Origin of the sequence: Streptococcus cristatus (assembly GCF_008369405.1) — a bacterium.
GTDB lineage: Bacteria > Bacillota > Bacilli > Lactobacillales > Streptococcaceae > Streptococcus > Streptococcus cristatus_G.
In genome coordinates this window covers 1-115343 of the sequence record NZ_VSJJ01000003.1, presented here as the reverse complement: position 1 = coordinate 115343, position 115343 = coordinate 1, and the positions used below count along the sequence as shown (strand labels likewise).

At 44.8% G+C, this 115343-nt stretch carries 92 protein-coding genes and 4 pseudogenes (1 of these 96 running past the window's edge); 25 read left to right on the top strand and 71 right to left on the bottom strand.

Annotated elements, in window-relative coordinates; translation table 11 throughout:
• Positions 1-78, top strand: a pseudogene (locus tag FXF62_RS04390) (NUDIX domain-containing protein); it begins 376 nt to the left of the window's first position.
• A gap of 182 nt (positions 79-260) precedes the next feature.
• On the opposite strand, the gene FXF62_RS04380 reads toward FXF62_RS04390, so the two are convergent.
• From FXF62_RS04380 to tsaB, 7 genes are all read right to left on the bottom strand, one after another.
• Complete coding sequence (locus FXF62_RS04380) at positions 261-1001, bottom strand: MerR family transcriptional regulator (protein ID WP_149517803.1); 741 nt, start codon at positions 999-1001, stop codon at positions 261-263.
• 103 nt (positions 1002-1104) lie between these two features.
• Positions 1105-1851: a class I SAM-dependent methyltransferase gene (locus tag FXF62_RS04375; RefSeq protein ID WP_149517802.1), complete on the bottom strand. Its 747-nt coding sequence runs from the start codon at positions 1849-1851 to the stop codon at positions 1105-1107.
• 123 nt (positions 1852-1974) lie between these two features.
• Positions 1975-2313, bottom strand: a complete 339-nt coding sequence (locus tag FXF62_RS04370; RefSeq protein ID WP_149517801.1) for an AzlD domain-containing protein — start codon at positions 2311-2313, stop codon at positions 1975-1977.
• Positions 2303-2998 (bottom strand): AzlC family ABC transporter permease, encoded by a 696-nt coding sequence (locus tag FXF62_RS04365; RefSeq protein WP_149517800.1) that lies wholly within the window; start codon positions 2996-2998, stop codon positions 2303-2305. Before FXF62_RS04365 ends, FXF62_RS04370 begins: the two co-directional genes overlap by 11 nt.
• Before the next feature lie 9 nt (positions 2999-3007).
• Positions 3008-4018, bottom strand: coding sequence for a tRNA (adenosine(37)-N6)-threonylcarbamoyltransferase complex transferase subunit TsaD (gene tsaD / locus FXF62_RS04360; protein ID WP_149517799.1), 1011 nt, complete (start codon positions 4016-4018; stop codon positions 3008-3010).
• A complete protein-coding gene (rimI, locus tag FXF62_RS04355) occupies positions 4008-4460 on the bottom strand; it encodes a ribosomal protein S18-alanine N-acetyltransferase (protein WP_149517798.1) in 453 nt (150 codons plus the stop codon). Before rimI ends, tsaD begins: the two co-directional genes overlap by 11 nt.
• On the bottom strand, positions 4457-5143 hold the full coding sequence (tsaB, locus tag FXF62_RS04350) for a tRNA (adenosine(37)-N6)-threonylcarbamoyltransferase complex dimerization subunit type 1 TsaB (protein WP_149517842.1): 687 nt from the start codon (positions 5141-5143) through the stop codon (positions 4457-4459). Before tsaB ends, rimI begins: the two co-directional genes overlap by 4 nt.
• A 286-nt stretch (positions 5144-5429) precedes the next feature.
• Here tsaB and FXF62_RS04345 point away from each other — a divergent pair, with 286 nt between their 5' ends.
• Together FXF62_RS04345 and rnjA are read left to right on the top strand one after the other, a co-directional pair.
• A complete protein-coding gene (locus FXF62_RS04345; RefSeq protein ID WP_149517797.1) occupies positions 5430-5660 on the top strand; it encodes a DNA-dependent RNA polymerase subunit epsilon in 231 nt (76 codons plus the stop codon).
• 2 nt (positions 5661-5662) lie between these two features.
• The gene (gene rnjA / locus FXF62_RS04340) at positions 5663-7345 is read left to right on the top strand and encodes a ribonuclease J1 (RefSeq protein ID WP_149517796.1); all 1683 of its coding nucleotides are present in this window, start codon (positions 5663-5665) and stop codon (positions 7343-7345) included.
• An 87-nt stretch (positions 7346-7432) separates the two neighbouring features.
• Here rnjA and FXF62_RS04335 read toward each other — a convergent pair whose 3' ends face one another.
• From FXF62_RS04335 to FXF62_RS04275, 13 genes are all read right to left on the bottom strand, one after another.
• On the bottom strand, positions 7433-7837 hold the full coding sequence (locus FXF62_RS04335; RefSeq protein ID WP_149517795.1) for a GNAT family N-acetyltransferase: 405 nt from the start codon (positions 7835-7837) through the stop codon (positions 7433-7435).
• Between the two features lie 140 nt (positions 7838-7977).
• The gene (gene strH / locus FXF62_RS04330; protein WP_149517841.1) at positions 7978-11583 is read right to left on the bottom strand and encodes an LPXTG-anchored beta-N-acetylhexosaminidase StrH; all 3606 of its coding nucleotides are present in this window, start codon (positions 11581-11583) and stop codon (positions 7978-7980) included.
• 412 nt (positions 11584-11995) lie between these two features.
• Entirely contained in the window at positions 11996-16756 is a 4761-nt protein-coding gene (locus tag FXF62_RS04325) for an endo-beta-N-acetylglucosaminidase (protein ID WP_149517794.1), read from the bottom strand.
• 235 nt (positions 16757-16991) lie between these two features.
• Positions 16992-18125, bottom strand: a complete 1134-nt coding sequence (gene dnaJ / locus FXF62_RS04320) for a molecular chaperone DnaJ (RefSeq protein WP_045497925.1) — start codon at positions 18123-18125, stop codon at positions 16992-16994.
• Between the two features lie 18 nt (positions 18126-18143).
• On the bottom strand, positions 18144-19292 hold the full coding sequence (locus FXF62_RS04315) for a hypothetical protein (protein WP_149517793.1): 1149 nt from the start codon (positions 19290-19292) through the stop codon (positions 18144-18146).
• A 230-nt stretch (positions 19293-19522) separates the two neighbouring features.
• Entirely contained in the window at positions 19523-21346 is a 1824-nt protein-coding gene (dnaK, locus tag FXF62_RS04310) for a molecular chaperone DnaK (protein WP_149517792.1), read from the bottom strand.
• Between the two features lie 240 nt (positions 21347-21586).
• Positions 21587-21814, bottom strand: coding sequence for a hypothetical protein (locus tag FXF62_RS04305; protein ID WP_019788051.1), 228 nt, complete (start codon positions 21812-21814; stop codon positions 21587-21589).
• A gap of 10 nt (positions 21815-21824) precedes the next feature.
• A complete protein-coding gene (gene grpE / locus FXF62_RS04300) occupies positions 21825-22391 on the bottom strand; it encodes a nucleotide exchange factor GrpE (protein WP_149517791.1) in 567 nt (188 codons plus the stop codon).
• 38 nt (positions 22392-22429) lie between these two features.
• On the bottom strand, positions 22430-23464 hold the full coding sequence (hrcA, locus tag FXF62_RS04295) for a heat-inducible transcriptional repressor HrcA (protein WP_149517790.1): 1035 nt from the start codon (positions 23462-23464) through the stop codon (positions 22430-22432).
• 195 nt (positions 23465-23659) lie between these two features.
• On the bottom strand, positions 23660-24208 hold the full coding sequence (locus tag FXF62_RS04290) for a ClbS/DfsB family four-helix bundle protein (protein ID WP_149517789.1): 549 nt from the start codon (positions 24206-24208) through the stop codon (positions 23660-23662).
• A gap of 12 nt (positions 24209-24220) precedes the next feature.
• Entirely contained in the window at positions 24221-24835 is a 615-nt protein-coding gene (locus FXF62_RS04285; protein WP_149517788.1) for a GyrI-like domain-containing protein, read from the bottom strand.
• 60 nt (positions 24836-24895) lie between these two features.
• The gene (locus FXF62_RS04280) at positions 24896-25795 is read right to left on the bottom strand and encodes a helix-turn-helix transcriptional regulator (RefSeq protein ID WP_149517787.1); all 900 of its coding nucleotides are present in this window, start codon (positions 25793-25795) and stop codon (positions 24896-24898) included.
• Positions 25796-25971: 176 nt separating this feature from the next.
• On the bottom strand, positions 25972-26844 hold the full coding sequence (locus FXF62_RS04275) for a mechanosensitive ion channel family protein (RefSeq protein WP_149517786.1): 873 nt from the start codon (positions 26842-26844) through the stop codon (positions 25972-25974).
• Positions 26845-27007: 163 nt separating this feature from the next.
• On the opposite strand from FXF62_RS04275, the pseudogene sstT reads away from it, so the two are divergent.
• The 4 genes and pseudogenes from sstT to FXF62_RS04250 all read left to right on the top strand — a co-directional run bounded on the left by sstT (position 27008) and on the right by FXF62_RS04250 (position 30901).
• Positions 27008-28223: pseudogene (sstT, locus tag FXF62_RS04270) on the top strand (serine/threonine transporter SstT).
• Positions 28224-28546: 323 nt separating this feature from the next.
• A complete protein-coding gene (locus FXF62_RS04260) occupies positions 28547-29596 on the top strand; it encodes a bifunctional glycosyltransferase family 2/GtrA family protein (protein WP_149517785.1) in 1050 nt (349 codons plus the stop codon).
• Positions 29593-30501 (top strand): phosphodiester glycosidase family protein, encoded by a 909-nt coding sequence (locus tag FXF62_RS04255; protein ID WP_149517784.1) that lies wholly within the window; start codon positions 29593-29595, stop codon positions 30499-30501. The genes FXF62_RS04260 and FXF62_RS04255 overlap by 4 nt, the downstream gene beginning before the upstream one ends.
• Positions 30482-30901: a hypothetical protein gene (locus FXF62_RS04250; RefSeq protein WP_149517783.1), complete on the top strand. Its 420-nt coding sequence runs from the start codon at positions 30482-30484 to the stop codon at positions 30899-30901. Before FXF62_RS04255 ends, FXF62_RS04250 begins: the two co-directional genes overlap by 20 nt.
• Positions 30902-30983: 82 nt before the next feature.
• On the opposite strand, the gene FXF62_RS04245 is transcribed toward FXF62_RS04250, so the two are convergent.
• The 4 genes and pseudogenes from FXF62_RS04245 to hutI all read right to left on the bottom strand — a co-directional run bounded on the left by FXF62_RS04245 (position 30984) and on the right by hutI (position 41649).
• Entirely contained in the window at positions 30984-35492 is a 4509-nt protein-coding gene (locus FXF62_RS04245) for an SGO_0316/SGO_0317 family LPXTG-anchored serine peptidase (protein ID WP_149517782.1), read from the bottom strand.
• Between the two features lie 86 nt (positions 35493-35578).
• A pseudogene (locus FXF62_RS04240) lies at positions 35579-39646 on the bottom strand (SGO_0316/SGO_0317 family LPXTG-anchored serine peptidase); the annotation flags it as partial.
• A 282-nt stretch (positions 39647-39928) separates the two neighbouring features.
• Positions 39929-39991 (bottom strand): annotated as a pseudogene (locus FXF62_RS10980) (YSIRK-type signal peptide-containing protein); the annotation flags it as partial.
• A 392-nt stretch (positions 39992-40383) separates the two neighbouring features.
• Entirely contained in the window at positions 40384-41649 is a 1266-nt protein-coding gene (hutI, locus tag FXF62_RS04235) for an imidazolonepropionase (RefSeq protein WP_149517781.1), read from the bottom strand.
• A 195-nt stretch (positions 41650-41844) separates the two neighbouring features.
• Here hutI and FXF62_RS04230 point away from each other — a divergent pair, with 195 nt between their 5' ends.
• The 8 genes from FXF62_RS04230 (at position 41845) to FXF62_RS04195 (ending at position 51993) form a co-directional block, all read left to right on the top strand.
• Positions 41845-43875 (top strand): urocanate hydratase, encoded by a 2031-nt coding sequence (locus tag FXF62_RS04230; RefSeq protein ID WP_149517780.1) that lies wholly within the window; start codon positions 41845-41847, stop codon positions 43873-43875.
• A 119-nt stretch (positions 43876-43994) separates the two neighbouring features.
• Positions 43995-44894: a glutamate formimidoyltransferase gene (ftcD, locus tag FXF62_RS04225; protein WP_149517779.1), complete on the top strand. Its 900-nt coding sequence runs from the start codon at positions 43995-43997 to the stop codon at positions 44892-44894.
• Positions 44895-44908: 14 nt separating this feature from the next.
• A complete protein-coding gene (locus FXF62_RS04220) occupies positions 44909-45535 on the top strand; it encodes a cyclodeaminase/cyclohydrolase family protein (RefSeq protein ID WP_149517778.1) in 627 nt (208 codons plus the stop codon).
• A 66-nt stretch (positions 45536-45601) separates the two neighbouring features.
• Positions 45602-47275, top strand: a complete 1674-nt coding sequence (locus FXF62_RS04215; protein WP_149517777.1) for a formate--tetrahydrofolate ligase — start codon at positions 45602-45604, stop codon at positions 47273-47275.
• A gap of 12 nt (positions 47276-47287) precedes the next feature.
• Entirely contained in the window at positions 47288-47887 is a 600-nt protein-coding gene (locus tag FXF62_RS04210; RefSeq protein WP_149517776.1) for a HutD/Ves family protein, read from the top strand.
• A gap of 75 nt (positions 47888-47962) precedes the next feature.
• Positions 47963-49315, top strand: coding sequence for an APC family permease (locus tag FXF62_RS04205; protein WP_149517775.1), 1353 nt, complete (start codon positions 47963-47965; stop codon positions 49313-49315).
• Between the two features lie 5 nt (positions 49316-49320).
• A complete protein-coding gene (gene hutH / locus FXF62_RS04200; RefSeq protein ID WP_187984232.1) occupies positions 49321-50862 on the top strand; it encodes a histidine ammonia-lyase in 1542 nt (513 codons plus the stop codon).
• A gap of 141 nt (positions 50863-51003) precedes the next feature.
• Complete coding sequence (locus tag FXF62_RS04195; RefSeq protein ID WP_149517773.1) at positions 51004-51993, top strand: formimidoylglutamase; 990 nt, start codon at positions 51004-51006, stop codon at positions 51991-51993.
• Positions 51994-52065: 72 nt separating this feature from the next.
• Here the strand turns inward: FXF62_RS04195 and FXF62_RS04190 are convergent, their stop codons facing one another.
• The 6 genes from FXF62_RS04190 to FXF62_RS04165 all read right to left on the bottom strand — a co-directional run bounded on the left by FXF62_RS04190 (position 52066) and on the right by FXF62_RS04165 (position 61350).
• Positions 52066-55098, bottom strand: coding sequence for an AAA family ATPase (locus FXF62_RS04190; protein WP_149517772.1), 3033 nt, complete (start codon positions 55096-55098; stop codon positions 52066-52068).
• 167 nt (positions 55099-55265) lie between these two features.
• Positions 55266-56144: a methylenetetrahydrofolate reductase [NAD(P)H] gene (metF, locus tag FXF62_RS04185; protein WP_149517771.1), complete on the bottom strand. Its 879-nt coding sequence runs from the start codon at positions 56142-56144 to the stop codon at positions 55266-55268.
• A gap of 103 nt (positions 56145-56247) precedes the next feature.
• Positions 56248-58500 (bottom strand): 5-methyltetrahydropteroyltriglutamate--homocysteine S-methyltransferase, encoded by a 2253-nt coding sequence (metE, locus tag FXF62_RS04180; RefSeq protein ID WP_149517770.1) that lies wholly within the window; start codon positions 58498-58500, stop codon positions 56248-56250.
• Positions 58501-58835: 335 nt separating this feature from the next.
• Positions 58836-59456, bottom strand: a complete 621-nt coding sequence (locus FXF62_RS04175) for an Ntn hydrolase family protein (RefSeq protein WP_262881584.1) — start codon at positions 59454-59456, stop codon at positions 58836-58838.
• A gap of 349 nt (positions 59457-59805) precedes the next feature.
• Positions 59806-60900, bottom strand: a complete 1095-nt coding sequence (locus FXF62_RS04170; RefSeq protein ID WP_149517768.1) for an AI-2E family transporter — start codon at positions 60898-60900, stop codon at positions 59806-59808.
• A gap of 108 nt (positions 60901-61008) precedes the next feature.
• Positions 61009-61350 (bottom strand): insulin activator factor, encoded by a 342-nt coding sequence (locus FXF62_RS04165; protein WP_187984231.1) that lies wholly within the window; start codon positions 61348-61350, stop codon positions 61009-61011.
• A 131-nt stretch (positions 61351-61481) separates the two neighbouring features.
• On the opposite strand from FXF62_RS04165, the gene pabB reads away from it, so the two are divergent.
• The 3 genes from pabB (at position 61482) to FXF62_RS04145 (ending at position 65227) form a co-directional block, all read left to right on the top strand.
• Positions 61482-63203 (top strand): aminodeoxychorismate synthase component I, encoded by a 1722-nt coding sequence (pabB, locus tag FXF62_RS04160; RefSeq protein WP_149517766.1) that lies wholly within the window; start codon positions 61482-61484, stop codon positions 63201-63203.
• A 333-nt stretch (positions 63204-63536) separates the two neighbouring features.
• Positions 63537-64466 carry an ATP-binding cassette domain-containing protein gene (locus FXF62_RS04150; protein WP_149517765.1) on the top strand — a complete coding sequence of 310 codons (930 nt, stop codon included), beginning with the start codon at positions 63537-63539 and terminating at the stop codon, positions 64464-64466.
• The gene (locus tag FXF62_RS04145) at positions 64463-65227 is read left to right on the top strand and encodes a lantibiotic ABC transporter permease (protein WP_149517764.1); all 765 of its coding nucleotides are present in this window, start codon (positions 64463-64465) and stop codon (positions 65225-65227) included. Before FXF62_RS04150 ends, FXF62_RS04145 begins: the two co-directional genes overlap by 4 nt.
• 41 nt (positions 65228-65268) lie before the next feature.
• Here FXF62_RS04145 and FXF62_RS04140 read toward each other — a convergent pair whose 3' ends face one another.
• From FXF62_RS04140 to spxB, 6 genes are all read right to left on the bottom strand, one after another.
• Positions 65269-66144 carry a sensor histidine kinase gene (locus tag FXF62_RS04140; protein WP_149517763.1) on the bottom strand — a complete coding sequence of 292 codons (876 nt, stop codon included), beginning with the start codon at positions 66142-66144 and terminating at the stop codon, positions 65269-65271.
• 2 nt (positions 66145-66146) lie between these two features.
• On the bottom strand, positions 66147-66827 hold the full coding sequence (locus FXF62_RS04135) for a response regulator transcription factor (protein WP_149517762.1): 681 nt from the start codon (positions 66825-66827) through the stop codon (positions 66147-66149).
• A gap of 264 nt (positions 66828-67091) precedes the next feature.
• A complete protein-coding gene (locus FXF62_RS04125) occupies positions 67092-68531 on the bottom strand; it encodes a 6-phospho-beta-glucosidase (protein ID WP_149517761.1) in 1440 nt (479 codons plus the stop codon).
• 390 nt (positions 68532-68921) lie between these two features.
• The gene (locus tag FXF62_RS04115; RefSeq protein ID WP_149517760.1) at positions 68922-69500 is read right to left on the bottom strand and encodes a DUF3592 domain-containing protein; all 579 of its coding nucleotides are present in this window, start codon (positions 69498-69500) and stop codon (positions 68922-68924) included.
• An 85-nt stretch (positions 69501-69585) separates the two neighbouring features.
• On the bottom strand, positions 69586-69846 hold the full coding sequence (locus FXF62_RS04110) for a SemiSWEET family transporter (protein ID WP_187984233.1): 261 nt from the start codon (positions 69844-69846) through the stop codon (positions 69586-69588).
• 221 nt (positions 69847-70067) lie between these two features.
• A complete protein-coding gene (spxB, locus tag FXF62_RS04105) occupies positions 70068-71843 on the bottom strand; it encodes a pyruvate oxidase (protein ID WP_149517758.1) in 1776 nt (591 codons plus the stop codon).
• 338 nt (positions 71844-72181) lie between these two features.
• On the opposite strand from spxB, the gene FXF62_RS04100 reads away from it, so the two are divergent.
• Entirely contained in the window at positions 72182-72619 is a 438-nt protein-coding gene (locus FXF62_RS04100; RefSeq protein WP_149517757.1) for a GNAT family N-acetyltransferase, read from the top strand.
• A 258-nt stretch (positions 72620-72877) separates the two neighbouring features.
• Here the strand turns inward: FXF62_RS04100 and FXF62_RS04085 are convergent, their stop codons facing one another.
• From FXF62_RS04085 to FXF62_RS04075, 3 genes are read right to left on the bottom strand one after another with little or no spacing between them, the layout of a single operon-like run.
• A complete protein-coding gene (locus FXF62_RS04085; RefSeq protein WP_149517756.1) occupies positions 72878-73510 on the bottom strand; it encodes an SGNH/GDSL hydrolase family protein in 633 nt (210 codons plus the stop codon).
• Positions 73511-74338, bottom strand: coding sequence for a Cof-type HAD-IIB family hydrolase (locus FXF62_RS04080; RefSeq protein ID WP_125383558.1), 828 nt, complete (start codon positions 74336-74338; stop codon positions 73511-73513).
• A gap of 15 nt (positions 74339-74353) precedes the next feature.
• Complete coding sequence (locus tag FXF62_RS04075) at positions 74354-75436, bottom strand: DUF3114 domain-containing protein (RefSeq protein WP_394366089.1); 1083 nt, start codon at positions 75434-75436, stop codon at positions 74354-74356.
• Between the two features lie 203 nt (positions 75437-75639).
• Here FXF62_RS04075 and FXF62_RS04070 point away from each other — a divergent pair, with 203 nt between their 5' ends.
• The 3 genes from FXF62_RS04070 to FXF62_RS04060 all read left to right on the top strand — a co-directional run bounded on the left by FXF62_RS04070 (position 75640) and on the right by FXF62_RS04060 (position 77257).
• Positions 75640-76287: a metal-dependent transcriptional regulator gene (locus FXF62_RS04070; protein ID WP_187984230.1), complete on the top strand. Its 648-nt coding sequence runs from the start codon at positions 75640-75642 to the stop codon at positions 76285-76287.
• A 105-nt stretch (positions 76288-76392) separates the two neighbouring features.
• Complete coding sequence (locus tag FXF62_RS04065) at positions 76393-76854, top strand: MarR family winged helix-turn-helix transcriptional regulator (RefSeq protein ID WP_149517753.1); 462 nt, start codon at positions 76393-76395, stop codon at positions 76852-76854.
• Complete coding sequence (locus FXF62_RS04060) at positions 76847-77257, top strand: EVE domain-containing protein (RefSeq protein ID WP_149517752.1); 411 nt, start codon at positions 76847-76849, stop codon at positions 77255-77257. The genes FXF62_RS04065 and FXF62_RS04060 overlap by 8 nt, the downstream gene beginning before the upstream one ends.
• Before the next feature lie 118 nt (positions 77258-77375).
• On the opposite strand, the gene FXF62_RS04055 is transcribed toward FXF62_RS04060, so the two are convergent.
• The gene (locus FXF62_RS04055) at positions 77376-77810 is read right to left on the bottom strand and encodes a hypothetical protein (RefSeq protein WP_149517751.1); all 435 of its coding nucleotides are present in this window, start codon (positions 77808-77810) and stop codon (positions 77376-77378) included.
• 138 nt (positions 77811-77948) lie between these two features.
• Between FXF62_RS04055 and FXF62_RS04050 the strand changes: the two genes are divergently transcribed.
• Positions 77949-78740 (top strand): nucleotidyltransferase domain-containing protein, encoded by a 792-nt coding sequence (locus tag FXF62_RS04050; protein ID WP_149517750.1) that lies wholly within the window; start codon positions 77949-77951, stop codon positions 78738-78740.
• Positions 78741-78822: 82 nt separating this feature from the next.
• On the opposite strand, the gene FXF62_RS04045 is transcribed toward FXF62_RS04050, so the two are convergent.
• The 14 genes from FXF62_RS04045 to FXF62_RS03985 all read right to left on the bottom strand — a co-directional run bounded on the left by FXF62_RS04045 (position 78823) and on the right by FXF62_RS03985 (position 93351).
• Positions 78823-79896 (bottom strand): hypothetical protein, encoded by a 1074-nt coding sequence (locus FXF62_RS04045; RefSeq protein WP_149517749.1) that lies wholly within the window; start codon positions 79894-79896, stop codon positions 78823-78825.
• On the bottom strand, positions 79889-82366 hold the full coding sequence (locus FXF62_RS04040; RefSeq protein ID WP_149517748.1) for a phosphoenolpyruvate synthase: 2478 nt from the start codon (positions 82364-82366) through the stop codon (positions 79889-79891). Before FXF62_RS04040 ends, FXF62_RS04045 begins: the two co-directional genes overlap by 8 nt.
• Positions 82366-83265, bottom strand: coding sequence for a UbiA family prenyltransferase (locus tag FXF62_RS04035; RefSeq protein WP_149517747.1), 900 nt, complete (start codon positions 83263-83265; stop codon positions 82366-82368). Before FXF62_RS04035 ends, FXF62_RS04040 begins: the two co-directional genes overlap by 1 nt.
• Positions 83250-84122: a phosphatidylserine decarboxylase gene (locus tag FXF62_RS04030; protein ID WP_149517746.1), complete on the bottom strand. Its 873-nt coding sequence runs from the start codon at positions 84120-84122 to the stop codon at positions 83250-83252. The genes FXF62_RS04035 and FXF62_RS04030 overlap by 16 nt, the downstream gene beginning before the upstream one ends.
• Entirely contained in the window at positions 84115-84747 is a 633-nt protein-coding gene (locus FXF62_RS04025; protein ID WP_149517745.1) for a CDP-alcohol phosphatidyltransferase family protein, read from the bottom strand. Before FXF62_RS04025 ends, FXF62_RS04030 begins: the two co-directional genes overlap by 8 nt.
• On the bottom strand, positions 84734-87229 hold the full coding sequence (locus FXF62_RS04020) for a PEP/pyruvate-binding domain-containing protein (RefSeq protein ID WP_149517744.1): 2496 nt from the start codon (positions 87227-87229) through the stop codon (positions 84734-84736). The genes FXF62_RS04025 and FXF62_RS04020 overlap by 14 nt, the downstream gene beginning before the upstream one ends.
• A 14-nt stretch (positions 87230-87243) precedes the next feature.
• Complete coding sequence (locus tag FXF62_RS04015) at positions 87244-87834, bottom strand: CDP-archaeol synthase (RefSeq protein WP_149517743.1); 591 nt, start codon at positions 87832-87834, stop codon at positions 87244-87246.
• Positions 87835-88196: 362 nt separating this feature from the next.
• Positions 88197-88640: a D-aminoacyl-tRNA deacylase gene (dtd, locus tag FXF62_RS04010; protein ID WP_149517742.1), complete on the bottom strand. Its 444-nt coding sequence runs from the start codon at positions 88638-88640 to the stop codon at positions 88197-88199.
• A gap of 47 nt (positions 88641-88687) precedes the next feature.
• Positions 88688-90907, bottom strand: a complete 2220-nt coding sequence (locus FXF62_RS04005; protein ID WP_149517741.1) for a RelA/SpoT family protein — start codon at positions 90905-90907, stop codon at positions 88688-88690.
• Between the two features lie 275 nt (positions 90908-91182).
• Entirely contained in the window at positions 91183-91323 is a 141-nt protein-coding gene (locus FXF62_RS10735) for a hypothetical protein (RefSeq protein WP_187984229.1), read from the bottom strand.
• Positions 91324-91619: 296 nt separating this feature from the next.
• Positions 91620-92015, bottom strand: a complete 396-nt coding sequence (locus FXF62_RS04000) for a single-stranded DNA-binding protein (RefSeq protein ID WP_015604291.1) — start codon at positions 92013-92015, stop codon at positions 91620-91622.
• 80 nt (positions 92016-92095) lie between these two features.
• Complete coding sequence (ytpR, locus tag FXF62_RS03995) at positions 92096-92722, bottom strand: YtpR family tRNA-binding protein (RefSeq protein WP_149517740.1); 627 nt, start codon at positions 92720-92722, stop codon at positions 92096-92098.
• A 30-nt stretch (positions 92723-92752) separates the two neighbouring features.
• Positions 92753-93067, bottom strand: a complete 315-nt coding sequence (locus FXF62_RS03990) for a thioredoxin family protein (protein WP_149517739.1) — start codon at positions 93065-93067, stop codon at positions 92753-92755.
• Positions 93067-93351, bottom strand: coding sequence for a DUF4651 domain-containing protein (locus tag FXF62_RS03985; protein WP_149517738.1), 285 nt, complete (start codon positions 93349-93351; stop codon positions 93067-93069). The genes FXF62_RS03990 and FXF62_RS03985 overlap by 1 nt, the downstream gene beginning before the upstream one ends.
• 126 nt (positions 93352-93477) lie before the next feature.
• Between FXF62_RS03985 and pepA the strand changes: the two genes are divergently transcribed.
• Together pepA and FXF62_RS03975 are read left to right on the top strand one after the other, a co-directional pair.
• Positions 93478-94542: a glutamyl aminopeptidase gene (gene pepA / locus FXF62_RS03980; protein ID WP_149517737.1), complete on the top strand. Its 1065-nt coding sequence runs from the start codon at positions 93478-93480 to the stop codon at positions 94540-94542.
• Between the two features lie 119 nt (positions 94543-94661).
• A complete protein-coding gene (locus tag FXF62_RS03975) occupies positions 94662-96146 on the top strand; it encodes a DUF1846 domain-containing protein (RefSeq protein ID WP_005591255.1) in 1485 nt (494 codons plus the stop codon).
• A gap of 54 nt (positions 96147-96200) precedes the next feature.
• On the opposite strand, the gene FXF62_RS03970 is transcribed toward FXF62_RS03975, so the two are convergent.
• The 17 genes from FXF62_RS03970 to FXF62_RS03885 all read right to left on the bottom strand — a co-directional run.
• The gene (locus tag FXF62_RS03970; RefSeq protein WP_149517736.1) at positions 96201-96635 is read right to left on the bottom strand and encodes a hypothetical protein; all 435 of its coding nucleotides are present in this window, start codon (positions 96633-96635) and stop codon (positions 96201-96203) included.
• A gap of 9 nt (positions 96636-96644) precedes the next feature.
• A complete protein-coding gene (locus tag FXF62_RS03965) occupies positions 96645-96809 on the bottom strand; it encodes a hypothetical protein (RefSeq protein ID WP_149517735.1) in 165 nt (54 codons plus the stop codon).
• Positions 96806-97009: a helix-turn-helix transcriptional regulator gene (locus tag FXF62_RS03960; RefSeq protein ID WP_002896748.1), complete on the bottom strand. Its 204-nt coding sequence runs from the start codon at positions 97007-97009 to the stop codon at positions 96806-96808. Before FXF62_RS03960 ends, FXF62_RS03965 begins: the two co-directional genes overlap by 4 nt.
• A 296-nt stretch (positions 97010-97305) precedes the next feature.
• Positions 97306-98343, bottom strand: coding sequence for a sensor histidine kinase (locus tag FXF62_RS03950; protein WP_149517734.1), 1038 nt, complete (start codon positions 98341-98343; stop codon positions 97306-97308).
• Positions 98310-99008, bottom strand: a complete 699-nt coding sequence (locus FXF62_RS03945; protein ID WP_149517733.1) for a response regulator transcription factor — start codon at positions 99006-99008, stop codon at positions 98310-98312. The genes FXF62_RS03950 and FXF62_RS03945 overlap by 34 nt, the downstream gene beginning before the upstream one ends.
• Before the next feature lie 12 nt (positions 99009-99020).
• On the bottom strand, positions 99021-99743 hold the full coding sequence (locus FXF62_RS03940; RefSeq protein ID WP_149517732.1) for a lantibiotic ABC transporter permease: 723 nt from the start codon (positions 99741-99743) through the stop codon (positions 99021-99023).
• Positions 99743-100531 carry a lantibiotic ABC transporter permease gene (locus tag FXF62_RS03935; RefSeq protein ID WP_149517731.1) on the bottom strand — a complete coding sequence of 263 codons (789 nt, stop codon included), beginning with the start codon at positions 100529-100531 and terminating at the stop codon, positions 99743-99745. The genes FXF62_RS03940 and FXF62_RS03935 overlap by 1 nt, the downstream gene beginning before the upstream one ends.
• Before the next feature lies 1 nt (position 100532).
• On the bottom strand, positions 100533-101240 hold the full coding sequence (locus tag FXF62_RS03930; RefSeq protein WP_149517730.1) for an ABC transporter ATP-binding protein: 708 nt from the start codon (positions 101238-101240) through the stop codon (positions 100533-100535).
• Between the two features lie 94 nt (positions 101241-101334).
• A complete protein-coding gene (folK, locus tag FXF62_RS03925) occupies positions 101335-102147 on the bottom strand; it encodes a 2-amino-4-hydroxy-6-hydroxymethyldihydropteridine diphosphokinase (RefSeq protein ID WP_149517729.1) in 813 nt (270 codons plus the stop codon).
• Positions 102148-102174: 27 nt separating this feature from the next.
• On the bottom strand, positions 102175-102729 hold the full coding sequence (gene folE, locus FXF62_RS03920) for a GTP cyclohydrolase I FolE (RefSeq protein WP_002903492.1): 555 nt from the start codon (positions 102727-102729) through the stop codon (positions 102175-102177).
• A complete protein-coding gene (locus tag FXF62_RS03915; protein ID WP_149517728.1) occupies positions 102710-104053 on the bottom strand; it encodes a bifunctional folylpolyglutamate synthase/dihydrofolate synthase in 1344 nt (447 codons plus the stop codon). The genes folE and FXF62_RS03915 overlap by 20 nt, the downstream gene beginning before the upstream one ends.
• 2 nt (positions 104054-104055) lie before the next feature.
• Positions 104056-105012, bottom strand: coding sequence for a dihydropteroate synthase (gene folP, locus FXF62_RS03910; RefSeq protein WP_187984228.1), 957 nt, complete (start codon positions 105010-105012; stop codon positions 104056-104058).
• Between the two features lie 186 nt (positions 105013-105198).
• Positions 105199-105828: a hypothetical protein gene (locus FXF62_RS03905; protein ID WP_149517726.1), complete on the bottom strand. Its 630-nt coding sequence runs from the start codon at positions 105826-105828 to the stop codon at positions 105199-105201.
• Positions 105829-105976: 148 nt separating this feature from the next.
• On the bottom strand, positions 105977-106648 hold the full coding sequence (locus FXF62_RS03900) for a CPBP family intramembrane glutamic endopeptidase (RefSeq protein ID WP_149517725.1): 672 nt from the start codon (positions 106646-106648) through the stop codon (positions 105977-105979).
• A gap of 403 nt (positions 106649-107051) precedes the next feature.
• Positions 107052-110696 carry a DNA-directed RNA polymerase subunit beta' gene (rpoC, locus tag FXF62_RS03895; RefSeq protein WP_149517724.1) on the bottom strand — a complete coding sequence of 1215 codons (3645 nt, stop codon included), beginning with the start codon at positions 110694-110696 and terminating at the stop codon, positions 107052-107054.
• A gap of 38 nt (positions 110697-110734) precedes the next feature.
• Positions 110735-114307 (bottom strand): DNA-directed RNA polymerase subunit beta, encoded by a 3573-nt coding sequence (gene rpoB, locus FXF62_RS03890; protein WP_149517723.1) that lies wholly within the window; start codon positions 114305-114307, stop codon positions 110735-110737.
• A 577-nt stretch (positions 114308-114884) separates the two neighbouring features.
• The coding region (locus tag FXF62_RS03885) for a hypothetical protein (RefSeq protein WP_149517722.1) at positions 114885-115343 on the bottom strand (459 nt) is incomplete at its 5' end.

The following is a 115343-nucleotide window of genomic DNA, read 5'->3' as shown; positions in this document are numbered from 1 at the left end:
CGTGTTTTTTTAGAGGACGATTTAAGTGAATTCTTTTACTATAAAGACGGCGACGATTGGCTTTATGACTTGAAGTAAAAAATGAGAGTGGGAAAGAAATTGGTAATTCGTTAGAATTCGATTTCGTCGTCCCACCTCCGCACAGTTGAGTAGGGCTGTAAAAGCTGATGAAATCAGCCTAGTAGAGCCCACTCAACCACTGCGTCTTGCTCGACAATCAAAAGACAATTTAGAGGCTAGGACTTTTGTCCCAGCCTCTTTTATTCTGTATTTGTCCGAACATAAGCTGCAATCACATCTGCTGTGTACTGGGCAGTTCCTGCCCCAAATTTGTCAATGTTTTCCTTAAACTCTGGGTTATAGACATAGCCTTTACCGATATAGCCGAATACCTCAATAGAGCAATCAAAGCCGTAAGTACGGATAGCTTGTAAGAGACGCGCTGCCTGCTCTTGATTTTCTGCTGCGTCAACTGGCAAGCCTTGCTGCATATTCTCTGCCAGACTTTGAAAAACTTGATTGAAGGCTTCAACAGATTCTTCTTCCCGTCCATTTTGACGAGCTAGTGCTTCCGCCATGACTTCTTGACCATATTCTTCTACAGCCTTTTGGTGGTATTTTTGATTGTCTTCGTAGGTAAAGCCTGCGAATTTTTCTTTCATTGTCATTTTTCTTTCTCCTTTTTCTTCTTGGATAGTTTTTTGCAAGGTGGAAATCAAGGTATCCAAGTGGTCTCTTTCCTGCTGCAAATACTCTAACTGCCTAACCAGATGCGGCAATAAGGCCTGATCGTCCTGACTCAGCAGCTCTGCTATTTTCTCTAGGGAAAAGCCCAAATACTTATAGTAAAGGATGACCTGCAGCCGCTCTAGATCAGTTTGACTGTATGTCCGATAGCCATTTTCTGATTTTTGAGGAACTAAAAGTCCGATTTTGTCGTAGTGATGCAGGGTTTTGACAGAGACACCCGAAAGCTGCGCAGCTTCTTTGATATGATACATGATAGACCTCCTTACCCTTATAGTATAAACCCTGACCAAAGGTCAGAGTCAAGCTTTTTTAGAAATTTTTTAACCGACTTAGAGTTTCCAAAGCGGCTAACATTTATTTACGAGAAACCATAGCAATAAAGCCCAGTTTTTCTTGATTCTTTTGGAACATCTTAAACATCTTCATAAATTGACTATAGTTTTCTTTCTTGAGGGCATTGAAGCAGATTTTCAGTGTGCCGCCCAGTCCTTCGTCATATATCATCCCTCGAAGACTCATCAAGGTCATTTCGCCGACAAATGTGTCTACACGGTCAAAAGCATGAGAGCGCGCTAGCTGAATCCAAGAGCCCTCTGTCAGAGGACCAACATTGACATTAATCGCACGAGATAGCTCTTCCCGAACATTCTCATCTTTTTGTTTGAGCATAACATCGTGGGTGAGGAGTACTCCGCCTGGCTTCAGCACCCGGTAGTACTCATCCATACATTTGTCCTTCCCCTTATCTGTCTGCATGGTCAGCATGGCTTCATTGATAACGATATCAAAAGAATTGTCATCATAAGGCAGCTTCATGGCATTAGCCTGCTCAAAGGTAACTAGCTTACCAACACCAGCCTTGTCTCCATCAAGCCGAGCCTGATTTAGCGCAGCCTTATCCAAATCAACTGCAGTAATCTGGCAGCCATATCTTTTAGCCAGCTCGATTGTTGTGGTTCCCATATTGCAGGCAACTTCTAGAACCTTCTTTTCGCTGGAAAACTGCCCCTGCTCAATCAGCCAGTCTGTTGCCAGCTTGCCACCAGGACGAAGACGTTTCTTTCCTAATTTTGCTAAGAATTTATGACCTGCTTCTGCCATTTCCGAACCTCCATGATTTTGATTGGTTCCATTATAGCATAAAACATTATATTTTCAGATAATTCTTAGAATTTAGCAAAAAAACAGACCGAATCGACTGATTCAATCTGTCTTGTACTTTCTTTACAAGCCAAGAAATCCAGCTAGAAAGCGCAGCAAGGCCACCAAGACTACACCAAATACAACAGTTGCGATTAAGTTTTTATACTTAAATGCCACATAGATCGTCGGAAAAACAGACAGCAAATCCAGCCATTTGAAGCTAGGGAGATTCCCAGACTGGGCAGTGGTGACGCTGGACAAAATCAGGGCAAAGATAATAGACACTGGCAAATATTTCAGAAAGCGCTCAACAATAGGCGGAAGTCCTTTATATTTTACCAAGATAAAAGGTAGGACCCGTGGAAGCCATGTGACTAGAGCTGAGCAAAGGATAGCCAACAAAATATACTTACTTATCATCTAAGAACACCCCCACCGTACAGCCTAGCAGAGTCGCAAAGAGTACCGCCAGTGAATTTTGAATCAAGATTGTCAAGGCCAAATAGGAAATCCCAACGACCAACAAAACAGACAGCAGCTTCTTCATGTCAATCCGCCGGAGCATAATCAGAAACTGAGAAGAAAAAATTCCAATAAACATTGCAACCAAAGCAAAATCTAGACCAAAGCTTTCAGGATTGGGCAAGAGGCCACCTAAAATCGTTCCCAGCACCGTTCCAAGGAACCAAGCACCATAGCTCAGCAGATTATTTCCATGCATCCACTGTGGCAAAATCCTCTTCGAGTGAATCTGCTCTCCCATCAAAACACCGTAGGACTCATCGGTAAGGAGACTCCCCATCGCAATATTTTGCCCCATGCTGAAGTCTCTAAAAATGCTAGAGGCATGTAGCCCTAGCAAGAAAAAACGCAGATTAATCAAAAAGACAGTCAAGGCAATGGCCAAAATCGGAGCACCTTGCGCAATCAAACCTATCATAGCAAACTGGGCACTGCCTGCATAAACCAAGAGGCTCATCAGGCCCATCTCCAAGGGATTCATATAAGGCGCCGCCATGATGCCGCAGGCTAGGCCAATCCCAATATAGCCCAGAGCCGTTGGCACTGCTGCTTTTGCCCCCTGTTTAAATGTCTGTCCGCGCATTCTGATCCTTTACTCCATCGTTTCAAAAGCCAGACTCGGCTTAGCATTGAGGTCCAAACTGGCAAAATTCTTCTTATTCCACTCACTGACGCTGGCATAGGCAATCATACCAGCATTGTCTCCGCAGAGGCGCAGAGGCGGAATAATCACCTTGACATCCTGAATCTCAGCTGCCAAGCGCTCTCTCAGGCCTTGATTGGCCGCAACGCCTCCCGCCACGACCAGAGTCTTGACCGGATATTTTTCCAGCGCTTTTTTAGTCTTGGCCATGAGAATATCCATGACCGCTGCCTGAAAGCTTGCTGACAGGTCTTGATTAGACAAGATCTCTCCTTTTTGTTGGGCATTGTGGTGCAGGTTGATAAAGGCCGACTTGAGACCGGAAAAAGAAAATTCTAGATTGTCTTCCTTGATCATAGCCCGCGGAAAATCATAGATATCCTGTCCTTGATGAGCCAGCTGATCAATCTCCCGACCTGCTGGATAGGTCAAGCCCATGACTCGACCCACCTTATCATAGGCTTCACCGACTGCATCATCGCGGGTCTCCCCCACAATCTTATAATCACCAGCCTGACTGACATAGACCAGCTCAGTATGGCCGCCACTGACCAAGAGAGCCAGCAAGGGAAATTCCAAGGGCTCCACGCTCTGAGCTGCCATCAGGTGCCCGGCCATATGATTGACTGGAATCAGGGGAATATCATGAGCCCAGGCAAAGGACTTGGCCGCTGCCAAGCCGACCAGAAGCGCCCCGACTAGACCAGGACCATAGGTGACCGCCACCGCTGTGACTTGCTCCTCGCTAATCCCTGCTTCTGCCAAGGCCTCCTCAATGCAAACCGTAATGACCTCCACATGGTGACGGCTGGCCACTTCAGGTACCACTCCACCAAAACGCTTGTGGCTCTCAATCTGGCTGGCAATGACATTGCTCAAAAGCTCCGTCTCATTCTTCAGAACCGCCACACTGGTCTCATCACAGGACGTCTCAAAAGCTAAAATATATCTATCTTTCATGGATCTCTCTTTTCATGACTATCGCGTCTTCCACCGGCGCATGGTAGTAGGCCTTTCGCCGCGCGATTTCTTCAAATTTTTCTTTTTTGTAAAATAGCAGAGCTGGCCTGTTTGACTCCCTAACTTCGAGGAAAATTTCTTTATCTGCTGGCAAAAAGTCAAACAAGGCTGTCGCGATTTTCTGCCCCTGATAGCTAGGCAATACAGCAATTTGCAGAACTTCTGCTTCAAAGTCTGTCTCCTGCCAGATTAAAAAGCCGACAAGCTGAGTCTCATCTGCTGCTATTGCACAACTGTTCACATCCGAACGCAGAACCTCTTCCATTTGTATGGCTGTCCAAGGACTGACCTCATAGACTGCAAGTAAGAGCTCTTCCAGCTCTTCTGCTAGAACTGCCGCGTCCACATTCAAGCTGTCGCTCCATTTTCTCAACTTAATCATAGGCGCTGAATGTAAGAATCGCTGGATTCCTGGTGGGTCTTGAGCCAATTTTCCTCGGCTTCTACCCGCTTGAGATAGTTAGGGACAAAGTCATGAATGGACTGGGCTGGCAGGTCTAAACCGAGACGACCAATAGCTGCTGCGTCTGGTAAGGTCGGCTGAAGGGCAGCCTGAGGAAGAGCAGCTTCAATCTGCTCCGCAAAAGTTGCTGTCTCTCCGACAAAAGTGACGGGCTGATTAGCAGCGCTAACTATGTCTAAAACCTCTGCCAAAGGAAGATGGGCCTCCGGCCGCATAGCCTGACCAGACTGATAAAAGCCAGCATAGACATTATTGCGGCGGGCATCCACGATGGGAATGACCAAACCTTCCACCTGCTCTGGTACTAAAGCCAGCAGACTAGACACACCGACCAGCTCGATCTTGAGGGTATGCGCTAAAGTCTTGGCTGTCGCCACCGCAATTCTCAGGCCTGTGTAGCTACCCGGCCCCTGCGCCACCGCGATCCGATCCAAATCAGCCGACTTCAAATCCAGACTATTCATCAGAAAATCGATAGCCGGCATAAGAGTAATACTATGATTTTTCTTGATATTGAGCGTCACCTGCCCCAAGATCTCCTCATTCTCTAAAATCGCTAGAGACAGAGCCTTATTTGACGTATCCATCGCTAAAATTTTCATCATGTTCTTCCTTACTCGAGTGGTTGCTTCTTATTATACTATAAAAGTGACCACAAGGGTAGAGAAGCAGTCATTTGATTATCCAGATTACCTCTTAAAAGCTTTTCTGAAAATCTCCACAATATTTTCTCGGCTATGTCTTTTACTAAAAGCTGGTTTTATGATATAATTGGTTAGAATTATATCGAATCAAGGTCAATCTACTACTCATAAAACTGAATAAAAGAAAACAGCTGATTAGCTGTCGTTTTCTGTAGCTTGATCATGAAAAATGGAAGGAAATAAAATGATTTACAAAGTTTTTTATCAAGAAACAAAAGAACGCAGCCCACGCCGTGAAAAAACACGTGCCCTTTACTTAGAAGTGGAAGCTGCCAATGAATTAGAAGGCCGCATCAAAGCCCGCAGATTGGTCGAAGAAAAGACTCCATACAATATCGAATTTATCGAGCTCTTGTCTGACAAACACCTTGAATACGAAAAAGAGTCAGGCGCCTTCGAATTGACGGAGTTATAACTATGGCATATAACTTAAAGAAAGAAGAAGTTGGTGTTTTCGCCATCGGCGGTCTGGGCGAAATCGGTAAAAATACCTACGGAATTGAGTATCAAGATGAGATTATCATCGTCGATGCTGGGATTAAATTTCCCGAAGACGACCTCTTGGGTATCGACTATGTTATTCCCGACTACTCTTATATCGTAGAAAATATTGATCGCGTGAAGGCCGTCCTCATCACCCACGGGCACGAGGACCATATCGGCGGCATTCCTTTCCTGCTCAAGCAAGCCAATGTACCTATCTATGCCGGCCCTTTGGCGCTAGCCCTCATTCGGGGCAAGCTAGAAGAGCATGGACTTTTACGGGATGCCAAGCTCTATGAAATCAATCAAAATACAGAGTTGACCTTTAAAAATCTGAAGGCGACTTTCTTCAGGACAACCCACTCTATTCCAGAGCCCTTGGGGATTGTCATTCATACGCCGCAAGGTAAGATTGTCTGTACCGGTGACTTCAAGTTTGACTTTACACCAGTCGGTGAGCCAGCAGACTTACACCGTATGGCCGCTCTGGGCGAGGAAGGCGTACTCTGCCTCCTGTCCGACTCGACCAATGCTGAAGTTCCGACCTTTACCAATTCCGAAAAAGTAGTTGGACAGTCTATTTTGAAGATCATCGAAGGCATTCATGGACGGATTATTTTCGCTTCTTTTGCCTCTAACATCTTCCGCCTCCAGCAGGCTGCTGAGGCTGCTGTCAAGACCGGTCGCAAGATTGCCGTCTTTGGCCGTTCTATGGAAAAAGCTATTGTCAACGGGATTGAGCTGGGCTATATCAAGGTTCCCAAAGATACCTTCATCGAGCCAAACGAGCTCAAGGACTATCCAGCTGGTGAAGTGCTGATTATGTGTACAGGAAGTCAGGGTGAGCCCATGGCAGCCCTGTCTCGGATTGCCAATGGTACCCACCGTCAGGTTCAGCTGCAGCCTGGAGATACAGTCATCTTCTCATCCAGCCCTATCCCTGGTAATACGACCAGCGTTAACAAGCTGATTAACATCATTTCTGAAGCTGGTGTAGAAGTCATTCACGGTAAGATTAACAACATCCATACCTCTGGACACGGTGGCCAGCAGGAGCAAAAGCTCATGCTTCGCTTGATTAAGCCTAAATATTTCATGCCAGTTCATGGTGAATACCGCATGCAGAAAATCCATGCAGGCCTGGCCGTTGATACTGGAGTGCCAAAAGATAATATCTTCATCATGAGCAATGGTGACGTGCTGGCTCTGACAGCTGACTCAGCTCGTATTGCTGGTAGTTTCAACGCTCAGGATATCTATGTCGATGGGAACCGCATTGGTGAAATCGGAGCTGCAGTCCTGCGCGACCGTAAAGACCTGTCAGAAGATGGCGTGGTTCTGGCTGTCGCAACGGTTGACTTTGAGTCCAAGATGATTTTAGCCGGTCCAGATATTCTCAGCCGCGGCTTTATCTACATGCGCGAATCAGGCGACCTCATCCGCCAAAGCCAGCGTATCCTCTTCAATGCCATTCGCATTGCCCTTAAGAATAAAGATGCCAGCGTCCAATCTGTTAGCGGCGCTATCGTCAACGCCTTGCGTCCTTTCCTCTACGAAAGTACCGAGCGCGAACCTATTATTATTCCGATGGTGCTTACACCAGATGAAGACAACTAAAAAACAAGCTTTGCTAGACTAGCAAAGCTTGTTTTTTGTAAACTTTAATGGTGATTGCCAATTGACTTCTATCTATTTGAGAATAGCTCACTTTAACCACTTGATGAAATGGTATTTAGTCACACCTTTTTGTGGAACATCTTCCAGACTGGCGTAGATTTCATAGCCTTGCTTGACGTAAAAATCCTTGGCCTGATAAGACTTGGTGGACAAGGTAATGCTAGTTACTCCAGCTTCTGTAGCTTTTTCTTCTAATTCTGCCAGCAGACTAGCTCCCAAGCCCTTTTTCTGGTGTTCCTTATCTACCACTAAGGCCTTGATATGGATGTTTTCCAACACCTGCTGGGCATGGAGCAAGGCGATTAAGTTTCCTTCCTCTTCCCGTGTCAGATAATAATCCTTGGGCTCAAGTTCTTCAAGCCTAGCTGATCCAAAAGAAGCCTCATATTGCTCCTTGAAAACTTGCTTGATAAAGTCACGAAATTCTGTCATTTCTTGCTACTTTCAGAATCCTTATAGCATTTCCCTACACTGATATAGGGAAATCCTGCTTGCTAAACCAAGTACAATCGGGCTCAGCTATTTAACACGCCAAGCCCGAATGGTAGATCATAGATAATCCGTCAGAAGGATTATTGTTCCTTTTTCTTGCTTCCAGCTAAGCCAAGGAAGGCCAAGACAGTGCCTAGTAAAGTCATCGCCCAAGCTGATGATGTTCCAGTTTGAGGAAGTTTAGCGGTCTTAGAAACAGCTGCTTCTGAAGATTTAGCAACCTTTGTCTCAGCTACTTTCTGCTCTGCTGAAGGCGCTGAATCAGTTGGAGTTGTTGGGGTTACTGGGGTTACTGGGCGCTCAGCTGGCTGATCTTTGGCAAGAGGAGTCACTGATGGAGCAGGCTGAACGATCGGCACTTCGATTTGACCAAGACTAGGTTTCGTTTCTTTAGTGCCCACTTCTACTAGCTCATCCACTGGTGCTTTAGAAACGGAAGACTCAACAACCTTTCGACTGCCATCTAGCGCAGATACTTCCACTAGATTCATTTTTTCGCCCTTGCTTCCTGTTTGAACAACTTTTCGTTGACCTTTTTCAAGCTCTGGATTCAATATTTCTTTTGTCTCAAAATCAAGCTCTTCTGTTTGGATATCCAGATATGGCTTATCCTCAACTAAAGCAGCTTTCTCATCCTGAGCTGTGCTACCATTATGGCTAAGTGGCTTCAGATTTTCACGCGCAGCTTGAAGTTTAGCGACCAGCTTATCTACCTCAGCCTGTTTATTCCGATTCAATTCCCAGTCGATATCATCTTGGGCAGCCTTCAGACTAGCAACAGACTCTGGCGTATAGATGCTCAAATCGCTAGGAACCTTGGCTAATTCATCTCGGACAGACTCATAGTTGGCCTTGAAGTAATCTTTATTGTGATCAGCAAATGCTGTCATCAATTTGAAAATCTCTTCTTCCTTGTACTCAGCTTGTGGTCTATCTGCCCAGATAGCAAGCATGCTGCCGACTGTTGGGAGAGAGACTTCTGGATACTTGGTAGAGGCCAGTTGGTTAAATGGTGTCTTTTCAGTATTTTCAAGTGCTTTCTGTAAGAAACCACCACCATCTTCCGGTTTTTGCCCTAAGATATAGTACCAGTCCCCATTGGTATTGAGGAATTTATAGCCTTTGCTTGCTAGATACTGAGGTGATGCAAGGTTATAACCCCACCATCCCTTAGACCAGTAAGAGATCAAGACATCCTTGTCAAACTCAACATCATCCTTGTCTTCGTAGTAGAAGCCATCGTTGAAGGCCATTGGCTGAAGGCCTCGCTCTTTAGCCATAGCAGCAAGCGTGTTGGCATATTCTGCAAACTTGCCGTAGAGGTTGTAGTATTTCAGATAATACCAACCTTGAGCATTTGTCGCATCGTTGGCATACTCATCTGTACCATAGTTGAAAATCTTTGATTTTCCTGCAAAGTAGTCCATGTACTTGCCAATCAAGGCCTTGGTGAAAGCTTTTGCTTCTTCATTTTCCAAGTCCATAGTGGTCTTAGAAAGATTGTCAAAATAAGCTTGCGGATTCTGAATGCCTAATTTTTCCATAGCCACCAGAAGAGCATCCATGTGACCAGGACTATTGAGCGCTGGAATCACCCCGATACCCTTTTGTTTGGCATAGCTGATCAACTCATCCATTTCTTTCTGGCTCAGAGCATTTCCATTTGGATCATCGTAGTAGGATTTAGTACCTTCAGTGATAGCTTCTTTGACTTGGTCACTCTGGTAAGTCTTCCCGTTGGCCTCAATGGTCATATCGTCCAGCATGAAGCGCATTCCGTCATTTCCGACCAGCAAGTGCAAATCAGAGTAGCCTAACTCACTAGCTTTGTCGACAATTCTCTTGAGCTGATCTAGTGAGAAGTATTTACGGCCTGCATCAATGGAAATAACCTTGTTCTTAGCTACTTTTTCACGTTCTGCTTGCTTGTCCAAAATCTTTTGATAAGCTTCTGTTGGTTTTAGATTTTCACGGGCTGCTTTTAGCTCGGCAACAAGCTGGTTGATGGTACCTTGTTGCGCGCGACTCAGGTTTTCATCCAAGGCTCTGACCGCTTTTTCAGCTTCCTTGAGTCGAGCAATACTTTCCTCTGTATATTTAGCTGCTAAGTCACTTGGAATAGCTTCTAACTCTGCAGCTGCATCTTGGTAATTAGCTGCAAAATATTCTGCATTGCGATCCGCAAAGCGACGCATCAATTTATAGAGTCGAGATGCAGAAAAACGAGCAGAAGGCTCATCAGCCCAAGCAGCTACCATGCCTCCCATAATCGGAATATCTGCCCCTTCTGATTTAGGAACGCTGGTAATTGGAGTAGAGGCAATTCCTTTCAAGCCTTGATCCAAATTGTACCAGCCTTGGCCATCTGCATTGCGTCCCAAGACATAATACCAAGCATCATTGGTATTCAAAATTTGATGTCCTTTTTCAGACAAGAGTTTAGAAGAAGCTACATCATAGCCACCCCAGCCACCAGTCCAGTAAGAAACAATAATATCCTTGTCGAACTCGCCGAAAGTTTGGTCAGAATTATAGTAAATACCGTCATTAAAGGCCATTGGCTTCAAGCCATGACTCTTAACAATTTTAGCTAGGTCATTGGCATAAGCGATGAATTTTTCGTAGCCCTTTTCTGGATAACCTTCTCCTGGATAGTACTTGTCTGCCTGCAGAACCTGCCATCCCTTCGCATTGGTCGCATCATTGGCATACTCATCCAAACCAATATTGAAAATATCCGTCTTTCCTGCAAAATAGCCTGCATATTTATCAATCAAAGCCTTGGTAAAATCAATAGCTGTCTGATTGTTTAGGTCAACTGTCCGTGCAGATTCCTTGCCAAAGTAGTTAAAGTTTGGATTTTTAATGCCCAACTCCTTCATAGCATGCAAGATAGCATCCATGTGGCCAGGGCTATTGATGGTCGGAACGAGACCGATACCTTGCTTTTTAGCATAGTCAATCAAGTCCGTCATTTGAGCCTGCGTCAAGTGATTGCCATTTGGATCATTGTAATAAGCATTGGTTCCTTTTTCAATAGCTTTCTTGACATCCTCGCTGGCATAAGTCTTATCACCAACAGTCAAGGACATATCATCCAATTGGAAGCGTAGACCATCATTCCCCACCAGCAAATGCATGTCCGTGAAGCCAAAGCGTTTCGCCTTGTCTACGATTTCCTTCAGTTGCTCAGGGCTAAAATACTTACGGCCTGCATCAATCGAAACCATTTTCCGCATAGCCAGCTTTTCATCTATCTGACTAGCTTTCTCCGTTTTAGGAGTTTCACTAGGCAGGGTTGCCTTAGACTCATCAGAATTTGTAGAAGAACTTTCTGTTGCAGTCACTGATTTTTCAGCGACTGTATCCAGTTTTGGCTCCTCTGCCACTGTTTTTTCTGCTGGAGCCTCTGCTGCCACAGCTTGAGGCTTAACTTCCTCACTATTTTTAACAACTGCTTCTGGCAAGGCCTCGCTGCTAGCCTGGGCTTCCACAGGAGCAATTTCCTGCACCCCTTCTCCTGCACTGGCTACAGCCGGTCCTGTCGTAGTTACAATACTTGTAGGCGTTGCTTGTACCTCGTCAGCTGAAACGACTTGTCCTGCCAAACAAAAACCGACTAGGACAGATGCTGCCCCGATTGAAAGTTTCCGAATAGAAAAACGTTGCTTTCTATTAAAGATCATCATAAAATCTCCTTTTAACATGTTCCGCTTCTTTATGCAAGCGGTTTCTTTTTCTTCTATTATAGTTTATCCCCTACCTTTCATCAATAATGTCTCCGCAAGATTCTATAGTTAAATGACAAATAGATTAAATCTAGAGCCATATTTTTATAAGGCGAATTGTTACAATGCAGATGTCAAAACAATCGAGCCATTTTGCTCTATTCATCTCGTTTGAAAGCCTGAGGCAAGCCAGTTAAGCTACCAAAATAAAAAAAGAGAAGACTAAATAGTCTCCTCCAAGTTTTTGATTAAATTGTCCTACTGCTGCTGAGAGGAAATTCTAGCTGCCTTTCAGGGCAAGAGCATTTAACTTAATCTAAGATTAACGATTTGTCTAGCTTACTTTTCTAAACTGGACAAAAGCGTTAAATTATTGGTTCTCTTTTTTTCGTGTGAATAGAAGCCAGCTAGCAACGAGTGCTAAAAGTCCTGATGTAGCAGCCAAAAGGCTAGTAGATGTACCTGTCTTCGGCAGTTGAGCTGCCTTAGGAGCCTCTGCCTGCTCTGGTAAAACTGTTGTCAAGACTGATTCCTTAGAATGTGCCAGTGGCTCTTGCGCTTTCTGACCTCTTTCAAATTTTTCAGCTTCATCGCTTGGTTTAGCTTGACCCAGCTCTGGTTTTTCGACTTCAACACTTGGTTTTGTCTGACCTAACTCTGGTTTTTGTCCTTCAGTTGCTGGTTCATTTTCCCCTGCCGGCTGATTAGTTTCTGGTAACTGTGGCTGACTTGGTTTCGGAGTTTCTGCTGGATTATCTTGTCCTGGCAAATCACTCTTTTCAACCTTGTAAATCAAAGCATAGTGAGCAAGGTGAGACGCTGTAAAGACAACTGTATCACCGATACGTTCAAAGTCTAGAGGCTGGCCTGGCTGATTATCTACGAAGGAGAGAACTTGCTCGACTTCCTTGCCGGCTTCTACAGGGATTTTAACCAAACTAGTGTGCTGAGTGGCAACATCGTGCCCATCTTTGTCCACTCCTGCCACATCATAAACCTTACCAAGTCTACCACCCAAGGCTTCTTTTTCAGCAGCATTTGGCTCAACAACTGCTACTTTCAAGCCCTTGATTGGAGTTGACTCCTTGTTTGAGAATTGAACTTCCACACCTGTAGATTCATCTACAAATACAGCTGGCTTATCTTCCTGAAGCTGGACAATGAGGGCTTGCAGAGAGGCTTTGGCAGTTTCAAGCGAGTCTGGTGTCACTTCAGCTGAAGCCAATAAGTCTTTATTCTTGTTTAACAAGCTGAGGAGGGCATCGCCTGAAGGATGGTTTGGTTTTTGTTCGAGCAAGGTCTGCGCTTCTTTGCTCAAAGTATCCAATTCAGCCGTCTTATCCGCAAAATTCTTGCGTCCATCCAGAGCCTTAAATGCCTGAGTCAGTTTTGCTAGACTTTCATCGACTTGGTCTTGTGTGCTTGTATCGTGATCTTTTAGAATCTGCTCAGCAGATGCAATTTCCTTGAGCAAGGCTTCTTTGACTTCTGGAGTCGCAAAGCTGAAGTCGACCTTGTTTTGAACAGCCGCTGTTTCTGCTAGCTTTTGTTTCAGATACTCATCGTTCAAGGCTGGTTTTGGTGATACAAAGACATCGTACGTTGTCGTCACACCACGATAGTTGACCGAAATGGTTTGACGGCCTTCTTTGTAACTATCATAGCCTGAAACTTGCACACCTGCTTCATCAAAAGTATGCTCTTCGGTCGTTTCATCATCAAAGACCAGACGGAAACGTCCTCCTGTAGTCTCAAGGCTTTCTCCCACGATATAGTCTGTCTTAGGTTTTTCGATTACTTCTAGGCCTACAGGAGTCTTTTCGCCTGCTTCGCTATGACTAACGACAAAGACCGTCAGCACTTGATCCAGTTTTTGTCCCAGATAGGACAGTTGCAAATGCTGCTCTCCTAGCTTAGATGGATCGTAGCCCGTCACTTCCACCCCACTGTTTGAAAGCTGAACCAATTGGTCTGGCTGACCATCCTTAAAGCTGACACGAATTGTACCGCCTTTCAGTGACAGAGCATCTCCTTGACGATAGACTTTTCTTTCTGGTGCTGTTTCAAACTCAACCTTCGAAATTTCCTTGTCTTCTTTAGGCACTTCAATAGCTAGTACATTACTAATATCTTTACCAGCTACTTGTGAGCGGTAATACAAGAGGCTAGGGAGTTTAGCAAAAGCAAGTGGTTTGAAGATGAGATTGCCATCTTTATCCGCCGTCATAGTTGCAATCGGTTTTGTCGCATCGCTGCTATCATAGAGGGATACTGTCGTCTTAGCTGGAACATCTTTGAAGCCTACTTGGACATGTCCATTTCCAAGAACACGTGCAGCAGCATCTTTCATCGGCACGTTAACTGTTTCCGTATCCAAGCTTTCATACATCTTCCAGTTGTAGATTCGGATTGCCCGCCACGGAGTTCCATTGTCGGCTGTAATGACATCCAAACGCCAGTCTTGTGCTCGAATTGGCTTATCCAAAACAATATCTGACACATGGTCTTTATTGCCACGAACGGCCTTGGCTAATTTCCACTCGCCTGCCTCATCTTTATAATACAGGTCAAAGTCGCGTGTATTCATCTTGCCATCATCGACAGACTCTCCACCTGCCCCAGCATGCTCCATAACCCAGCGAGTCACTGTCCGAGGCTGAGTCAAACGAATATCTACCGTGCCACTGAGTTGGGCAGAAGACCACTTGTCTGACAGACTTGTAATAGTACCATTCAGCATTCCTTCGACACCTTCGCTACTATCCGCATCAGGGAAGGTTGTACCAATCACTTTTGCCCCCAACACCACATTTTCTGCCAAAGGTTTTGGCAAGCTTGTATCAGAAACCTGCATGCCCCAGTCAAAGTCAACTGTACCAGCATCTGAACGCAAGCCATTCTTTCCGACTGCAACGACTTTCAACTCTTGCTTGCTACCCTTGGCACTAGCTGAACGACTCACCTTGGCCAAATAAGCCGATGTGCTAGAGGTTCCTGTTACTAGGCGCCATTGGTCTCCGTCTTTTTCGTAGATTTCGTAGTAATCCGCATCTGCACTGCCTTTAAATTGCAACAAAGCTTCTGCTTCCTGAGCATTTTGAAGACGTTTAGCTTTCACCACCACATCTGAAGGTGCAGCTGGTTTTTCTTGGTTAGAATAAATGGACAATTGGCCTAGGTTAAACTTATAGTCCTTGACATCCTGGTCATGGTCGAAGTACATTTTCACACCATAAATCGTTTTACCAGCCAATGAAGATAAGTCAAAGGTCTCGGTCTTCCAATCCTTGCTTGGACTGAGCTCTTTCCACTCGTACTCAGAATAGTCTGGCTTAGTCGCAAGTGCTACCCAAGTGCTTGTTCCTTGGCCACCCTTATGGGTCAAGGTCAGCTTGGTCTTGTCGCTAACTGGAATCTTGGTCGAGTAGAGCATGACATTCTGGTTGCTATTTGCAGCCAAGTCGCCCTCAAAAGCCAGTGAATTTCCACCGTTATACGCTTCGTCAAAGTCATAGCGTCCTTTGAGCGGTGCACTGCCTTCCGCATGCCGAATCCACCAGCGCCAAGTCGGCAAGAATCCAGACACAGAACGATAGTTCCATTCGCCATCTTTTGAGACTTTCCCGTCTACAAACCAACGTTTTCCGTGTCCTGTATTAAAGGAAGTATTAAAATCAGGCTTGGTGATAGCTGTCTTATCAACCACCAAGTTGGACATCCCATACCAAGATTGGTCTGCTGGTTTACCCTTGCTAGGATCGCCTTGGAAGCCTGTCCAGAAGTAGTTTTCATGAGTATGATAGCCCTCACCTGTCTTACCTAAACCGGTAATCGTATCAGGCGCATACAGACCCAAAGACAAACGAAGTTTGCCATTTTCGTCCAAAATTGCATCCCAGTCCACATTTGTCTTGTAAGAACCACCTTTTTGCAGCTCTATTCCCGCCAAAACATCGTAAGGATCCCGTTTGATCCATTTTGCCGTACTGATGGAATAGTCTGTCTCTGCCTTGCCCCAGTTAAAATTGGCAAAGAAGGTGTCCACTGGATTTTCTCCATTTTTAGGCTGCATAAACTGATAATTATATTCGCCAAGGGCATTTTCATGGTAGCGACCATATTCGTAGGTCATGGCATCATACCAAGAATATTTAACAGGGTAATTCAAAGAACGTGCATATTCTTTAGTATAGAGCAAGAAGTCACGCATTTTGGGACCGAGTGGCTCTACTTGGCTACCTGTCGTTTCCTGGTTGATAAAGTAGCCATCATAGCCATAATATTTAGCCAACTCGACTAATTTACGGGCAATTGGGAAGGTCTTTGAACCTTCAGAATCTTCTTTCAAGGCTTCTGCAAAACGTTCTTGATCCTTAGCACTTGACGACCAATTGAAGAAGAGGGTTCCGTAGATTGGTACACCATTTCTATGAGCCGCATCAATGACATCTGGTGTCGGAACTAAACCATCCCAGTACACCATGGAATGTAGATATTGCCAGTAATCGAAAGCATAGGCCTTAAACTCCTCGCCACCACTGGAAGCATGGTCCTTGGCTTTAGAGTTCATATTGGACAGAGCCTGTACTTTCGCCTCTGGATTGGCTTGTTGGTTGATTTGGTGTCCCTGATAACGCTCAGCCAAAGGCACGCTAGCTCGGTTGATTTCGTCATCTTCACGAGCTCCCGGCTTCCAGTCAAGCAATTCTTGCCAAGTATCAAACTTGATTTCTTTTGGTTTGAGCTTTTTATCTTCTTGGCTTGGTAAGTCCTCTACGACTTTTGTCTCTTTGCTGGCAGGTGTTTCTGCCTTGACTTCTTTTTCGTTGCTAGCTGCTACTTCCTTGCTCTCAGCTACTGGAGCATCAGAGGCAAGAGCTGGCTTTTCAGCTTCAGTCGCTAGACCTTGGACCGCCTCGACAGGTGCTTCACTGACTTTCGTCTCTTCAGCTGCCTCTTCCGTCCGAGCTTCCTCCTTGGCAAGGACGCTAGTAGTCGCTTGTGATGCTGCTGAGCTAGTTTCTTCTGCTAATGCATGACCAGCCCCAAACAGCGCGATTCCTACCAAAACAGAACAAACACCTAAACTTAATTTACGGATACTAAATTTTTGTTTCTTATCAAATTGCATTTTTACCTTAACTCCTTCTCTTCTTTTCTTTTTTCGTGCACTTGCTGCCTCCTCCCTGGTCGCTCCTTTCAAAAGGTAATCGCTTACATTTTTGCATAAAAAAAGAAAGATTCACTTAAAATCATTCTACCTTGCACGAGCTTGCCTTGTCAATTCATTCTATCTTGTCCTATAAATAGAGATTAAATCTCTAAAAATAGTACAAAAAAAGAGAGATAGTCTCTCTTTTCCTTCTTTATTCTCCTTCAAAGACATCTTTCATCTTATCAAAGAAGCCTTTCTTTTTAGGGCTCACTGTGATGTCTCCAGCCGCTGCAAAATCCTTAAGAGCCGCCTTTTGACGGTCATTGAGGCCTGTTGGCGTTACGACATTGACAGTGACATATTGGTCACCTACACTTCCATCGCGTAGATTTGGTGCTCCCTTACCACGCAGACGGAAACGCTTGCCCGTCTGGGTTCCTTCTGGGATTGTCAATTCAACATTTCCATGGACAGTTGGGATTTCCACACTGTCGCCCAGAGCTGCTTGCACAAAGTTGAGGTTGAGCTTGTAGTAAATGGTAGAACCGTCACGTTCAAATTTATCGCTTGGCTCAACGTTCACCACTACATACAAGTCGCCGTAAGGACCGCCATTAAAGCCTGCCTCACCTTGACCCGCCAAGCGAACTCGTTGACCTGTTTCTACACCAGCTGGAATTTTTACATGAACGCTATGCGCTTGCTTTTCGTGTCCTGTTCCATGGCAGGTTTCACATGGACTTTTGATTTCTTGTCCGCGACCGTGACAGACATCACATGTTACTTGACGACGCATCATACCTAGTGGTGTCTGAGTATCGACGTTAATAACACCAGAGCCGTGACAGCGGCCACAAGTTACTGGGCTAGTTCCTGGCTTAGCACCTGAACCATGACAAGTCCGACAGCTAGCTTCACGATTGTATTTAACTTCTTTTTCTGTACCGAAAATAGCTTCTTCAAAGCGGAGATTTACCCGATACTGGAGATCGTCTCCTTGACGCGGAGCGTTTGGATTACGAGTCGCGCCACCGCCAAAGAAGCTAGAAAAGATATCTTCGAAGCCACCAAAACCAGAGCCATCAAAGCCTCCGAAACCGCCTGCACCGCCGCCAAAGCCACCATTGGCACCCGCTGCGCCGTATTGGTCATAGGCAGCCCGCTTTTGCTCATCGCTCAGCGTTTCATAAGCCTCCTGGACTTCCTTATATTTATCTTCCGCCCCAGGCTCTTTATTGATATCTGGGTGATATTTTTTAGATAATTTCCGATAGGCTCTCTTAATCTCATCCTGAGAAGCATTCTTAGAGACACCTAAACGATCATAAAATTCTGTATTGTTCATGATTTAATACCTTACTTCTTACAATATTTCAATATTATATTTCTGCAAATCAATCTTATGCCTTCCTTCGACAAAATTTCCATTTTCATCTTGTCCAAAGAAAAGATCATAGATGGCTCTGCCTGCACGCTTATGTTTACGAGGTTTACCTTGTTTAATAATAGCTTTCAAATCCTTCCCTAAAATTTGGAACTTTATATCTTTCCCATTAACATTTGTTATAAAAATTTGTCTATCTTCGTCTCTCAAATTATCAATAGTATTTTCCGAAAGAGTGAACCAAGTAGTCCATTTTAGATTATCTCTCTTAGCGTCATTTTCATAATTTTTACTATATCGAATATTCTTTTTATCAACTCTTTGTTCTTTAGCAATTTCTGTTTTGATATCCCCTATTGGACTATCTTCAATAGTTTCTTGAACATCAGTACTTTTTCTACCTTCCTGATAAACGTTCTCACCCAAATTATCTTGATCTGGACTATTTTTATCACTTAGAAAACCATAAGAAACAGCTGAAGAATTATCTTGTGTTTTCGAGACTTTTCTATCATTTTCTTTATCTTCTTGATAAACATTCTCATCCAGATTGTCTTGATCTGGACTAGTTTTATCGCTTAGAAAACCATGAGAAATAGCTGAAGAACTATCTTGTGTATTCAAAACTTTTTTATCATTTTCTCTATCTTCTTGATAAACATCCTCATCCAGATTATCTTGGTCTGGACTAGTTTTATCACTTAGAAAACGATAATAGATATCTAAAAATTTATTTCTTGGCTCTGACATATCTTTATTTTTATATGTTTCCTCCAAACTTTCTAGAAAAATTTGTAATTCAACACCAATCGCTCGTTCCTCACCTTTATTTCTATATACCTCTAAAAGTTCATCTATATTTTGTAATAAGTGTAAATCGCTGTTATATTTTGCATCTGTAATCTCTAAATCCGATATTTTCTTATGATGTATCCAAGAATAGACTGCAGCAACACCAACTATCATTGCTACAAAAAATTCAGCTGAAAATATTATAGACAATATCGTAACATTTTGTATTGGATGCCTATCAATACAAATAGAAAAACCAACGTATAGCACTATGAAAGCTAATTCAAAAAGAAGGATTTTCCAATGATTTCTAAAAAGAAGAAAGATTCTTTTCATAACATTATTCTCTCTATTTTACCGAAAAACAGAGGCTGGGTTGCAACCTCTGGATTTCTTCCTATCATTATTACATTTAGACAAAGTACCTTAGTAATTCGTCATTCTTAACGAGTTAGGCTTAACTGAGTTTCGGCTAAAAACTTCGGAAAAAAGATAAGCCATCTTTTGTGCATCGCACAAGGCGATGGCTTCCTATTTTTCTTTCGTTTTCTTAACGCCTCAACATCTTATTTTTCAGTAAACTCTCCGTCTACGACGTCATCGCCTGCGTTTCCTGTTGCTTGTGCTCTTTCTGCTCCTGCTTGGGCTTGTTGAGCCGCAGCTGCTTGCTCATAGAGTTTAACAGCAAGGCCTTGAGCTTTTTCGTTCAACGCTTCGAGTTTTGCTTTCATGTCGTCCAAGTTATTGTCTTCTTGGGCTTTCTTAAGGTCATCAAGGGCAGCTTGAGCAGCATCACGTTCTGCGTCAAAGCCTTTACCTTCAGTTTCCTTGATAGTCTTTTCAGTCGCAAAGATAGCTTGGTCTACTTCGTTACGAAGGTCTACTTCTTCTTTACGTTTCTTATCTGCTTCAGCGTTTGCTTCTGCATCTTTCATCATGCGGTCGATTTCTTCATCCGTCAAACCTGAGTTAGATTGGATGACGATTGTTTGCTCTTTTTGAGTTCCAAGGTCTTTAGCCTTAACAGATACAATACCGTTCTTGTCAATGTCAAATGTTACTTCGATTTGAGGGATTCCACGAGGTGCAGCTGGGATGTCTGTCAATTGGAAACGTCCAAGAGTCTTGTTGTCTGCTGCCATTGGGCGTTCACCTTGAAGAACATGGATATCAACAGCTGGTTGGTTGTCTGCTGCAGTTGAGAAGACTTGTGATTTAGATGTTGGAATTGTTGTGTTGCGCTCGATGAGTTTTGTAAATACTCCACCCATTGTTTCAATACCAAGTGACAATGGTGTTACGTCAAGAAGAACAACGTCTTTGACATCACCAGTGATGACACCACCTTGGATAGCCGCACCCATAGCAACTACTTCGTCAGGGTTCACTGATTTGTTTGGTTCTTTACCAGTTTCAGCTTTCACAGCTTCTACAACGGCTGGGATACGAGTTGAACCACCGACAAGAATCACTTCGTCGATTTCTGACAAGCTCAAACCTGCATCAGAGAGAGCTTGGCGAACTGGAACTTTTGTACGTTCTACAAGATCACGAGTCAAATCGTCAAATTTCGCACGAGTCAAAGTCATTTCCAAGTGGAGAGGACCAGCAGCACCCGCAGTGATGAATGGCAAGCTGATTTGAGTTGAAGTCACACCAGAAAGATCTTTCTTAGCTTTTTCAGCTGCATCTTTCAAACGTTGAAGCGCCATCTTGTCGTTTGACAAGTCGATACCATTTTCTTTCTTGAATTCTGCTACCAAGTAGTCGATAATCTTTTGGTCAAAGTCGTCACCACCGAGTTTGTTATCCCCTGCAGTTGCCAATACATCAAAAACACCGTCACCGAGTTCAAGGATAGACACGTCGAATGTACCACCACCAAGGTCGAATACCAAGATTTTTTCTTCTTTGTCAGTCTTATCCAAACCGTAAGCAAGAGCTGCTGCTGTTGGTTCGTTAACGATACGTTCTACTTCAAGACCAGCGATTTTACCAGCGTCTTTTGTTGCTTGACGTTGGGCATCGTTAAAGTAAGCTGGAACTGTGATAACAGCCTTAGTTACTTTTTCACCAAGGTATTCTTCAGCATAACCTTTCAAGTATTGAAGGATCATAGCTGAGATTTCTTGTGGAGTGTATTCTTTACCGTTTGCAGAAACTTTTTCAGAAGTACCCATCTTAGATTTGATAGAGATAACAGTATCTGGGTTTGTCACTGCTTGACGTTTTGCAGCATCACCAACGATGATTTCACCGTTTTTGAATGAAACTACAGATGGAGTTGTGCGGTTTCCTTCTGGATTTGCGATGATTTTGCTTTCAGTTCCTTCAAGAACTGCTACTGCTGAGTTTGTTGTACCTAAGTCAATACCGATAATTTTAGACATGTGTTTTTCTCCTTAAATTTTATATTCTATTTTCTTTTTGATACTCTTCTTAGGTGGCGGCGCCGTCAGAGCTTGACTCGTCAATCTCTTTGACTAAACTTTGAGCCTAAGATCTCAAAGTTTGCGCAAATAACGCCACGGCGAAGAGTATCGTCTTTAGTTCGCTTCGCTCACTATTGCAAAACTGAACTACTTTTTTATCTTTCTTTCATAGTTTATTGTCGTTTCGGACAAGAGAAACTACCCTTTTTCTGCTTTAGCAATCCCACTTGTCCTAATGTAAGCCTTATGCCCACAGTGAGGACAAGACAGCCATTCATCATCTCTATTAGGATAATCGTCCATATACACAGAGACATTCACACTGCCACCGCATTCATCACAGGTATTCTCTCCTTGATAATAACGTTGTGCAGTCTTACGATATTCTTCATTCTGCTTCTTATTTTTTTCAAAAATATCTAACATATCTTACCTCCTAGTTATATACCACTACCATGGCTGGTCTCAGGATGCGGTCATGGAGTTTGTAGCCTTTTTGGAAGACTTGGGCAATGGTATCTACTGGATGCTCGTCATCTGCTGGAACGGTTTGGATGGCCATGTGATAGTTATGGTCAAATGCTCCGTCAGCTGAGATTTCTTCGATGCCCTCTTCTTTGAGAGCATGAATCAAACTTTCCTGTACCATTTCCAGTCCTTTTTTGACATCATCTGTCAATCCTTCAACGGCAAGAGCACGCTCAAGGTTGTCCAAAGAAGGTAAGATTGCTTTCGCTAGATCTTGACTACGATAGCGTTGCAAGAGCTGACGTTCTTCATTGGCACGGCGTTGGATGTTCTGCATTTCTGCATGAGCGCGAAGGTATTTATTTTCAAAGTCTTCTGCACGCTCATTTGCTAGTTCTAGTTCTGATTTTTCGGGAGTAGTTTCATCCGCTTCTTTAGCGGTTTCTACCTTTTCTTCTGTAGTTTCTATAGTTTCTACAGTAGCTTCTACCACTTCCTCTTCTTTTACTTCTTCGTTTTTTATTTCCTCAGACATTTTTCGCCTCCTTTTTAGGAATTTATGTAATTTCATGTTCAACTCACCTCATAATGATTGCTACTCAAATAGCGGTAGAAATCTGTGAGTTTCATCGTCAAGACTCGATTGACAACATTGAGTTGACTGACCACCTTTTGGTAATCCAGATTGACTGGACCTACCACTGCCAGCATACCAAAGCCTCGATAGGGAATTAAAAACTTGCTGGAAATCAAGGTTAGATTGGCCAGACAGTCCTCTTGACTAGCTGCGACACGGACATTTTGCATCTGATCCTCAGCTAGACTATCACGGATTTCAAAAGCCACCTTCTGACGATCATCAAAGAACTGATAAGCCTCAAGATCCGCAAAACGTAACAATTGAACTTTGCCCGCTACAGCTACTTTTTCCGAAAACATCTGAGCAAAAATATGCTCAAAGAGATCGAGAACATTGTCCGTCGTCGTAAAGTAACGCTGGATAATCTGCGGAATCTCCGTCCGAATCTTGTAGTGGATATTTAAGACCGTCTGTCCCAAAAAGCGCTCCTGAATCATATCCCTCAAGCGCAGTAGGTCATCCTGGAGAAAATTCCTAGGGATCATGAACTGACTGGTCAGGGTATTGGACTCATCCAGAGTAAAGACCGCTAAGGCTGCATGCTGACTGAGAACCACGATATCAAAAGCTGTCAGTCGCTGCCGACTAGGCTCGACATCAAGGGCTACAACCGTGCAATCACTCAACTCTGCCAAGACATCTGCCGCCCGCTGCAAGATATCCTCCAGCTTGAAAAACTCTTGATCGAAGGCCTTGACGACCTCGTAGAGCTCATTTTCCGCCAGCTGGTCAAAGGACAAGGAATGCCGGACGAAATACTGGAAACCAGCGACACTGGGCTTGCGACCACTTGATGTATGGGCCTTTTCCAGTAGCCCTTCCTTTTCCAAGGCTGCCATGTCATTCCGAATAGTGGCACTCGAAGACTGGATAGACTCTTGCAAGGCTTTAGAACCGACAGGCTCCTGCGTCTTGGTAAAGATATCAATGATTAGATTTAAAATCTCATTTTGGCGTTCTGTTACCAAGGACCTCACCTCTCTTTAGAAAATTCCAGCCACTGGCGAGATTTTATTTTTTATATTTAGCACTCTAATACATCAAGTGCTAAACCATGATTCTATTATACACTCTTAAAAATGAATGTCAAGACAAAAAACTAAAAAATTAGCACTCTTTTTGCAAGAGTGCTAAAAATCAGTCTCAAGTCCTAGAAATCTTTATTAGATAGGATTCATTTTACAATTCTTTTGATGAGCTTTAAGCTTTTTCATAGCCCAATCATAGTGGCTGGATGTAGCGCTGACAAAATAAGAACCCAAGGTCGTTCCGCCCGTCCATCTATAAACTCCCTTAGAAAACAATTCTTCATCGGTCAAGGTTGCGGCTAGGTCTAGGACAGCTCTATGTGAACTAGCCAGCAAAGAACTTGCCTCCTCAAGAGAGGTTTGCTGGTGCTTTTCCCAAAATGCGACATTCATATCACCATAGGTTCTCCAATTGTAGGGAGCAGGCAGAAAGGACTTCTCTTCTCCTCTTTGATTGGCCTCTACCCAGTTGAGCAGCAGTTGGTGCCACTCATAAAGATGGATTAAGACATCCCTCAGATTCCGATCACGCTTCCAGTGGGCCTCTTTCTTTTTCTCATCCTTTGAAAAATCAAAGGGCCTTGCCAACTCCTCCGCTGTCATGTTCGAAATGAGCAGATTGAGTTTTTCGAAATTTTCTGTAGCTGCAGCCAGCAAATCGTTTTTTGTTACAGGTCTTGGCATGTTACATTCCTCCTATCTGACAGCATACCTTAAGATGATTTTCAACTTTTCTTCAGCTGTCCTATTTTTGTTGCTCAAGTAAATCTCTCTGTGAACTTGGTCGCATCTCTCTAGTCCCAAGCTGCTTGCTAGCTCGTCCATTTTTTCAAAAGAGGCAGGCTCACTGTCATAACTTCCTATGTGTAAGACCTGAATGGCTCGCTCCTCTGGCAAGCTTTGCCAACGGATGTCGTCATAGAGGAGATTGGGCTTTTTCTTGCGGACATTCTCAAGCGCCACTGTAAACATATCCTGAGTGATGACATTGGGCTGCTGAATCATGAGCTGATAGCGAAGCTGACTTTTATCGAAGCCTTCCACAGCAGCTTTTTCCCATATCCCCTCCAAAGGATAAACTGTGAAATCCTTCACCTTATCCTCCGCCTCATCTTTCATCATGGATTTAAAGAGCATTTTTATGGAATAAGCCAGTGAATAAAGGGCAGGTACCCGCTCGGAGAAATCCGCTTCATTAGGATCGCCCGCTCCTTCGATCACAATGAACTGTTGACTTGGCACCTCTACCAGCTCTGGCTTTTGCTTGGCTCCATAAAGGCCTTTCTCTCTCTTTCTCCATTCATATTTCATCTTGCTACCTCCTTTTCTCTTCTTACTATTAGTATACAAGAAGATACCTGACACCCTATGTCAAGTTTTATATTTTTTTGCCAGCTGGTGAATCATTTCTTTCATTTTCACTCGGATTTCGGGCGGATCTAGGACCTCCACAGCGTCTGCAAAGGACAGGATGTAACTATATAGACGCTGGTCATTGGGAATTTCTATTTCTGTATACAGATTTCCTTCGGCATCTGTCCGAATGTCTCCGCCTAATTCGTCATAAACCCTGAAGGCCACTTTGCGATCAAACTTGACTGCCAGTTTAATGGTATTTTCGTAGGCCAGTTCTTTTTCCAAGACGACATCTTCAAAGCTGTCCTCAAACCTTTCCTCCAGCCGCTCCAGATTTTTCATCCGAGATAGCTTAAAATACCTGAATTCCTGTCGCAAGAGGCAGAAAGCATAGAGATACCAATTCTGACTTTTAAAGAACAAGCGCACAGGCTTGACACGACGGCTTGTTTCCTGTCCATCGCTAGCCAAGTAAGAAAAAGAAACAAGGTGCTTGCCTAGAATCGCAGTTCTCAATTGATGAAAGATATCTTCATATGCCTTATCGTTTTGCCAGTGATTAAAATCGATTTCGATCCAGTTGGAATTTTTGACTTGAAATAGCGCCGAAAGCTTTGTAAGCAGGTCATTCTGGTAAAGCTGACTGGTGCTTTCCAGACCTTGCAGGGCAGCCATGATCTGCTCTTTCTCCTCCGCTGTCAGCAAGGACTTCCGCAAGACAAAATCCTCTGCGATTTCTATGCCGCCACCCTTCCCTTGCGTGGTATAAATCGGAATCCCAGCGCTGCTTAGAGAGTCCACGTCTCGATAAATAGTCCGAACCGAAACTTCGAATTTCTCGGCTAGCTCCATCGCAGTCACTTTCCCTCTCTCCAAAATATAGTACAATATCCGAAATAGTCGATTATTCTGCATGCTTGCTTCTTCTCCTCTTCCTATTATACAATACTTGCCATATCGTGTCATATTTAGGCGGATTAGACCTAGGATAAGCTGAAATGAAAAAGGATAAATGCTGACCATTCATCCTTTTAGTAATTAGAAACCTTATTTTCAATAGATGTCGTTTGTTTTTGCATCCATGATCACTGCTAAACTTTACCATTATTTCCTGTAACTGGAGCCAAGGTTGGCAGCGCCACTCCTTCTTTTAGCAGGGCTTCATGGTAGAGCCTATAAAAAATATGATAGATACTGGTCTGCATGCCACCCCCTACTGTCAAGCTGACCCGAAAATTAAACTGGCCGTTAGCAGTCATCTGCGGTCCTAGAATATCAGGCTCCTTCATAATCTCTGGATGCTCTGGCACGGCTTCCTGATTGACAGCAGCAATAATCCGATAAATCTCATCCAAATCCGTCTCAGCATAGATAGGAATATCAATCAAAACCCGCATATCGCCACGAGAAAGATTGCTGACAACGGTAATATTTCGGTTGGGCACAAAGTGAAGAGTTCCGTCCGCATCACGTACCTGGGTAGTCCGAATTCCGACGCTGACAACGGTTCCTGCAATCTTGATAGCGCCATTGGTCAAGCGAACATTGTCCCCTACATCCAACTGACGCTCTAAGAGAATAAAGAAACCGTTGACCAGATCAGACAGAAAGCCCTGCGCACCCATCCCAATGGCGACACCGGCAATCCCTGCCCCAGCCAAAAGACTTGAGACCGGCATGCCCAAAATGGATAAAATCCAGTAGAACAAAAGAAAATAAAGAGCATAATTGAGCAAATTCTCAATCAGACGTGTAATGGTCTTTTGCCGAGCCTCATCCTGCCGAGATAATTTCAAAGATGGCGCAATCAGTCTAGTCACAAAGAGATGGAGAATTTTCTTAGCCACCCAAAATAGTAAACACAAAAAGACCAAGGAGACGAATTTCGAAAACACATCATCCAGAATAGCTGACCAGTCAAATTGCTGGAAATAGCGCGTAAAAACATTCCCATTAGCTGTCATTCTTTCCTCCTATGAGATACAAAAATCTTATTCATTATACCACAAAGGGCGACAGATAGGCATCAAAGCATCCTTATTCCGCATAGTGAATACTAAAAAACATTGATTTTATACGACCTCTAGCGTGTAATGGAAAGCAGTTTATTTTAGAAAGGAATCTACTATGTTTCATCGAATTCTTTCTGCTTGGAATCGTGCCAACCTTATCAAACGGATTTCTATCGGGATTGTCACAGGCGCCTTGCTGGCTCTCATCTTCCCACAAGCCAGCGCCATTAGCCTACTGGGACAAATCTTTGTCGGCGGTCTAAAAGCTATCGCACCATTGCTCGTTTTCACCCTCGTTGCCAATGCTCTCTCAGCACCAAAAAGGGCAGAAAAGCAATATGAAAATCGTCATTATCCTTTATCTAATAGGAACTTTTGCGGCTGCCCTTGTCGCTGTCCTCGCCAACTATATCTTTCCTGTGACCATTGAGCTGACCGCAGCCAACTCGGAAGTTAGTCCACCGGAAGGCATCGGCCAAGTTTTGAGCAATCTCCTTCTCAGCCTTGTCGATAATCCAATCAACGCCCTGATCAAGGCTAATTATATCGGGATTCTGTCTTGGACAGCTGTCTTTGGGGTGGCCATACGAGAAGCCAGTCAGAATAGCAAAGAACTCTTGAAAACACTGGCAGATATTACTTCAAAGATTGTCGAATGGATTATCAATCTGGCTCCCTTTGGTATTTTAAGGCTGGTATACACGACCATTTCTGGCAAAGGATTTGAGGCGCTCAAGAGCTACGGCATGCTTCTGCTCCTACTATTGACTTCCATGGCTCTTGTCGCTCTGGTCGTCAATCCCTTGATCGCCTCCATCGTTCTTCGAAAAAATCCTTATCCACTGGTTTGGCGTTGCTTAAAAGTCAGTGGCGTCACTGCCTTTTTCACCCGTAGTTCTGCTGCCAATATCCCTGTTAATATGAAACTTTGTCGAGATTTGGGCCTCAATCCTGAAACCTACTCGGTCTCTATCCCACTCGGTTCAACCATCAACATGGCAGGAGCAGCGGTGACAATCAATACGCTGACCCTCGCAGCAGCCAATACACTGGGCATTCAGGTGGACTTTGGAACAGCCTTTGTGCTCAGTATCGTTGCGGCCATTTCCGCCTGCGGGGCTTCTGGAGTGGCTGGAGGCTCACTTCTCCTGATTCCTGTGGCTTGTAGCCTCTTTGGCATCCCAAACGATCTGGCTATGCAAGTCGTCAGCGTTGGCTTTGTCATCGGCGTCATCCAAGACTCTTGCGAAACTGCCCTCAACTCATCCACAGACGTGCTTTTTACAGCTACTGCTGAAATGAGCACCTGGCCCAAGGAAAAACGTTATTAAACAAAGCGCTGAGGCTGGGACAAAAGTCCTAGCCTCTCAATTGTCTTTGGATTGTCGAGCAAGACGCAGTGGTTGAGTGGACTCTACTACGCTGATTTCATCAGCCTTTACAGCCCTACTCAACTGCGCGGAGGTAGGACGACGAAATCGAATTCTAACGAATTACCGATTTCTGTCCCACTCTCAGTTTTTTATTTTGTCCTACGAGATACTTTCCTCACTCTTTCCTTAAAGAAGATTTAACTTTTTCTTAAAGATAACTGATATCAGCTAGCTTTAAGCCGCAATCTGTATACTTTCTACAAATCATCTAAGAAAGAGGTATGGATATGGACTATCTAGTGATTCCGGCTTACGAGCCCGATTATAATTTGATTAAACTGATTCAAAAAATTCAGAGCAAGAGTGATTTTCATATCATTGTTATCGATGACGGTAGCTCAGCCAAGCGCCAGACAGTCTTTGAGCTGGCGGAGCAGTATGCGACTGTCCTCCATCACGAAAACAATCAAGGCAAGGGGCAAGCACTAAAAACCGCCTTCACCCACATCCAGTCTCTAGGTCAATACGGAACGGTCATCACAGCGGATGCGGATGGCCAGCACAAGGTCTGGGATATTTTCCGCGTGGCAACCAAGGCTGCCAAAAATCCCAATCGGCTGATTCTGGGAGCACGCGCCTTTACTGGCAAGGTGCCTCTGCGCAGCCGATTCGGTAACAGTCTGACTCGGGCTCTCTTCAAGCTTCAGACTGGGGTGAGGGTCTCCGATACGCAGACCGGTTTACGGGCTTTTACGACCAATATGATTCCCTTTATGCTGAAGATAGAAGGACAGCGCTATGAATATGAAATGAACATGCTCTTAGAAGCCAGCAAGGAATATCCCATTTTGGAAGTGCCCATTGAGACTGTCTATATCAATGACAATGAAGGCTCGCACTTCCGGCCTGTTAGAGATGGGCTCATGATTTATAAAAATATTTTCAAATTTGCCCTGACTTCCCTCGGCAGCTTTATCGTTGACTACATCGTCTACGCACTGGCTCTCTTGTTTTTAACTGCTGTGCCGACCAGCCTGAGAATTCTTCTAGCTAACGGAATTGCCCGCGTGACCAGCTCAATCTTTAACTATTCGACCAATAAAAAGCTGGTCTTTAAGAACGACGATAGTATACTCAAGACAGGAACCGGCTATTTCAGCCTAGCTGTAATGCTCTTTATCTTAGATACACTGCTAATTCGCCTCTTCTATGCTGTCTTTGGGCTCAATCTTCTGCTTGCCAAGATTATCGTCGGACTGCTACTCTTCACCATCTCTTGGATGGTCCAAAAGAGATTTATTTTTAAGGAAAGGACACACACAGCATCATGAAATTTTTAAAGAAACGCTATGCCTATGCCTCCATTTTCGGGCTGTTTCTGACAGCTTCTTTCAGCTACTCCATGCTGAAAACCTTCGTCATCGCAGAGACCATTTCCACGGTTTCAAGCGCAAGTTCGTCGTCCAATGCCGAGGCTGCCAGCAAGGCTGCTGAGACAGCAACAGTGACGGATACCAGCTATTCAGATGACAACATCTCGGTCACGCTAACTGAAAAGACCGTCAGCAACACCCAAGTCTACGTTGCCGATGTGACCGTCAGCTCATCGGAATACCTGAAAACGGCCTTTGCCCAAAATACCTACGGAACCAATGTCACCGCCAAAACTTCGGAAACGGCCGCCAACAACAACGCTATCCTAGCGGTTAACGGCGACTACTATGGAGCCAACACAACTGGCTATGTCATCCGCAATGGCGTCGTCTACCGCGATACCGTCCGAGAAGACTCCAGCAATGGTGATTTAGCTATTTACAAAGACGGCTCCTTTAAGATTATCTATGAAGATCAAGTCTCTGCCGATCAACTGGTCAAAGACGGTGTGGTCAATCTCTTGGCCTTCGGCCCATCTCTTGTAGAAAATGGTGAGATTGTCGTGAATACCAAGTCCGAAGTCGGCCAGTCCATGGCTTCCAATCCGCGGACAGCTATCGGTATCATTGATGAAAACCACTATATCATCATCGTTTCAGACGGACGCACTTCAGAAAGTCAGGGACTTTCCCTCTATGAAATGGCTGAAGTCATGAAATCTTATGGCGTCAAGACTGCCTACAACCTTGACGGCGGCGGCTCCTCTACACTTTACTTCAACGGTCAGGTCATCAACAAGCCTACCACCAACGGAAATATTTCAGAAAGGGCGGTGAGCGACATTGTCTACATCGGTTACTAATCCCAGCAAAAAACGTTTCAAAAAAACTGCTGTTTCCTACATCCTGCTAACGATTTTCTTCTTTGCTTTCAGCAGAATCTATGAAACCTCCAGCTTCGGGGGAACATCTGTCCACATGCACTATCTCTTTGCCCTTCCTCTAGCGGGCGGTATCCTCCTCCTGCTCTTCATGAAAATGATTCCCAACCTCTCTCGGCTCAGCCTCAACCTCTGGAACTCAGCTGTAGCCATCATGACAGCCGGCATGCTCTTCCGTGGTATCGTCAATCTCTCTGGACGCTCCACGACACTGGATATGCCCTACTGGTATATAGGAGCAGCCTTTGCGGCTCTAGCTCTATTCTCCATGGTCTTTACGCGCAGTGTGTGGGGAAATAAAGAAACCAGCTCAATGTCCTAATCTCATAAAAAAATAAAGGTCGTGGTGTTTAAGCCACGACCTTTTAGATATAGCCTGAAAGAGATAAATTCTTCGAAAATAACTAATTTCCTTCACGCTTTTTACCAGCCATCTTGCTAAATACGGCAAAAAAGACCATTCCAAAGCCACTAAGAAGAGCAGAGACTAAACTTTCTTGTCCTGTCTTCGGCAGGCTTTCTTTTGTGTCTAGATTAGACACTTCTTCACTTGCTTTGGTTTCTGTATGATAGTTGACTGTAATCGACTTCATGCTTCTCGTTTCCTCCATTGCTTTGCCAGCTTCTGGCTGATGCTTCCGTTCTGGAGTGGGTACAACCCAGTTCTCAGGTTGAATCCGAGGTTTTACAATCATACCACCAGATTGATCTGGAATAGGAGTTGGAGGCACTACCGTTTCCTTCAAATAGGTCAAGATGTAGCGATTGATCTTATTGGTCACTTCATAAACAAAATCATTTTCTGCTACTTGGTAGCCTGACGGAAGTTCGATATGAACTCGATAGGTCCCATTCATCAACATGGTTTCAAAACTTGAAAGGTCATAGATACTTTGAGGAAGTTGATGAACGACTCCCTTTTCATCCGTCACTTTCACCAATGTTCCAGTAGGAACTGGCTTATCAAAACCGATTGTCAATTTATTTTCACTCAAATAGCGGGAAGCAAATGTGATCTTTCCATGCGGATTTTCTGGTGAAATCGTCACAGTCTTCACCAGTTCGGTTCCCCAATCATAATGGTAATCTGAAAGAGTAATCTTGGCAGTATAGGTGCCGAATGGAAGTTCTGGGAAGGTGCCTCTGTTGAAGGAAGCGTTAAATTCACCATCTACGACACGACCCTGATCATCAAATACTTGGTAGCGAACAATCGACGGATAGTAATTGAGCACCTCACCGTTACTGTCTGTAAAGGTAAGTTCTAAAGTTCCTTTTTCGGCTTTCTTTTGATTGTCTGGCCTTTCTTCAGGAGTTTCCTCTGGCTGCTCGGCACCCGGTGTCTCTGCTGCCACTGCCTTACCATGAATATCCAGTTCAGCTGTATTGTAAACCTTGTCCCAGATTGAATAACGAAGCGTTGAGATATCTACTCCCTCTGGAATGACATAAGTTCCGTCTTCTTCTGGAGTCAATGCATGCGTTTCTCTATCTTTGCTATATGATAGATAGGTTCCAGCAAGCCCGCTACCATTTTCGACAATCTTCCCAGGACGGAAAATCCTTGTGTCAGGATCATAATGAGCGCTACCTTCCTCTATACTTGGAGCTGTTGTGTCGATCTTCACTTTGAAGTTCAACTCTTGCTGCTTAGCTCCAGAAGCTGATGGTCGATAGGTAATGACAAATTGATATTCCCCATCTGGAAGTTGCTGGCCTTCCTTGTCCAAACCTTCCCAAGAAATTTCATAGAGCTCCACACCCCTGCTACCACTACGATAGCTCCAGTCCGTCTTCTTATGGCTCTCGTTTCCGATTTCATAAAGCGGTTGCTTACGCTCTGTGTCCTCTTTCTTGTAAACCGTCAGATGGACATTTTCAACATTTCGGAGCATGACTGCTTTCACCTTGACACTATCAAAGCTATAATCATTGTTTGGTGAAAAATAGATTTGGTCGCCATCAAATTTCTCGCCGTCTTGTCCGAGTGTCTTTGCTACAGATTCACCATTTTCATACACATAGCTAATCAGAGAAGTAAAATGATTATCAGGATGGCGTTCCTCTACTTCAGGAATCTTTTCATCAGGATAGTCCGTCTTGTCCTTATAGTAATAGAAAGGCTTGTCTGAACCAGTGTATTCATAAATCGGCTTTTCAATTCCTCGTAGATTTTGGTAGTCCCCTCGGAAACCTACATAAGGGAGACTGACTAAATGCTGTTTGCTCTCTGCATCTTTAACAAGGAAAAATCCTTCTAAGAAGTAGCCATTCGGCATTTGCTTGCTTAGCTCTGATTGGTACTTGCTGGCATCTACTGAAATGCGAATCGTTCGGTGGCTATGAGCTGGAATAGTGATTTTATCTTTACCAGCCAAGGTCTCCAAGAGACGTGGGTGAAGGGTAAATTTCCCGTCTTGAACCTGGTCGGTTTGCAGAGTAGTTTCATAAGTAATTGACTTTTCTTGGCCCGATAGATTATGAACCGTCACATCAAACTCGAAGGTGTCTTTCACATTTCCTAAAGTCAAGCTGCTCTTTTCGCCCTTGGCTGTGACATATAAATCACCTAGGGCAGCAGCCGTCACATCCATGACCCCTGCTCCCTGCTGACGAACAGAGGAATATGCCTTGGTTTCTTCATCCACATGGGGAACGGCCGTACTCATTGTCATCTGCTTGACAAGAATCTGAAGCTGTTCTGGCGTGAGATGAGGGAAACGCTCTTTCAAAGCCTGCTTGACCAAAACAGTCGCGCCCGCCGCATGAGGAGAGGCCATACTAGTTCCCCTATCCATGTAATATTCGCCGTCATTAACAGACGAATAAATCATGCCACCTGGCAGTGTCACATCTGGCTTCAAATCACCATCTGCTGATAAGCCCCAAGATGAAAAGTCTGACATCTGTCTCGCAGCATCATAAGGAACTCGCTTAAATTTGTTGGCAATATTCAGTTGGTAATCACTGGCATGCTGAGATAAAAGCTCTCCTGCGCGATGACCAATCACCCCAACAGGGAACCGTTCTCCTAGACCTTCAAGATCAAATGAAGTAGGGGTCTCCCCTTGCTCTTTTGTCTGATAGAAGACGACGCCTGTGGCACCAGCATCTTTTAGTTTTTTAATCTTTTCAACATCTGAAACCGCGCCGCCTCTTTCAGTCAGAACCAAACGGCCATTAAGCTGCTCCCCTTGGTAGTTTTCTAAGTCTCCATTTTCTACATGGATATAGTTTTGCGGAATGGTTGTCCTAAAGCCTTCCCGTTCAACAAAGGAATGCATTGGAATCTTACCATCAGGGAAATCTGCTGAACCAACCAGTTCCTTAACAGTCAGACTTGCTTCCGAAGAGACGTGTTTGGTTAAACTATTAATTGACGCAACAGAAATCACATTTGGATTGACTGACGGTGTCCCTGCCATTCCGTAATCAGGTGTTGTAGCCAGTGGCTTGCTATGCCAAAATCCATTGGTCGCCATATTGGTAGAAGCAACGGTGATGGTCACTCCTGCCCTACGGGCTTCATCAAAGGCTTGGCGTGTAATTTCTCCTACGTCATAGATGGAGCCAGAAGCTGTTCCTAAACTCATATTTATAGTATCGGCTCCAAGCTTCACAGCATCTTCTACAGCCTTGGTATAAATAAAGTTTTGGACTTGTCCACCTTTCGTATCTGAAAAGACGCGCAAAAACATAAGCTGAGCTTCTGGAGCGACACCTCGGATAATTTCTCCGTTTGGAGATGGTTTAGAGGCATTTCCTACGGCCGAACCTGCAACGTGGGCACCGTGTGAGATTGGATCATCCTCTTTGACATTGTCGTTCATATCACTATAATTGTGGACGTAGACAATTTTATTATTGTACCATTTACCGTAGGTAATACCTGCTTTTTTCTTAGCTGCCTCAATATCAGCTTCACTTTTGAATTTCGCCTTACTGATGTCCGTTAGACGAAAAACATCGTGGGCAGGATCAACGCCCGAGTCAATAACGGCTACAACCTGACCTTGGCCTTTAATCCCTTTATCCCAAAGCGGTTGAAGATTGATTAGGCTATTCTCTTCGCTGACTTTTGCAGAACTTGATATTGGAGAAGCTACGGTAGGTTGCGGAGATTCCACCCTTGTCCTACGAAGAGGAGCATAGTCAACAGCATCGACACGCGCCAAGCCTCGAATTCTCTTTGCATCCCCATAGGTTGTTTCTAAAGCTACCCCACTAAACAAAAGATTGATGTCGTAGAGTTTTTTAAACTGGATAGATTGTTTCTCTAGTTCCTTGAGAAATTCTTCATGTTCCCGATTGGTCTTTTCAATTCGAGTTGCCTTATCCGTTGCTGATGTGAAAGGTTGTTCTACAGTTGTTTTTTCCTCCTTCAGACGCACAAGTGCCTCCACAGGAGCCTCTTCGCCCAATTCATTTTCAGAAAGAATCGGTTCTTCCTTCCGAGGATTTTCTTTTAGAACTTCTTTGTCAGATGCTTTGGAATGATCTGAGAGAAGTTTATCACTACTGCTACTTTCCTTCTCAGACTTAGAAGCAGCTTCTGTGCTTGGCGCCCCTTTCTTTTCAGAGACAATGAGATTTGTTTCTACTTTTATTTCTACTGAGGGAGCCGTTGGAGGCTCATTTTCTTTCGTAAATGAATGACTGTCTTCTGTTTGCTTTGAAGCAAGGGAAGCCGACTCAGTTAAATCTTGAGTCCTTTCCACTTTCTGCTCCTGGACAGCATTTCCCTCCTGCCTTGCTTCCCCATCGTTTACCGCAGACACTGTGGCAATCTGATTCTCAGCTGTTACTGTATCTGCTGCAACCATAGGTCCAGCAAGAATGATCCCTATTACTATCGAGGCTATTCCGATAGCACACTTTCGAATTGAAAAACGTTGATTAGGTTGAAACTCCATATAAAAACTCCTTTATCTTCAGAATGGAGATAGCCACCTTTGCCACCTCCATCCTGATGTACAAATTCACTTATACTTTAAAATGATTAGTTCTGACTTTCTTTTCTTTTTTGAAGAATAAAGCCTAGGCCAAGAAGATATAGAACAAAACCTACAAGACCAAGCTTGTCTCCAGCCTGTCCCGTCTTCGGTAGGGTTTCTTTTGCATCCTGATTAGATGATTCTAGTCCACCTTGCGCATTCTTTTCACTCGGTTTGTCATACATCGGACGCAAATCTGCTTGTTTCTGATTTAATTGTTGCTCTTCTTTCTCCTTTCCAGTCTCTTTATCAGGAACAGGTGTTTTATCTGGAGAAAGAGGATTCGGAACTGGTGCTGGATTTGGGCTTGGTGCTGGTGTTGGATTAACTGGATTATTTTCTGTGACTTCTACAAATGTTGTTAAGAAGCGATTGATTCTTTCACCAACCGAATAGAAAACATCATTTTCTACTGCACGATAGCCTTTTGGCAAATCAATATGAATGCGATAATCTCCATTTAAAAGGAGCTTCTCAAAAGTCTTTGGTTCATATAAAGTTTGCTCTAACTCATGCTGTTCGCCACTATCCTTATGAATAGCAAAGACCTTGGTACCAGATGGCAAGTCCTTGTCAAAGACCACATTAAAACGATTCTTAGATTTGTAATGGTAGACAAAGTTGACCACACCTTCTGGATGTTCTTTCGTCAATTCAACCGTCACAGTTGTAGGAGACACCCATGAATAGTTTTCGTCTTGACCAACTACTTTAACAGTATAACTACCGAAAGGCAGTCTTGGAAGATTGCTTTCATAATAGGTATTAAATTCCTTATCAACACGATTGCCTTCACTGTCAAATACCTGATAGCGCATTATCTCAGGATATTGAGAAGTTGGATTACCTACCTCGTCCACAATTCGAACCTCTAAACGTCCATCCTTAGCTTCTGCTTTCTCTGTATCAGGGTTTGTTCCCTCTTTTTCTGGTGCTTCTTCTTTCTCAGTTGAAGCTGGCTCCTTTTCCCCATCAATTGTTAAAGTATTCGTATTATAAACCTTATCCCAAATAGAGAAACGAACAGTCGTCAAGTCGACTCCTTCTGGAATATGATAAGAGCCATCCTGATTCGGAGTGATTTCAATCGTTTGTCCATCTTTTTGGTAGGACAAGTATTTACCAGCTAAGCCACTTCCTTCTTCAATAATTGTTCCCGGTCTAAAGGTACGAGTTTTTGGATCATAGAGGTCTTTGCTCGTCGCTAATTGTGGAACCTGATTGTCTACCTTGACTTTTAAGGTGATTTCTTGAGGTTTTGCTCCTGGTGTACTTGGTCGATAGGTCAGGACATATTGGTATTCTCCATCAGGAACGACTTGATCATTTTGGTCTTTCCCTGCCCAATGACTAGCATAAAGAACTTTACTCCGATCATTGATTCTCCAACCAAAATCAGATTTTTTCTGACTTTCATTGCCATTTTCGTAAATCGGATGCTCCCGTTTTACATCGTCCGCCTTATAGACCGCCAAATGAATATTGTCCACATTTCTCAAAACAACGGCATTTAACTTAACCGTGTCAAAGTGTCCATCACCATTCGGAGAGAAGGCTAATGCATTTCCATCATATTTCCCATCTGTTTCTCCCAAGACAACCTGCTCGTCTTGCCCATTTCTACGGATGGAACTGAGCAAGGCAGTGAAGTGATTTCCTGGATCCTTGACAGGATTTTCTGCTTTTTCGTCTTTGTAGTAGTAGAAAGGCTTGTCATTGCCAGTGAATTTATAAACCGGCTTTTCGATACCGGGTAGATCTTGGTAATGCCCCTTGAAGCCGATATACGGAATGCTGACCTCATCTTTTTGAGTCTTGGCATCCTTAAAGAAGACGAAACCTTCTAAAAAGTAGCCATTTCTCATTTGTTCGGAAAGTTCCTTAGTATAAGCACTCGTATTGACCTGAATTGGCACAGTCACACTGCCTTTCGGTGGTACAACAATTGTCTTATCACCTTGCTGCTCCAGCAATTGACGCATTTGCAGTGTAATCCGCCCGTTTTCCACCTGATCTGTATTGACAACTGTTCGATAGGTGAGCTCTTTAGCTTCAGAGCCTAAATTATGGACAGTAACGTTAAATGTGAAGCTTTCATTAACATTTCCAAGGGTCATACTGCTATCGCTACCTTTTCCAGTAACGTATAGATTGCCAAAAGCCGCACCTGCAGCATCCATGAGTCCAGAGCCCTGTTGCCGGACAGAAGAATAAGTATTACTTTCCTTGTCCTTGTGTGGCTTGGCAGTACTCATGACAAGCTGGCGAAGTAAAGTATGGATCTGTTCTGGGCTATATTGTGGGAAGCGTTGTTCCAAGGCCTGCTTAATCAGGGTTGTTGCCCCTGCGGCATGCGGAGTTGCCATACTGGTTCCAGAGTCCATATCATAAGAGCCGTCTGGAATAGCTGAGTAAATATTACCTCCCGGCAAGGTCACATCTGGCTTCAGCATTCCTTCAGCTGACAGTCCCCAACCTGTAAAATGGAGCATCTTATTTGCTTCACTATACGGAAGCTTTTTCACTTCTTGATGGAAGGTCAGCTTGTATTCCCCAGCATGTGCTGCTAATTCTTTACCAAGCGTATGCCCTAGGACACTGACAGGATAAAACGAACCCCAATACCCCATCGAAAGGTTTTGCAGTTGATCTCCTTGCTCCTCATTTTGATAAACCAACACTCCTTTAGCACCAGATTGTCGAAGCGTATTTACTTTGTCTTCATCTGTAACATCACCGCCACTTTCAACTAGGGCAATTTTACCCTTAACGCTTGCCATTCGGTAGGATTCTTCTCCACCTTTCGGCACATAAACATAGGATTGTGGCCCTTCAACTGGGAATGGCAGACGATAAACAGGCAAGTCAATTAGACCATTCTGAAACTCTTGCTTGTCCTTTAAGGCAGGTATCTCCAAACGAATTTTTGTTTCATGGCTGACTCTATTATTAAAAGCACCGATGGCTAGGATACCCTTTTCAAGTGCTGGCTCATCAACGGTTCCTGTATCAGGCGCATCCGCTTTAGGCTTAGCTTGCCAATAGCCACTCACAGCATAGTTCCCAGCTGCAGCACTAATGACAACACCTGCCTTTCTCGCAAACTCAAAGGCTTGCCGAGTAAGAGGATTTGTATCAGCTTCTGAACCATTGACACCACCAAAACTCATATTTATGGTATCCGCACCAAGCTTGACAGCATCTTCAACGGCTTTTGCAACGACAAAGCCCTGTTCAGTCATTCCTTTCTTATCTGAAAAGATCCGCATAAACATTAGCTGCGCTTCTGGCGCTACCCCTTTGACCAATTCTCCAGTTGGAGCTGGTTTGGTTGCATTTCCAACGGCTGATCCCGCAACGTGCGTTCCGTGTGAACGTGGATCATCTTCTTTGATCTCATCGTTCATATCAGAATAGTTGTAAGCATAGATTACCTTGTCGTTATACCATTTACCATAGCTAATCCCTGCCTTTTTCATAGCAGCTTCCATCTGCTCTTTATTTTTGTATTTAGCCTTGCTTTTATCGGTTAAACTAAAGAGGTTATGGTCATAATCCAGACCAGTATCTAGCACAGCTACTACACGCCCCTGTCCTTTTATCCCCTTATCCTAGAGAGGTTGTAGATTGATCAGTTCATTTTCCTCACTGACCTTAGTTGGCAATACAGTAGTTTGCTTTTTAGGAAGGTACTTAGAGTCACTAGCATTTGAAAGGGTGGTGATTTCAACATTCTCAACTCGAGCAACTTTGCGAATTTTCAGGGCATCCTTGTAGCTTGTCTCTAAAACAAAGCCATTAAAAATCAGATCAAAATCTGCTAGTTTCTTATACTGGATACCTCTTTCATCCAATTCTTTTAAAACCGCATCCTTGATTGGTTGATTTTCATTCAGACGAGATGCAATTTCTACCGCCCCTACTGGGGCTTCTTTTTTCTTGCTTTCTAAGCGAACTAAGGCTTGTACACGCGCTTCTTCATTCACCTTTTCAGCAGGGCTTGGCTTGACCTCAACTTCAGGTTTAGAAACGTCTGGATCGGCCTTCTTTACTTCAAGCACTGGGGCTTTTTCTGATTGAGCTTCCTGCTTGCTTTCTTGCTCACTCTTATCAAGGATCGACTCTGATGTCTCAAGCTTTGGACTCTCATTCTCTACCTTAGCAGGAGCGTTCTTTATGTCAGTCTTAGCTACCTGCTGACCGCTTGCCTCTATTACTGTCGGCACTATTTGTGAATCATCAGACACCGACTCTGCTGTCTTCACAAGTTCCGAACCTTGTTCTACTACTGCTGGAGGAGTCGATGCTTGTTCCTGCGCCAAAACAGCCGGCCCATAAAAAAGGCATCCGACCACCACGGATACAAGGCCAACTGCATATTTACGAAAAGAAAACCGTTGCTGTCTGTTATATCTCATAATCAAACCTCCTGTATTTTTTTGTAAGCGGTTACTTCGTTTTCATTGTAGTCTTTATATTTTTTTTAGTCAATAAAAAAATAGGTAAAACATAGGAATGTAATATAATTCTAATTTTTCTGATAATTATTTTATTGAATATTTTTGACAATATTCAATAAAACATCTAACTAAAATCAAAAAAACGAGGGGCCTCCCTAAAACTCGAAATAGACCCTCGTTTCTTTTTACTTATTTCCTGATTATTAAGCTGCAATTCCTACCCATTATCCATAAACATTCTTTTAACCTACAGATGAATTTATTTTATTCTATATGACAAGGGGTATAAAACTTATATTCCATTCAGATAGATCTTTGCCATCAAGTGAGAATGAGATCGACTTGTAAAATTAGACGATTCTACCCTGATCAACAACTAACTTGCCTGCTTTATAAACTTGATGGGTCAGGTTGGTCGCAAAGAAATAAAGTGGATAGTCGATATTCTTAGCGTCTAGAATGGTAATGTCCGCCTGCTTACCAGTATCAAAGCTGCCAATCTTATCTTGGCGGTTAACTGAGTAGGCCGCATTGATGGTTACAGCGTTAAGGACTTCTACTGGCGTCAGACGCATCATAAAGCAGCCCAGCTGCATAACGAACTGCAGATTAGCTGTCGGACAAGAGCCTGGATTGCTGTCAGTAGTTAGAGTGATGGCCATACCAGCTTCCAGCATCTTGCGGGCTGGTGCATAGGTATCTTCCATCAGACTGAAGGTAGTCGCTGGCAGGAGATTGCCGATAACCTTGGCTTCTGCCATCTTGCGAATGCCCTCATCGGTCGCTACCATCAAGTGCTCTGCACTCGTCGCTCCTAGCTCAGCTGCTACATCTACTCCACCGATCGATTCGATCTCATCAGCATGGATACGAAGCTTGAAGCCCATTTCCTTAGCCTTAGAAAGTAAGTAGCGTGACTCGTCAGCTGTAAAGACTCCTTTTTCACAGAAAATATCACAGAATTCAGCTAGATTTTCTGCTTTTACCCGAGGCAGCATTTCCTCGACGATAAGCTCCAGATATTCCTGAGAGCGTCCCTTGTATTCTGGTGGAACGGCGTGGGCAGCCATAAAGGTAGAAACGAGATCAATCTCGTGGTCACGGTTCAGAGCCCCAACGACATCTAGCTGGCGCTTCTCTGTTTCCCAGTCCAGACCATAGCCACTCTTGGCCTCGACAGTCGTCACCCCATGCAGCAGCATATAGTCCAGCAGTCTCTTGGACTTATCGTAGAGAGTGTCAAAAGAAGCTTCTCGTGTCGCCCGAACCGTACTGAGAATACCGCCGCCTTGAGCAAGAATCTCCAGATAAGGGACACCGGCTAATTTCTTGGCAAATTCATGTTCCCGGCTGCCACCGTAGACCAAGTGAGTGTGACAGTCGATCAAGCCAGGTGTGGCAATCTTGCCTTCATAAGACTGAATCTTAGTATCAGGTCCAACCAGACTGGCATCTGGCTCTCCGCTGCCAACTGCTAGGATTTTGCCGCCTTTGACTGCAATGTAGCCGTCCTCCAAGACCTGAGCCTCCTTCATCTCCTCGCCAAAAAGGGGATGTCCGAGGTCCTTGGGACAGAAGACTTGATTAAAGTGAGTTAATAGTAAATCAGCAGTCATGCTTGTTCCTCCATTCATTTTCCAACTTATCCGCTTTTCATCATAATACACTATCGTCAAATTATAGTCAAAAACCAATATATATTAGATATATTGATATTTTTTATCTTTAGAAATATTTTCTTGACTTTGTACTGACGGTGCTGTTATAAAATAAGGTTAAAACTTAAGTTATTTTACAAGGAGGAAATAAACATGTCATTCTACAGCGAACAAGATATTGCAGCAGCAATGACCGTCAAATTAGACGATGTATTACCTGAAAAAACGGTTTTCCAAGAAGGCATCCGTCGCGCACCTGACCGGGGCTTCCATTTGACTCAAGCTCAAACCGAAATCGCTCTAAAAAATGCCCTTCGCTATATTCCAAAGAGATTCCATGAGGAAGTAATTCCAGAATTTCTGGAAGAGCTGAAAACTCGCGGACGGATTTATGGCTACCGCTGGCGTCCAAAAGAACGCATCTACGGCAAACCCATCGATGAATATAAAGGAAACTGTACCGCAGCCAAAGCTATGCAGGTCATGATTGACAACAACCTGAGCTTTGAAATCGCTCTTTATCCTTATGAATTGGTTACCTACGGAGAAACTGGGTCTGTCTGCGCCAACTGGATGCAGTACAACCTGATCAAGAAATACTTGGAAGTCATGACTGACCATCAAACCTTGGTCGTGGAATCTGGCCACCCGCTCGGACTTTTCAAATCTAAACCAGAAGCTCCGCGTGTCATCATCACCAATGGTCTCTTGGTTGGTGAATACGACAATATGAAGGACTGGGAAATTGCGGAAGAAATGGGCGTGACCAACTACGGTCAAATGACAGCCGGCGGCTGGATGTATATCGGCCCTCAAGGTATCGTCCATGGTACTTTCAACACCCTCCTCAATGCTGGGCGTTTGAAGCTGGGTGTGGCTGACGACGGCGACCTGACTGGCAAACTCTTCATCTCTTCTGGCCTAGGTGGCATGAGTGGAGCTCAAGGGAAAGCAGCTGAAATCGCTAAAGCAGTAGCAATCATAGCTGAAGTAGACCAATCTCGGATTGAAACTCGTCACTCTCAAGGATGGATTAGCCAATTAGCCGAAAGTCCAAAAGAAGCAATCGATTTGGCTCAGAAAGCTCTGGAAGCTGGCGAATCCACTTCTATCGCCTATCATGGTAACATTGTAGACCTCTTAGAATATGTCAACGCGAACAATATCCATGTAGATTTGCTGTCTGACCAAACTTCTTGCCACAATGTTTACGACGGCGGCTACTGTCCAGCTGGTATCAACTTTGAAGAGCGGACACGCCTCCTAGCTGAAGACAAGGAAACCTTTGCTAAGTTGGTTGATGAAACCTTGGAACGTCACTTCAAGGCAATCAAGACCTTGACTAACAATGGCACTTACTTCTTTGACTACGGTAACGCCTTTATGAAGGCAGTCTATGACTCTGGCATCAAGGAAATTTCTAAGAATGGCTTTGATGACAAAGACGGCTTTATCTGGCCATCTTATGTAGAAGATATCATGGGGCCAATGCTCTTTGACTATGGTTATGGTCCTTTCCGTTGGGTATGTCTGAGCGGTAAGCACGAAGACCTAGTCGCTACTGACCATGCAGCTATGGAAGTGATCGACCCTAACCGCCGCTACCAAGACCGCGACAACTACAACTGGATCCGAGATGCAGAAAAGAACCAGTTGGTTGTTGGAACTCAGGCTCGGATTCTCTACCAAGACTGTATGGGTCGTGTCAATATCGCCCTCAAGTTCAATGAATTAGTACGCGAAGGCAAGATTGGCCCTGTCATGATCGGCCGTGACCACCACGACGTATCTGGTACCGATTCTCCATTCCGTGAAACTTCCAATATTAAGGACGGTTCTAATGTTACCTGCGACATGGCTGTGCAATGTTACGCTGGTAATGCCGCTCGTGGTATGAGTCTGGTAGCTCTCCACAACGGTGGCGGAACTGGTATCGGTAAAGCAATCAACGGTGGCTTTGGCTTGGTACTAGACGGTAGCGAACGCATTGATGAAATCATCAAATCTGCTATCGCTTGGGATACAATCGGCGGAGTTGCACGTCGTAACTGGGCACGTAATGAGCATGCTATTGAGACAGCTATCGAGTACAACCGCCTCCACCAAGGAACAGACCACATTACCATTCCGTACTTAACTGACGAAGATTTGGTCAAAGAATCTGTTAAGAAATTGTTCGAATAGGAAAAACTTGTCCCCCAACTTCCGACCTGAGCTGGGTATCAACCTGGCTCAAGAGGAGGTTCTACTTTATTAAGTTCATATTATAAATTAAAATTATTGATATCACGAGGTAATATCTTATGGCAAAAATTGTTGAATGTATTCCTAACTTTTCTGAAGGTCGCAACCAGGCGGTCATTGACGGTTTGGTGGAAACTGCTAAGAGCGTGCCAGGAGTGACACTTTTGGACCACTCTTCTGATGCCAGCCACAACCGCAGCGTCTTTACCTTGGTCGGCGACGATCAAAACATTCAGGAAGTTGCCTTCCGTTTGGTTAAATATGCTTCTGAAAACATTGACTTGACCAAGCACCAAGGCGAACACCCTCGTATGGGCGCAACAGATGTCCTGCCTTTTGTACCGATTAAGGACATCACAAGTGAGGAATGCGTAGAAATTGCGAAGACTGTATCTGAACGGATCAACCGTGAGCTCGGTATTCCTATCTTCCTCTATGAAGATGCAGCGACTCGTCCAGAGCGTAAAAATTTGGCTAAGGTTCGTAAAGGACAATTTGAAGGCATGCCAGAAAAACTCTTGGAACCTGACTGGGCGCCTGACTACGGTGAAAGAAAGATTCACCCAACTGCTGGTGTCACTGCTGTTGGTGCTAGAATGCCACTCGTTGCCTACAACATCAATTTGGATACAGACGATTTGGAAATTGCCAATAATATTGCCAAAATCATCCGTGGATCAAGCGGTGGCTACAAGTACTGTAAAGCGATCGGTGTTATGCTGGAAGACCGCAACATTGCTCAGGTTTCTATCAATATGGTCAACCTGGAAAAATTCCCACTCTATCGTGTTTTTGAAACTGTTCGCTTTGAAGCCAAACGCTACGGAGTTGGAATCCTCGGCTCAGAAGTCATTGGTTTGGCGCCAGCTAAGGCTCTGATTGACGCAGCAGAATACTATCTGCAAATCGAAGACTTTGACTACGGCAAGCAAGTTCTGGAAAATCATTTGCTGGGCTAGGAGGACAGAAAACTATGAAATTAGTAGATTTAAGCTTGACAGAATTTGCCAAAGTCCTAGGCTCAGATGCTCCTGCACCAGGAGGCGGCTCTGCCGCTGCTCTTTCCGCAGCCAACGGTATTTCCCTTACTAAGATGGTCTGTGAATTAACCCTTGGCAAGAAAAAATACGCAGAATTTGAAGCAGAAATTGCTCAAGTGCACGCAGAAAGTGCCCGCCTGCAAGAAAGGCTGCTCGCAGCTATCGACAAGGACACTGAAGCCTTCAATCTGGTCTCTGCTGTCTTTGATATGCCTAAGGAAACAGAGGAAGATAAGGCTGCCCGTCGGGAAGCGATGCAACAAGCCCTCAAGGAAGCGACCAAGTCACCTTATGGCATGATGGAAGATATTTTGGCTGCCTTGCAAACAACTCAAAAGGCCGTCGGCAAGTCCAATACCAATGCTGCCAGCGACTTGGGGGTAGCAGCTCTCAACCTTAAGGCTGGCCTGCAAGGTGCTTGGCTCAATGTCCTCATCAACCTGTCAGGCGTCAAGGATGAAGCATTCGTCGCAGACTACCGCAGCAAGGGTGAAGAGCTCCTACAAAAAGGCTGCGCTCTAGCAGATGAAATTTATCAAGAAATTTTGAAAGTTGTCTAATAGATAAACGGAAGAGAAGTTCGCTCTTTCCCATGAATGGACTTTCTTTTCTCAAGAGATAACAATATGGTTTTATCAGATATTGAAATTGCCAATTCGGTTCAAATGAAGCCCATCAAAGAAGTAGCAGAAAAGCTAGGAATTGCTGAAGACGCCCTGTCTCTTTATGGAAATTACAAGGCAAAAATCAGTGCCGGCCAACTGGAAGCCTTAAAAGACAAGCCAGACGGCAAACTGATTCTCGTGACAGCTATTTCTCCGACAACAGCCGGAGAAGGCAAGACCACGACTTCTGTAGGATTGGTCGATGCTCTGGCTGCTATCGGTAAAAAAGCCGTTATCGCTCTGCGGGAGCCTTCACTCGGACCTGTCTTTGGTATCAAAGGCGGAGCTGCTGGCGGTGGTCACGCCCAGGTTGTACCCATGGAGGACATCAATCTCCACTTCACTGGTGACTTTCATGCCATCGGTGTTGCCAACAACCTGCTGGCAGCCCTCATTGATAACCACATCCATCATGGCAATACCTTAGGCATCGACTCTCGCCGCATCACTTGGAAGCGGGCAGTGGATATGAATGACCGGCAATTGCGCCACATTGTGGATGGCTTACAAGGCAAGGTCAACGGCGTTCCACGTGAAGATGGTTTCGACATTACAGTTGCTTCTGAGGTTATGGCTATTCTTTGTCTGTCAGAAAATATTACCGATCTCAAGAACCGTTTGGAAAAAATCATCATTGGCTACAGCTTTGAAGGTAAGCCAATAACTGCTAAGGATCTGAAAGCTGGTGGCGCTATGGCTGCTGTGCTCAAAGACGCTATCCATCCAAACTTGGTTCAAACTCTGGAACACACGCCTGCCTTGATTCACGGCGGACCTTTCGCCAACATTGCTCATGGCTGTAACAGTGTCCTAGCTACCAAGCTGGCTCTCAAATATGCCGACTATGCAGTCACAGAAGCTGGTTTCGGTGCTGACCTCGGTGCTGAAAAATTCATCGATATCAAATGCCGTACATCTGGTCTTCGCCCATCAGCTGTAGTTCTGGTTGCTACCATCCGCGCTCTCAAGATGCACGGTGGGGTGGCTAAGAGTGACCTAGCTGAAGAAAATGTCCAAGCTGTTGTAGATGGTCTGCCAAACTTAGAAAAACATCTGGAAAACATTCAAGATGTTTATGGACTGCCAGCTGTCGTTGCTATTAATAAATTCCCGCTGGATACCGAAGCAGAGTTGCAAGCAGTTTATGACGCCTGCCAAAAACGCGGGGTTGACGTAGTGATTTCTGACGTCTGGGCAAATGGCGGAGCCGGCGGTAAAGAACTAGCTGAAAAAGTCGTCCAACTGGCCGAAGGAGACAATCACTTCCAATTTGTATATAATGAAGAGGACTCCATTGAGACCAAGCTCAACAAAATTGTTACTAAGGTCTATGGAGGCAAAGGCGTTCGCCTGACTCCTGCCGCTAAACGTGAGCTCAAACAACTGGAAGAACTGGGCTTCTCCAACTATCCTATCTGTATGGCTAAGACTCAGTACTCTTTCTCAGACGATGCTAAGAAACTGGGCGCACCTAAAGACTTTGTTGTGACTATCAGCCAGCTAAAAGTTTCTGCCGGTGCAGGATTCATCGTCGCTCTGACTGGTGCAATCATGACCATGCCAGGGCTGCCTAAGGTGCCAGCCAGCGAAAAGATTGATGTTGACAAAGACGGCAACATCAGCGGTTTGTTCTAATAAATACCAAAAATGACAAATGTAACCCTTTTAAGAGTAAACGATTTTCAAGTTTCCGATTGGTCAGGGGGAAAGACGAAGCAACTTTATCTTTCCCCGCCAACTGGCCACTATGGCAAGCGGGAATTTGACTATCGGCTCTCAACAGCGACTGTGGAGTTGGCTGAAAGTCAGTTTTCTGACCTCAGCGGCTTTCACCGCATTCTCATGAGCCTGGACCACACACTTCATCTCCACAATGCCAGTCGGCAGGAGGAAACGGTTCTAGCTCCCTTTACCCCCTATTTTTTCGAAGGGAGTGATCCTATCACAAGTCGGGGGACTTGTACCGACTTTAACTTAATCTACAGCGACCATTATCAGGGACAGATGCTTACCATCTCAGATAGAGAAGAGCTTATTCAAGATGAAGCAATTCAATTTATCTATGCCTTGAGTGATTTGACGGTGACAGGAACAGGCCTGCCATCGCTTAACCTAGAGACAGGGCAACTTCTGATAGTGGAAAAAGATGCTCAGGAAACTGAGCTGCGAATAATGTTTTCGAGTAACCAGCCAACGGGTGCTCCCCTTGCTATATGGGCTGGTTTGACCCATATCCCTACTAAGTAAAGATACAAGGATGTCCTATCATCGTTCTATCTTTACTTGGAAAGGATCCCACATCTCTAAAGGAGAAACATTATTATGAATGCGACTAAACTCACTGCACAAGAACAAGAGCGAGAAAATGCGAAATTCAGCTTTTCTGGCGCTACTCTCTATGGTATCAATGCTGTTATCGGTTCAGGAATTTTCCTCCTACCGCAAAAGATTTATAAAGGACTTGGTCCTGCCTCTCTAGCTGTCATGTTTGGAACCGCCATCCTCGTTATTCTCCTAGCCGTCTGCTTGGCAGAAACTGCGGGTTATTTTAATAAAAACGGCGGAGCCTTCCAATATTCCAAAGCAGCCTTTGGAGACTTTGTCGGATTTAATGTTGGCTTCCTAGGCTGGGCGGTTACCATCATCGCTTGGTCAGCAATGGCAGCAGGATTTGCGAGACTTTTTGTCATTACTTTTAAATCCTTTGCCCCTTATGAACTTCTGCTCAGTGTAAGCCTGATTATCCTACTCAGTCTGATGAATATCTCAGGTCTTAAGACCTCCAAAATGTTCACCTTGACCGCAACTGTAGCCAAGCTCATCCCAATTGTCGCTTTCAGTCTATGTGCAATTTTCTCCATCAAAGGAGGAATTGACAAAGGAAACTTCACTCCGTTTCTTCAGCTAGAACCTGGCGTGGATATCATGAAAGCCATCTCTAGTACAGCTATCTACATTTTCTACGGTTTCATCGGTTTTGAAACCATGTCTATCGTTGCCGGTGAAATGCGCAACCCAGAAAAGAATGTACCTCGGGCTATTTTGGGCTCTATCAGTATTGTATCTGTTCTCTATATGCTGATTATCGCAGGAACTATCGCCATGCTAGGTAGCCGAATCCTACAAACAGATGCCTCTGTACAAGACGCCTTTGTCGAAATGATTGGCCCTGCTGGAGCATGGATTGTTTCTATCGGAGCGCTGATCTCTATTGCTGGACTTAACATCGGGGAATCTATCATGGTTCCACGTTATGGTGCAGCCATTGCAGATGAAGGCTTGTTACCTAAAAAAATCGCTGAAACCAACGCTAAAAACGCCCCTGTAATTGCCATTATTATCTCTGGACTTTTGTCCATCGCCCTACTCTTTACAGGAACATTTGAAGTATTAGCGGCTCTCAGCGTAGTCTTCCGCTTCTTCCAATACATCCCAACTGCTCTAGCCGTATTGGTATTGAGAAAGAAATATCCAGATAAAAAAGTGGTCTTCCGCGTTCCATTTGGTCCAGTCATTCCAATTTTGGCAGTTCTAGTCAGCCTCGTCATGATTTGGGGTGAAAATCCAATGAACTATGTCTATGGTCTCATCGGTGTCCTTGTCGCCAGCGCAGTCTACTATATCTATATAGTACTGATTTGTAAAAATAAAGTTCTTGAACAAAAAGGAGAATGAATCTTATGACACATATAATCAATTTGGATGGCGAACACCTTACTTTAGAAGATGTCATTGCAGTAGCTCGTCATGGAGCTATCTGCGAAATCAACCAAGAAGCTAAGAAAGCTGTAGAAGCTTCCCGTAAAATCGTGGATGACATCGTCCGCGAAAAGCGGGTAGTCTACGGTGTTACAACTGGATTTGGCTCCCTCTGCAATGTCAGCATCTCGCCAGAAGATACGACTCAACTGCAGGAAAACTTGATTCGCACCCATGCTTCAGGATTTGGCAATCCTCTTCCTGAAGATGCAGTTCGTGCTATCATGTTAATCCGGATTAATTCTCTGGTCAAGGGCTATTCTGGTATCCGTCTCTCTACCATCGAAAAACTTCTAGAATTGCTCAATAAAGGCGTCGTGCCTTACATTCCGGAAAAAGGCTCTTTGGGAGCTTCTGGTGACTTAGCACCACTGGCTCACATGGTTCTGCCTATGTTAGGACTGGGCCGCGCTTACTATCAAGGCCAATTGCTCTCTGGACAAGAAGCTTTGGACAAGGCCGGCATCGAGAAAATTGCTCTAGCAGCCAAGGAAGGGCTGGCACTGATTAACGGAACGACTGTCCTGACAGGTATCGGAGCTCTGGCTACCTACGATGCCATCCAGCTGCTTAAATTGTCAGATGTCGCTGGTGCCCTTTCCATGGAGGTCCACAATGGTATTACCAGTCCATTTGAAGAAGACCTACATACCATCCGTCCTCAAAGCGGACAGCTGGCTACAGCCCGCAATATCCGCAACCTTCTAGAAGGCAGTGGCAACACAACCGTAGCCACTCAACAACGGGTCCAAGACCCTTACACCCTGCGTTGTATTCCTCAGATTCATGGTGCCAGCAAGGACTCTATCGCTTATGTCAAGACCAAGGTTGAGATTGAGATCAACTCCGTTACAGACAACCCTATCATTACTAAGGAAGGCCACGTCATCTCAGGCGGTAACTTCCACGGAGAACCAATGGCACAGCCATTCGACTTCCTCGGCATTGCTATTTCTGAAATCGGAAATGTATCTGAGCGTCGCGTGGAACGTCTGGTCAACAGCCAACTGAGCAAGCTACCATCATTCTTGGTCAAACACCCAGGACTGAACTCTGGCTTTATGATTACCCAGTATGCTTGTGCTTCGCTTGCTTCTGAGAACAAGGTCCTGTCCCATCCGGCCAGCGTAGACTCTATCCCATCTTGTGAAAACCAAGAAGACTTTGTCAGCATGGGAACTACTGCAGCACGCAAGGCAGCTGAAATTCTCAAGAATTCTCGCCGCATCGTGGCAACAGAAATCATGGCAGCCTGCCAAGCTCTGGATCTGAAACCAGAAAACCATGAACTGGGCAAGGGAACCAAACCGGCCTATGACCTCTTCCGTCAGCATGTCCGTTTTATCGAATTTGATAAAGATATCGAAATCTATGAAGAGCTCAACAAGGCTTCTGATCTGATTGAAAACGAAGAATTCCTAGCAGCCGTTGAAAAGGCTGTGGACTTGAGCATTCAGTTCTAAAGCTGATGACTCTGTAAAAAGTTAACCTAAGAAGCCCGCTCTCATGCAGCTGAGCTTCTTTTCCCGCCAAAAGCCATTGACAGGCTTAGCGGAAACTCTTATAATAAAGTCGCAACTATCGTTATCAAAAAGGACAAAATTATGTTAGAAGATTACTATCAGCTAGACAACTGTTACTATCAGCGAGGTCCAGAGGACAATCTATATACTGCTAAGTGGGGCATGGTCATTGAGTTTCTGGACTTAAATGATCCTAGCCTAACCCCTTTTGAAGGGGTAAACTTTGCCTTGATTGGCTTCAAGAGCGACAAGGGTGTCTATATCAATAACGGCCGAGTGGGGGCTGTCGAAGGACCACAAGCTATCCGAACTCAGCTGGCCAAACTTCCTTGGCATCTAGGTAGAAACGTTCGCGTCTTTGACGTTGGCGATATTGACGGGCCTAACCGCTCTCTGGAACAGCTGCAGCTAAGCTTGGCGCGAGCAGTCAAACGCCTGCGAGAGCTTAATCTCCGCCCCATCGTTCTAGGCGGCGGTCACGAAACAGCCTACGGCAACTATCTAGGTCTCAAGTCGTCACTAAATCCTGACCAAAACTTAGCTGTGATCAATATGGATGCCCATTTTGACCTACGCCCCTACGATCAGACAGGCCCCAACTCCGGTACCGGTTTTCGTCAAATGTTTGATGATACCTTAGCTCAGAAACAGATCTTTAACTACCTCATCCTAGGGATTCAGGAGCACAATAACAATCTCTTTCTCTTTGACTTTGTAGCCAAATCTAAGGCTATCCAGTTCCTGACTGGAATGGATATGTACCAAATGGGACATAAGGAAGTCTGCAAGGTAGTTGATGCTTTTCTAGCCGATAAGGAGCAGGTCTATTTAACCATTGATATTGACTGCTTTGCTGCCGGTGCTGCTCCCGGTGTCAGTGCTATCCAGTCGCTGGGTGTAGACCCAAATCTGGCTGTTCTGGTCTTCCAGCACATCGCCGCTTCAGGCAAGCTGATTGGTTTTGACATCGTGGAGGTCTCTCCCCCTCACGATATAGATAACCACACGGCCAACCTAGCGGCAAGTTTTGTCTTTTACCTGACCCAAGTCTGGGCACAAGTACATGACTAGTGGGGATTTAAAAACTTCATTACAAACATCAAAAGAGGATGAACATTGCTTTCATCCTCTTTTGATGTTCAATTATTGAGACAAGGTCCGGCGTAAGCTTTCTAATTCCTTTAGCTGGTGGCGGTCACGATAAGGATTGAGTTGACTCTTGGCCGTTTCATAGTAGGTTTCAAAGTCCTGAGCTAGTAAATTTTCAAAACCAGCTTCCTGCAAGCTGCCAGCCAGCTGGCGATACTTGATCACAGCCATCAGATAGTAGATCAAGCCCTTGTCCCGCGGATTGCCATAGCGACTAATGAGACTATCCTTTTTCCGCAGCAGATCAAGCACCGGCTGGTAATCTCCCTTCTCGCAGCCAATCAAAGCCAAATAAACTTCCAGCTGGGTCTCCTTCCAAGGAAAGCTGAGCGACTTCAGAGCTGCTTTCGCTTTCAGCAAGATTCGCTCCGCCTGTTCATAATCTTTCAGCTGATAATAAGTCAGTCCCAAGCCTATATAGAAAGCAAAAATCGAAGGCTCTGCTGTTTTATTTTCCGTCAACTTAATGGCCTCCTTCTGATGAGCCAGCGCTGTCGTGAAATTCCCACGAATCTGCTCAATCTCTGCCAGATAATCTAGAGCCGCCGCAATCTGAATCGAATACTTAGAGCGCAACGAAGCCGTCAAGCTGAAACAGTCAATAGACTGGTAAAGATGGCGGAGTGACTGCTCCTCATCTCCAATCATGAGATGATACAGTCCCTTGAGTCGAAGATTCATCGCAATAGCTTCGTGGTTATTGGCCTGAACTGAAGCATCCAGAGCCAACTCCGTATAATAGCGCATCTCAGGAATATTCTCCGTCTGAATGCAATAGTAAATCATCTGCCGATAACCTTCTAGAAGAAATTCCATCTGCTGCAGCTCTTTAGCAGATGCAATCACCTGCTGGATGTTGTCCATTCCCTGCTGGTAATTCCCCGTCCGGATAGCATAGCGCCCTTCCAGATAGAGGAAGCGGAGAACCAATAGCTGAAAATCTTTGTGATTCTGGTGTTTTCTCTCTAAGTCCTCTATCTCCCGGCGGATACGATCAAACTGTTCCAAAACCGCTGACTGATCAGTATCATCCGTCTTTTCGATAAAGCCAAACTCCCGCGAATAAATCGGAAAAAGCTCATGATGAAACTGCAAGGTAGCCTCGAGATAATGCAACTCATACTCCAGAGACTTAATCGGCTGCTTGGACAGCTTGTAGTGATAGGCGATGTCATTGAGCAACTGAGCATGATAGAGAGAGGCTCCTAGCTGGTCTTCCATGCCTTGGGCAATCTGGTGATGTAGCATCCGCTTCTTGGCAAGCGGCAAGCGCTCATAAGCATAAATCCGCAAAAGCTCCTGGCTGAACCGTAAAACCAATTCCTCCTGCTCCTCTTCTATTAAAAGCTGTTTTTGCCCAAATCCTTCAGCAATTTCGACCACTTCTTCCACAGATAGGCCTAGCAACTTAGCTAAGAGCGCTACCGAAGCAGGGGAACTAAAGCAAGCCAGATAGTCAACCAATTCCTCCTCCTGGCTGCTCAAATAGCCTAATTTCAGAGATAGTTTTGCTTTAATAACTGAGGTTAATGGCTGGAATTTTTCACTTCGCAAAAGCTGCTCCGCATACTCCGACAGAAAGAAAGGGATGCCTTGACTGACCCGATAAATAGCCTCAAGCCGTTCTTCAGATATGACTAACTGTCCAGTCTGGGCCTGTAAATAAGCCACACTTGCCTTAAAATCTAGCGGCTGCAACTCAATGCAGTCTAGCTGGCTACGAAGCAACAAGTGATTGAAAAAGCGGCCAAGATAGGGTGGCGTACTCAGATGCTTTGTCAACACAAAGGCTACTGGATAATCCCTCAAATGATTCATAACCTGCTCTAAAACAGCCACACTTGCCTCATCCATCCAGTGACAGTCCTCAACCAAGATCACCAAAGCCTTTTTCTTAGAAATCTTTTGCAAAATATCCAGCACAAACCGAGCCAGACGATCTGTATTCAGCTCAAGATCCGAAGCTTCACCTGCCATAATCGGAAAATAACTATCCAAAATAACCTGCCACTGGCTAGTTGAAAGGATCTGATGCTGAATGACTAAGTCTCCCAATCCATCTAGCAGACTACGCCAAGGCTGCAATCCAACCGTCATTTCTTCCTTGAAGCACTCTGCCATAACAATCTGGAAATACTTAGTCTGATTAGCCAGTACCTGTCGAGTCACTGTCCGTTTACCGATGCCAGTACCACCGACTAAGAGCAGCGCACGAGGTTCTTGCCTCTCTATAATCTTAGAAAAATAAGATTCCAAACGCTTGATTTCATCCACTCGGCCAAAAAAGTGATCTGTATTACGTAAAAATTGCTTGATCTTACGCTCACTGCGATCCTTGGCCATCACTTCATGGTACAGCTGTTGAATTGCTTCATTCGGACTAATGCCCAATTCCTTGTCCAAGAGATTGACCAATTTATAATAAGTCTCAATCACCTTACCAGGTCGATCATTCTCCTGATAAAGCTTCATCAGCAGATGATAATTCTTCTCATCAAACTCATCAATACTGATCATACGACGCAGATTTCGCTCTGATTCCTCCAAATTCGACGGATCTTTTTCCAACTTTTGGTAACAAGCCTGGATATAGAGCTGCTCATATCGCGTCCGCATCCTGGACACCCAATAGTCAAAGGCTTCACTGTCCTTGAGATAGAAGCCCTGCAGAAAATCACCCTGATAGAGCGACAGATGCTCCGCTGGATGGTCCGTGAAAAGTTCTACATCGCTTTCAATCGCGCACTCGGGATTAAGCGATAGCACAGTACGGTTGGGAGCGACAATCCATTCTCCACCCAATAGCTTGTTAGCCTGATAAATGGTATTCCGCAGATTCTTTTTGGCGGTCTGATTATCCTTGTTTTCCCAGAGGATTCCTGCAATCTCCTCCCGATTGACTGTTCCATTGATATGGAGATAATAGAGCAAAGCATTGATTTTAGCAAAAGGAAAAAAGACTTCCTCTTTATTGAGAAAGACACTCGGACTTCCCAACAATTTCAACTTCAAACGATCTTCGGTCATGTAAACGCCTCCAAGAAAGCTTATAAAACTAATATAAACAAAATAAGACATTTTAGCAAGCAAGAAAAGAACAACTCTATCATTTATCAGCTTCTAAATGATCAAAATCTATAAACAAAAAACCACTAAACAGCAAATGAATCTGATTAGTGGTTTCTTCATTCATCTTAAAAAGATTGAACGGATGGGGTATGGTTAAAGAGCGCATGGGTCGCCTTATAGATATGGTAAGCTGTTGCCGCATTATTCATCGTATAGAGATGGATCCCTGCTACATCATGGGTCACCAAATCGACAATTTGATCCACTGCATAGGCCAGACCAGCTGCCCGCAATGATTCTGGATCATGTTCATATTTATCCAGAATCGCCTTAAATTTCCTTGGTAAGTGGATATTTTCGCAGGTCTTGAGCAGGCGCAAAGCCTGATTGCGGTTCAGAATAGGCATGATACCTGCATGAATCGGAACATCAATCCCAGCCAAGGTACACTTATCTTGGAAATCATAGAAACGTTCATTGTCAAAGAAGAGTTGAGTGACAAGACTAGAGCAGCCCGCATCAACCTTTTTCTTTAGATTCTGAATATCTGTGATCTGGTTTGGTGAGTCTGGGTGCCCCTCTGGATAGCAAGCACCGATGATGTCAAAATGTGGTGCTTCTGTCTTGATGTATTCGATCAAATCAGTCGCATATTTAAAATCATCCTTAGGAGCCACATCTGGGAAAATATCGCCCCGCAAAGCCAAAATCTGATTGACCCCAACCCGATCCAAAGCCTGCAAGATATTGGACACCATTTCCTTAGTTAGATAAACAGCTGGCAAATGGGCAATCGTTGGAATCTCAAGGTCATTGGAGATGAACTCAGCCAAACGAACCGTTGTCTCCTCAATATCAAATTTATTATTGCTGGCAGTCACACTGATAAAGTGGGGAGCCAGATCTTGCATCTCCCTCAACGCCTGAAAAATCTTATCATTGCCTACTGCCGGATTAGGAGGAAATACTTCAAATGAGAGACTAGGAGTTTGGCGATTCACCATAGAGATAAAATTCCTTTCAATCTACTAACTAGCAGCCTATAACAAACCTGCAAACAGCTTTGTTACAGGTTTATCAGAGCTGAGTTTAAATGTAGAAATAATATTAATTCAGTTTTTGTCTAGCTGCTTTGGCCGCTTCTACAAGGCGGATCAAGCTTTCTTTTGTTTCTGGAATACCACGTGTTTTCAAACCACAGTCAGGGTTGATCCAAACTTTCTTGCTTGGCACTTTGGCAAGGATAGCTTCAATTGTGTGGTCGATTTCGCCTTCGTTCGGCACACGAGGTGAGTGGATATCGTAAACCCCAGGTCCCACTTCTGTTTGGAAGTTTTTCGCTTTGAGTTCGTCCAAGATTTCAAGGTTTGAACGGCTTGCTTCAAAGGAAATAACGTCCGCATCCATGTTGTCGATAGCTGGGATGATATCTGTAAATTCTGAGTAACACATGTGAGTGTGGATTTGTGTGTCTGGCGCTACTGTAGAGTGTACCAAGCGGAAGGCTGGAATAGCCCAGTCAAGGTAGTCTTCGTACCAGTCGCTACGGCGGAGTGGCAATTTCTCACGAAGAGCAGCCTCGTCGATTTGGATAATCTTCACGCCTGCAGCTTCAAGGTCAAGAACTTCATCCTTAATAGCAAGAGCGATTTGAAGAGTAGAATCCTTGATAGAGATGTCTTCACGTGGGAATGACCAGTTAAGGATGGTAACAGGTCCAGTCAACATACCTTTAACAGGTTTGTCAGTACGGCTTTGTGCGTAGCTAGACCATTTCACAGTGATTGGGTTGAGACGAGTGACATCGCCCCAGATGATTGGTGGTTTAACCCCACGCATACCGTATGATTGTACCCAACCATTCTTAGAGAAGAGGTAACCTGACAGGTTTTGACCGAAGTACTCAACCATGTCATTACGCTCGAACTCACCATGCACCAGCACGTCAAAGCCAACTTCTTCTTGCCATTTGATCCATTCATCAATCTGCTCAGCCAAGAACTTATCATAGTCTTCTGCTGACAGCTCACCCTTGCGGAAAGCCAAGCGTTTAGCACGGACTTCCTTGGTTTGAGGGAATGAACCGATGGTTGTTGTTGGAAGAGCTGGAAGTTTGAAAGCTTCTTCTTGGATAGCTTCACGTTCTGCAAAGGATGGCAAACGAGTGTAGTCAGCGTCTGTCAAACCAGCGATACGGGCACGAAGTTCCGCATTAACACCTACACGCTCCGTCGCAAAGAGTTCTTTGTTAGCTGCAAGAGCTTGATCACCTTGACCATTGCGGATAGCATCCAAATCACGGATCTCATCCAATTTTTCAACTGCAAAAGCAAAGTGGTTCAAGATTGCTGGTTCAAATTCTTCGTTAGCAGTTGTAAATGGAACATGAAGAAGTGAGCATGAGCTAGTCAAAACGATGTTTTCAGCTGGAATTTGCTCAAGAACAGCCAAGCTCTTTTCGTAGTTGTTGCGCCAGATGTTCTTACCATTGACAATACCTGCATAAAGAGTCTTGTCAGCTGGGAAACCACCTTTAACGAGTTCAAGAGTTTTCTTACCTTCGACAAAGTCAAGTCCGATAGCGTCAACTGGCAAGTTCACAAGGTCAGCGTAGACGTCACGAACGTCTCCGAAGTATGTTTGAAGTAAGACTTCAAGACCTTTCTTGTCAGCCAAAAGCTTGTTGTAGAGGTTCAAGAAGAGAGCTTTTTCTTCAGCAGTCAAATCTTTTACAAGAGCCGCTTCATCCAATTGGATGCGAGTCGCACCAAGGGCTGCCAATTTTGCAAAAACTTCTTGGTAAGCAGCCACAAAGCTATCTACGAAATCTTCTGCTTTAACACCTTCTTCGAAGTCTGACAATTGAAGGAAAGTGAATGGCCCTACAAGGACTGGACGAGTGTTAAGACCAAGTTCTTTGGCTTCTTGGAACTCATCAAAGATTTTGTGACCTGCAAGTTTGACTTGAGTGTCTTTTTCAAATTTGGGAACGATGTAGTGGTAGTTGGTGTTGAACCATTTCTTCATCGGAAGGGCACGCACATCCCCTTTTTCTCCTTGGTAACCACGCGCCAAGGCAAAGTAGCGCTCAAGGTCAGACAAGTCTAAGTTTTGAACTGAAGCAGGCACCACGTTGAAGAGAAAAGCAGCATCTAGGAAGTTATCATAGTGAGAAAAGTCATTTGATGGGATTTCAGTGATGCCTTTTTCTTTGACAATGTTCCAGTGTTTGGCACGCAAGTCTTTTGCTGCTGCCAAGAGTTCATCTGCTGAGATTTCATTTCTAAAGTATTTTTCAGTTGTAAATTTTAATTCGCGGAATTCACCCAAACGAGGGAAACCAATGATAGTCGTTGACATAAACGTCCTCCAAAAATTGTTGTTGAAACTATCTTAACAGAAAAGAACCCGTCTGTATAATTGTAAAAAATTAAGCTTTGATATAGTTTGAAACTATATCTCTATTACGGACAAAAGAAAAGGATTTGAGACAAATGTCTCAAATCCCTTGTGTTGCTTGTTTTTAAGTCACATACTCGTTTGTAGTTTAAAATAAGCTATTGCTGATTCTTATAAGCAACTATGCCCTGTTATTAGAAAAGACTATAGTTTGTTTAAATTTTGATTCCTTTCAACATATTGATCTGGATGAAAAGCAATCAGGTCTTTGTATTCAACAAATTTATTCCTCATATTCACCATTTAAGAACATATTGTTCAATATTACAATTAACTGATTTATCTTTTTTAGAAATCTCAAGAATAATTCCTCTATGTATTTCTTTGATTTTCTTAATCGCCATTCCCCTACTAAATACAGGAGAATTTATTTGTTCAGCAATAACAAATTGCACTTTTGAAATTAAAATATCTTGATAATACTCATAATCAATATTTGGAGGTGTCAGAATAGGAGCCCATACATTGCTGTGATCTGTTAAATGTAGCTGGTTTTGAACATTATCATCTGACATATGAAAGTTTCCACCAAAACCATTATTCAATTTACTTTTTCCCAAAACTAATATGTTACAATGATTTGGTTCGTTCACCACTCTGTTACCTAGTAAAAACCATAAAAATTCTAGATAATCTTCAGCACTCGGACAGTCATCTTTGTCAAAAATACCATTTTTATTTAAAATATCTACAGTATTACCTGAACCAGCAAAACCTACCAATACATTTTGATTTACCTTGAACACTTTAGAGTATGTATCGCTCACAGTTTCACCTACATCTTTGCTAAGACGCGTATCTCCTGAAATAATTGCAAAATTTCTAAATACCGTTCCAATTACACAAGACAATATCATTCACCTCCTTAATAGCAATTTTATCTAAAAGTTATTTTCAACTCCTTATACCCCACCTTCACCTGTCCATTCATCAGTATTGACAAGAGCTGTTAAACAATTAGAGATACTTGAATTTTATATTTTTAAATTCAGAGTATTAAACTTCTCAATCCAGCTGTCATCAATAATATCAGCAACTGCTTTCAAAATAGGAGGTTCTATAATTTTATAAGGTACAGGATTATCAAACTATCTTGATAAAGCAACATGTGGTTGTGTAGTTATTATTAAAAGTAATTATGCTGATAGCTGATAAAAGTAATCTGAAGTCAATTTACTATTTTCGCTTATAAGTTTTAGCATTTTTTTACCTACTTATTCCCCCTTCGGCCTCCTCCTTCTCCACAACAAACTCTCTGACCAAGCGGTAGATAACTGCGAATATAGGAGTGAAGAAGATCATGCCAACCAGGCCGAAGAGATTCCCCCCAATCAGGGCTGCGGCTAGGGTAAAGAGGGTTGGAAGACCGACGGACTGGCCGACTACGCGCGGATAGATGACATTGCCCTCAATCAGCTGCACCAGCTGAAAGACTGCGATAGAAAGAAGGGCTTTCCAAGGGCTATCGGTGAAGATAAAGATAGCTCCCAGAGCACAAGCAGAGAAAGGCCCAATGTAGGGAATGAAAGAGAGCACTCCAGCCAAAACCCCTGTCAAAGCCGCGTAAGGCAGGCTTGTCAGAGAATAGGCGATAAAGACCAAAACACCGACAATGACGGCCTCGATCATCTGCCCCATCAGGAACTTATCATAGGTCTCAACAATGACAGAACCCACATAGGATAGGCGTTTCACAGCCTTCTCAGGAAGCAGAACCTGCAAAAGACGGATCGTGATCGTCTGCAAATGCTCCTTGCTGCTCAAGAAGGCAAACATAAGAAAGATGGACATGATGACAGAAAAGAAATTGCCAAAAATAGCAGAGATATTGCCTGTCAGACTGCCTAGAAGAGAGATGGCCCTGTTGACAATGCCGCTGTTTTGCAGTTGCTTGGTCAAATCTTGCAGCTGGCTAGAGGAAAGCAAGCCAGACTGCTGCAGCCACTTGGCTAACTGAGGCGCTACCTTTCCGATGGTCGCGCTCAGCTGATTGACAGCTGTGGTCAAAGTCGGCACGACGATAGAAACAATCCCCGTCATGATGAGAGCTAAAATCAGCACCTCCAGAACCAAGGCCAAACTGCGCTGCAACTTTTGTGGGACTCGGCATTTGTCTAGGAGGTCTTCCAGCTTCTTCATCGGAACGTTAAAGATAAAGGCTAGGACTCCACCCAAGATAATGGGTGAAAAAACCGACGTCAGACTCTGCAGGCCAGACCAGATATTTCCAATGTAGAGAACCAAAGCCAGAGCAAGCGCCGCAAAGACGATGAGTTTATAAGATTCATTGATTTTTTTCATAAGGCTTCCTTTTAAGATTTTGTCATTTCCTTATTTTATCATAAATTTCAAGGCCTTTCGAGCAGGAGGAAACATGGATCAGTCAACTTTGCTATCACTCTTAAATTTTTAAAAATCTTGAAGATAGAGGACCCCAGCTCCTATGGATAGAAGGCCTGTAAATATAGCTAGAAAAGGAATAAATCCCATGACAGAGGCGCAGAATAGAAGCTCATGACTCGTCTTATTGACTCTTGGGTCGTTGCTGTAGTGATACATTCCGACTATAGAAAGTCCCAAAAGCAGCCAGCTGGTCAATATAACCATATCGCCCCAGCCAGGGTTTTCTATTAGTTTAGGAACCGAATAAATAATTTCCCAGTGCCATCTATTTAAAGAAGCGTAAAGGATTATCAGACCCCCTAAAATGCCAACAATTCCATTTATCCATAGCAGTTTGTTTGATTTCATAAGCATCTCACTCTTTCTTTTTTAAATTAGTATACCGACACACTTACTAATCTGTCAACTATTATAAAATAAACATTGTCTCATCCGATAAATCCGTTTTCATTCAAATTATCTTATGATAAAATAAATTCATGCACAAGAAAACAGTTATTGATTTTAAAGAACTGGGTCGGCGCTTGATTTTCAGCCAGCCCATTAAAGAGCTCAAAACGCGCGAGTTGGCCGAAGTCAGAGCGATTCTGCAAGAGGTCGAGGACTGGCAGAAAAAGGGTTTTTATGCAGTCGGATATGTCAGCTACGAAGCCGCTCCTGCTTTTGAGGAAAAGTTACAGGTCCACAAAGCCCCTTTGCTGGGCGAGTACCTGATTTACTTTACCATTCATGACAGGGCTGATGAAGCCCCATTTCCTTTAGCTTACGACGAGGTGGAGATGCCGGCGCAATGGCAGAGTCTGACGACTGAGCAAGAGTATGAAAAGGCCATCGGAACCATTCACCACCATATCCGTCAGGGCGATACCTATCAGGTCAACTACACGGTACAGCTAGGCGCAGAGCTTAATCCACAGGACAGCTGGGCTATTTACAACCGTCTGGTCGTCGAGCAAAATGCCGCCTACAATGCCTATGTAGAGCACGATAATCAGGCAGTCTTGTCCATCAGTCCTGAGCTCTTTTTCGAGGAGCACCGAGGTGAGCTGACAACGCGGCCGATGAAGGGCACGACCAATCGCGGCCTAACAGTCGCTGCGGACTTGGAGCAGGCGGACTGGCTGCGGCAGGATCCTAAAAATCGAGCGGAAAATATGATGATCGTTGACTTGCTGCGTAACGACATGAACCGCATTTCAGAGATTGGCAGTGAACGAGTCGAGCAGCTGTGTCAGGTCGAGCAGTATTCCACTGTCTGGCAAATGACCTCCACCATCAAGAGCCAGCTGCGATCTGAGATTGGCTTAGGAGAAATTTTTGATGCGCTCTTTCCGTGCGGCTCTATCACAGGCGCTCCAAAGATTTCGACCATGGCGATCATCAAAGCAACAGAAAAAGCCGCCCGCGGTGTCTACTGCGGCACTGTTGGTATCTGCCTGCCAGACCAGAGGCGGATTTTCAATGTTGCCATCCGCACCATTCAGCTCGAAGCTGGCAAGGCGATTTACGGTGTCGGTGGTGGCATCACTTGGGATAGCACATGGGAATCCGAGTACATCGAAACCCAGCAAAAATCGGCTGTTCTTTATCGGAAAAATCCTCAATTTGACCTAATTACGACAGGGAAGATTGAGAAAGGCAGCCTGATCTTCCAAGACCAACATCTGAAGCGTCTACGGGAAGCCGCTCGTTACTTTGCTTATCCATTTGATGAGGAAAAACTGAAGGCAGAGTTGAACCAAAGTCTAGCAGAACTGGATCCAAGTACGGACTACCGCCTGCGGATCTCCATCGCCAAATCTGGAAAAGTAACCTGCCAGCTAGAAAAGCTGCAAGCACTCCCAGAAACTTTCTACAAGGCTATTCTCGTTCCACAAAATGCCAACTTACAGCAGCCTTTCACCTATTTCAAAACCAGCTATCGGCCACATTTAGACCTAGGCCAGCAGGAGCAGATTTACTACAATGCCCAAGGACAGCTACTAGAAAGCTCCATCGGCAACCTAGTCCTCCAATTGGACGGCCACCTCTACACGCCACCAGTCGAGCTAGGCCTTTTGAACGGCATCTACCGCCAGCATCTCTTGGCAACAGGTCAGGCCACAGAAAAAATCCTCAGCCTAGACGACTTACAATCAGCAGAAAAAATCTACGCCTGCAACGCACTACGCGGCCTTTATGAATTGGAAATAGATAATTGAGGCTGGGACAAAAGTCCTAGCCTCTCAATTGTCTTTGGATTGTCGAACAAGACGCAGTGCTTGAGTGGGCTCTACTAGGCTGATTCCATCAGCTTTTACAGCCCTACTCAACTGTGCGGAGGTGGGACGACGAAATCGAATTCTAACGAATTATCTATTTCTGTCCCACTCTCTTTGCTATAGCCCTCAGTCCGCTTAAACAAGAATTATAATTTCTATTTCAAGATTTTAGAAATATTTTAGAAATGCTTGATGAATACTTAATAAGTGTCCGATATACTGGATAGTGAGGAAAGGATTTCCAAGAATAAATCAAAAAGGAGAAGTAAAACCATGGAAAATATTTTAGTTTTACAAGGGGTCAGCAAAAAGTTCGGCCAGCAGCAGGCTCTGAGCGATGTCAACCTGACCATCAAAAAAGGAGATATCTACGGTCTTATCGGTAAAAACGGAGCTGGTAAAACCACTCTGATTAAAATCATGACCCAGCTGATGCATGCCAGCAACGGAACCGTGTCTCTCTTTGGTTCTAGCAATCAGGCCGAATGGACACAAGCCCTCAAGCGGGTCGGATCGGTCATTGAAACGCCCGTTGCCCACAACCACTTGACCGCTTACGAAAATCTCAGCTACTACTGCAAACTCCGCCAGATACCTAATGCCGAGAAGGCCATCCAAGAAACGCTCAACTATGTAGACCTGACGGACACTGGCAAGAAGAAATTTCGCGACTTCTCCCTCGGGATGAAGCAACGTTTAGGCATAGCTATCGCCCTACTATCCAAGCCAGATCTGATGATTTTAGATGAGCCTATCAACGGACTAGATCCTGTCGGTATCAAGGAATTTCGCCAGCTTGTCCAAAAGCTCAATGAAGAGCTGGGCATGACTTTTGTTATTTCCAGTCATATCCTATCCGAGCTCTATCTAGTCGCTACGCGCTTTGGCATCATCGACCAAGGGCGCATGATTAAGGAAATTTCCAAGGCTGAATTTGAAGAGCAAAGCGAAGATTATATCGTCTTGAAAACGGATCATTTGGAGGAAGCCAGCCAGCTGCTCCAAGACCAATTAGGATACCGTATCAAGGTGGTCAATGCACAAAATGAAATCCATGTCTTTACCCATTCGCACAACATCAACAATATCGTAAAAGAGCTAGCCACAGCTGACTTAGTCATTCAAGAAATCTACTATGCACGGCAAAATCTCGAAAATTTCTTTACAGATTTACTTGATCAAAACCAGGGAGGTCTATCATGATTCAAACCATTCGCGCTGACTTTTACCGTCTCTTCCACTCCAAGGGCTTTTGGATTACCGAGCTCGTTTTACTAGCCAATATCTTGCTCGGTGCCATCTATAAAGTTTCGAGCAGATTTGGAACATCCATTGAGATGGATGGACAAAACGTCGCTCAGCAAGTACCAGTAAAAATGACGGGTATCAATGCCCTTGCCCATTTCTCTGGACATTCTGACAGTATTATATTTTTCACTCTCATTATCGTCTGCCTCTTATTAGGTGTGGACTTGTCCCGTAAGCTTTATAAAAACAGCCTCGCTCACGGTATTTCACGGACAGAGTTCTTCCTATCTAAAACTTTGGTCTCCTTTGTTGTCGCCATCTTCCAATTCATCCTCTCGCTAGGCATCTCCTTCATCATCGCTAGCGCTATCAATGGAATTGGGACAGCTCCGGCAGGTTTCTTTGCCCAATTTTTCATAACTATTCTCGTCCAGCTCATGATAACCATCGCTTGGATTAGTATTGTGTCTTTCGTCCTTTATATCAGCCATTCCATTGCTGCGGTCTTTATTACCTATTTTGTCGGAAGCGCCCTGCTCGTCTTTCCAGTCTTACTCTATCCTCATATAGAATTGTTCCGCTATTTAACCTTACGATTTGGAATAGAGATGGCTGCGGATCCTGCTGTAGTTTTGCAAGCTAGTTTAGTCGCGATTGGCATAGCAGTCTTCTTCCTAGGCAGTAGCCTCCTCATTTTCAAGAAAAAAGATCTCTAAAACCAAAGAATCAGCTAATCTTCTGACTAGCTGATTCTTTTTTATAAGGTCACAATCAATTCAAACCAATCGTCCTCTGCTTGAATGGTCAAGTCACCACCTAAGATTTCGACCAGCTGCTGGGTGATATAAAGGCCCAACCCAGACGATTCCTCACTGCTGGAGAGATTTTCAGAATAAAAACGATTAGTTAGTTTATCCAGATGCAAAATAGGCTTCTGAACCTTATTTTTGACCTGAAAAATAACCTTTTGTCCTTCATTTTTCAGACTGATGCTGGCTGTTTCTCGACCATGTTTGAGGACATTGCTGAGCATATTCTGGACGATTCGATCAAAGATATCACTGTCCGTTTCCAGAAGCAGATTTTCAGACAAATCCACCTCTAAATCAATCCCTGCGCGCTGAAAGGCATCATAGTAGGCAAAGAGTTGCTGGGTGACCAGCTGGGATAGATCTACTCGCTGCAACTTCGGTCGAATGGCTCCTTCCATCAACCGACGGTATTCCATCAGAGCCTCCAAGCGTCTGGATACCATACTTAGATTATCTGCAATCTTTTGCAGTTGCTGATCCATATGGTCTTTATCAGCGTCTTTGAGTAGCTGTTGCGTATAGCCACTAGCAATGGTCAGCGGCGTTCGGATATCGTGGGCAATATTGCTGATGGCCATGTCCAAGGTTTTCTTTTCCTGCTGGGTCACAAAGGACATCTTATCAATTTCCTGAAAAAGCTGCTCCACCTCGTCAGTCAGAGCCACCAGACTCGGAGATTGATCTCTCAAGGTCAAGCGAACCTGACTTCCTGTACGACGTTTGTCACGGATCTGGCTGGTCAGACTACGAATCGTCAGATGATAGCGAACCAGCAAGATTGACAAGAAGAGTATGAGCACGAAGGCTAAAATCAACCACATAACTAATCCTCCTTGAGCCGCACGCCCAGACCCCAAATGGTCTCGATATAGTCTGTCGAACTATCCAGCTGGGCTAATTTCTTACGAAGATTGCTGAGATGGGCATTGAGCGTATTATCGCCCGGCAGATAGGTCTCCTCCCAGACCAACTCATACAGCTCCTCCTTGGTAAAAATCTTTTTAGGATGAGCCAGCAAGGTCTGGAAAATCTGAAATTCCTTTTTCCCCAGCCGCATGGACTGGTCCCCAGAAGCAATTTCAAAGGTATCTGGCAGAAGGCGAATGTTTTTGATCAAGGTCTCCCCAGCAGGCTTAGACTGGGCCTGCTGACTGCCTCGCAGTTGGACAGTGACACGCGCTGCCACTTCGTCTAGATTAAAAGGCTTGACAATATAGTCATTGGCGCCGTCCAGCAGATACTGGCTTACGAGACTCTTTTCGCCTAGAGCGGTCAGCATGACCACCGGCACCTGACTGGTCTTGCGAATTTCCCTCAGCACCTCATCGCCATTTTTTCCCGGCAGCATAATATCCAGCAGAACAAGATGAATCTCTTCTTCTGCAAAAATCCGCAGTCCCTCGGTCCCAGAATAAGCTGAAAATACGACATGCTCCTGCGTAAAGAGATTTTTTAAAATCTCATGAATATCATTGTTGTCTTCAATTAGTAAAAGTTTGGCCATCATCATTCTCCAATAGCTTGATAAAACTAGTGTAGCAAGGATGAGCCAGCAAGTCAATCAAATATAAACGATGCAAAAGAAAGAGAGTGGGACAGAAATCGGTAATTCGTTAGAATTCGATTTCGACGTCCCACCTCCGCACAGTTGAGTAGGGCTGTAAAAGCTGATGAAATTAGCGTAATAGAGCCCACTCAACCACTGCGTCTTGCTCGACAATCCAAAGACAATTGAGAGGCTAGGACTTTTGTCCCAGCCTCCTTGATCTTATTTGACAGATGCTCCGTTAGTCGCGATGACTTCCTTGTACCAGTCAAAGGATTTTTTCTTGGAGCGCTTGAGTGTTCCCCTGCCTTCATTGTCCCGGTCCACGTAGATAAAGCCATAGCGCTTCTTCATCTCGCCAGTGCCGGCTGATACCAGGTCGATACAGCCCCAGGTCGTGTAGCCCCACAGCACCACGCCGTCTTCGTTGATGGCTTCCCGCATAGCCTTTACATGGGCTGCCAGGTAGTCAATCCGGTAATCATCATCTAAATAGCCATTTTCATCTGGAGTATCCACTGCGCCCAGACCATTCTCCACGATAAACATGGGCTTTTGATAGCGATCCCAGATGGTATTAAGCGTAATACGCAGGCCCAGAGGGTCGATCTGCCAGCCCCACTCAGAAGCTTCCAAATAAGGGTTCTTCAGAGAAGCAAAGATATTGCCCGCTGTCAATTCATTGACCTCAGGGTCGCCCGAAGCTACCCGGCTCGCATAGTAAGAGAAGGAAATGAAGTCCACCGTATGCTCCTTGAGCAGCTGCAGGTCCTCTTCTGTCATTTCAACAGTGATACCCTCGCGCTCCCAAGCTTTCTTAGCATAGTTAGGATATTCACCACGCGCTTGCACATCGATGAAGAAATAGTTTTTCCTGTCTTCCTCCATACCAGCCCATACATCGCGCGGATGGCAGGTGTTAGGATAATTTTGACCCGCTGCCAGCATACAGCCGACCTTATTTTCTGGATCAATCTCATGAGCTAGCTTGGTAGCAATGGCTGACGCGACCAGCTCATGATGGGCAGCTTGATACTTGACCTGCTCTTCATTTTCGCCGTCTTCAAAGCAGAGCCCCGCCCCCATAAATGGTGCATGCAGGATCATATTGATTTCATTGAAGGTCAGCCAGTACTTGACCAAACCCTTGTAGCGGGTAAAGAGAGTGCGACAGAGACGCTCGTAAAATTCTAGCATCTTACTGCTCCGCCAACCGCCATATTGCTCAATCAAGTGCATGGGGCAGTCAAAGTGAGTAATGGTCACCAAAGGCTCAATGCCGTACTTGTGGCATTCCTTAAAAAGGTCTTCGTAAAATTTCAAGCCAACTTCATTGGGCTCCAGCTCATCCCCCTTAGGGAAAATCCGGCTCCAAGCAATGGACAGTCGATAGGTCTTAAAGCCCATCTCGCCAAAAAGGGCAATGTCCTCCTTGAAGCGATGGTACATGTCAATGGCTTCCTTGGCTGGGTAGAAATAGCCATCCTCAAAGTCAAACATCTTTTTCTTACCCGTGATAATGGCCAGGCGCTCCTCACCAATCGGCACCACATCTACATTGGCCAACCCACGGCCATCTGCATCATAAGCGCCCTCACACTGGTTGGCAGCTGTCGCTCCGCCCCACAAGAAACCATCAGGAAAAGTCAGTTTTTCAGTCATATCTCTACCCACTTTCTTATTTTACCACTTCATTTACTTATATTATACCCCAATATCCAGACCTTTACTTGTGGAATACTGCGGAATAATGATACTATTCTACTATTTTGTTTTATTCGATAAATTTTCAGGGTTGGGTTTTTAAAGAAATCGTCTTCAAAGATTTCTTCATCAAAAAGAGACTGGGACAAAAGTCCTAGCCTCTCAATTGTCTTTGGATTGTCGAGCAAGACGAAGTGGTTGAGTGGACTCTACTAGGCTGATTTCATCAGCTTTTAGCCCTACTCAACTGTGCGGAGGTGGGACGACGAAATCGAATTCTAAGGAATTACCGATTTCTGTCCCACTCTCATGATGGAAAGCTGAGATTGAGAACAAAGCAAGCAACTTCTATTTGATAAGATTTGGAAGAATAAACATGATGAAGACGGCTGAAGCAAGCACCATTAGGATAAGAAGATAGATTGAGATTTTCCTCAGCCATAAAAAGCGACCTGGTTTTAATGGTCTTTCTACGTAAGAACATTTCGGTTTGTTCGGATCATAGTAAACAGTGACCTTTCCACCGATTGGGAAACGCTCCATAAGTGGTGATTTTGTTACAGAAATGAAACTATTTCGCCGTACCTGATACCTTAATACTTGTGGAATTTCTCCATTATCGAAATCTTCCAACTTTACTTCAGAAACAACAGAGTTAAGCGGTGTTGCCACTGTTTTTGATACGCTAGAAAGAAATCTTGGTCCTACTACCTTGTACTGATTCCCGGCAACAGTATATTCTACAACTGGGAGACTAATACCGTTATAAAGAACATTTGAGTATCTTATGATTTTTCCTTCAGTCTTTTCAGTACATTTTTTATCATCTAAATAACCACTAAAAATCAACTCATTGTACATAAAATACATAAAGGCAGCAAACGCTAGCATCATACAGCCAAATAAGAAAAAGAAACTCGTCGACATCTTGATTCACTCCTAAACCTTCGTTAGGCTTCTATTTTAACAGAATATAAAAAAGGATACAAGAATACTAACTATTCTCAACTTTTTAAACCAAAGCTGTGATGGCCGTCACCAGGCCAAAAATAATTCCCGGTGCATTCGCTGCTGCAAGGGGAATATCTCTTTCTTTTTTGAACAAGCCATAGTAGACCCAAAGACTACAGTTGATTGTTGCGACGAGCGGTTGGATAAAATTCCCTTTTTGACCCGCTAGGTTGTTCATGATTTGTGGAAAATAGGACACATACATCATTACGGACATAAAGGTTGCAACCCATCCCAAAATTTTCATTTGTTTTTCATTAATTTTCAAAATCTCTTTCATTTTTAGGCTTATATTTTATAATGAGAGACCAAAACAATCAAGTCCTTTTATCCCTTTGTTATGAAGATGTAAACTATCACAATCTTGTGATAAGAAAGAGGACAAAGAAAAAGACCGGATTACTCCGATCTTTTCAAGTTCCGCTCTAAGAAAATCAAAGAATGAAATCTTCAATGTTTGCATTTGATTTTCGACGAGAGGAATTATTTAATTGCGCGTGATTGCAATCCTTCTTCTTCCAAGAAGAGGCGGAATGGTACGAGTTCTTCTGCTTCGTATTTTTCCTTGAAGGCTTTGATTGCTTCTTCTGAGTGAAGTTTTGGATCGAGTTCAAGCACTTCTACTGGAAGTGGACGGTGTTGCGTGATGTGGGCATCGATAACAACAGTTTTACCTTCTTTGTTGAGTTTCACAGCTTCTGCAACGACTGCGTCGATGTCTTCGATACGGTCTACTGTAAATCCAACAGCACCTTGCGCTTCAGCGATTTTCGCATAGTCAGCATTAGGGAAGTCACAACCAAACAAGTGTTTGTTTGTGTCTTCGTATTTGTCCTTGATGAAGGCATATTTACCATTTGAGAAGACAACGTTGATAACTGGAAGGTCGTATTGAACGTTTGTGATAACGTCTGGGTAGCACATGTTGAATGCACCGTCACCCATGATGTTCCATACTTGGCGATCTGGATTGTCTTTCTTAGCAGCGATACCACCAGGAAGGGCAATACCCATTGTCGCAAAGAGTGGAGATGTACGCCACATGTTCTTAGGTGTCATGTGAAGGTGACGAGTAGATGTTTGAGTAGTGTCACCTACGTCGATTGAGTAGATTGCGTCTTGATCAGCATGTTTGTTGATTGCATTGTAAACTTGATACAATTGCAATTCACCCTCAGTTTTACCTTCGAGTTTGTTCATGTAATCACGCCAGTTTTGGTTGTTCTTCACATTTGCACGCCACCATGGAGTAGACTCAACTGGGTTTACTTTGTCAAGGATAGCTTTCGCTGCTTGACCCGCATCACCAAGGATAGACGCGTCAAGAGCATGGCGTTTACCGAGTTTGTAAGGGTCGATATCGACTTGGATGAATTTTTCAGTGTTCTTAAATGCTTCGTAAACTTCAGCAAATGGGAAGTTAGAACCAAGGAAAAGAACGGTGTCTGCTTCAAAGACCACTTCGTTAGCTGGTTTCCAACCAACACGGTAAGCAGAACCTGTCAAACCTTCATAGTTCCATTCAAAGGCTTCAAAGTTTTTACCAGTTGTGATGATTGGTGCTTTGATTTTACGTGACAATTCAGTAATCACTTCACCTGCTTTAACACCACCGTAACCAGCGTAGATAACTGGACGTTCAGCATTGTTCAAGATTTCAACGGCTTTGTTGATTTCAACTTCGTTCAAAGCAGGAGCGATGAATGAACGTTCGTAAGAACCTGATCCGTAGTATGAGTTTTCGTCGATTTCTTGGAAGCCGAAGTTTACAGGGATTTCAACAACTGCAGGACCTTTTTTAGAAACTGCAGCACGGCAAGCTTCGTCGATAACTTTTGGCAATTGCTCAGCGTAAGCTACACGTTTGTTGTAGACAGCGATGCCGTTGTACATTGGGTTTTGATTCAATTCTTGGAAAGCATCCATATTGAGTTCGTTGACTGGACGTGATCCAAGGATAGCAAGGAATGGAGCGTTGTCCATAGCTGCATCGTAAACACCATTAATCAAGTGAGTCGCACCTGGACCACCTGAACCAACTGCAACCCCGATTGAGCCGCCGAATTTAGCTTGCATAACCGCTGCAAGAGCACCTGTTTCTTCGTGGCGAACTTGCAAGAAGCGGATATCTTTGTCTTCAGCCAAAGCGTCCATCAATGAGCTGAGTGTTCCTGATGGGATACCGTAGATTGTGTCTACGCCCCATGTTTTCAATACGTTGAGCATTGCTGCTGATGCAGTAATTTTCCCTTGAGTCATAATGATAACTCTCCTTCAAAATTAAATTATTTATTGAAAACTTTCAGATAGGTTAATGAAAACGTTTCAATAAACTTACTCTACAAATTTATCACTTTTTCCAACTCTTGTATAAGAATATGCTCAGGATTGCTTTAGAACTATTACATAACAATTATGAGATTTTTCTGAATTTTGAAATGTATTTTATAATAGATTTCAGAAAAAGATGAGAGCGTCTATCTCTCACCTTTGAAACTGTGCAAAATTCTAATTCGGAGCAAGCTAGAAATGTAAGGGCTAAACATGCTATAATATTGCTAAGTAAACGAAAAGATTCCAAAATAGTAGGTAAAAAGATGATCAGAGAAGCCAGTCCACACGACCTAGATGAATTACTCCATTTGTACCTCTCCTTGCATGAGACGGTCATTCCAGAAAAAAGCCCAACCTTACAAAAGGTCTGGCAGCGGATGGTAGAAGATCCAGACCACCATATTATTGTCAAAGTGCTTGACGGAAAGATTGTTTCTTCTTGTATTTGTGTCGTCATTCCCAATCTCACGAGAGGACTGCGCCCCTACGCCCTGATCGAAAATGTCGTTACTCATCATGACTTTAGAGGCAAGGGTTATGCTAGTGAATGCCTTGATTTTGCTAAGAAAATAGCGACTGAAGCCAATTGCTACAAAATGATGCTGCTGACGGGCTCCAAGAAAGAAAGCACCTGGGAATTTTATAAACGGGCTGGCTACAATCACCAAGATAAGAAGTCCTTTATCCAGTGGCTAGACTAAAGAAAGCAAAAATCTTTAATAATATAGAAAGAGAGTGGGACAGAAATCGGTAATTCCTTAGAATTCGATTTCGTCGTCCCACCTCCGCACAGTTGAGTAAGGCTGTAAAAGCTGATGAAATCAGCCTAGTAGACCCCACTCAACCACTGCGTCTTGCTCGACAATCCAAAGACAATTGAGAGGCTAGGACTTTTGTCCCAGCCTCTTTGAAATTTCAGTTTTAACTGCTTGATTGAATTAGCCACGAAAAATATTTTCTCAAAGATAAGGCTGCAGAACCTTTGACAGCGTCGCATAGCCAGCAATAGTCAAGTGCAAGCCATCCGTAGTAAAATCCTCCCGCAGCTGACCGTTCTCATCCAAGAAGTTATCATAAAGGTCGATAAAATGGACATTGGTATAGATACTTGCTAGGTTTTGGTAGGCACGATTGAGGGCTTGGATTTTCTCGTTCGTTCGGATATAAACCGTTCCTTTATACTGCTCCTGCTCATTCACAGGCAGGACGGACAGCAGCTGGATCTGAGCCAGAGGATAGTCGCGAGAAATCTCCTGAACAACTGCTTCCAGATTGGCCAGCGTTTCAGCCTGAGACATCTCCTTGCCAATGTCGTTGGTTCCAATCAGGAGAAAGACCTTGTCCAGAGCCTGCCCAAAGAGATGGGCATCCAAGTTTTCTAAAAGCAAATCAGTCTTGTAGCCACGAATGCCACGATTGACCAAGGTTTTAGGACTTTGCAATAGCTCATGCAGCGGGAAATATTCCACAATCGAATCACCGATAAAAATAATCGCTGGCTCTTTGACCGCAAGCTGATTCAGGTCCCGATAATTTTTCTGGATCTTTGCCTGTTCATTCAAAAGCCACTGTTCTAATAGTTGAACTGCCATTTAGACTCCTTTTTCTAAATATTGCTCAATCACCTGCAAAACACCGGCCTCTGCATTGGCTGGTGCCAAGCGACTGGCAATGCGCTTAATCTTCTCATCCCCATTTTCCATAGCATAGGAGAAATCCGCTAATTCTAGCATTTCTAAGTCATTCTCGCTGTCACCAAAAGCCATGATTTCCTTGCTTTTGATTTGCCACCGATCCATGAGCTGACGAAGTCCCCAGGCCTTGTGAAGACCTTCTTGAATAATGTCAATCGCGCCATAACCGCTGGTCACAGCACTCAATCGTCCAGCAAATGCTGTATTGATCTGCTGCGTAATCTCTGCTGCTTGCGCTTCATCGACCATAACGCTCATCTTCAGCACTTCTTCAAACGGATGCTCTTGCAGATTAGGCACGAAATTCATTCGTTTGTAGAAATGAACCGCCATTTCTTCTGTCATAATCTTGCTAATCATCGGAAAATCAGTGCCGTCCTGAACAAAGCCACCTGTAGTAGAAGTGACCACTAGATGCACCTCTCGTTCTTGACCCTGAAAATAAGCCAGCGTGTCCGCAATCAAATCAGGCTGCCAGAAAGTTCCCAGCAACATTTCATTTTTTTCAAAGATTCTAGCGCCGTTGGCCACAATCAGGGTCATACGCTCTGTCAAATCGCCCAACAATAAGCGCATTCGTTGGATCTCATTGCCCGTCGCAATGACAAACTTAATGTCCCTCTCCTCCAGCTGGTCTAAAACTGCTGTCAGGCGTGGCAAATCCAGCTCTCCTCTCGGGTCCAAAAGAGTACCGTCCATATCCGTAGCGATCATTTTAATTGGCATCTTCCCACCTCATTTCTATAATCTCAGATATTTATTTTTCACTTTATTCCATAAATATTTGAGATAATTTTTCCCTTTTAACTTTTCAACTAATGATTTTTCAAAATCTTTTACTTGGGCATCAACTTGACTTTTAACGCTTTTCCCCGCAATCGCATAGCAACTTCTAGCCGTATGGTAACCAGCCAAGCCGCGATTATTCTGAGGGGCTTTGAAGCCTTGCCCGCCATTTCGGATCGCCAGCCTGCGAAACTGGGGATCCCACTGGGCTGGACTTTTAACATCGTAGTAATAATGGGAACTATGTTTGAATAGGGAGGGTTTCTCCCCGTAATTAAAACTAGCTCCATTGACTAGCCCATTTTGACTGCTTCCTTCTGGATCTAGGATATTGAGAAACTGCCCTTCCCTATCCAGAATAAACTCGGTATGGAAACGATGGAGGATCTTGATATTGGCCTGATAGGGCCGATGGTCTGGGTAGGTCACCTTGTCCTTATAGACAAAGGCTTTATTGTGCAGCCGCGAAGATTCCCAAAGCTGGCAGTCCAGGTCAGGATGCGCCTGAAAATAGGCTAGGAGAGCCTGGCCATCTGTCATCCCTGACTTACGAAAATGCTCTCTAACCCACTGGGCTTGCTGACTGGAAATAAGGTAGCGAAACTGGTGCAACTGACCTTTTAACCTTTGATTGCCACTGTCTGCAATAAAGTCTGCTGGAGAAAAAGCCTGCCGAATCGTTTGAGAAAACTGGCGCCAAAAGGGAGCGTGTGGCGATAAGTTCGGATGCATACGCGAGAGCAGTTTGGTAATCTCTGCTGCTTCTCCGCTCAATTCGTCAGGCATATCCATATAGAGCATAGCTAGCTCTAACAACTTCTCAGCTTGCTGGGGCTGGGGAGATCGACATTCAAAAGACCATAACTTCTGAAAGAGGGGACTGCCAAATAGGACGGCCTCCTCAAAAAGACTCTGGTGGGCTGATTCATACGGTAATGACGCCATTTCTGTCAGAAAAACTGTATCGAGAGTAGCTTGAGACCAGCCGAGTGCTTGTAATTCTAGGCAGTATTGCTCGATTTCTACTTTCATCACCATCCACATCCATCATATGAAATTTCTTCAGCACCGTTCTGAGCTTCGCTAACAGGCTCATGCAGCCTTCGATAGCTCTCCTATTTACCTCTAAATATGCCAAGATTTCATGTAAAAGTCAACGTACAAAGGAACTTTCGGCCTCGAATTGTATTCTTTCAGCATTTTTTGCTATACTAGTCTTAGGAAAACAACGAGGACAAAAGATGACGCCAAATAAAGAAGACTATTTAAAATGTATTTACGAAATTGGCACGCGCCAGGGAAAAATCACCAATAAAGAAATCGCCCAGCACATGCAGGTTTCCCCGCCAGCCGTGACGGAAATGATGAAGAAAATGCTGGCTGAAGAACTCTTAATCAAGGACAAAAAGGCCGGCTATCTGCTGACTGACCTAGGTTTGCAGCTGGTCTCTGACCTCTACCGCAAGCACCGATTGATTGAGGTGTTCTTGGTTCAAAAGCTAGGCTATACCACGGACGAAATCCATCAGGAAGCCGAAATTCTGGAACATACCGTTTCTGAACGCTTTGTCGCAGGCTTGGAAAAAATGCTGGATTTCCCTGAGACCTGTCCTCATGGTGGCACAATCCCAGCCAAACACCAACTGCTGAAAGAAAAATACCGTCAAACTTTGGCCTCCGCTCAGGAGCCTGGTAGCTACCTCATCCGCCGTGTCCACGACGACTTTGAGCTTTTGGCTTATCTGGAAAAACACAATCTGAACATAAACCAAGAAATCCGTTTCCTCCAGTATGACGACTACAGCCAGCTCTATCAACTGGAAGTGGATGGCAGAGCAATCCAAGTTAGCCCTATGATTGCCCAGCAGATTTATGTAGAAAAACTATAAACAGAACCCAGTTCGGACTTTTTAGTCTAAACTGGGTTTTTATTGACAAAAATAAGATGTCAGAATATAATAAGTGTGCTTATAAAATATCTAGAGGGAAAGCTAATGGAAAAATCTCAGTTTAACTCCATCTATACGGATGAATACAAAAAATCAACCGGTCTGCTCTTTATCCGTGCCTACCACAAGTGGCATGGACTGATTAAAAACGAACTGAAAACGATCGATTTGACCCATCCCCAGTTTGTCATTCTGACCACTCTTGCCGCACTCCTGCGTCAGCAAGAATGGGTGAGTCAGACCCATATTGCCCGATTTTCTGACATGGATGTCATGACCGTATCCCAAATCATCCGCCTCTTGGTCAAGAAAGGGTTGATCATGCGGGAAGTCCATCCCAAGGACAGCCGTGCCAACATCATACTCCTAACGGATATGGGGTTGCAAAAGGTCAACCAAGCCCTTCCTCTGGTAGAAGGCATTGATCAGACATTCTTTGGAAAATTAGGAAATAAAACAGAAATATTAAACCAACTCTTAATGGAACTGGAGGCAGAAAATGACTAGATTTTGGATTGGTGTCGTATCAAAAGAACACGTTCTAAGAGGGGTAGAGGGAGGCTTTTGCCAAGTCTGCCATGGAAAGAAAGCACCGCTGAACCGAATGAAAAAAGGAGATTACCTTTTGTACTACAGCCCCAAGTATCAGCTGAATGGTCAGGAAAAGCTGCAGTCCTTTACAGCAGTTGGCAAGATTCTAGATGACACAGCTTATCAAGTAGAGATGTTTGAAGGCTTTGTCCCATTTCGGCGAGATGTCAGCTACTACCAACCTATCAAAGACTGTCCCATTGACCAAGTCCGACAACATCCTCAGTGGCGCCAGTATGCTTCTCAGATAAGATACGGACATTTCGAAGTTTCTAAAGAATTTTTTCTCTATGTCTTTGAACAGATGAAGGAAGAATAGGAGGCTGAGACATCCCGACCTCCTATTTTTCGTATCCGATGTCATATGCTCTATAATTGTTGTAGTAGGGAGAGCTATTGTAGAGTAATGCATTTCATTTGTTCTAAGCAGAAAATTCTCATCTCTCTGCCAAATATGTCTCTATTTCTTGAGCGCTTAACTTTCTTACCTGACTTTCAGGAAATTCCTGATAAGAAGGCATGATAAAGCTAGGCTGACGGCTGGGACAGTTTTTATCAGGATTCTTTTTCAGATAGGTTTCTAAATCCGTCAGATTGGTAAAAATCTTGTAAGACACTCGTCCCTTGTCTGACTGGATTTTATAAATGCCGCAGGGCGCCTGCATGGTCACATCCGCCGCTCGCAAATAATACTTGGCAATTTCTAAAGATTTAAAGGGAAAATTCCAGCGTTGCAGGCCATTTTTTGTATGCTCAATGCAGATACAGCGCCCGCAGTGACCGCATATATATTGCCTATGCTCTCTCAGACAGTCCAAGGGATGAAGCAAAGGTGTCACCCTGCTCTGGTCAATATAACACTCTACACACATAGCCAAAACTCCTTCTACTTAGTCATTTCTAATATAGCAAGTTTTTGAAGAAAAAGAAAGAAAAGATCCCATTTACCCCCTTGCAAACCTTTTCACTTTTTGCTAAAATGATGTCAAAAAAATAAGAAGGACAAGATTATGCCACAAAATCTCTTTAAAGAATTGGCTCAACTAGAGCAAGTAGAAGCTCTGGCTCTAGGAGGCTCACGGGCCGGGCAACATTTTGACCAAGACTCAGACTATGATGTCTATGTCTACCTGAGCGCTCCTCTCGCGCCAGCCATCCGCCAAGAAATCCTCAGTAAGTACTGCTCCTATATGGAAATTGGCAATCAATTTTGGGAACTTGAGGACGACTGCGTCCTCAATAATGTTATCGAGATTGAGCTGATTTACCGCTCGCTGGACGACTTTGACCAAGACCTGCAGACCGTCATTTTAGAGCACCGAGCCCAAAATTCTTACACCACCTGTATGTGGTACAATCTGGTCCACAGCAAGATTCTCTACGATCGAGACGGCCGCTATGCTGCCCTCCAGAGTAAATACAGTCTGCCCTATCCAGCTGAGTTGAAAAAGAATATCATCAGCAAGCAGCTCCTGCTCCTCGACCAAGCGATGCCAGCTTTTTCAAGACAGATCAAAAAAGCTCTCAAGCGCCAAGACCTGCTCAGTATCAATCACCGTAGCAGCGAGTTTTTCGCCTCTTACTTTGATGCCCTCTTTGCCCTCAATGAGCAGCCCCATCCAGGCGAAAAGCGCATGCTCCAGTATGCCAAAGAAAATTGCTCCCGCCTGCCTCGGAATTTTGAAGCCAATATCCAAGACTACTTCCAACATCTCTACCAGCCAGACCATCAGCAGAAAGCGGTCCTAGCCTTGGATAGCCTCCTAGACAATCTTAAGCACTTGATTGAAGAATCCATCTAGAATTTCAACAGATAAAAAGCTCATGAAGCCAGTTTTTCAGCTGATTCATGAGCTTTTTGCATATCATTCTATAGTCTGGCACCTAAGAGGACAAATCCAACTCAAAGAGGCCGTACTCATGCTTGTCCCCTTGCAATTCTGCTGCATAGTGGCGCGTGACGGTATTTTTGTGAATCAGGGCTCCAATAGCTGAAGCCTGTCGCTTCTGTGCTTCTTTAAAAATCGGATAGGCCAAGGCAGAGCCTAAGCCCAGGAATTCTTCATCCACTCCCAGATACATAATCGTGTAACGTTTGGCAAAGCGCTTGGTCCAGAAAAGCTTGGCTAGGTTGAGAGGAGTCAGCTTTTGATAGACCAGAGAGCCGTAGTCTGGCATGGCAATCAGAAAACCTGCTAGCTTGCTCTCCTTATAGGCCAGCTTAACCATTGAAAAATCAAGAATATACTGGTATTTTTGAAAAATCTGACTGAACTGCTGACTGGAAATAGACCGATAAATCGGAAAATCTTGATAGAGGCGATTGAGAAGTTCGAAAACCTGCAGCGAGGCTTGTTCCCAGTCCTTCTTTTTGGGAGAACAAATGGTGAAACCCGCTTCTTCAAAAGACTCAAAACGATGAGCCAGTTTGTCCTGATGAGTTTGATTGCTGACCTTGGGATAAAAATTGGACAGATAGCGCTCCTTGAGCTCAAAACCAGCAGCCTGCCATAGCTCAGGATAATAGTCTGGATTATGAGGTTCTCCAGTAAAAGGTAGCTCCTCTGTTCCAGTCAACTGCATTCGATAGCCCAGCCAAAAACTTGCCTGTACCGGACCGATAATCTTACTTGCTCCGAGACTGCGAGCAAAACCTGCTAAATGCTCGATAAAAACAGATGCAATCTTCTGATTATTGATGGACTCAAAAAATCCCAAGTAAGCAGCCTCATCATCTGGATAGAAAGTCAGAAGGCCTCGAGTACAAGGCAGACTGTCCTCATAGCCAACAAAGGCATAAGTATCTAAGTCAGAACTCAGCGGGTGACTGCCTTCAATCAAAGCTAACTCTTCCTCTTCCGACTGCATGAGGTGGCCTGGCTGGTAAATCTGCTTGGGTAGGGCTAGAAAATCATCCAGCTCTGCTGTATTGGGTTTGACTGGTTTAATTTCAAGCATAACCTTCCTCCTTGATTAGTCGAATCTTGCCAGTCAGGCCATCCATCTCAATCCAGTCGCCATTCCGCAGCTGGCTGCAGGCACCTCTGACATTGACAATGGAAGGAATACCCAACTCGCGGGAAATAATGGCAGTATGAGAGAGCAAAGACCCCTGCTCGGCAATGACACCCTTGGCTTGGGTCAGAAGATAGACCCAGACCGGATCGGTCATCTTGGTCACAATAATCCGGTCCTGAGCAGACTCAATCGTTTGTACGTCTTCCACGATCAATACCTGAGCCTTAACGCAGCCAGGTGAGCAGCCAATCCCCTGTAGGGCTTGATTGCCCGTATTATGACTGCTGGTGTGGTTTTGCGGTTTCAGGTATTTCTCAAAGACCTGTCCAGTAAAAACATAGCGACTAAAGGTTGGTAGTTCCTTATCAGCCTCCAACTTCTCCCGACGCTCGGCTATCAAGCCACTAACATCTCTGGGCTTTCTGGTCAGCTCAAACAATTCTTCCTTTGTCAGGTAAAAAACATCGTCAGGCGTAGCCAGCAGACCTTGCTCGGCTAATTGCTGACCCAGCGTTCGGAAAATCTGACGCATCATGCCGTAGATCCGTGTGCGGTTTAAGCGGGAGCTTTCCCGATATTTAACACCCGTCATGGCTCGCTTGCGAAGGAAATTCGTCCACCAGCCTGATTTTTGCACCTCTTCTTCAAGTTTCTGGGGGGCCAACTTCTTCCCCTCTTGCTGGCACATTTGCAGCAGGAGCTTGAGCAGACGCTCTGGGTGCGTTCGAAAGGTGGGAGTTTCTAACTTCAACTCTTCCGGAGCTCGATCGCCAAATTCATGGATAAAATGGACTATTTCTTGGACCATAGGGTGCTGGCGACTTAGAAAGACTGCTGGACTTTCACTTGCCATGGCCTGTCTAATCGCTACATTTTCTTCTGCTTTTAGCTGAGCTGTTAAAGCTTGCAGAGCCAAAGCTGGACGCATACTTTCAATCTGCTCAATTCCCGCAATCTCAGCCTGAACAGCCCCACCGCGACGCGACTTCTTCAGGAGCCCAGTATATACAAAGGCATAGAGGTCATTAACCAGTGTAATGTCCCAGTGAGCCAGAATATCCTCTTTTAGCTTGCTGACCAAGGCAATCAAGGTCTCCGCATCTGCGTCGGGAGAAAAGCTCGCTTCGTATTCGCGCTGAATCTGGGCAAACTGTTCTTCCAATTGCCGCATTTGCTTGGGTGCTGTCCAAAACTCTCGGATGATACGAAGCATGATTTGCAGGCGCTTAGAGGCAGACAGGTGCATCGGCATCTGAGGCACCTCTGTCTCTCGTACTCCCAGCATATCCTGCCAGATTGGAATAATTTTCTTTGAAAAAGGCAGAAGCTGCAGCAGCTGATACCAGCTCTGAATTTGGTAATAAACCCGGCTATTGACCGGCTGCAGCATGTTTTGAAAGGTGGCTTCATAGGCAGCCAACTCAGGGGCATTCTTGCCAACCAAGCGCTGGGCCAGACTGCGGAAAATGCTAGCATAGGCCTCCTGGATAAAGCTAATGGTCAAAGGACTAGAAACGCCCGGATAACTCTCGACAATGTTGCTGTTATCCAGAATAATCCGCCGTCCCTCAGGCAAGGTGGTAATAGGTCGTGCCTGCAAGAGATAGAGCTGGCCATTGGCAAAAGTGAACTCCATATCCATAAAGGGTCCGAAAAGCTGACTTACCTGACTAGCCAAGGCTTGTAAGTCCTCGAGTTGTTCCTGTGATACGCCTGGTGAGTCCTTCGTCTGCTCTGTATAAAAGAGCTGGTCCTTGGGATGAAGCGTCACCATTGTTGTAGGAATCTTATCCTCGACAACCTTGTTGCCCAAGCCCCGACCGATGACAATGATGTGCTCGTTCAGAATGCCCTTGGGATTAGCTGTGAAGTAAATCCCAGACAAGTCTCCCTCCTGCATGACCTGCACAAGGCAAATCATCTGCGCTTGCTTCAACGATAGTCCTTGCTCAAATAAATAACTAAGAGCTGACTCCTGATAAAGAGAGAGCAAGGTCGCTTGAATAGCTTCTTTAAGCCCCTCTGGCTTCACATTGAGCTGGCTCTCAAACTGACCGGCAAAGGATGAAGCCTTCCCATCCTCAATCGTAGCAGATGAGCGGACTGCGAAGCGACAGTCTGTCTGGAAAAATTCCTTACGAACCCAACTTTCTGCCGCTGTTAGATCTTCTTGACTAAACTGATCTCTGGCCCAATCCTGGAGTTGCTGACTGAGTTGGGATAAGTCCAACTCTCCAGACCAATAGGCTGCTTCCATCCGCTCCAAGTCAGCAGAGCTGGCAGATTTTTGAAAAAAGTCAAAAGCAAACACTGCAAAATCAGGAACCGGCAAACCAGCAGCTTGCATTTTCAGCAAATGATAGGCCTTGCCTCCGACCTGGTCAAGCCCTGTCTGCTTGATTCTTTTCATTAAAGTACCCCCATCAAGAGATAAACAGCAACGGACAGAACCATGGTTGTCTCCGTGATATAAGTATAACGCTCCACCCGCTCCCGGATATTAAAGCGAGTCGGATCCTTGATAAACTGCTCAAACTGGACGGTCATCCAGATAACATTCAGCACCAAGACTACCACTCCGATATGGGAAATATTCCAGAGGAGAGCAAAATTGGTCAAGATATCCAACAGCGTCACCACCTCGATAAAGCGAGTGGCTTTTTTGTAGCCAAACAGCATAGAATAAGTCACATACTCGGTCTCGTCTTTTGGCGCCCGAATCTTGCGGCAGACTTCCCAGATCAGACTCGGAAAATACATGGTAAAGGCCAGCAAGACGGTCGGTAGGGACAGGAGAGGCAGATTGTACTTGTAACAGACAAAGGAAATCGTATAGAGATTCAAAATCATCATGACTGGATTATGGGTCACTAGAGCCAGTGGCAGAGAATTTTGAATCTTGTCACGCTTGAAGAACCAGAAGGACATGAGGGTTCCGTAGATATAGAGGAAGAGGAACCAGCCGATATTGTTCATAAATAGAACATTGAGAAGTACAGACACAGCTACGATAAAACTGAGGGCAATAGCCAAGTCCTTCTTTTTCACTCGGCCAGATGGCAGAGCCCGATGAGGAAAGAGTCGTCTGTCGGTCTCGTAGTCCTTGAAATCGTCCGCAATCCGCAGAATCATCAGAAAGACAAAAATCGTAAAAATCCCAATCAACTCCTGATGGTCAAAGTGAAAGGTGGTCACTCCGTCATTGAGCAAGAGGACAAAATAAATCTCAAAAAACATGATGGCAGCCACAAAAAAGCGCGGCAACAAAGGGAACATTTCCTTATAATAAACGGCTAATCGTTTAAACATAGCTTTTCTCCAATCTTTTCACCCATTTGAATCTGGGTTTCTATTCCAAGGTCTGAGTAAGTCAGGATATCCTGATCCAAGCGAATCGTGTCTGCCGGGTAGAGGACAAGAATAGTTGAGCCGCCCAGACCAAAGCAGCCCTTCTCCTGTCCCCTAACCAAATGGTTCTGATTGTGATTGTATATTCTGCCGACCAAGAGCGCCCCTACTTCCATCTGCAGGACAGGCCCTAGCTCGGTCTCTAAAAGACAGTATTCTCTTTTATTTTCCTTGTAAATCAAGCGCCGCTTCTGGGCTACCTGTCTGACCGTATGCAGGCGGCCTTTAATTTTTCGTCTTCGGGTAATTCTGCCGGATTCGGCAGCCAGATAGCGGTGCAGATCTTCTACTCCCAAGCGATAGACCAGCGCTGTTCCGCCAGTGAACAGCAGAGCTAAGTCATCATCCAACAGTAAGTCAGCTAGACTATAAATCTGACCCTTTATCGTCAGCTGCAAGTCCTGACTGATGGTAAAAGCCTCCAGCTTAGCATCCGCCACTGCCAGTGCTTGACTGTCAGGACAGACTGGACGCAGATCAGGCTTGATTTTCCTCTGGAAAAAAGCCGCAAAGCTAGAATAGGGACCATCTTCATAGTCAGCCAGATTCAGCTGATAATTTTCCACAAAAGCTGCTATTTTCTTGCGAGAAAAAGGAGTGTAGTCTTTCAAAGTCAGCAGATAAGACAGACTAGGTCGAGTCAAGATAGGCAATAAGAAGCGACCCCAGGCAGTACCATAAAGCGTGTCTAACAGACCCGCCTTGTATTCTATCGGTTCAACTACTTGGCCAGTCTTTCTCTGATAGACCTTAACCATGCGGGAGAACCCCCAGACCAATCAGACTTGCAACAGCCAGAATCGCAAAAACTAGGTAGGCCAGCTTATTCGGCTTGGGAATACGGCAGTTGTAGACAAATAGGACGGGCAGCAAAAGAGACAAGCACAGCCACACCCAAGCAAAGAAACCAGGCGCCAGCCATTGACAGACCAGATAGGTAAATGGGAAAAATAGGGCGCTGTAGGTCACGGGCAAGCCGACAAAATAAGAGGCAGATCCTTCATCATGCTTGGCCAAGCGGTTAAAATGAGCCAAGCGCGTAACTGCAGCCAAGACATAGAGGACAGCCAAGATGATATTGGCCGCTCCCAAGGGCAGCTGAGTCATGAGGAGCACAGCCGGGAGAGCCGCAAAGCTAATCATGTCGCAGAGCGAGTCAATCTCAATGCCAAATCGTTTCTGACTTTCAGTCCTCTTCATCCGCCGCGCCACCACACCATCAAAGAGGTCGCAGATACCGCTAACGATAAAGGCCATCATGGCCAGCCGCAGCTGGGACTGAATGATGGCATAGACTGCCAACAATGCAAAAGCAGCGCCCGTATAGGTCAGGATAACAGATTTGTCGTATTCACCGATAAACAAAGGTTCATTCTTCTTCATGAATTCTTATTTCTCCTCTTCTTCCATCTAAAGTAACCAGCATGCCAGTTTTTAGCAGCTGAGTTGCATTCTTGGCGCAGACCAGAGCTGGAATCCCGCATTCCCGAGCGACAATGGAAGCATGGCAAAGAACCCCGCCATACTCTGTCACAAGACCACCTATAATACCAAAAACATAGCTCCAGCCCGTATCTGTATAGCGAGTGACAAGAATTTCTCCCGGTTCAATTGTCTCAATATCCGCCAAATCCAAGAGAACTCGAACCCGGCCGGTCACCTGACCGCTGCTGGCTGGCATTCCCGTCAGCAGAGCCTGACTATCATGAGCTACCTCTTCCAAACTCATCTCTTTGTCGGTCAAATCCCCCGCTGGCTCAAAATTCCGATAGGACTGGCAATAATGCTGATTATCAGCCGCTTCTTCTTGCAGCTGGTCGGCAGTCTTTTGCCCTTCCATAAAGGCAATCAGACTTTCTTTCTTAATGTAAAAAATATCTTGTTCATTTTTCAGAAAACCTCGCTTTTCATAGGTTCGGCCGAGTTTGAGGCTAATCTGGCGAATGAGGTGGTAATAGCGCGTGGAAATATCCTTGAACTCCTCCCGCCACCAGAGCAAGTTCCTCAAGTCTTGACTGATTTTTTCTATCTTTTTCTGCTTGGTTCGAGATAGATGAGCCAAATCCAGCTCAGACTCTGAGCCAGGACTGAGCGAAGCTTTGGCCGCTTGGTAATACGCTGAATCAGCAATCAACTGCTGGACCGCTGCCATAACCTGATGAGAATCTTCTTCATAACTAGCTACTCGCAAGTCCAGCTCCCGTGCCGAGTGATAGCCCAAATCCTTTTGGAAATCCTGAATCTTGATGAAATCTGCTCGCTCAGGATATTGTGCAGCCAGTCCCTGCAATTCTTCCACCGATAGCTTCAACCAATCGTCTGTCAGTTTCTCCTCTGCCAAAATAAGATCCGCAGCTTCCAGCATTCTAGCTAAAGGCTTGGTATGCGAAACATTTCCCAACTTAGCTATCAGTTGGAAAAATTCATCAACCGTCAGCCATTTGAGCAGACTGGTCTTTTTCATAGACAGCTGGACCGTATTGATGTAGGCCTGCCAAAAATAAGTTCCCTCACTGTCTAAATAGGCCTGATTTAGTACTAATTGCCAAAGACTCTCGACCTGCTGAAGCGGGCTTTGGTCATTCAGTTCTCGTATTTCTTGATTCAGGCGGTTAAATTGCTGACGCAGCTCTTGCAGCTTGCCTGGCGCTTGGCGCAGAAAATTCTTAGTTGTTTTTTGCGTTTTCAAGGCTACCCGCAGGAAATTTAAGAGCAAGGCTGGACTTAATTTGCTGGTAAAACCTTGACCTTGGTAGTCTTTATTGACTCCCAGCTCATCATCAAAGTCTCGCTCAATATAGCCCGGAATCTGCTCCATGCCTTGCTTGACCACGCCTAAGTTCCAGAAGGGCCGAGCATAATGGAGACGCATCAGCGGCGGCATCACACCTTTAGGCTCTAGGCCAATTGCCAGCAAAAAGCTGGAGAGCGCCTCTTGCCAAGAATGGCGGTAAAGGCTCCACATCAGGTTGGGACAGGGCTGAGCCGCCACCCCTCCATCCCGAAAATTCGCCGTCGTCCAGCGACCACTGTCGATTTTGGTTAGCACTGTCGTGATGGGCCGAGCCTGCAGCAGATAGACTTGCTCTTGGACAGCACACCACTCAATATCCATCGGCCGGCCAAAATACGCCACAATCTGCAAAACTTGCTCGTGCAGCTTCTGCAAGACTGCCAGAGGCATTTCAACTTTTTCAAACTGGCTCCAGTCCGGCTTGTACCAAGAAAGAGTCAGCTGCTCAGGATTGACTTGACCGCTAACCAAGCTCTCAGCTGAGCCTTTTACATACTCCAACAGCATGGTCTGGTCCTGATTGGTCGCCACGTCTAGGGAAAAGCAGACACCGCTGAAGTCAGGATCTATCTGCTCCTGGATTAGCACTGCCATGGCAAAATCCTGCTCAGGCAGACCCTGGCGTTGCCAGTAGGCCAAAGCTTCTGGATTAAAGAGGGAAAGCAGACAAGAACGAATGCCCTGCTCAATTTCTGATAGTGTCCGGCAGTTGCCAATCGAGTCATATTGACCGGCAAATGACATGGCCTGTCCGTCTTCTAAGAGGGCACTGCTGCGAACGATATAAGCTTGATTTTGCCGGCAAAAGGCTGCTAACTCCTGTAGCCAAGCTGGATCCAAGGGATACTGCTGCAAACGCTCTGCTATCTCCTCCTTGCCCAGATGAATTAACTCTGCAAGCCCCTGTTCTGAGTATTCTGGCAGAGCTGCTCTTAGCCAAGGCATTACTTGATCTGCTGGCAAAATCAAGGCTTTAGGAACCGAAAGTCCCAGCTGACAGAGGCGAATGAGTTGATTGATTTTACCGCCATAGACGACCGAAGGCTCTTTTTCCAGCCATAGTTCTTTCATCAAAAACTCCCATCTCACATACGATTTTTTCTAAGCTTAGCCCAGTAGAGCAGACGATTGACTCCCAGATGCGTGCCCGCCCCCAGAATCAGTATGCCCAGTATCTGCTGCCAAGACAGAGGGATATAAAAAAGCAAGAAAATAATACAACCAATCAAGGAATCAATCTGGTCTATCCAGATAAAGATCCATTTCCAGCCATTCTCCGCCGTCTTGCCCTCTCTGATCTCCAAACGGCGCTTGATGAAGCTATTGGGCAGCTCAAACAAAACATAAGCCAGACCCAAGAGAGCTCCTAGCACCAGATTAAAAAGCACGGTATTTTCGTGGAAGGCATAAACCAAATGCAGCTTCTCTAGGGTGGGAATACTCTTCAAGAGCAAGCCCCAAAGTATCTGAGCCAAAGCTCCCCAGACAATCATGCCAAAGAAACCTTTCCAGGTCTTGTTAGCCCCAAAAAGCCTCTTCCCATCCTTTAAAACCAGCCCAGCATCCATTGGTCGATAAGCCGCCTGCAGCAGTGAAGACTTGCAAAAGATCATATTGAGAACCCCAGCCAGAATGACCGGCATCAGGGTGACGTACAAGGCAAGAATCCAACTCATACTTATTTCCTATTCTTTTTATGAAGATCAGTCTGAAAAATCAAGAGACTCCTCAAACTTATATATATATCATTATACCATAAGTCGTAAAGCCCTTTTCCAATAAGCCCTACACATCTGTCGCATCTGACAAGGAGCAACGCCTGTCTGCCATTCCGCTTTATCAACTCCAAAGCTGCCTGCTAGAATAATATCGCCTTTAAACCACACAAAAAGCTTCATAAGAACTTCTAAGGAAACCAGCATCTGGTCTATTAAAAGTTACTTATGAAGCCTATGAAATGCTCCTTGTCTCTAGGAAAGAAGTAAGCTATTTTTTTCCTAGCCTTAAACTACTGACCTTTAGAAGGCTCGCAATTCTTTCATCGATTTTTAGTGTCTAGTAGAATGGTCACTGGACCATCATTTATCAATTCTACCTGCATATCTGCTCCGAACACACCCGTCTTGACTGGCACTTGTTCAGCCAACAGCTGGTTAAACCTGTCATAAAAGGGACTAGCCATATCCGGCTTGGCTGCACCTGTAAAGGCTGGCCGATTTCCCTTTTTGGTATCTGCATGGAGCGTAAATTGGGAAATGGAAAGAATCTCTCCTCCGATATCTTGAACAGAAAGATTCATCTTATCCTCAGCATCGGAAAAAATCCGCATATTGGCAATCTTCCTGACTGCATAGTCCATATCTTCCTGACTATCCTCAGGCCCGACGCCTACTAAGAGCAGAAGCCCCTGTTCAATCCCGCTGTGCAGCTGCTTGTCAATACTGACCTGAGCACGTTTGACGCGCTGAATGACAATTTTCATATTTTTTCCTTCATTTCTGACTACTATCTACTCTGACAGGCTCGCACTTAGCCATTGGTCCGTTTGACCGAGTAGACCTCTGGCACACTCTTAATCTTATCCACCACCGTCGTCAGCATGGACAGGTTGGCAATGCCAAAAGAAACATGGATATTAGCAAATTTCATATCCTTGGTCGGCTGGGCATTAACCGTTGAGATATTTTTGGTGGTATTGGACAGCACCTGCAGCACATCGTTAAGGAGGCCAGACCGATTGAGACCATAAATATCAATATGGGCCGTGTACTCTTTGGTCGAATTATTTTCTTCCCATTCCACATCAAGCAAGCGCTGTTCATAATTTTCCTGAGCCTTGAGATTCATACAGTCTTGCCGGTGAATGGCCACGCCGCGTCCTTTGGTAATGTAACCAACAATGTCGTCACCCGGCACAGGATTACAACACTTGGCAATCCGAATGAGGAGACCAGACGCCCCCTGAATGACCACACCGCCTTCGTGCTTGACCTTAAGGGTGTCTTTTTTATTTTCGACCTTAACTTCACCGCCCTTGACCAATTCCTCTGCCTCTGCTTTGGCCTTGGCCCGCTCTTCCTCACGGCGCTCTTTTTCTGTCAGACGGTTGAAAATACTAATGGCCCCAACCTCACCGAAACCAATCGCCGCAAAAAGCGCTTCTTCAGTCTTATAGCTGGTCTTTTGCAGCACTTCTTCCATGTGCTTCTTGTCCATGTACTTATTGGCTACATAACCATTCTCCTGAAATTGAGCCTGCAAGAGCTCCCGCCCTTTGGAGATAGATAATTCCTTATCTTGATTTTTAAAGAATTGACGGATTTTATTTCTGGCTTTGCTGGTCTTGACAATATTGAGCCAGTCACGGCTAGGCCCAAAGGAGTTAGCATTGGTGACAATTTCCACCTGATCCCCTGTTTTCAGCTTGGTATTCAGAGGCACCATGCGACCGTTAACCTTGGCTCCTGTCGCCCTCTCCCCAACCTTGGTATGAATCTCATAAGCAAAGTCAATCGGACCAGAATCTTTGGGCAGACAGCGCACCTCGCCATTCGGCGTAAAGACATAAATCTCCTCAGCAAGATAGCTTTCCTTAACCGAATCAACAAATTCCTTAGCATCACCAGACTGGTTCTGCAATTCCATCAATTCCTTGATCCAATTCATCCCGATGGCAGATTCCTTGCCATCAACCTGACCCTTTATCCCCTTTTTATAAGCCCAGTGAGCGGCGACCCCGTATTCTGCCACTTCGTGCATTTCCTTGGTCCGAATCTGAAACTCAATTGGACCTTTAGGTCCGTAAACGGTCGTATGGATGGACTGGTAGCCGTTAGCCTTGCGGTTGGCAATATAATCCTTGAAACGCCCAGGCATGGGTTTCCAAAGCTCATGGATATAGCCCAGCATAGCATAGACATCACTGTGAGTGCTCAAAATGCAACGAATGGCAATCAGATCGTAGATCTCATCAAACCGCTTCTTCTTGTCCTGCATTTTGCGGTAGATGGAGTAAATATGCTTGGGACGACCATAGATCTTTCCGTGCAGATTGCGCTCGCCTGCGTAGGTTTCAATCTTGTGGACAACTTCCTCTACCAGAGCTTCCCGCTCTCGACGCTTCTCCTTCATCATGTGGGAAATTTTATAAAATTCCGTCGGATTGAGATAACGGAAAGATAAGTCTTCCAATTCCCATTTGACACTGGAAATCCCCAAACGATGGGCCAGAGGAGCATAGATTTCCATCGTTTCCTGCGAAATTCGTTCCTGCTTGTCTGGCCGTAAATGATTCAGAGTACGCATATTATGCAGACGGTCAGCCAGCTTGACCAAGATCACTCGAAGGTCTTCAGACATGGCCATGAGCATCTTGCGATGATTTTCCGCCAACTGTTCTTCGTGAGACTTGTATTTGACTTTCCCAAGCTTGGTCACACCATCCACAATCACGCGCACATCATGGCCGAATTCCCGCTCCAGATCGTCCAAGGTCGCCGCCGTATCCTCTACGACATCATGCAAAAAACCACAGGCTACTGAAACAGCATCCAACTTGAGCTTGGCTAAAATTCCCGCCACCTGAATCGGATGGACAATATAGGGCTCTCCCGACTTACGAGTTTGCCCGCTATGGCATTCCATCGCATAAATCAACGCTTTTTGAACAAAAGCCACATCCTCTGCAGCTAAATATTTTTTTGTTAGGGCTACAACCTGATTCCCCGTTAAATTTTCTTCTTTTGGCATGCATTCTCTCCGCTTTCTTGCCTACTATTTTAACATTTTTAAATCAATATGAAAACCAAGAGGACTAGAATAAAAGCACGGTAGCAGAATAGAACTGCGTTTTCAAAGTTTTAGCTTGCCTCCCTTGTTTCTGAGGCAAGACTTAAAAAACTTTCCCAGACCTTACAAATAGTCCCCGCCCCACGAGCTTGCTCGACAATCCATGGCTATTGAGCAAGCAGCTGCAACCTCAAGGATCTCTTTCTAATAAAAAGCGAGGCCGAGACACATTTGTCTCAACCTCCGTGATGAAAATGATGTACTTTCTCCATATGAGCTATATCTTTTAGAAACTCATAATAGGCATAGATGAGGTAAGCAGCAGAGGCCACACCCAAAATAGCTATTGATACTTCAAATAAGGTAGACAAAGACATGATAAACCTCCTCTCCTTATTTCAAACTGCAATGTGCAAAGCGACCATTAGCGGCTGTTTCGTTCCCGATTTTTTCCTTTCTAGCCTGCCTCTGGATTCACCTTTATTATACCAAATTTAAGAAAGGAAAACAATGGAAATCCCTTTATAAAAGCACTTTTTCCTGACAATTTTGTAAAGCTTGATGCTACTTTCGTTGCTCATTTCTACACCTATGCTTTAATCAAAAAAGCTAGGAACACTTTCCTAACTTTCTTCTCTTTTATCATGAACACTCGAGGTCAGAAAAACCACTTTTAAAAAGGAAGTTCCTCCTCTTCCAGTACCAAATCTGCTAGGTCTGCTCCAGTATTATTCTCACGGAGTGCTCTCTGAGCTCGGCTTTCTAAAAGCTGAAAACCACTGCAAAGAACTTCTGTCACATAATGAGTGGTTCCATCCTTTTCATAGCGGCGACTCCGCAATTCTCCATCCAGAGAAATCAGACTCCCCTTACTAGCGTAACTTGCCAAGGTTTCAGCCAAGCGCCCCCAGACAACAAGGTTGATAAAATCCGCTTCACGCTCTCCATTTTGGCTCTTATACCGGCGATTCACCGCCACTGTCGCACGCGCGACCGACTTGTCATTCGCTGTCTTGTGTAACTCTGGTGTAGCCGTCAACCGGCCAATGATAATGACTTTATTATACATATTCTTTCCTCCTATCTATTTATTCGCGAGAAAAGACAAAAAAATCGTGAAAATCACGATTTCCTTTTCTATACTAAGTCTTAAGACTGCCAATGTTTGACTGGGTCAAAAGCCGTTCCGACCGTTTCACTATCGGCCAATTCAATGATACCACGTTTTTGCGGTGCATTTGGCAACTGAAGCTCCCGTGGGCTGCACATCATACCAAAACTCTTTTCGCCACGGAGTTCTCCTGGGAAGATGAGATTGCCCTTCGGCATCATAGCACCAGGCAAAGCTACAATCGTCTTGAGACCGACACGAGCATTCGGAGCGCCAGCCACGATTTGAACCGTCTGATCAGCTGCCACCTGCACTTGGCAGATATTCAGATGGTCACTGTCAGGGTGGGCTACCATCTCAAGGATTTCTCCCACAACAAACTTAGGCTCTGGGTCCTTAACCAGCTCCGCTTGGAAGCCTTCTTTGGTCAATTCTTGATTGAGAGTCGCAACCTGCTCATCCGTCAGCTGAACTTGTCCGCGCTCTGCAATTTCAAAAAGGTCTGACAGTTCAAAAATGTTCCAAGCCACTGTCTGTCCATTATCTTCACGGTAAACACGCGCAACATTCCCTTTGCGCTCAGCGCTTAGCTTAGCTCCCTGATCATCGGCAGCGATGACCATGAGGACATCTCCGACATGCTCTTTGTTGTATGTAAAAATCATTTCTTCCTCCAAAATACTTTTAAAAACTTCTTATAAATTTGCTAAAAAATCATTTATTTGGGATTTCGTCTTGCGGTCGCGATTGACATACCGACCAATTTCTTGCCCATTTTCCAAAACGATTAGACTCGGAATCCCGTAAACATCCCATTCTTTGGCCACAGCCATATACTGATCCCGATCCACCTCAACAAAAGTAAACTCAGGATTTTCAGCTTCAATTTCCGCCAGGAAAGGCTTGATAAAGCGACAGTCTCCACACCAATCTGCTGTAAAAAAGAAGACAGTCTTCCCCTTATGCTCTACATAAGAAGCCAACTCCTCCACACTTTGCGGCTGAATCATCACTCTTCCTCGTAGGTCAACTGACCATTCTCATAGACGAAGGTGAAATGACGGTCGTCTTCTAGGACAACCCCTCCAACTGTACGGCTGTCGTTTGATTCATAAAGTTCCACATAAACCGTTGCAATCGGTCCTCGGCTGGCAAAAAATTCCCGCACGACCTGAACAATTTCTTCTCTATTACGCAGTCTTTTCTGCTCCTGCACAAGCTTGGCAGCTCCAAAGGCCAAGGCTCCTGCTCCCAAAAGAGCGGTTGTTGTTAAAATGATTTTTTTAGCTTTCATGTAGAATATTTTAACACAAAAGCGTAGAGGCGACAAACAATATTGCAGATTTCTCAGCTTCTTCTAGTTCATCCTGTTATTCCCTCTAAAAAAGTGATAAAATAGAGGCAGAAAGAAGGTAAATTTATGTCTGACTTATTTTCAAAAATCAAGGAAGTGACCGAGCTTTCAGCAATCTCTGGTCACGAGGCACCTGTTCGCGGCTATCTGCGAGAAAAACTCACTCCTCACGTTGATGAGGTTGTTACCGACGGTCTAGGCGGCATCTTTGGGGTTCGGCATTCCCAAGCTGAAAATGCTCCCCGTGTATTGGTTGCGGCTCACATGGACGAGGTTGGCTTTATGGTCAGCGAGATCAAGCCCGACGGGACTTTCCGCGTAGTGGAAATCGGTGGCTGGAATCCATTGGTCGTGAGCAGCCAACGCTTTAAACTCTTTACCCGTGAAGGCCGAGAAATTCCTGTCATCTCAGGCTCTGTCCCTCCTCATCTAACGCGTGGATCTGGCGGACCAGTTATGCCACAAATTGCAGATATTGTCTTTGACGGCGGCTTTGCGGACAAGGCAGAAGCTGAAAGCTATGGTATCCGTCCGGGTGACACCATCGTGCCAGACAGCTCGGCTATTCTCACAGCTAACGGAAAAAATATCATCTCCAAAGCCTGGGACAACCGCTACGGCGTCCTTATGGTCAGCGAATTGGCTCAAGCCTTGTCTGGTCAATCACTAGGTAACCAACTCTACATCGGTGCCAATGTTCAAGAAGAGGTTGGCCTGCGTGGTGCCCATGCTTCTACGACAAAATTTGCTCCTGAGGTCTTCCTGGCTGTGGACTGCTCTCCAGCAGGTGACATCTATGGCGGCCAAGGAGCCATCGGTGATGGAACGCTGATTCGTTTCTTTGATCCCGGCCATCTCATGCTACCAGCTATGAAGGACTTCCTCTTGACAACCGCAGAAGAAGCTGGTATTAAGTATCAATACTACTGCGGCAAGGGCGGAACGGATGCTGGTGCTGCCCATCTCCAAAGCGGTGGTGTCCCATCTACCACAATCGGTGTCTGCGCCCGCTACATTCATTCTCATCAAACTCTCTATGCCATGGACGATTTCCTACAAGCCCAAGCCTTCCTGCAAGCGCTGGTCAAAAAGCTGGATCGCTCAACCGTGGACACGATTACCAACTACTGATTTCGAGAAGCAGCCCGTTCTTCATTCGGGCTGCTATCTATTTTATATAATATACTCTCTTTTAATTTTCCAATTTGAAGAAAATTTTGTTATAATGCTTACCAGAGGTGAAACTATACATGAAAAAAATTGCTTTTGATTCTGAAAAATATTTAAACCTGCAGCGCGACCATATCTTGGAGCGCATTAATCAATTTGAGGGCAAATTGTACATGGAATTCGGCGGTAAAATGCTGGAAGACTTCCATGCTGCCCGTGTCCTGCCAGGCTATGAGCCGGACAATAAAATCAGACTTCTCAAAGAGCTCAAGGACCAAGTAGAGATTGTCATTGCTATCAATGCCAATAATATTGAGCACTCTAAAGCACGTGGGGACTTGGGCATTTCCTATGACCAAGAAGTGCTGCGCCTAATCGATACCTTTAACGAGCTGGATATTTATGTAGGATCCGTAGTCATTACCCAATATTCTGGTCAGCCAGCAGCTGATCTCTTCCGCGCTCAGCTAGAAAAGAACGGGATTGACTCCTATATCCACTATCCAATCAAGGGCTACCCTACTGATATGGACCACATCATCTCGCCTGAGGGAATGGGGAAAAACGACTACATCAAGACCAGTCGAAATCTGGTCGTAGTGACTGCGCCTGGTCCTGGTTCTGGTAAGTTAGCTACTTGCTTGTCCAATATGTACCACGACCAAATCAATGGCATCAAATCAGGCTACGCCAAGTTTGAAACCTTCCCAGTTTGGAATCTGCCCCTACACCATCCGGTCAATCTAGCTTATGAGGCAGCAACAGCGGACTTGGACGATGTCAATATGATTGACCCTTTCCACCTGCAAACCTACGGCGAAACCACTGTCAACTACAACCGTGATATCGAAATTTTCCCAGTCCTTAAGCGTATGCTGGAGCGCATCCTGGGTAAATCACCTTATGCTTCTCCAACAGACATGGGCGTCAACATGGTCGGCTTTGCCATTGTAGACAATGACGCTGCTATAGAGGCTTCTCAACAGGAAATCATTCGCCGCTACTACCAGACGATTCTAGACTTCAAGGCGGAGCGCGTTTCTGAATCTGCTATCAAGAAAATCGAACTCTTGATGAATGACTTGGGCATCACACCGCTGGACCGTAAGGTAACCGTTGCTGCGCGTGCCAAGGCTGAAAGCACTGGTGAGCCAGCTCTGGCTTTGGAATTGCCAAACGGTGAAATCGTAACTGGTAAGACCTCTGAACTCTTTGGTCCTACGGCAGCGGTCTTGATCAATGCCATTAAGAAGTTAGCCAACATTGCCAAAGAAACCAAGCTGATTGAACCCGAGTATGTCAAGCCAATCCAAGGCCTGAAAATCAATCATCTGGGTAGCCGCAATCCTCGCCTCCACTCCAATGAAATCTTGATGGCTCTGGCGATCACAGCCATGGAAAATCAAGATGCCGCACAAGCCATGCAAGAGCTTGGAAATCTCAAGGGCAGCGAAGCTCATTCAACCGTAATGCTGACAGATGAAGACAAAAATGTCCTGCGCAAACTAGGCATCCATGTAACCATGGATCCTGTTCATCAGTATGATCGACTTTATAGAAAATAAAAACAAGCTCTGTTAAAAGCTTGTTTAGAAAGCTGGCTCTGCCAGCTTTTTTTGTTAATAACGCTTGGACAGGAGAAAACGCAAGAGATAGTAAAGGCCCAAAACCAGGATAATAGTCAAGGTCAGAAACTGATTGAGATTTAAAATGATAGGAAAAATCATAGACAGAAGGCTTAGCCCTGCTGCTAACAGTAAAAGGATATCAAAAAGCAGGGTGCGAGTCTTTTCGTCAATCATCCGATTGCGCTCATCCGTCACCTGAATGTAGAGCCTATTAAAGACTTCCTCCTGTTTCAAGGCAAGATTATAACGCAGAACCATCAAAGAAATCCCTAAAAGCAGACCCACCATGATGCCTTCCTGTAAATCATCCAGAGAATGAATGTAGCTCCATCCCAGTCCCAGCCAGAGGACTAGGATTAGGATGCGACCTATGATCACTTTCTTTTGAAGTTTTTTCCGAAATTCTTGTTTAGTTAATGCTTCCATATCATCCTCCTATTTTTCATACGCTTGAAAAATTTTCAAAATCACGACAATCAGGAACATTCCCACAAAAGGCAGGATTTCCTTAGGAATAAGATTGGCTTGCAAATGCAGATAAGATAAGCCAACCACCACCAAAATAGCCAATAGCCATTTAGACAAATAAGTCCATTTCATGATTCATCCTCCTCAAAGAGAAAAACTTCTTCAATCCTTAAATTGAAAAAGGATGCAATTTTATGAGCCAAAAGCAGCGAAGCATTGTAGCGGCCTTTTTCCAAAGAAATAATCGTTTGTCTCGTGACCTCTAGCTTCTCAGCCAGTTCTTCTTGGCTGAGCTTTTTTCTTTTTCGCAATTCTTGAATTCGATTTTCCAAGGCTACCTCCTTTCTGTAATGTAAAACAAACTTTACTTTTCAAACATAGTATAGTCTCCTTTACATGTTTTGTCAAGAAGAAAGCGGCAAAAAAGAGGCTGGGACAAAAGTCCTAGCCTCTCAATTGTCTTTGGATTGTCGAGCAAGACGCAGTGGTTGAGTGGACTCTACTACGCTGATTTCATCAGCTTTTACAGCCCTACTCAACTGTGCGGAGGTGGGACGACGAAATCGAATTCTAACGAATTACCAATTTCTGTCTCACTCTCTTTTATCATCTTTATTGATTTCCTTTGTTATTTGCCTTTTAAAGCTACAGTCAACTCGACACAGGCTCCTCCTTGATCTGGATTGAACAGGGTCAGACAACCACCATGCAAGAGGGCTACCTGCTTAGAAAAGGCTAATCCGATACCATGATGGGGATTAGCTGAATTGCGGCTTTGATCACTCTGGTAAAAGAGCCGTTCCGCTCCCAGCAGCATCTCCTCTGAAAATGAAGGGCCGTTGTTCCAGATAGCAAAAACCAACTGGTCCTGCTGCACTGATACCGTCAGTTTCACTTCCTTTTGGTCCTGGTCAGCATGTTCAAGCGCATTCAGTAAAATATTGAGCAAAGCCCGTTTGAGATAGTCCAAATGAATCGACAAAATCAGACTAAGATCACAATCTTCTTGGAGGTAGAAACTATAGCTTTCCTGTTTGCTGAACAGTGCCCAGTCGTCCTGGAGATCAGCCAAAAAGTCCCCTAAGGAAAGCTGACTGAACTGATTAGCATCAATCTGAAAAGTCTTAGCGTAATCAATCAAAGAGCCACAATACTCTTCCATCTTTTGACTAGCCTGCAAAATCTCAGCAGTATAGTCTGCCTGTGGCTGGCCCAACTGCGCCAATTCCAAGAGCTCAGCATTCCCCTTAATCACAGTTAGAGGCGTCTTCAAATCGTGCGATGTCGCTGATAGCTGTAAAATCAACTCCTGATTATGCTGCTGCTCTTTTTCTAGAAGACGAGCATTTTCTTGATGGCTGCTCCGTAAATCGCTATAAACTTCTAGCATTTCCTCAATCCGAAAAAGTTGGCTTTGATTTTCTTCTAAAAGCTTCTCGCTCGTTAACATTTTTATTTCCCTGTCGATTTTTCGGAGCAATTTCAAAATATGATAAAAAGTAATCAGCAACAAGCTCCCTGCCCAGAAGAACAAGGTGAAAAGAACGTGATCACTTCCTTGCGTAAATTCATAACCTATAAGCACAAAAATCAAAACATGGAAAAAGACGATTTTTAAACTGGTTGTCCAGACTAGGCTTTTGAAATTTCGGGTTCTAATTGCCATCTATAGCCTACTCCTCTCACTGTTGCGATTGCTTGCAGCCCTTCTTGTTTGCATTTTTGACGAATCTGATATACGTATTCGGAGATGGAGCGAAGCTGTGTTTCTGAACTTTCTGGGTAAAGCAAGGTATGTAGGCGTTCAGCTGAAAAGGTCTGCTTGGGATTGCTAGCTAGTAAATGCAGTAACTTAAACTCTCGCTCTGAAAATTTCAAGACTTTACCAAAACAGGCAACTTCATAGCGCTCTGGATAAAATTGACAAGAAGCAATTTCAGAATATCGCTCCTTCCGTCTTTCCTCACGCCGAAGATGAGCTCTGACACGCGCCAGCAATTCTTTGGTCCCAAAAGGCTTGACAATATAGTCATCTGCTCCGCGAAAGAGTCCTTCCACCTTGTCCGCTTCCAACTCCTTGGCCGTCAAAAAGATGATTGGACACGATAGATGAGGACGAATGTAGGAACACAGCTCAAAACCATTAACAGGCTCCATCATCACATCCAGCAGAATCAAGTCATATCCGACAAAATGCGTCAGCTCTAGATTTTCTATCCGATCAAGTGTCTTCACATCATAAGCATCAAGCTCTAGGACGTTTTTTACCAGCTTCAAAATGCTCCGGTCGTCATCAACCACCAAAATACGATACTGTCTCATGATTTCCATTATAGCATACCTCTAGCGAACATCTCGTTTCAAGGTTAAGAATATAGCAGAGCTCCAAACCAAAGCTAACCAGAACAGCTGTATTCCCAGCCCTGAGAGATCTATTGAATGCTGAAGTCCTTCATACTCAAAAAGATTTAGTGTAGCCAGATCGGGCAGGTATTTTGCTTCTTTGATGAAAGTTGCCAATAAACGGCTGAGACCAATCAAGAGAGGAAAGAGTACCGACACCGGCACAACCCAAGATTGAAATAGCAAAGCGAGGCCGGCAGTTAAAAAAGCCAGAAAAAGATTGCTGAGAAGACCAAAAGAGCTATAATAGAAGAATTTCCCCAGCAAGGACCAGCTAAAGTCTAGGTCAAAACGAGCCAGCATAACAAGGAAACAGCTGCCTATCATGACACTGTAGAGAGCCAAGAGCAGCAAGGTCAGAAAAAGGAGTTTCCCGGCCAACCAAGCCTTTCTATTTGATACGGTTAGAAAATTCGTTCGCATCCCTGACTTGACAAACTCCTGGGCAAAATAGAGGGAAGTAAAGATGACCATGACAGGCTGCGCCAGATAGAGAGCATGCAAAGCCTCGCTCAGAGCCTTCGTCTGGCCAACTGCTGTCTGACTATAGTCAAGATTCAACAGAAAAAAAGGAACGGCTACCAGAGCCGCCAAGGCGGCACCAAGAGCGAGATAGTAAGAACGGAACTTAATCCATTCACTTCTAAGCAGAGCTTTGATCATCAGTAGCGCCCTCCTAAATCCGTCTTCAAAAAGCGCAGAGAGGTCATACCGCCGATGACTAGTAACCATGCACCAAGTATCAACAACCCTTGCAAGGGATTGTTGACATATTGGGAAGTTGGCGTTGCAGTAAACAACTCTCCTGCTGGCTGTGGCAAATAAGCTCCCCAACTCGTGTGAGCTGCCAGGTAGTTTCCCAGATTATAGATCTGGGGTACGAGAAAAAGCAGAGGAACTAGCATGGTCCGAGCCAATAAACCTAACAAAAACGAAAGGATTCCCAATAGGGTTAGAGTTAAGGTTTTCCACAAAATCAGACTCCAAGCTGCCTGATTGAGCAGAATCGGATCAAGCCCTTCCTTTCCTAAAGCCAGATGCATGACCATATAACTAAAGTAGATTGATAAAAAGCTAGTGGCAAGAGAAAAGCAAGCAAAGGTCATGAGTTTCCCCACAAGCAGCTTCAGGCGGTTATTACAGGTCAAGAGGCCAGTTCTCAAGCTATGAGACTGAAATTCCATAGCTCCCAAAATTCCAGCTAAGATGACCAAAACCATGCCTGCCATTGAGGCACCATTGAGGCCTAGATATTCCAGCGGGTCAATGGCTTCTGCCAGACCGGGAACCGTCTCAGGTGTGGCATCCAAGCCGACAGATAAATACTGTCGGCCCTCCAGCCAGGATACGACAGGTACCAATAGCAGCATGAAGGCCATACTCACTCTGAAAGCCTTGGTTGAGCGGATTTTCAACCACTCTGAATGCAATAAGGACATCGTTTCTTTCATCTTAAACCTCCTCTGTCAAATCAAAGAAGAGATCTTCTAGACTGTCTGAATCTTGCAGCACCTCTTCCAATCGTCCCTGCTCAATAATTCGCCCATGATGAATCAAGACCACATCATCTGTCACCATTTGCACCTCTGACAAGATATGGGAAGATAGAAGTACCGTTTTCCCTAAATCAGCCTGCTGACTGATGAACTTTCTAAACCACTTAATCCCACTTGGATCCAAGCCATTGGTCGGCTCATCTAATATAAGAAACTGAGGATCACCCAGCAAAGCTGCTGCTAAACCCAACCGCTGACCTTCCCCCAGAGACAGGCTTGACAAGAGGTCCTTCCTCTTATGAGCAATTCCAGTCATCTCCAAAACCTCATCGATCCGAGACTTGGGAATAGCATTACTCGCCGCAATAATTCTCAAGTGGTCATAGACCTTTCGATTGGGCAGACCGCCAATGCCGTCAAAGGCTGCACCTACCGTTCTGAGCGGATAAGTCATTGACTGATAGGTTTGCCCATCAAAAGTCGCAGTTCCTGCTGTCGCCCGATCTAACCCCAAGAGAATCCTCAAGGTCGAACTTTTCCCTGCACCATTTGGACCCAGAAAAGCTGTAATCCGACCACTTCTAGCTGTAAAAGAAATATCTTTTAAAATCTGCTTGCTTCCATGCTTTTTGCAGACTCCTTCTATTTTCACCATATGTTCCATACTGAACTCCTTTTGTTTTTCTTTAGTATACAAGGACAAGTTCAGAGAAAGTTCAGACAAGAAAAGAAACTTGCCTTGCGACAAGTTTCTTTTCTCATTTTTCGACTGCATCCCAGAGTTGGCGGATACTTTTTTTCTGCACGGGATCGACAAAGTGTGGGGCGATTTCCACCAGAGATTGCAAGACAAAAGCTCGCTCAGCCACATAAGGATGAGGAACAATCAAGTCCGGACTATAAAACTCTTCTTGTCCTATGTAAAGAATATCCAGATCAATCACGCGCGGTCCCCATTTGATCTCCCGCACGCGCCCTAAATCAGCTTCGATGGCCAAGAGTGTCTGCATCAACTCCTCAGGATTGAGCCAAGTCTCAACTTCAACAACTTGATTGAGGAACCGATCCTGCTCAACGCCACCCCAAGGCTCTGTCTCGATACGGCTCGATGCCTGCAAAATTTTTATATTTTGCTCTGCCATTTTTTCCAAAGCAGCATCCAGATTGGCATCTGGGCTGCCTTGATTGCTGCCCAGAGCGATAAAGGCCTTCCGCTTTTGACGCACTAGCTTGACTGAGCAGGTCTCTAAAGGCAGCGGCACCGGTGCCCAAGGCTTCTTGACCTCCAAGCTGACCTTCTGTACCAAAGGATGAGTCAGAAAAACCCGATCAATCAACTTGTAAGCCAGCGTCTCAATCAAGTCTTCCTTACCTTCCTGACACCAGCGGGTCAAATCTTGAGCTAATTCTCCATAGTGGATAGAAGCTGTCAGGTCGCCTGTTTTGGCCGCTCGGGTCATATCATAGTCCAAAATCAGATCCAGCACGAAACGCTGGCCCAATTCTTTTTCCGCTCCAAAAACACCATGATAGGCGTACACTTCCAAATCCTTAATCCGTAGCTGATCCATGACTCTCCTCTCCTTATTGTCAAGTCCTTAATGTCCCATCAATTTGTAAGCTTCATTTTTCAGGTCCTTGTCCGTCGCTAAAATGCCGCGCGCTGCTGTAGTAACCGTTGCAGTGCCAGGCTTTCTGACTCCGCGCATATTCATGCACATATGCTCAGCTTCCACCCAGACCAAGGCTCCCTGAGCACCCAGATAATCCATCAAGGCCTCAGCAATCTCCACGGTCAATCGCTCTTGAATCTGCGGTTTCTTGGCATAGACCTCTACCGTTCGGGCAAGCTTGGACAAGCCTGCTACCCGACCATTAGGCACATAGGCGATGTGAACCTTCCCGTAAAATGGCAGGAAGTGGTGCTCACACATAGAATGAAAGAAAATATCCTTCTCCACTACCATATTATTGTCAATGATTTCAAAAGACTTAGCCAGATGCTCCTCAGCAGTCTCGCCCAGCCCAGCAAAGATTTCCTGGTACATTTTAGCAATGCGCTGTGGCGTCTCCTGCAAGCCTTCGCGGCTTCCGTCTTCGCCAACCGCCTCAATAATCTGAGCAACAGCTGCTTCAATTTTCTTCGTGTCCATATATACTCCTATGTTCTTTTTCTTTGTCAATGATATAGGCCCTAACCTGAGCCAGAAAATAAAGGGAGCCCGTAATCAGCAAGAGCTCATCGTCCCTATGCTCAGCTTTCAAATAAGCCTCTAAAAAGTCCTGCCAAGCAGCATAGTTCAAGCCCTGCTCGCAAGCCAGCGCCTCCATTTTTTCTTTGGGAAAGCTCCGCGGATCTGCAAAACTGGTCAAAATTAGCTGACTCTTAGGCACCTGCTTGAGCTGATCCACCATTTCCTCCAGAGACTTGGTCTGGATACAGCTAAAAAGGATTTTCTTATCCAAGTCTGGATAATGTTGGTTCAAAGTCCCCGTCAATCTCTCCATAGCGTGAGGATTGTGGGCGCCATCAAGCAAGATACGAGGTTGGTGCAAAATCTGCTCCATCCGCCCCGGCCAACTGGTTACTAGTAAAGCCGCGCTAACTTGATCTTCTGTTAACAGCGGTAGCTGCTTGCTCTGACAATAGAGGTCACAGAGCTGAATCGCCAAACCAGCATTATCTACCTGATGTTGTCCCAACAGAGGCGTCAGATAAGGCGCCACCTCCCGATGAGCATTGGAAAAGCTAAAATGCTCTCCTGAGTCAGTCCCGCCCAAGCTCTGAACTTGATAAGACTGCCCATAAACATAGTGAGGCGCTTGCTTTTGATGGGCCTTGCCCTCTATGACCGCCAAAGCTTCTGGCTCAATCCGTCCAGTCACCAAGGGCACATTTGGCTTGATAATCCCAGCTTTCTGCTCAGCAATTGCTGCCAGAGAATGCCCCAGCAAAGCCACATGATCTAAGCCAATGGTCGTAATGGCTGTCAAATCGGGGCGACAGACATTGGTGCTGTCTAAGAGACCGCCCATGCCGACCTCCATAATGGCCACATCGACTTGCTCCTGAGCCAAATAATCATAGGCCAAAGCCGTCATGATTTCAAACTCAGTCACACCCTGCAGGATCTCATCGTGCGCTTGCTCCTCAAAGAGAGCTCGATAAGTATCTAGCAGGCGCCCCAAATCTTGATTAGAAATAGGACGACCATTGATGGCGATTTGTTCATTGTAGCTGATCAGATAGGGGGAGGTGAAAGTTCCCACACACAGACCTCGCATTTCCAAGAGTTGACGCAGGTGGGAAATAGTTGAGCCCTTCCCGTTGGTCCCTCCTATATGAATCACTGACAGCTGCAAATGAGGATTTCCCCGCAGCGCCAGCATCCGCTCCATCCGCTCCAAGCCAAAATTAGGACTATCCGTCCGATAGGCTTCCAGCCAGCTTAAATCTGGCAATTCTTCTTTTATCATACTCACTTATACTGCCGTAAATTTAGATCTTCCATTTTCTGAGCCAGTCGAATGGCATCGCCAATCTCGGCTGCCATTCGGTGGACACCCACATCATGCACTCGGACAGCCTCGACACCCTGACTAGCTGCAATGCTGGTCAAATGAGCTGAAGCCATGTCTCTGTTTTGAAAACCAGTTTCCGTCTCTGGGTCGGTCTCAAAACCATTTTCCTCCAAGATATTGACCAAAAAGCGTTTGCGAGAGACACCCAGGAAAATGGGAAAGCCAGCCTGATGAATGCTCCCCAGCTCCTGTAAGAGCAAGAGATTTTCCCGCTTGGTCAGGCCAAAACCAATCCCTGGATCCAGCATGATTTGCTCACGCTCCAGCCCAACTTTCTCAGCTCTTGCCAGTGTCTTTTCAAAAAATGCCCACATAAGAGCCTGAATATCCAGCTGCTCAAAATTTGCTAATTCTGACTCCGTAAAAGCAGGTCCAAAGCCAAAAGTCGGAAAGATTTTCGAGCTAGTATGTTGGGGCCGAGCCATGACTGGGTTGAACATGGCAATAACTGGTGCTCCAGCCTTGGCGGCCACGGCTGCCATTCTCTCATCACCTAAGAGTCCCGTGATGTCATTGATGATATTGGCTCCAGCGGCCAAAGCTGCTTCTGCAACTGGTGCTTTCCAGGTATCCACAGAAATGAGGATATCAGTCTCCCGACGAAGAGCCTCAATGACCGGCACAACACGCCCTATTTCCGCCTCTATGTCCACAAAATGGCTGCCCGGACGCGGACGAGTCGACTCTCCACCGATATCCAGCAGGTGAGCTCCCTGAGCTATCATCTTGCGCGCCTGCTCCAGAGCCTTTTCCACCGTGTCATATCTGCCCCCATCCGAAAAGGAATCTGGAGTAACATTGAGAATCCCGCAAAGGGCCGTCTTGCCATCTGGTGCAAGCTGTCTTAGATTCATCGTATTTCCTTTCCTCTTGCTACTTCTGCCTTTCAACAAAAAAGGCACACTCATCTAGTGTACCGCAAAGCCAACAGCAGATGCAGCATCAGTTTTACAAACTGCACTTGATCTTACAAGCAGCCCTCTCAGGCTCTTGTGTCATCTATCATTTTACCACAATTCCACTATTTAAGAAAACACTTTTTACAAACAGAAGGGCAAAAGGAGGATTAGAATCAGATTTCGCAGAAGATGAGCCAGCAGGGACAATTCCAGAGATCCAACCCAAGCTTTCAAGACTTGGACAAAAGCCATGCCTAAACTTAGATAAATTAGAAAACAAGATGATTCTCCGAGATTTCTCAGGAAAGCAAAGAGAGTGATTCCCAAAGCAAAAGCCCAACTTTTCCCATATTTCATCTGCCTGTTTTGCTTAGCCTGTGATGACATCCCAAATAAATCCATGCCAAGTAATAGCAAGGAGGAAGCGGAAAAACTGTTTGAGATAAGCTGCTGCAAAGGCGTTAGCTCCGAACTCGACTGCCCACAAAGGAGAACAAGACTCGCCGCGTTGCTTGCAATCATCAAAAAATAAAGGTAACGTAAGTGCTGAAATCGTTTGGAAGCCCGTAGCTCTACCTTAAAATCCCGCCACTCACGAGAAAAGTAAGAGGCGTACCCAAAAAGAATGAGCAAAAAGAGAGAGATAAAGAGCAAACTGGGCCTTGATAAAACCAAGCGGTTGGTCATTGGCTGAACCAAAAGCAACAAACTCGATTGAAGTAGCATAACTACCAATAAGATTTGGATAGATTTTTGAAATTTGAGACGCATATTTTTCACTCCCTAAAGCTAAGATACAATTCTCATTATAAAGCAAAAGATTTGCCCTGTTGGCTCGCTGCCCTAAAAAGTCACTTTTTATCCCTGAAATGTCAAAAAAGAGGTCAAGCTGACCTCTTCACCTGTCAATTATCTATCGTTAGCCTTGTGCGGCAATCATCACCAGAATAGCAATTCCATTCCGCAACATATGGGCTAAAATTCCCATTTCCAAACGCTTGGTCTGGTGAACTAGCACAGCTAAGACGCCACCCATGCCAGCATAAAGGATAAAACTACCGATATTGGTCGGACCGTGGAAAAAACCAAAAAGGATAGAACCAACTATCAGACCAATCAACTCATGCTTTGGAAACAGCTTTTGGGGAATCAAACCACGGAAAATAATCTCTTCCAAAATTGGCGCTGAAAAAACAGCTCCCACAATAAGCAAAACAACGGGCGTACTCTGAAACAAGTTTTGCAAAGCAGTTTGATTGGCTGTCGTTCCTGAAAGTTGGCCCTCTAGAACCATAATAATCGCAGCAAAAATACTAACTCCAAAAGTTATCAGATAGGATAATACTAGCCAGATCACTGATTTTAAATTAAAAAAGCTAAAATCAAGGGTCAGTAAGCCTTCTTTTTTGGCCATTCGCAGGGCATAAAAAATAATCAGAAAATAAACCATCAGGACAAGCAAGGTGTAACCCATTGAAAAACTTTGATCTCGACCTTTGTAAAACTGGATCATCACAAAAGGAACTTGAGTCTGTACGGCTAAAAACAAAGCCAGTAAACTATATTCTACTTTTTGCAAAAAAATTTTCATTTCTTCCTCCTTTCACTTAGTATATCGAATTTTTCCCTTCCTGTACAGCTAAGAGCCATGTAAAATCAAAAAATACACTATCATGCTCACTAGGGAGCTCCTTCCCTAAGCTTTTGATTCAGTCTAGCAGAAAAAAGGAACGCTAAATTTCCAATTTTTTATATCTTTACCAATGCAGTTCACCTAACAAAAAGAGGGTGAGATAGAAATCGATAATTCGTTAGAATTCGATTTCGTCGTCCCACCTCCGCATAGTTGAGTAGGGCTGTAAAAGCTGATGAAATCAGCGTAGTAGAGCCCACTCAACCACTGCGTCTTGCTCGACAATCCAAAAACAATTGAGAGGCTAGGACTTTTGTCCCAGCCTCTCATAGACTTTTATATTGTAAACTCAAGCAAGTTCTTATGATTCTACGCTTGTTTCAACTTCTTCAGTCTCTGCTGTTTCCACAACTTCGTCAATAATTTCAACTTCATTGATTGCTTGTGGTTCTAAGTTACGGTAACGAGCCATACCAGTACCAGCTGGAATAATCTTACCGATGATAACATTTTCCTTGAGACCAAGGAGATGGTCTTTCTTACCACGGATAGCAGCATCTGTCAGGACACGAGTTGTTTCCTGGAAGGAAGCTGCAGACAGGAAGCTATTTGTTTCAAGGGAAGCTTTGGTGATTCCCATGAGGACTGGACGAGCTGTCGCAGGCACTCCGCCAGAGATAACCACATCACGGTTAGCATCTGTAAAGTCAGTGATATCCATGAGAGTTCCCATAAGAAGATCTGTGTCACCTGGATCCATGACGCGCACCTTGCGAATCATTTGACGAACCATTACCTCAATGTGTTTGTCCCCGATTTCTACCCCTTGGCTACGGTAAACTTTTTGTACCTCAGCAAGCAGGTAAGTTTCAACAGACAAGACATCACGGACAGCCAGCAAGTGCTTAGGCTGGATAGAACCTTCGGTCAAGGCAGCACCGCGGGAAACTTGGTCGCCCACTTCTACCTTCATGCGGGCTGTGAATGGCACCACATATTCACCTTCGCCAGTTGCACCTTTGACAAAGACTTTCTTAGTACGAGTAGATGCATCTTCTTCAATGGCAGTAACTTCACCCTTGACTTCTGTGATGACCGCTTCCCCTTTCGGATTGCGGGCTTCAAAGATTTCTTGGACACGAGGAAGACCCTGTGTGATATCGGTATTAGAGGCAACACCACCCGTGTGGAAGGTCCGCATGGTCAGCTGTGTACCAGGCTCCCCGATAGATTGGGCAGCGATGGTTCCGACTGCTTCACCGACTTCAACAGCATCACCAGTCGCCAGGTTGATACCGTAACAGTGACGGCAGACACCATGACGGGTGTTACATGTAAAGACAGAGCGAATCGTCACTTCTTCAACACCAGCATTGACAATCTCGCGCGCCTTGTCTTCGGTGATCAATTCATTTGGACCAATGATAACTGCACCAGTTTCTGGATGTTTAACCGTTTTCTTAGTGTAACGACCATTGAGGCGCTCTTCCAGAGACTCGATCATTTCCTTGCCTTCTGTGATAGAAGTGATAAGAAGTCCGCGGTCTGTACCACAGTCGTCCTCACGGATAATTACATCTTGAGCAACGTCAACCAGACGGCGAGTCAAGTAACCTGAGTCGGCTGTCTTGAGGGCCGTATCGGTCATACCTTTACGAGCACCGTGAGTTGAGAAGAACATTTCGAGTACTGACAAACCTTCACGGAAGTTTGAAAGGATTGGCAACTCCATGATACGTCCGTTTGGAGCAGCCATCAGACCACGCATACCGGCAAGCTGGGAGAAGTTTGAGATGTTACCACGGGCTCCAGAGTCCATCATCATAACGATTGGGTTCTTCGGATCTTGGTTAGCAACCAAACGTTTCTCCAATTTTTCACGGGCAGAACGCCATTCAGCTGTAACAGCGTTGTAGCGCTCGTCGTCTGTGATCATACCACGACGGAATTGCTTGGTGATTTGTTCTACACGCTTGTGAGATTCTTCAATGATCTCAGCCTTGTCTTCAACAACTGGGATATCAGCGATACCCACTGTCAAACCAGCCAGAGTAGAATGGTGGTAACCTAGGTCTTTCAAGCGGTCCAGCAGGGCAGATGTTTCTGTTGTACGGAAGCGTTTGAAGATTTCAGCGATGATATTTCCTAGATTTTTCTTCTTGAACGGAATATTCAGCTCTAGAGCTTCAATAGCAGACTTGATGTCTTTTCCTGGTTCCAAGAAGTATTTAGCTGGAACGCCTTCTGTCAAGTTAGCATTTGTCGGCTCTTGCAGGTAAGGCAGCTCTTCTGGCATGATGTCGTTAAAGAGAATCTTACCTACTGTGGTCATGAGGATCTTGTGTTTTTGATCTTCTGTCCAAGGTTTGTTGAGGCTATCTGTCGCGATACCTACACGAGTGTGCAAGTGGACATAGCCATTACGCAAGGCCATCACGGCTTCATCACGGTCTTTAAAGACCATACCTTCGCCTTCACGACCTGCTTCTTCCATGGTCAGGTAGTAGTTCCCCAAGACCATATCCTGAGATGGTGTTACAACTGGTTTTCCGTCTTTCGGATTCAAGATGTGCTCAGCAGCCAGCATGAGGATACGAGCCTCAGCCTGTGCTTCTTCAGACAATGGAACGTGAATGGCCATTTGGTCACCGTCAAAGTCAGCATTGTAGGCTTCACAGACCAGTGGGTGCAAGCGAAGAGCTTTACCGTCGATTAGAACTGGCTCAAAAGCTTGGATACCCAAACGGTGAAGGGTCGGTGCGCGGTTAAGGAGCACTGGGTGTTCTTTGATAACATCTTCCAAGACATCCCAGATGCGCTCATCACCACGCTCTACCATGCGCTTAGCAGCTTTCACATTCTGTGCATAATCACGGGCAACAATTTCCCGCATGACAAACGGCTTGAAGAGCTCGATCGCCATTTCACGTGGCACACCACATTGATACATTTTCAATGTCGGACCAACGGCGATAACGGAACGTCCTGAGAAGTCAACCCGTTTACCCAGCAAGTTTTGACGGAAGCGACCTTGTTTACCTTTGAGCATGTGGCTCAAAGATTTGAGTGGACGGCTACCTGGACCTGTGATCGGACGACCACGGCGACCGTTATCAATCAAAGCATCCACCGCTTCTTGCAGCATCCGTTTCTCATTTTGAACGATGATACCTGGTGCATTCAACTCAAGCAAACGAGCCAAACGGTTGTTCCGGTTGATAACACGACGGTAAAGGTCGTTCAAGTCAGATGAGGCAAAGCGGCCACCATCCAACTGCAACATTGGACGCAGATCTGGCGGAATGACTGGCAGGATGTTCAGAATCATCCATTCTGGCTTATTGCCGGAGCGGTAGAAGGCATCCAAAACGTCCAAACGACGAATAGCCTTGATTCGTTTCTGACCAGAAGCTGTTTTCAATTCTTCCTTGAGAGCCGCAATTTCTGTTTCCAAATCCACTTGTTTCAGCAAGTCTTGGATCGCTTCTGCTCCCATCTTGGCAACGAATGAACCTGCACCATATTCACGGAGGCGCTCACGGTACTCGCGCTCCGTCATGATAGATTTGTGCTCCAGTGGTGTTTCCTTAGGATCAATCACCACATAAGCCGCAAAATAAATGACTTCTTCTAGGGCGCGCGGGCTCATATCCAGAGTCAAGCCCATTCGGCTTGGGATTCCCTTGAAATACCAGATATGAGAAACTGGTGCTTTGAGCTCAATGTGGCCCATACGTTCACGGCGAACCTTGGTCCGTGTTACTTCGACACCACAGCGGTCACAAATAATCCCTTTATAACGAATCCGTTTGTATTTACCGCAGGCACACTCCCAATCCTTGGTTGGCCCGAAGATCACCTCGTCAAAGAGACCTTCACGTTCTGGCTTCAAGGTCCGGTAATTGATTGTCTCAGGCTTCTTCACTTCCCCGTAAGACCATGAACGGACCTTACTTGGAGAAGCTAGGGTGATTTGCATACTTTTAAATCGATTTACATCAACCACTATTTCTTACCTTTCTTATTTATCTAATCAGCGACGAATTATTTTTCTTCATTTCCTTCAGCATCAAAAGCCGCTTTCGCTTCTTGAGCCTGTTTTTGACGTGCTTTTTCCAGATCGTCCACATGGATCACATCTTCATCCATGTCCTCATCCAAATCACGCAATTCTACTTCGTTGTCATCTTCGTCGAGCACACGCATATCCAATCCGAGAGACTGCAATTCTTTTACCAAGACGCGGAAGGATTCCGGAACACCTGGTTTTGGAATTGGTTTCCCTTTGGTAATCGCTTCATAAGCTTTCAAACGTCCGTTGATATCGTCAGACTTGTAAGTCAAGATTTCTTGAAGTACGTTTGACGCACCGTAAGCCTCTAGGGCCCAAACTTCCATTTCCCCGAAACGTTGTCCACCAAACTGAGCTTTACCTCCGAGTGGCTGTTGGGTAACGGTTGAGTAAGGACCGACTGAGCGGGCGTGGAGTTTGTCGTCAACCATGTGGTGGAGCTTGATCATGTACATGACACCGACAGAAACGCGGTTGTCAAATGGCTCACCAGTACGACCGTCATAAAGAATCGTCTTGGCATCGCTATCCATACCAGCTTCACGGACAGTATCCCAGAGATCTTCTGAGCTAGCTCCGTCAAAGACCGGTGTCGCAATGTGGATACCCAAGTTACGCGCTGCCATACCAAGGTGAAGCTCCATAACCTGACCGATGTTCATACGTGATGGTACCCCGAGTGGGTTCAACATGATATCAACTGGAGTTCCGTCTGGAAGGTAAGGCATGTCTTCCACAGGAACGATACGGGATACAACCCCTTTGTTTCCGTGGCGTCCGGCCATCTTATCTCCGACCTTGATCTTACGTTTTTGAGCGATGTAGACACGCACCAGCATATTGACACCAGATTGTAGCTCATCACCATTAGCGCGGGTAAAGATTTTGACATCGCGAACGACACCATCGGCACCGTGTGGTACACGAAGAGAAGTGTCACGGACTTCACGAGACTTGTCTCCGAAGATAGCGTGCAAGAGGCGCTCTTCAGCTGAAAGGTCTTTTTCACCCTTAGGTGTCACTTTACCTACAAGGATGTCGCCTTCTTTAACCTCAGCACCGATACGGATAATTCCCATCTCGTCAAGGTCTTTGAGGGCATCTTCACCGACGTTCGGAATTTCGCGAGTAATTTCCTCAGGCCCAAGCTTGGTATCACGTGTTTCTGATTCGTATTCTTCGAGGTGGACAGAGGTGTAGACATCGTCTTTGACCAAGCGTTCACTCATGATAACGGCATCCTCGAAGTTGTAACCTTCCCATGTCATGTAGGCAACGATTGGGTTTTGTCCAAGCGCCATTTCTCCATTTTCCATAGAAGGTCCGTCAGCGATAAAGTCGCCTTTTTCAACGACATCGCCAACTTTTACAAGGGTACGTTGGTTGTAGGCAGTTCCTGAGTTTGAACGACGGAATTTTTGGATATGGTAAACATCTAGCGAACCATCTTCACGGCGAACTTCTACCTTATCCGCATCCGCATAGGTCACCTTACCATTATACTGGGCAATAACCGCTGCACCAGAATCGTGGGCAGCTTGGTATTCCATACCAGTACCAACATAAGGCGCTTTTGGATCGATCAATGGCACAGCCTGACGTTGCATGTTGGCACCCATGAGGGCACGATTGGAGTCGTCGTTTTCCAAGAAAGGAATACATGCTGTCGCCACAGCAACTACCTGTTTTGGTGACACGTCCATGTAGTCCACTTGGTCTGATGGGAATTCTTGGTTGTTACCTTGGTGGCGTCCCATAACGATAGGCTCTGCAAAGCCACCTTTTTCATTAAGCTTAGAGTTTGCCTGCGCTACGATAAATTCATCTTCCTCGTCGGCTGTCAACCAAACGATTTCGTTGGTTACCACACCAGCTTCACGGTCTACCTTACGGTAAGGCGTTTGAATAAAGCCATATTTGTTAAGGTGCCCGTAAGAAGACAAGTTATTGATCAAACCGATGTTTGGTCCTTCAGGCGTTTCAATCGGACACATGCGGCCATAGTGAGTATAGTGCACGTCCCGCACTTCATATCCAGCGCGGTCACGTGTCAAACCACCAGGTCCCAAGGCAGAGAGACGACGCTTGTGGGAAAGCTCAGATAGCGGATTGTGTTGGTCCATGAACTGAGACAACTGAGAAGAACCAAAGAATTCTTTAATAGCAGCCGTCACTGGACGGATGTTGATGATTTGTTGCGGAGTCAACACTTCATTGTCCTGAACGCTCATCCGTTCGCGAACATTACGCTCCATCCGAGAAAGTCCGAGACGAACTTGGTTAGCCAAAAGCTCACCAACCGCACGAATACGACGGTTCCCCAAGTGGTCAATATCATCCACACGACCGATACCTTCTGCCAAGTTGAGGAAATAGCTCATTTCAGCCAAGATATCAGCTGGTGTTACAGTCCGAACCTTGTCAGATGGGTTCGCGTTACCAATAATGGTCACAACACGGTCTGGATCGCTTGGTGCGACAACCTTGAACTTCTGCAATTCTACAGGCTCTGTCAAGACAGCTGAGTCGTTTGGAATATAAGTGATCTTGTTCAAACCATTGTCCAACTGCTCTGCAATGCTGTCAATCATACTGCGAGTCATGACTGTACCAGCTTCGACAAGAATTTCGCCTGTTTCAGCATCTACCAGATGTTCTGCCAATGTTTGATTGAGGAGGCGATTCTTGATGTTGAGCTTCTTGTTAATCTTGTAACGACCAACGGCAGCCAAGTCATAGCGATGTGGATCAAAGAAACGAGCCACAAGCAAGCTACGTGAGCTTTCAGCCGTCTTAGGCTCACCTGGACGAAGACGCTCATAGATTTCCTTCAGAGCTTCATCCGTACGAGAATCCATTGGGTTCTTGTGGATATCTTTTTCGATGGTATTGCGCACCAAGTCACTGTCACCAAAGATGTCCAAGATCTCATCATCGCCTGAGAAACCAAGTGCACGAACCAAAGTCGTAAACGGAATTTTACGCGTCCGGTCAATACGAGTATAGGCAATGTCTTTTGAGTCTGTTTCTAGCTCCAACCAAGCTCCGCGGTTAGGAATAACAGTTGAGCCGTAGCCAACTTTACCGTTTTTGTCAACCTTATCGTTGAAGTAAACACCTGGTGAACGCACCAACTGGGATACGATAATCCGTTCACCACCGTTGATGATGAAGGTTCCCATTTCAGTCATGATTGGGAAGTCACCAAAGAAGACTTCCTGTGTCTTGATTTCACCAGTTTCCTTGTTAATCAAACGGAAAGTCACAAAGATTGGCGCTGAGTAGCTAGCATCGTGGATACGAGCTTCTTCCAGCGTGTATTTAGGCTCACGGATTTCATAGCCGACAAATTCCAATTCCATGGTGTCGGTAAAGTTTGAAATAGGAAGCACATCCTCAAAGACTTCCTTCAAACCATGGTCCAAGAAATCTTTAAAAGAGTCTGTTTGAATTTCAATCAAGTTTGGTAAATCAAGAACTTCTTTAATTCTTGAAAAACTACGACGGGTCCGATGTTTCCCGTATTGAACGTCATGTCCTGCCAAGTTTCTAACTCCTTTTTTATAAAGTACAGAGGGAGGAATCGGAGAGAATTGAGATTCACCGATTATTGAAATAATAACCATCTACCTCTCATATCACACTCTTCTTCACTCTTACCAAGGGGAGACCCCTTCTACGCCATTGACTCTCGTCAAAACAGCTACAATCAGTCCCTTTTGCTAAGTTTTTAGAATCTTTAAGTTTGCGTTACAAATCCTAGAATTCTGAAAAATAGACACAAAAAGAGCAGCTAAATCTGACTTATAAAAAGTTTGATTTAACTGCTGCAAGCTTTAATCGGACAATATTTCAATTAAAGCACACGACAAATTATTGGTACTATTATACCATATTTATGTAAAAATTCAAGTAGTTTTATCTAATTTCCAGGGCACTTTCATCTTTAATCTTGAAATAGAAGCATGTTTATTTTAAGTCGCTCTCATCCACTTCCTCGTCGTCATGAACATGTTAACCCTGGATTTTGATGTATCCTTCATGTTTCCTATCCAATTCTTCCCAGAGTGGCTCATCAACAGCCTTCCGAATCTTTATTTTATGATTCTTTTATTATATTTCCTATTTAGAAGCTAGCTGCTGTTTCATTTTTTCAAAGAACTGATTCAATTCTGTTTGAACCTGACGTAGTAGCTCTCTTTCTTGAGTCTCATCTATCTCAATTTTTTTCCTAATAGCATCCTTATCTATATAAGTATATCTTGAATAAGTCAATTTTAATTCTTTATCCACGAAAAAACCTGCATCTATTTCTTTACCATCAATTATAGTGGAAAAATGAATCAGAAGCTCACTGTCTTCCAAACTAGTCGGCGGGCGTACATCCAAGTTTAATTTACCAGGTATTGTAAGTTCATTTATTCCCCATCGGCGAATCACTGGGTCATCCGGAATTCCATAGCCAGCATCTCGGATAATATCCTCGTTATTACCTGCGAGAATACTTGCCAGTAATTCAATTTTATTGGCAGAGGAAAAATCTGGTTCAGGTTTATCATCTGGCCAAAAGAGCAACCAAAT

Excerpts from the sequence above, each read along its gene's own strand:
- FXF62_RS03930 (WP_149517730.1), bottom strand. The coding sequence starts at position 101,240 with ATGGAACATATGGTGAAAATAGAAGGAGTCTGCAAAAAGCATGGAAGC.
- FXF62_RS04125 (WP_149517761.1), bottom strand. The coding sequence starts at position 68,531 with ATGACTGAAAAACTGACTTTTCCTGATGGTTTCTTGTGGGGCGGAGCG.
- FXF62_RS03970 (WP_149517736.1), bottom strand. The coding sequence starts at position 96,635 with ATGGAAGCATTAACTAAACAAGAATTTCGGAAAAAACTTCAAAAGAAA.
- spxB (WP_149517758.1), bottom strand. The coding sequence starts at position 71,843 with ATGACTCAAGGGAAAATTACTGCATCAGCAGCAATGCTCAACGTATTG.
- FXF62_RS04230 (WP_149517780.1), top strand. The coding sequence starts at position 41,845 with ATGTCATTCTACAGCGAACAAGATATTGCAGCAGCAATGACCGTCAAA.
- FXF62_RS04205 (WP_149517775.1), top strand. The coding sequence starts at position 47,963 with ATGAATGCGACTAAACTCACTGCACAAGAACAAGAGCGAGAAAATGCG.
- FXF62_RS04050 (WP_149517750.1), top strand. The coding sequence starts at position 77,949 with ATGCCACAAAATCTCTTTAAAGAATTGGCTCAACTAGAGCAAGTAGAA.
- folE (WP_002903492.1), bottom strand. The coding sequence starts at position 102,729 with ATGGACACGAAGAAAATTGAAGCAGCTGTTGCTCAGATTATTGAGGCG.
- FXF62_RS04365 (WP_149517800.1), bottom strand. The coding sequence starts at position 2,998 with ATGCGCGGACAGACATTTAAACAGGGGGCAAAAGCAGCAGTGCCAACG.
- dtd (WP_149517742.1), bottom strand. The coding sequence starts at position 88,640 with ATGAAAATTGTCATTCAGCGCGTCAAACGTGCTCAGGTCAGTATTGAC.
- FXF62_RS04215 (WP_149517777.1), top strand. The coding sequence starts at position 45,602 with ATGGTTTTATCAGATATTGAAATTGCCAATTCGGTTCAAATGAAGCCC.
- FXF62_RS04140 (WP_149517763.1), bottom strand. The coding sequence starts at position 66,144 with ATGTGGTTGATTTTAGCCTTCGTGCTCATACTCTTCTTGTCAATCTTG.
- metF (WP_149517771.1), bottom strand. The coding sequence starts at position 56,144 with ATGGTGAATCGCCAAACTCCTAGTCTCTCATTTGAAGTATTTCCTCCT.
- dnaK (WP_149517792.1), bottom strand. The coding sequence starts at position 21,346 with ATGTCTAAAATTATCGGTATTGACTTAGGTACAACAAACTCAGCAGTA.
- grpE (WP_149517791.1), bottom strand. The coding sequence starts at position 22,391 with ATGTCTGAGGAAATAAAAAACGAAGAAGTAAAAGAAGAGGAAGTGGTA.
- FXF62_RS03975 (WP_005591255.1), top strand. The coding sequence starts at position 94,662 with ATGAAAAAAATTGCTTTTGATTCTGAAAAATATTTAAACCTGCAGCGC.
- FXF62_RS04115 (WP_149517760.1), bottom strand. The coding sequence starts at position 69,500 with ATGTCGACGAGTTTCTTTTTCTTATTTGGCTGTATGATGCTAGCGTTT.
- FXF62_RS04065 (WP_149517753.1), top strand. The coding sequence starts at position 76,393 with ATGGAAAAATCTCAGTTTAACTCCATCTATACGGATGAATACAAAAAA.
- tsaD (WP_149517799.1), bottom strand. The coding sequence starts at position 4,018 with ATGAAAGATAGATATATTTTAGCTTTTGAGACGTCCTGTGATGAGACC.
- FXF62_RS04080 (WP_125383558.1), bottom strand. The coding sequence starts at position 74,338 with ATGCCAATTAAAATGATCGCTACGGATATGGACGGTACTCTTTTGGAC.
- FXF62_RS04135 (WP_149517762.1), bottom strand. The coding sequence starts at position 66,827 with ATGGCCAAACTTTTACTAATTGAAGACAACAATGATATTCATGAGATT.
- FXF62_RS03935 (WP_149517731.1), bottom strand. The coding sequence starts at position 100,531 with ATGAAAGAAACGATGTCCTTATTGCATTCAGAGTGGTTGAAAATCCGC.
- rnjA (WP_149517796.1), top strand. The coding sequence starts at position 5,663 with ATGGCATATAACTTAAAGAAAGAAGAAGTTGGTGTTTTCGCCATCGGC.
- FXF62_RS04060 (WP_149517752.1), top strand. The coding sequence starts at position 76,847 with ATGACTAGATTTTGGATTGGTGTCGTATCAAAAGAACACGTTCTAAGA.
- FXF62_RS04275 (WP_149517786.1), bottom strand. The coding sequence starts at position 26,844 with ATGACAGCTAATGGGAATGTTTTTACGCGCTATTTCCAGCAATTTGAC.
- FXF62_RS04375 (WP_149517802.1), bottom strand. The coding sequence starts at position 1,851 with ATGGCAGAAGCAGGTCATAAATTCTTAGCAAAATTAGGAAAGAAACGT.
- metE (WP_149517770.1), bottom strand. The coding sequence starts at position 58,500 with ATGTCAACGACTATCATTGGTTTCCCTCGTTTGGGTGAATTCCGCGAA.
- FXF62_RS04075 (WP_394366089.1), bottom strand. The coding sequence starts at position 75,436 with ATGGTGATGAAAGTAGAAATCGAGCAATACTGCCTAGAATTACAAGCA.
- FXF62_RS04165 (WP_187984231.1), bottom strand. The coding sequence starts at position 61,350 with ATGAAATCAAACAAACTGCTATGGATAAATGGAATTGTTGGCATTTTA.
- FXF62_RS04285 (WP_149517788.1), bottom strand. The coding sequence starts at position 24,835 with ATGAAATATGAATGGAGAAAGAGAGAGAAAGGCCTTTATGGAGCCAAG.
- pepA (WP_149517737.1), top strand. The coding sequence starts at position 93,478 with ATGTCTGACTTATTTTCAAAAATCAAGGAAGTGACCGAGCTTTCAGCA.
- FXF62_RS04260 (WP_149517785.1), top strand. The coding sequence starts at position 28,547 with ATGGATATGGACTATCTAGTGATTCCGGCTTACGAGCCCGATTATAAT.
- hutI (WP_149517781.1), bottom strand. The coding sequence starts at position 41,649 with ATGACTGCTGATTTACTATTAACTCACTTTAATCAAGTCTTCTGTCCC.
- FXF62_RS04370 (WP_149517801.1), bottom strand. The coding sequence starts at position 2,313 with ATGATAAGTAAGTATATTTTGTTGGCTATCCTTTGCTCAGCTCTAGTC.
- FXF62_RS04255 (WP_149517784.1), top strand. The coding sequence starts at position 29,593 with ATGAAATTTTTAAAGAAACGCTATGCCTATGCCTCCATTTTCGGGCTG.
- FXF62_RS03965 (WP_149517735.1), bottom strand. The coding sequence starts at position 96,809 with ATGAAATGGACTTATTTGTCTAAATGGCTATTGGCTATTTTGGTGGTG.
- FXF62_RS04015 (WP_149517743.1), bottom strand. The coding sequence starts at position 87,834 with ATGAGTTGGATTCTTGCCTTGTACGTCACCCTGATGCCGGTCATTCTG.
- FXF62_RS04305 (WP_019788051.1), bottom strand. The coding sequence starts at position 21,814 with ATGTTAGATATTTTTGAAAAAAATAAGAAGCAGAATGAAGAATATCGT.
- FXF62_RS04070 (WP_187984230.1), top strand. The coding sequence starts at position 75,640 with ATGACGCCAAATAAAGAAGACTATTTAAAATGTATTTACGAAATTGGC.
- strH (WP_149517841.1), bottom strand. The coding sequence starts at position 11,583 with ATGATCTTTAATAGAAAGCAACGTTTTTCTATTCGGAAACTTTCAATC.
- FXF62_RS03905 (WP_149517726.1), bottom strand. The coding sequence starts at position 105,828 with ATGCGTCTCAAATTTCAAAAATCTATCCAAATCTTATTGGTAGTTATG.
- FXF62_RS04380 (WP_149517803.1), bottom strand. The coding sequence starts at position 1,001 with ATGTATCATATCAAAGAAGCTGCGCAGCTTTCGGGTGTCTCTGTCAAA.
- FXF62_RS04210 (WP_149517776.1), top strand. The coding sequence starts at position 47,288 with ATGACAAATGTAACCCTTTTAAGAGTAAACGATTTTCAAGTTTCCGAT.
- ytpR (WP_149517740.1), bottom strand. The coding sequence starts at position 92,722 with ATGATTTTTACATACAACAAAGAGCATGTCGGAGATGTCCTCATGGTC.
- FXF62_RS03940 (WP_149517732.1), bottom strand. The coding sequence starts at position 99,743 with ATGATCAAAGCTCTGCTTAGAAGTGAATGGATTAAGTTCCGTTCTTAC.
- pabB (WP_149517766.1), top strand. The coding sequence starts at position 61,482 with ATGCACAAGAAAACAGTTATTGATTTTAAAGAACTGGGTCGGCGCTTG.
- FXF62_RS04245 (WP_149517782.1), bottom strand. The coding sequence starts at position 35,492 with ATGGAGTTTCAACCTAATCAACGTTTTTCAATTCGAAAGTGTGCTATC.
- FXF62_RS04190 (WP_149517772.1), bottom strand. The coding sequence starts at position 55,098 with ATGACCGAAGATCGTTTGAAGTTGAAATTGTTGGGAAGTCCGAGTGTC.
- FXF62_RS04085 (WP_149517756.1), bottom strand. The coding sequence starts at position 73,510 with ATGGCAGTTCAACTATTAGAACAGTGGCTTTTGAATGAACAGGCAAAG.
- FXF62_RS04005 (WP_149517741.1), bottom strand. The coding sequence starts at position 90,907 with ATGCCAAAAGAAGAAAATTTAACGGGGAATCAGGTTGTAGCCCTAACA.
- FXF62_RS04000 (WP_015604291.1), bottom strand. The coding sequence starts at position 92,015 with ATGTATAATAAAGTCATTATCATTGGCCGGTTGACGGCTACACCAGAG.
- folK (WP_149517729.1), bottom strand. The coding sequence starts at position 102,147 with ATGGATCAGCTACGGATTAAGGATTTGGAAGTGTACGCCTATCATGGT.
- FXF62_RS04100 (WP_149517757.1), top strand. The coding sequence starts at position 72,182 with ATGATCAGAGAAGCCAGTCCACACGACCTAGATGAATTACTCCATTTG.
- FXF62_RS04220 (WP_149517778.1), top strand. The coding sequence starts at position 44,909 with ATGAAATTAGTAGATTTAAGCTTGACAGAATTTGCCAAAGTCCTAGGC.
- FXF62_RS04325 (WP_149517794.1), bottom strand. The coding sequence starts at position 16,756 with ATGCAATTTGATAAGAAACAAAAATTTAGTATCCGTAAATTAAGTTTA.
- FXF62_RS03990 (WP_149517739.1), bottom strand. The coding sequence starts at position 93,067 with ATGATTCAGCCGCAAAGTGTGGAGGAGTTGGCTTCTTATGTAGAGCAT.
- FXF62_RS04025 (WP_149517745.1), bottom strand. The coding sequence starts at position 84,747 with ATGAAGAAGAATGAACCTTTGTTTATCGGTGAATACGACAAATCTGTT.
- dnaJ (WP_045497925.1), bottom strand. The coding sequence starts at position 18,125 with ATGAACAATACAGAATTTTATGATCGTTTAGGTGTCTCTAAGAATGCT.
- FXF62_RS03945 (WP_149517733.1), bottom strand. The coding sequence starts at position 99,008 with ATGGAAATCATGAGACAGTATCGTATTTTGGTGGTTGATGACGACCGG.
- FXF62_RS04335 (WP_149517795.1), bottom strand. The coding sequence starts at position 7,837 with ATGACAGAATTTCGTGACTTTATCAAGCAAGTTTTCAAGGAGCAATAT.
- FXF62_RS10735 (WP_187984229.1), bottom strand. The coding sequence starts at position 91,323 with ATGTCTTTGTCTACCTTATTTGAAGTATCAATAGCTATTTTGGGTGTG.
- FXF62_RS03900 (WP_149517725.1), bottom strand. The coding sequence starts at position 106,648 with ATGAAAATTTTTTTGCAAAAAGTAGAATATAGTTTACTGGCTTTGTTT.
- hutH (WP_187984232.1), top strand. The coding sequence starts at position 49,321 with ATGACACATATAATCAATTTGGATGGCGAACACCTTACTTTAGAAGAT.
- rimI (WP_149517798.1), bottom strand. The coding sequence starts at position 4,460 with ATGATTAAGTTGAGAAAATGGAGCGACAGCTTGAATGTGGACGCGGCA.
- FXF62_RS04045 (WP_149517749.1), bottom strand. The coding sequence starts at position 79,896 with ATGCTTGAAATTAAACCAGTCAAACCCAATACAGCAGAGCTGGATGAT.
- FXF62_RS03985 (WP_149517738.1), bottom strand. The coding sequence starts at position 93,351 with ATGAAAGCTAAAAAAATCATTTTAACAACAACCGCTCTTTTGGGAGCA.
- FXF62_RS04145 (WP_149517764.1), top strand. The coding sequence starts at position 64,463 with ATGATTCAAACCATTCGCGCTGACTTTTACCGTCTCTTCCACTCCAAG.
- tsaB (WP_149517842.1), bottom strand. The coding sequence starts at position 5,143 with ATGAAAATTTTAGCGATGGATACGTCAAATAAGGCTCTGTCTCTAGCG.
- FXF62_RS04175 (WP_262881584.1), bottom strand. The coding sequence starts at position 59,456 with ATGATATTGTCTTGTGTAATTGGAACGGTATTTAGAAATTTTGCAATT.
- FXF62_RS04290 (WP_149517789.1), bottom strand. The coding sequence starts at position 24,208 with ATGCCAAGACCTGTAACAAAAAACGATTTGCTGGCTGCAGCTACAGAA.
- FXF62_RS04020 (WP_149517744.1), bottom strand. The coding sequence starts at position 87,229 with ATGAAAGAACTATGGCTGGAAAAAGAGCCTTCGGTCGTCTATGGCGGT.
- FXF62_RS03915 (WP_149517728.1), bottom strand. The coding sequence starts at position 104,053 with ATGATAAAAGAAGAATTGCCAGATTTAAGCTGGCTGGAAGCCTATCGG.
- FXF62_RS04315 (WP_149517793.1), bottom strand. The coding sequence starts at position 19,292 with ATGAAAAGAATCTTTCTTCTTTTTAGAAATCATTGGAAAATCCTTCTT.
- FXF62_RS04150 (WP_149517765.1), top strand. The coding sequence starts at position 63,537 with ATGGAAAATATTTTAGTTTTACAAGGGGTCAGCAAAAAGTTCGGCCAG.
- FXF62_RS04040 (WP_149517748.1), bottom strand. The coding sequence starts at position 82,366 with ATGAAAAGAATCAAGCAGACAGGGCTTGACCAGGTCGGAGGCAAGGCC.
- FXF62_RS04170 (WP_149517768.1), bottom strand. The coding sequence starts at position 60,900 with ATGAAAAAAATCAATGAATCTTATAAACTCATCGTCTTTGCGGCGCTT.
- folP (WP_187984228.1), bottom strand. The coding sequence starts at position 105,012 with ATGAATCTAAGACAGCTTGCACCAGATGGCAAGACGGCCCTTTGCGGG.
- FXF62_RS04030 (WP_149517746.1), bottom strand. The coding sequence starts at position 84,122 with ATGGTTAAGGTCTATCAGAGAAAGACTGGCCAAGTAGTTGAACCGATA.
- FXF62_RS04195 (WP_149517773.1), top strand. The coding sequence starts at position 51,004 with ATGTTAGAAGATTACTATCAGCTAGACAACTGTTACTATCAGCGAGGT.
- FXF62_RS03950 (WP_149517734.1), bottom strand. The coding sequence starts at position 98,343 with ATGGCAATTAGAACCCGAAATTTCAAAAGCCTAGTCTGGACAACCAGT.
- FXF62_RS04345 (WP_149517797.1), top strand. The coding sequence starts at position 5,430 with ATGATTTACAAAGTTTTTTATCAAGAAACAAAAGAACGCAGCCCACGC.
- FXF62_RS04055 (WP_149517751.1), bottom strand. The coding sequence starts at position 77,810 with ATGTGTGTAGAGTGTTATATTGACCAGAGCAGGGTGACACCTTTGCTT.
- FXF62_RS04035 (WP_149517747.1), bottom strand. The coding sequence starts at position 83,265 with ATGTTTAAACGATTAGCCGTTTATTATAAGGAAATGTTCCCTTTGTTG.
- ftcD (WP_149517779.1), top strand. The coding sequence starts at position 43,995 with ATGGCAAAAATTGTTGAATGTATTCCTAACTTTTCTGAAGGTCGCAAC.
- FXF62_RS04280 (WP_149517787.1), bottom strand. The coding sequence starts at position 25,795 with ATGCAGAATAATCGACTATTTCGGATATTGTACTATATTTTGGAGAGA.